At 41.8% G+C, this 115,343-nt stretch carries 93 protein-coding genes and 2 pseudogenes (2 of these 95 running past the window's edge); 64 read left to right on the forward strand and 31 right to left on the reverse strand.

Annotated features, from left to right (window positions below; all coding sequences use genetic code 11):
• The 6 genes from thiD to thiM form a co-directional block, all read left to right on the forward strand.
• A protein-coding gene (gene thiD / locus QUF19_RS22885; protein ID WP_286299844.1) for a bifunctional hydroxymethylpyrimidine kinase/phosphomethylpyrimidine kinase crosses the window boundary here: on the forward strand, nt 1-523 show its 3' portion. 362 nt of this gene lie to the left of the window's left edge; the window shows 523 of its 885 coding nt (coding positions 363-885); its start codon lies off the left edge, out of view; it ends in the stop codon at nt 521-523.
• Complete coding sequence (locus QUF19_RS22890) at nt 513-1,292, forward strand: ABC transporter ATP-binding protein (protein ID WP_286299846.1); 780 nt, start codon at nt 513-515, stop codon at nt 1,290-1,292. The genes thiD and QUF19_RS22890 overlap by 11 nt, the downstream gene beginning before the upstream one ends.
• Nucleotides 1,285-2,100: an ABC transporter permease gene (locus tag QUF19_RS22895; protein ID WP_286299848.1), complete on the forward strand. Its 816-nt coding sequence runs from the start codon at nt 1,285-1,287 to the stop codon at nt 2,098-2,100. Before QUF19_RS22890 ends, QUF19_RS22895 begins: the two co-directional genes overlap by 8 nt.
• A 120-nt stretch (nt 2,101-2,220) precedes the next feature.
• Nucleotides 2,221-3,177 (forward strand): ABC transporter substrate-binding protein, encoded by a 957-nt coding sequence (locus tag QUF19_RS22900; protein WP_286299851.1) that lies wholly within the window; start codon nt 2,221-2,223, stop codon nt 3,175-3,177.
• An 86-nt stretch (nt 3,178-3,263) separates the two neighbouring features.
• Complete coding sequence (tenA, locus tag QUF19_RS22905; RefSeq protein ID WP_286299853.1) at nt 3,264-3,944, forward strand: thiaminase II; 681 nt, start codon at nt 3,264-3,266, stop codon at nt 3,942-3,944.
• Nucleotides 3,945-3,973: 29 nt separating this feature from the next.
• Nucleotides 3,974-4,759: a hydroxyethylthiazole kinase gene (thiM, locus tag QUF19_RS22910; protein ID WP_286299856.1), complete on the forward strand. Its 786-nt coding sequence runs from the start codon at nt 3,974-3,976 to the stop codon at nt 4,757-4,759.
• 162 nt (nt 4,760-4,921) lie between these two features.
• Here the strand turns inward: thiM and QUF19_RS22915 are convergent, their stop codons facing one another.
• A complete protein-coding gene (locus QUF19_RS22915) occupies nt 4,922-6,865 on the reverse strand; it encodes a methyl-accepting chemotaxis protein (RefSeq protein ID WP_286299858.1) in 1,944 nt (647 codons plus the stop codon).
• Nucleotides 6,866-7,126: 261 nt separating this feature from the next.
• On the opposite strand from QUF19_RS22915, the gene thiE reads away from it, so the two are divergent.
• On the forward strand, nt 7,127-7,741 hold the full coding sequence (gene thiE, locus QUF19_RS22920) for a thiamine phosphate synthase (RefSeq protein ID WP_286299860.1): 615 nt from the start codon (nt 7,127-7,129) through the stop codon (nt 7,739-7,741).
• 277 nt (nt 7,742-8,018) lie between these two features.
• Here the strand turns inward: thiE and QUF19_RS22925 are convergent, their stop codons facing one another.
• Both QUF19_RS22925 and QUF19_RS22930 read right to left on the reverse strand, forming a co-directional pair.
• On the reverse strand, nt 8,019-8,360 hold the full coding sequence (locus QUF19_RS22925) for a thiamine-phosphate diphosphorylase (protein WP_286303290.1): 342 nt from the start codon (nt 8,358-8,360) through the stop codon (nt 8,019-8,021).
• Between the two features lie 459 nt (nt 8,361-8,819).
• The gene (locus QUF19_RS22930; RefSeq protein WP_286299862.1) at nt 8,820-9,722 is read right to left on the reverse strand and encodes a LysR family transcriptional regulator; all 903 of its coding nucleotides are present in this window, start codon (nt 9,720-9,722) and stop codon (nt 8,820-8,822) included.
• Between the two features lie 138 nt (nt 9,723-9,860).
• Here QUF19_RS22930 and QUF19_RS22935 point away from each other — a divergent pair, with 138 nt between their 5' ends.
• From QUF19_RS22935 to QUF19_RS22955, 5 genes are all read left to right on the forward strand, one after another.
• Entirely contained in the window at nt 9,861-10,289 is a 429-nt protein-coding gene (locus tag QUF19_RS22935; RefSeq protein WP_265974624.1) for a PACE efflux transporter, read from the forward strand.
• A gap of 179 nt (nt 10,290-10,468) precedes the next feature.
• The gene (locus QUF19_RS22940; protein ID WP_353505934.1) at nt 10,469-11,449 is read left to right on the forward strand and encodes a helix-turn-helix domain-containing protein; all 981 of its coding nucleotides are present in this window, start codon (nt 10,469-10,471) and stop codon (nt 11,447-11,449) included.
• 279 nt (nt 11,450-11,728) lie between these two features.
• Complete coding sequence (locus QUF19_RS22945; RefSeq protein ID WP_286299897.1) at nt 11,729-13,108, forward strand: metal-dependent hydrolase family protein; 1,380 nt, start codon at nt 11,729-11,731, stop codon at nt 13,106-13,108.
• A gap of 80 nt (nt 13,109-13,188) precedes the next feature.
• Nucleotides 13,189-13,848 carry a DUF3299 domain-containing protein gene (locus tag QUF19_RS22950; protein ID WP_286299898.1) on the forward strand — a complete coding sequence of 220 codons (660 nt, stop codon included), beginning with the start codon at nt 13,189-13,191 and terminating at the stop codon, nt 13,846-13,848.
• A gap of 76 nt (nt 13,849-13,924) precedes the next feature.
• On the forward strand, nt 13,925-15,163 hold the full coding sequence (locus QUF19_RS22955) for a carbohydrate porin (RefSeq protein ID WP_434784923.1): 1,239 nt from the start codon (nt 13,925-13,927) through the stop codon (nt 15,161-15,163).
• A gap of 98 nt (nt 15,164-15,261) precedes the next feature.
• On the opposite strand, the gene QUF19_RS22960 is transcribed toward QUF19_RS22955, so the two are convergent.
• Complete coding sequence (locus QUF19_RS22960) at nt 15,262-15,729, reverse strand: hypothetical protein (protein WP_004731619.1); 468 nt, start codon at nt 15,727-15,729, stop codon at nt 15,262-15,264.
• A 368-nt stretch (nt 15,730-16,097) separates the two neighbouring features.
• Between QUF19_RS22960 and QUF19_RS22965 the strand changes: the two genes are divergently transcribed.
• Together QUF19_RS22965 and QUF19_RS22970 are read left to right on the forward strand one after the other, a co-directional pair.
• Nucleotides 16,098-17,102, forward strand: coding sequence for a Solitary outer membrane autotransporter beta-barrel domain (locus QUF19_RS22965; protein WP_286299903.1), 1,005 nt, complete (start codon nt 16,098-16,100; stop codon nt 17,100-17,102).
• A 223-nt stretch (nt 17,103-17,325) separates the two neighbouring features.
• On the forward strand, nt 17,326-18,387 hold the full coding sequence (locus QUF19_RS22970; RefSeq protein ID WP_286299905.1) for a GGDEF domain-containing protein: 1,062 nt from the start codon (nt 17,326-17,328) through the stop codon (nt 18,385-18,387).
• Between the two features lie 28 nt (nt 18,388-18,415).
• On the opposite strand, the gene QUF19_RS22975 is transcribed toward QUF19_RS22970, so the two are convergent.
• Nucleotides 18,416-19,411, reverse strand: coding sequence for a helix-turn-helix domain-containing protein (locus QUF19_RS22975; RefSeq protein WP_286299907.1), 996 nt, complete (start codon nt 19,409-19,411; stop codon nt 18,416-18,418).
• Nucleotides 19,412-19,569: 158 nt separating this feature from the next.
• Between QUF19_RS22975 and QUF19_RS22980 the strand changes: the two genes are divergently transcribed.
• From QUF19_RS22980 to QUF19_RS22995, 4 genes are read left to right on the forward strand one after another with little or no spacing between them, the layout of a single operon-like run.
• A complete protein-coding gene (locus QUF19_RS22980; RefSeq protein ID WP_286299909.1) occupies nt 19,570-20,691 on the forward strand; it encodes an HlyD family secretion protein in 1,122 nt (373 codons plus the stop codon).
• Nucleotides 20,681-21,700, forward strand: a complete 1,020-nt coding sequence (locus QUF19_RS22985) for a DUF2955 domain-containing protein (RefSeq protein WP_286299910.1) — start codon at nt 20,681-20,683, stop codon at nt 21,698-21,700. The genes QUF19_RS22980 and QUF19_RS22985 overlap by 11 nt, the downstream gene beginning before the upstream one ends.
• Before the next feature lie 24 nt (nt 21,701-21,724).
• Nucleotides 21,725-22,825 (forward strand): AI-2E family transporter, encoded by a 1,101-nt coding sequence (locus tag QUF19_RS22990; protein ID WP_286299912.1) that lies wholly within the window; start codon nt 21,725-21,727, stop codon nt 22,823-22,825.
• Nucleotides 22,826-23,485, forward strand: coding sequence for a potassium channel family protein (locus QUF19_RS22995; RefSeq protein WP_102438572.1), 660 nt, complete (start codon nt 22,826-22,828; stop codon nt 23,483-23,485).
• A gap of 107 nt (nt 23,486-23,592) precedes the next feature.
• Here the strand turns inward: QUF19_RS22995 and QUF19_RS23000 are convergent, their stop codons facing one another.
• Nucleotides 23,593-24,132, reverse strand: a complete 540-nt coding sequence (locus QUF19_RS23000) for a DUF3332 domain-containing protein (protein WP_286299915.1) — start codon at nt 24,130-24,132, stop codon at nt 23,593-23,595.
• 290 nt (nt 24,133-24,422) lie between these two features.
• A complete protein-coding gene (locus QUF19_RS23005; RefSeq protein ID WP_198592590.1) occupies nt 24,423-24,584 on the reverse strand; it encodes a hypothetical protein in 162 nt (53 codons plus the stop codon).
• Nucleotides 24,585-24,850: 266 nt separating this feature from the next.
• On the opposite strand from QUF19_RS23005, the gene QUF19_RS23010 reads away from it, so the two are divergent.
• Complete coding sequence (locus QUF19_RS23010; RefSeq protein ID WP_286299922.1) at nt 24,851-25,444, forward strand: hypothetical protein; 594 nt, start codon at nt 24,851-24,853, stop codon at nt 25,442-25,444.
• A gap of 206 nt (nt 25,445-25,650) precedes the next feature.
• Here the strand turns inward: QUF19_RS23010 and QUF19_RS23015 are convergent, their stop codons facing one another.
• Nucleotides 25,651-25,860, reverse strand: a complete 210-nt coding sequence (locus QUF19_RS23015; protein ID WP_102438576.1) for a hypothetical protein — start codon at nt 25,858-25,860, stop codon at nt 25,651-25,653.
• 624 nt (nt 25,861-26,484) lie between these two features.
• On the opposite strand from QUF19_RS23015, the gene QUF19_RS23020 reads away from it, so the two are divergent.
• From QUF19_RS23020 to QUF19_RS23045, 6 genes are all read left to right on the forward strand, one after another.
• Nucleotides 26,485-27,864 (forward strand): sensor histidine kinase, encoded by a 1,380-nt coding sequence (locus QUF19_RS23020; protein ID WP_286299927.1) that lies wholly within the window; start codon nt 26,485-26,487, stop codon nt 27,862-27,864.
• Complete coding sequence (locus QUF19_RS23025) at nt 27,861-28,493, forward strand: response regulator (protein ID WP_286299931.1); 633 nt, start codon at nt 27,861-27,863, stop codon at nt 28,491-28,493. Before QUF19_RS23020 ends, QUF19_RS23025 begins: the two co-directional genes overlap by 4 nt.
• A 461-nt stretch (nt 28,494-28,954) precedes the next feature.
• Complete coding sequence (locus QUF19_RS23030) at nt 28,955-29,887, forward strand: siderophore ABC transporter substrate-binding protein (RefSeq protein WP_286299934.1); 933 nt, start codon at nt 28,955-28,957, stop codon at nt 29,885-29,887.
• A 99-nt stretch (nt 29,888-29,986) separates the two neighbouring features.
• Nucleotides 29,987-30,940, forward strand: coding sequence for an ABC transporter permease (locus QUF19_RS23035; RefSeq protein ID WP_102438585.1), 954 nt, complete (start codon nt 29,987-29,989; stop codon nt 30,938-30,940).
• A complete protein-coding gene (locus tag QUF19_RS23040; protein WP_286299939.1) occupies nt 30,933-31,883 on the forward strand; it encodes an iron chelate uptake ABC transporter family permease subunit in 951 nt (316 codons plus the stop codon). The genes QUF19_RS23035 and QUF19_RS23040 overlap by 8 nt, the downstream gene beginning before the upstream one ends.
• Nucleotides 31,884-31,895: 12 nt before the next feature.
• Complete coding sequence (locus tag QUF19_RS23045; RefSeq protein ID WP_286299940.1) at nt 31,896-32,660, forward strand: iron ABC transporter ATP-binding protein; 765 nt, start codon at nt 31,896-31,898, stop codon at nt 32,658-32,660.
• 111 nt (nt 32,661-32,771) lie between these two features.
• Here QUF19_RS23045 and pstB read toward each other — a convergent pair whose 3' ends face one another.
• The 4 genes from pstB to pstS form a co-directional block, all read right to left on the reverse strand.
• Nucleotides 32,772-33,530, reverse strand: coding sequence for a phosphate ABC transporter ATP-binding protein PstB (gene pstB / locus QUF19_RS23050; protein WP_434784933.1), 759 nt, complete (start codon nt 33,528-33,530; stop codon nt 32,772-32,774).
• Nucleotides 33,531-33,619: 89 nt separating this feature from the next.
• Nucleotides 33,620-34,456 (reverse strand): phosphate ABC transporter permease PstA, encoded by an 837-nt coding sequence (pstA, locus tag QUF19_RS23055; RefSeq protein ID WP_286299943.1) that lies wholly within the window; start codon nt 34,454-34,456, stop codon nt 33,620-33,622.
• Entirely contained in the window at nt 34,453-35,373 is a 921-nt protein-coding gene (pstC, locus tag QUF19_RS23060; RefSeq protein WP_286299947.1) for a phosphate ABC transporter permease subunit PstC, read from the reverse strand. Before pstC ends, pstA begins: the two co-directional genes overlap by 4 nt.
• 131 nt (nt 35,374-35,504) lie before the next feature.
• A complete protein-coding gene (gene pstS / locus QUF19_RS23065; RefSeq protein ID WP_102438597.1) occupies nt 35,505-36,551 on the reverse strand; it encodes a phosphate ABC transporter substrate-binding protein PstS in 1,047 nt (348 codons plus the stop codon).
• Nucleotides 36,552-37,187: 636 nt separating this feature from the next.
• On the opposite strand from pstS, the gene QUF19_RS23070 reads away from it, so the two are divergent.
• Together QUF19_RS23070 and QUF19_RS23075 are read left to right on the forward strand one after the other, a co-directional pair.
• Nucleotides 37,188-38,213, forward strand: a complete 1,026-nt coding sequence (locus QUF19_RS23070; protein ID WP_286299950.1) for an HD-GYP domain-containing protein — start codon at nt 37,188-37,190, stop codon at nt 38,211-38,213.
• The gene (locus QUF19_RS23075; RefSeq protein WP_286299953.1) at nt 38,206-43,173 is read left to right on the forward strand and encodes an ATP-binding protein; all 4,968 of its coding nucleotides are present in this window, start codon (nt 38,206-38,208) and stop codon (nt 43,171-43,173) included. Before QUF19_RS23070 ends, QUF19_RS23075 begins: the two co-directional genes overlap by 8 nt.
• 95 nt (nt 43,174-43,268) lie before the next feature.
• Here QUF19_RS23075 and QUF19_RS23080 read toward each other — a convergent pair whose 3' ends face one another.
• Entirely contained in the window at nt 43,269-44,159 is an 891-nt protein-coding gene (locus QUF19_RS23080) for a LysR family transcriptional regulator (protein ID WP_286299955.1), read from the reverse strand.
• Nucleotides 44,160-44,471: 312 nt separating this feature from the next.
• On the opposite strand from QUF19_RS23080, the gene QUF19_RS23085 reads away from it, so the two are divergent.
• Nucleotides 44,472-45,647, forward strand: coding sequence for an MFS transporter (locus QUF19_RS23085; RefSeq protein ID WP_102438604.1), 1,176 nt, complete (start codon nt 44,472-44,474; stop codon nt 45,645-45,647).
• A gap of 261 nt (nt 45,648-45,908) precedes the next feature.
• On the opposite strand, the gene QUF19_RS23090 is transcribed toward QUF19_RS23085, so the two are convergent.
• The 3 genes from QUF19_RS23090 to QUF19_RS23100 form a co-directional block, all read right to left on the reverse strand.
• Nucleotides 45,909-48,665, reverse strand: a complete 2,757-nt coding sequence (locus QUF19_RS23090; protein WP_286299965.1) for an immune inhibitor A domain-containing protein — start codon at nt 48,663-48,665, stop codon at nt 45,909-45,911.
• A gap of 49 nt (nt 48,666-48,714) precedes the next feature.
• The gene (locus QUF19_RS23095; protein WP_286299968.1) at nt 48,715-49,053 is read right to left on the reverse strand and encodes a hypothetical protein; all 339 of its coding nucleotides are present in this window, start codon (nt 49,051-49,053) and stop codon (nt 48,715-48,717) included.
• A gap of 543 nt (nt 49,054-49,596) precedes the next feature.
• A complete protein-coding gene (locus tag QUF19_RS23100; protein WP_286299971.1) occupies nt 49,597-50,562 on the reverse strand; it encodes a hypothetical protein in 966 nt (321 codons plus the stop codon).
• A 154-nt stretch (nt 50,563-50,716) separates the two neighbouring features.
• Here QUF19_RS23100 and QUF19_RS23105 point away from each other — a divergent pair, with 154 nt between their 5' ends.
• Together QUF19_RS23105 and QUF19_RS23110 are read left to right on the forward strand one after the other, a co-directional pair.
• Nucleotides 50,717-51,178 (forward strand): Lrp/AsnC family transcriptional regulator, encoded by a 462-nt coding sequence (locus tag QUF19_RS23105; RefSeq protein WP_102438612.1) that lies wholly within the window; start codon nt 50,717-50,719, stop codon nt 51,176-51,178.
• Between the two features lie 150 nt (nt 51,179-51,328).
• On the forward strand, nt 51,329-52,891 hold the full coding sequence (locus QUF19_RS23110; RefSeq protein ID WP_286299976.1) for a methyl-accepting chemotaxis protein: 1,563 nt from the start codon (nt 51,329-51,331) through the stop codon (nt 52,889-52,891).
• A gap of 194 nt (nt 52,892-53,085) precedes the next feature.
• Here the strand turns inward: QUF19_RS23110 and tkt are convergent, their stop codons facing one another.
• Nucleotides 53,086-55,077: a transketolase gene (gene tkt, locus QUF19_RS23115; protein ID WP_286299979.1), complete on the reverse strand. Its 1,992-nt coding sequence runs from the start codon at nt 55,075-55,077 to the stop codon at nt 53,086-53,088.
• Nucleotides 55,078-55,163: 86 nt separating this feature from the next.
• Nucleotides 55,164-56,114, reverse strand: coding sequence for a transaldolase (tal, locus tag QUF19_RS23120; protein ID WP_286299982.1), 951 nt, complete (start codon nt 56,112-56,114; stop codon nt 55,164-55,166).
• A 459-nt stretch (nt 56,115-56,573) separates the two neighbouring features.
• Between tal and QUF19_RS23125 the strand changes: the two genes are divergently transcribed.
• The 3 genes from QUF19_RS23125 to QUF19_RS23135 all read left to right on the forward strand — a co-directional run bounded on the left by QUF19_RS23125 (nt 56,574) and on the right by QUF19_RS23135 (nt 62,285).
• Complete coding sequence (locus QUF19_RS23125) at nt 56,574-57,566, forward strand: sugar-binding transcriptional regulator (protein WP_017111821.1); 993 nt, start codon at nt 56,574-56,576, stop codon at nt 57,564-57,566.
• Between the two features lie 270 nt (nt 57,567-57,836).
• A complete protein-coding gene (locus QUF19_RS23130) occupies nt 57,837-60,854 on the forward strand; it encodes a M6 family metalloprotease domain-containing protein (protein WP_286299986.1) in 3,018 nt (1,005 codons plus the stop codon).
• Between the two features lie 546 nt (nt 60,855-61,400).
• Nucleotides 61,401-62,285 carry a LysR family transcriptional regulator gene (locus QUF19_RS23135; protein WP_286299989.1) on the forward strand — a complete coding sequence of 295 codons (885 nt, stop codon included), beginning with the start codon at nt 61,401-61,403 and terminating at the stop codon, nt 62,283-62,285.
• On the opposite strand, the gene QUF19_RS23140 is transcribed toward QUF19_RS23135, so the two are convergent.
• Nucleotides 62,286-62,789 (reverse strand): A24 family peptidase, encoded by a 504-nt coding sequence (locus QUF19_RS23140; protein WP_353505929.1) that lies wholly within the window; start codon nt 62,787-62,789, stop codon nt 62,286-62,288. It lies immediately after the preceding gene.
• Nucleotides 62,790-62,952: 163 nt separating this feature from the next.
• Between QUF19_RS23140 and QUF19_RS23145 the strand changes: the two genes are divergently transcribed.
• The 15 genes from QUF19_RS23145 to QUF19_RS23215 all read left to right on the forward strand — a co-directional run bounded on the left by QUF19_RS23145 (nt 62,953) and on the right by QUF19_RS23215 (nt 76,715).
• Nucleotides 62,953-63,165 carry a Flp family type IVb pilin gene (locus QUF19_RS23145; RefSeq protein WP_065104638.1) on the forward strand — a complete coding sequence of 71 codons (213 nt, stop codon included), beginning with the start codon at nt 62,953-62,955 and terminating at the stop codon, nt 63,163-63,165.
• A 54-nt stretch (nt 63,166-63,219) separates the two neighbouring features.
• Nucleotides 63,220-63,996 (forward strand): CpaB family protein, encoded by a 777-nt coding sequence (locus tag QUF19_RS23150; protein WP_102435563.1) that lies wholly within the window; start codon nt 63,220-63,222, stop codon nt 63,994-63,996.
• A gap of 1 nt (nt 63,997) precedes the next feature.
• Nucleotides 63,998-65,323 carry a type II and III secretion system protein family protein gene (locus QUF19_RS23155; RefSeq protein ID WP_102435565.1) on the forward strand — a complete coding sequence of 442 codons (1,326 nt, stop codon included), beginning with the start codon at nt 63,998-64,000 and terminating at the stop codon, nt 65,321-65,323.
• Entirely contained in the window at nt 65,323-65,784 is a 462-nt protein-coding gene (locus tag QUF19_RS23160; protein ID WP_286300006.1) for an ATPase, read from the forward strand. The genes QUF19_RS23155 and QUF19_RS23160 overlap by 1 nt, the downstream gene beginning before the upstream one ends.
• 2 nt (nt 65,785-65,786) lie before the next feature.
• Nucleotides 65,787-66,980 carry a CpaE/TadZ family protein gene (locus QUF19_RS23165; protein WP_286300009.1) on the forward strand — a complete coding sequence of 398 codons (1,194 nt, stop codon included), beginning with the start codon at nt 65,787-65,789 and terminating at the stop codon, nt 66,978-66,980.
• Complete coding sequence (locus QUF19_RS23170) at nt 66,977-68,242, forward strand: TadA family conjugal transfer-associated ATPase (RefSeq protein ID WP_009845561.1); 1,266 nt, start codon at nt 66,977-66,979, stop codon at nt 68,240-68,242. The genes QUF19_RS23165 and QUF19_RS23170 overlap by 4 nt, the downstream gene beginning before the upstream one ends.
• Entirely contained in the window at nt 68,239-69,153 is a 915-nt protein-coding gene (locus tag QUF19_RS23175) for a type II secretion system F family protein (protein WP_286300023.1), read from the forward strand. Before QUF19_RS23170 ends, QUF19_RS23175 begins: the two co-directional genes overlap by 4 nt.
• Nucleotides 69,153-70,019, forward strand: a complete 867-nt coding sequence (locus QUF19_RS23180) for a type II secretion system F family protein (protein WP_102435569.1) — start codon at nt 69,153-69,155, stop codon at nt 70,017-70,019. Before QUF19_RS23175 ends, QUF19_RS23180 begins: the two co-directional genes overlap by 1 nt.
• Before the next feature lie 26 nt (nt 70,020-70,045).
• Complete coding sequence (locus QUF19_RS23185; RefSeq protein WP_434784934.1) at nt 70,046-71,146, forward strand: tetratricopeptide repeat protein; 1,101 nt, start codon at nt 70,046-70,048, stop codon at nt 71,144-71,146.
• Complete coding sequence (locus QUF19_RS23190; protein ID WP_286300029.1) at nt 71,143-71,679, forward strand: TadE/TadG family type IV pilus assembly protein; 537 nt, start codon at nt 71,143-71,145, stop codon at nt 71,677-71,679. Before QUF19_RS23185 ends, QUF19_RS23190 begins: the two co-directional genes overlap by 4 nt.
• Nucleotides 71,669-72,253 carry a tight adherence pilus pseudopilin TadF gene (gene tadF, locus QUF19_RS23195; RefSeq protein ID WP_286300031.1) on the forward strand — a complete coding sequence of 195 codons (585 nt, stop codon included), beginning with the start codon at nt 71,669-71,671 and terminating at the stop codon, nt 72,251-72,253. The genes QUF19_RS23190 and tadF overlap by 11 nt, the downstream gene beginning before the upstream one ends.
• 1 nt (nt 72,254) lies before the next feature.
• A complete protein-coding gene (locus QUF19_RS23200; protein ID WP_286300034.1) occupies nt 72,255-73,544 on the forward strand; it encodes a TadE/TadG family type IV pilus assembly protein in 1,290 nt (429 codons plus the stop codon).
• 167 nt (nt 73,545-73,711) lie between these two features.
• Nucleotides 73,712-75,244: an IS21 family transposase gene (istA, locus tag QUF19_RS23205; RefSeq protein ID WP_286291968.1), complete on the forward strand. Its 1,533-nt coding sequence runs from the start codon at nt 73,712-73,714 to the stop codon at nt 75,242-75,244.
• A 10-nt stretch (nt 75,245-75,254) separates the two neighbouring features.
• On the forward strand, nt 75,255-75,977 hold the full coding sequence (gene istB, locus QUF19_RS23210; protein WP_286291966.1) for an IS21-like element helper ATPase IstB: 723 nt from the start codon (nt 75,255-75,257) through the stop codon (nt 75,975-75,977).
• Between the two features lie 171 nt (nt 75,978-76,148).
• A complete protein-coding gene (locus QUF19_RS23215) occupies nt 76,149-76,715 on the forward strand; it encodes an OmpA family protein (protein WP_286300037.1) in 567 nt (188 codons plus the stop codon).
• Between the two features lie 93 nt (nt 76,716-76,808).
• Here QUF19_RS23215 and QUF19_RS23220 read toward each other — a convergent pair.
• From QUF19_RS23220 to QUF19_RS23235, 4 genes are all read right to left on the reverse strand, one after another.
• A protein-coding gene (locus QUF19_RS23220) for an IS3 family transposase (RefSeq protein WP_286295576.1) occupies nt 76,809-78,013 on the reverse strand; the annotation gives its coding sequence in 2 pieces (ribosomal slippage) (nt 76,809-77,626 and nt 77,626-78,013; 1,206 coding nt in all).
• A 133-nt stretch (nt 78,014-78,146) separates the two neighbouring features.
• On the reverse strand, nt 78,147-80,450 hold the full coding sequence (locus QUF19_RS23225) for a putative bifunctional diguanylate cyclase/phosphodiesterase (protein ID WP_286300039.1): 2,304 nt from the start codon (nt 80,448-80,450) through the stop codon (nt 78,147-78,149).
• A 383-nt stretch (nt 80,451-80,833) separates the two neighbouring features.
• Nucleotides 80,834-81,682, reverse strand: coding sequence for a sulfurtransferase (locus QUF19_RS23230; RefSeq protein ID WP_286300042.1), 849 nt, complete (start codon nt 81,680-81,682; stop codon nt 80,834-80,836).
• A gap of 71 nt (nt 81,683-81,753) precedes the next feature.
• Nucleotides 81,754-82,068 (reverse strand): hypothetical protein, encoded by a 315-nt coding sequence (locus QUF19_RS23235; RefSeq protein ID WP_286300045.1) that lies wholly within the window; start codon nt 82,066-82,068, stop codon nt 81,754-81,756.
• Between the two features lie 573 nt (nt 82,069-82,641).
• Between QUF19_RS23235 and QUF19_RS23240 the strand changes: the two genes are divergently transcribed.
• The 4 genes and pseudogenes from QUF19_RS23240 to QUF19_RS26520 all read left to right on the forward strand — a co-directional run bounded on the left by QUF19_RS23240 (nt 82,642) and on the right by QUF19_RS26520 (nt 88,286).
• Nucleotides 82,642-84,564, forward strand: a complete 1,923-nt coding sequence (locus QUF19_RS23240; RefSeq protein ID WP_286300048.1) for an Ig-like domain-containing protein — start codon at nt 82,642-82,644, stop codon at nt 84,562-84,564.
• Between the two features lie 444 nt (nt 84,565-85,008).
• Complete coding sequence (locus tag QUF19_RS23245) at nt 85,009-87,618, forward strand: hypothetical protein (RefSeq protein WP_286300051.1); 2,610 nt, start codon at nt 85,009-85,011, stop codon at nt 87,616-87,618.
• A 196-nt stretch (nt 87,619-87,814) separates the two neighbouring features.
• Nucleotides 87,815-88,138, forward strand: a pseudogene (locus QUF19_RS26515) (transposase); the annotation flags it as partial.
• Nucleotides 88,139-88,157: 19 nt separating this feature from the next.
• Nucleotides 88,158-88,286 (forward strand): hypothetical protein, encoded by a 129-nt coding sequence (locus QUF19_RS26520; RefSeq protein WP_434784924.1) that lies wholly within the window; start codon nt 88,158-88,160, stop codon nt 88,284-88,286.
• A 64-nt stretch (nt 88,287-88,350) separates the two neighbouring features.
• On the opposite strand, the gene QUF19_RS23255 is transcribed toward QUF19_RS26520, so the two are convergent.
• Nucleotides 88,351-89,271, reverse strand: coding sequence for a helix-turn-helix domain-containing protein (locus tag QUF19_RS23255; RefSeq protein WP_286300053.1), 921 nt, complete (start codon nt 89,269-89,271; stop codon nt 88,351-88,353).
• Nucleotides 89,272-89,662: 391 nt separating this feature from the next.
• Between QUF19_RS23255 and QUF19_RS23260 the strand changes: the two genes are divergently transcribed.
• From QUF19_RS23260 to QUF19_RS23290, 7 genes are all read left to right on the forward strand, one after another.
• Complete coding sequence (locus tag QUF19_RS23260) at nt 89,663-90,175, forward strand: hypothetical protein (protein WP_286300056.1); 513 nt, start codon at nt 89,663-89,665, stop codon at nt 90,173-90,175.
• Between the two features lie 66 nt (nt 90,176-90,241).
• Nucleotides 90,242-90,757, forward strand: coding sequence for a hypothetical protein (locus tag QUF19_RS23265; RefSeq protein ID WP_286300058.1), 516 nt, complete (start codon nt 90,242-90,244; stop codon nt 90,755-90,757).
• Complete coding sequence (locus QUF19_RS23270) at nt 90,757-93,510, forward strand: TcfC E-set like domain-containing protein (protein ID WP_286300061.1); 2,754 nt, start codon at nt 90,757-90,759, stop codon at nt 93,508-93,510. The genes QUF19_RS23265 and QUF19_RS23270 overlap by 1 nt, the downstream gene beginning before the upstream one ends.
• A gap of 9 nt (nt 93,511-93,519) precedes the next feature.
• The gene (locus tag QUF19_RS23275) at nt 93,520-94,233 is read left to right on the forward strand and encodes a hypothetical protein (protein ID WP_286300063.1); all 714 of its coding nucleotides are present in this window, start codon (nt 93,520-93,522) and stop codon (nt 94,231-94,233) included.
• 2 nt (nt 94,234-94,235) lie between these two features.
• On the forward strand, nt 94,236-95,267 hold the full coding sequence (locus tag QUF19_RS23280) for a hypothetical protein (protein ID WP_286300068.1): 1,032 nt from the start codon (nt 94,236-94,238) through the stop codon (nt 95,265-95,267).
• A complete protein-coding gene (locus tag QUF19_RS23285; protein WP_286300070.1) occupies nt 95,233-96,024 on the forward strand; it encodes an outer membrane beta-barrel protein in 792 nt (263 codons plus the stop codon). Before QUF19_RS23280 ends, QUF19_RS23285 begins: the two co-directional genes overlap by 35 nt.
• 217 nt (nt 96,025-96,241) lie before the next feature.
• Nucleotides 96,242-98,812: a hypothetical protein gene (locus QUF19_RS23290; protein ID WP_286300073.1), complete on the forward strand. Its 2,571-nt coding sequence runs from the start codon at nt 96,242-96,244 to the stop codon at nt 98,810-98,812.
• A 49-nt stretch (nt 98,813-98,861) separates the two neighbouring features.
• Here the strand turns inward: QUF19_RS23290 and QUF19_RS23295 are convergent.
• Nucleotides 98,862-99,868: pseudogene (locus tag QUF19_RS23295) on the reverse strand (IS630 family transposase).
• 89 nt (nt 99,869-99,957) lie between these two features.
• Nucleotides 99,958-100,989: an IS630 family transposase gene (locus tag QUF19_RS23300; protein ID WP_270000015.1), complete on the reverse strand. Its 1,032-nt coding sequence runs from the start codon at nt 100,987-100,989 to the stop codon at nt 99,958-99,960.
• 70 nt (nt 100,990-101,059) lie between these two features.
• On the opposite strand from QUF19_RS23300, the gene QUF19_RS23305 reads away from it, so the two are divergent.
• Nucleotides 101,060-103,654, forward strand: a complete 2,595-nt coding sequence (locus tag QUF19_RS23305) for an Ig-like domain-containing protein (protein ID WP_286300076.1) — start codon at nt 101,060-101,062, stop codon at nt 103,652-103,654.
• 673 nt (nt 103,655-104,327) lie between these two features.
• Here the strand turns inward: QUF19_RS23305 and QUF19_RS23310 are convergent.
• The gene (locus tag QUF19_RS23310) at nt 104,328-104,648 is read right to left on the reverse strand and encodes a winged helix-turn-helix domain-containing protein (protein WP_286300080.1); all 321 of its coding nucleotides are present in this window, start codon (nt 104,646-104,648) and stop codon (nt 104,328-104,330) included.
• Nucleotides 104,649-105,500: 852 nt separating this feature from the next.
• Here QUF19_RS23310 and QUF19_RS23315 point away from each other — a divergent pair.
• The 4 genes from QUF19_RS23315 (at nt 105,501) to QUF19_RS23330 (ending at nt 110,546) form a co-directional block, all read left to right on the forward strand.
• Entirely contained in the window at nt 105,501-105,845 is a 345-nt protein-coding gene (locus QUF19_RS23315) for an Hpt domain-containing protein (RefSeq protein ID WP_286300083.1), read from the forward strand.
• Nucleotides 105,846-105,879: 34 nt separating this feature from the next.
• On the forward strand, nt 105,880-108,192 hold the full coding sequence (locus QUF19_RS23320; RefSeq protein WP_286300086.1) for an ATP-binding protein: 2,313 nt from the start codon (nt 105,880-105,882) through the stop codon (nt 108,190-108,192).
• 316 nt (nt 108,193-108,508) lie between these two features.
• Nucleotides 108,509-109,372: a helix-turn-helix domain-containing protein gene (locus QUF19_RS23325; RefSeq protein WP_286300089.1), complete on the forward strand. Its 864-nt coding sequence runs from the start codon at nt 108,509-108,511 to the stop codon at nt 109,370-109,372.
• Entirely contained in the window at nt 109,365-110,546 is a 1,182-nt protein-coding gene (locus QUF19_RS23330) for an EAL domain-containing protein (RefSeq protein ID WP_286300092.1), read from the forward strand. Before QUF19_RS23325 ends, QUF19_RS23330 begins: the two co-directional genes overlap by 8 nt.
• A 628-nt stretch (nt 110,547-111,174) precedes the next feature.
• On the opposite strand, the gene QUF19_RS23335 is transcribed toward QUF19_RS23330, so the two are convergent.
• From QUF19_RS23335 to moeA, 4 genes are all read right to left on the reverse strand, one after another.
• Complete coding sequence (locus QUF19_RS23335) at nt 111,175-111,783, reverse strand: hypothetical protein (protein WP_286300096.1); 609 nt, start codon at nt 111,781-111,783, stop codon at nt 111,175-111,177.
• 11 nt (nt 111,784-111,794) lie between these two features.
• Complete coding sequence (locus QUF19_RS23340) at nt 111,795-113,930, reverse strand: LruC domain-containing protein (RefSeq protein WP_286300098.1); 2,136 nt, start codon at nt 113,928-113,930, stop codon at nt 111,795-111,797.
• A gap of 255 nt (nt 113,931-114,185) precedes the next feature.
• Nucleotides 114,186-114,935, reverse strand: coding sequence for a molybdopterin-synthase adenylyltransferase MoeB (gene moeB, locus QUF19_RS23345; RefSeq protein ID WP_286300100.1), 750 nt, complete (start codon nt 114,933-114,935; stop codon nt 114,186-114,188).
• Nucleotides 114,936-114,947: 12 nt separating this feature from the next.
• Nucleotides 114,948-115,343 carry the 3' portion of a molybdopterin molybdotransferase MoeA gene (moeA, locus tag QUF19_RS23350; protein ID WP_286300102.1) on the reverse strand. The gene runs 840 nt beyond the window's last position, so the window shows 396 of its 1,236 coding nt (coding positions 841-1,236); its start codon lies beyond the right edge, outside the window; the stop codon is at nt 114,948-114,950.

Genomic DNA, 115,343 nt, shown 5'->3' on the forward strand with positions numbered 1-115,343 from the left:
ACCTAAGCACTTGGTGATTGACCCTGTAATGGTCGCAACCAGTGGTGACCTTCTTTTAGAAAACGCTGCGATTACAACGCTAAAGCAAGAACTGATTCCTCTGGCAGACATCATTACCCCTAACTTGCCAGAAGGCGCAGCGCTCACGGGTAAAGCAGTCCCTGAAAGCGAAGCTGAAATGCAGGGTATGATTGAAGACCTGCGTGCTTTGGGTGCAAAAGCGGTACTTCTAAAAGGCGGCCACTTGGAGAAGGACGAAAACAGTAACGACTTACTGATTCTGCCAACCACGTCTGCTTTGATTAGCGCAAAGCGTTTTCCTACCAAAAACACCCATGGCACAGGTTGTACGCTCTCTTCTGCCATTGCTTCTTTCTTGGCTCAAGGCAACACGCTTACGCAAGCTGTCGACCTTGGCAAACAATACATTTCTCACGCTATTGCTCATGCTGATGAGCTACAAATCGGTCAAGGCCATGGCCCGGTAAACCACTTCTTCGCTGGACACGGTAATGTCCGTTAATACGATTGGCGTTCAACTCAGCAACGCGACCTTACGTTACCGCGATAGCGAGCACGCAACCTTATCGGGATTGTCGCTTAGCTTAAACGCAGGTAAGTGGACGGTGTTGCTGGGTCGAAGTGGTTGCGGAAAAACCACGGTGTTGCGTTATCTGGCAGGTTTGTTGGACGACAAGGTTGAATGGCAGGGCACATTGGCAACGTCCGATGAACGGCCTTTAACGGATCGCATCGCTTACATGGCGCAGCAAGATTTGTTACTGCCATGGCTGTCGGTTATCGACAATGTGTGCCTCAGTCATCGCTTTCAAAATCCCGCAGACAAGCATCAAAGCCAAGCATCTCATAAACAAGCTCAAACCAACCAAGCATTGGAGTTGCTGACTTCGGTTGGTCTGGCTGACTACGCGAATGCGATGCCGGATCAATTGTCTGGCGGTATGCGCCAGCGTGTCGCTTTGGCTCGAACCTTAATGCAAGACAAGCCAGTCGTGCTGATGGATGAGCCTTTCTCTGCGTTGGATGCAGTAACAAGACACAAGTTGCAAAGTTTAGCGTGTGAACTGTTAAGAGATAAAACCGTTGTGTTGATCACTCATGATCCACAAGAAGCGGTGCGTTTGGCGGATAACTTGTATGTGTTACAAGGCACGCCTGCAAGTGCTCAGTCACTGTCTGTGCCTAATACCGCTACACCAAGAGTACTAGATGGGGAATGTGCAGAGTTACAACAAGCCATCTTAGAGCAGTTGGAGCGTGATTATGAATGATCTAACGCGAAGTGAAGTTGGGGCTCGTTCAACCGACATAAAGGCTAGCACTGAACGCCCTCGCCAGATGAATCCCGTTATGCGTTTGCTCATCAGCGGTGCTGTGATTCTGGGCTTATGGCAAATGGTGGTGGTTATCTTCGAGATGCCGAGCTTCATTCTGCCAGCGCCTGCAGAAGTCTTCATCAAGCTCATCGAACGCTACGATGTGTTACTCAAGCACACTTGGGTGACTGCGCAGGAGATCTTACTTGGTCTATTGCTTGGTTTATCTATGGGGCTGTTTTTCGCCCTGCAGATGTTGATGTTCGAACCGCTGAAACGTTGGTTGTTGCCTATCTTAATTGCGAGCCAAGCGATCCCTGTATTTGCGATCGCGCCTGTGTTGATGCTGTGGCTTGGTTATGGCATCGCCTCAAAAGTCGTGATGGCGGCGATCATTATCTTCTTCCCCGTGACCACATGTTGTTACGACGGCTTGCGTAATACACCGACAGGTTACCTAGATCTTGCTAAGACGATGGGGGCATCGAAATGGCAACTACTGCGTTATATCCAACTGCCGGCTGCACTGCCAACACTGGCATCTGGTATTCGTGTTGCTGTGGTGATTGCTCCAATTGGCGCAGTGGTCGGGGAGTGGGTGGGTTCGAGTGAAGGGTTAGGTTACCTAATGCTGCAGGCCAACGCGCGCATGATCATCGACGAGATGTTTGCGGCCTTGTTCATCTTGGCGGTGCTGTCTATCTCGCTCTATTTTGTCACCGATAAATTACTCAAAAAGGCCATCCCTTGGGAAAACCAATGATGGCTCGCTCAATAACTCTTTGTTTAATAAAGCTTCGCTCAAGGCTATTTATCTAAACAAAACTTCGTTAAAAATTAGCTCTATAAACATAAGAATAATATTCAAAAGGAAAGGTTAACTGTGAAAAATACAAAATTGATAGGTGCAGTGGCACTGCTTGCTTCATTGGTTTCAGGTCATGCTCTAGCGGATTCTGAACAAAAGAAACTGACACTGATGTTGGATTGGTTTGTGAACCCGAACCATGGCCCGATTGTTATCGCTCAAGAGCGTGGTTACTTTGCTGAGCAAGGCTTAGACGTTGAAATCCAAGAGCCTGCCGACCCAAGCACACCAGCGAAATTGGTCGCAGCAGGTAAGGTCGATTTAGCCGTAACCTACCAACCAAGCCTAACTATGGATGTAGCAGCAGGCTTACCTTTAGTTCGCGCATCAACCCTGATCGCAACACCACTGAACACGCTGATGGTTTTGGATAACGGCAAGAACGATTCATTAGCGGATCTGAAAGGCAAGAAGATCGGTATTGCGATTGCGGGTAACGAAGAAGCGACGATCGGCACCATGCTAGCGCAAGAAAATGTTGCGTTTACAGACGTGCAAACCATCAATGTCGGCTGGGCGCTGTCGTCTTCATTGGCATCGGGCAAGGTAGATGCAATTTGGGGTGGCTTACGTAACTTCGAAACTAACCAGTTAGCACTTGAAGGCTTTAAAGCGAAGGCATTCTTCCCAGAAGAGCACGGTGTGCCAGCTTACGATGAGCTGATCTTTGTTGCGAACGCAAAGCAGCACGACGATGAAGCGATCAAAGCGTTCAACAAAGCACTTGAGCAAGCAACAACTTACATTGTGAACCACCCACAAGAGTCATGGAGTGAGTTTGTTGCGTATTCACCAGATACGTTGAACAACGAGCTTAACCAACGCGCATGGAATGACACGCTGACTCGTTTTGCGCTTCGCCCTTCAGCGGTTGACCTAAAACGTTACGATGATTACGCGCAGTTCATGTTCGACAAAGGCATCATCAAAACGCTACCGAAAGCAGAAAGCTACGTACCTGTATTTAACTGATTCGTTTTTAGCTATTCGTTTTTAACTAATTCGTTATTAATAAGATAACAGCTGTAACCGAGTTTGGTTGCAGCTAAGGAAACGCAATGAAATACCAAGACTTAATCCAAGCCTGTCAACAAGATTGGCAAGACTACACCGAGCACGCTTTTGTTAAAACGCTGGCAAACGGCACACTCGCTCAACCGTGTTTTCTGCATTATTTAAAGCAAGATTTTCTGTTTTTGAAGCAGTATGCCCGTGCTTATGCATTAGCGATTTACAAGGCTAAAACATTGGCTGATATGCGTCGTGCACTGCCAAGTGTTCATGCGCTGCTAGATTCTGAAATCTCACACCACGTGACTTACTGTGGTCAGTGGGGTTTAACGGAATCTGATTTAGAAAACGAACCTGAAGACTTCGGTACAGTGGCTTACACTCGCTACGTTTTGGATGCGGGCATGACGGGTGATCTTGTCGACTTGTATGCGGCACTGGCTCCGTGTTCTATTGGTTATGCCGTGATTGGTAAAGCACTTCTAGAAAGTGGTGATACCGTACTAGAAGGCAACCCATATGCGAGCTGGCTGCAACTGTACGGCGGTGAAGAGTTCCAATCTGGCGTAGCAACAGGCGCAGAGTACTTCAATCAACTGCTTGCTGAAATTGATATCAACAGCGAGCGTGGTCAGAACATCGTTCATATCTTTAAAACCGCAACACGTATGGAAGTGGCTTTCTGGCAGCAAGGGCTGAATGCACTTAATGACTCAACAGCGGCTTAAAAGCGACTTTCACGAATAAGGATTAATCCATGCTAACTGAACAAATCATCCAATCGCTGCGCGCAGTACGAGAGCAAAAACCACTGGTTGTGAACATCACCAACTACGTAGTGATGAACAATACTGCGAATGCTTTATTGGCGATTGGCGCTTCTCCTATCATGGCGCACTCACAACAAGAATTGGCTGAGATGATGTCATTCTCTGGCGCTTTGGTGATCAACATCGGCACGCTCGATAGCGTGTGGACGCCAAGAATGCGCTTCGCGGTTGAACAAGCGAATGCGAACAACAAGGTCGTGGTGCTTGATCCTGTGGGTTGTGGTGCAAGTACGCTGCGTACCGAGACTTCTCGTGAAATTGCACGTTTAGCGGATAAGTTGATCATTCGTGGTAATGCGTCTGAGATTATTGCTCTTGCGGGCGAGCAAGCACAAAGCAAAGGTGTTGATGCGTTAGATAGCAGTGATGCTGCATTAGGCGCAGCGCAATGCTTAGTCGCTGAATACGGTGCGAACGTGGTGATTTCCGGTGAGACAGATTACGTTGTCACGAAAGAAAGCGTTGTTACGTTAAACAACGGACATCCAATGATGCCGTATGTAACGGGCATGGGTTGTACCTTAACGGCGTTGACGGGAGCTTTCGCTGCTGTCGGTGATGACAGCGGTTTAGCTGCCGCAGCGGTATTGGGTGTGGTTGGTGAAATTGCTGCGGAGAACTCACGCGGCCCAGGTAGCTTGCAAATGAACTTGCTTGATGAGCTGTACCAACTAGATGAAGAGACTCTGATTAACCGTCTGAAGATTCAGTAGATTTAAACCAAGTTCTAAGCTTGCTCGTTATCTAATTTAAATTATCTCGTTTACTAAAAAGCCCCGAACGCATATGTGTTCGGGGCTTTTCTATTATTGCTTCAGAAGCGTGCTAACTATCTTGTCGAGTTAGTCATCTCGTTATATTAGCAATTGGCTTCGTTAGGTTCTAAAACGATTCACCTGGCTTTCTAAGTGATGAGCAACTTCAGTTAAGTCGCTTGCTGCACCAGAAATACTGCTGACTGACTCTTGGTTGCTCTGCGCAATGGTATTCGCACCTTGCGCGTTTTCACCTAGTGACTTGGTCAAGCAATCCTGCTCATCAACCGATACTGCGATTTGGCTATTGGCCTGATTCAAATCTTGGATGTGTTGATTAATCACATGCAAGTTCTGAGAAGCTTGTTGCGCTTGGGTTGAAGCATCCGAAACCGTGCTGTGGCTGACCTTAATAGATTCTAATGCATCTTTAGCGCCACGTTGTAACGAGGTGATGAGTTCATCAATCTGGCTTGCAGAATCTTGAGTACGCTTAGCTAAGGTTCTTACTTCGTCGGCTACTACTGCAAATCCACGACCTTGTTCACCCGCACGAGCAGCTTCAATAGCGGCATTCAACGCCAATAGGTTGGTTTGCTCAGATACGCCTTTGATTACTTCAAGAATGGCACCAATGTTCATCGACTCTTTGTGCAGGTCGGTCACTTTCTGGCTGCTGACCTGCATGCTTTCATCGGCGCTGCCAATTTCATGCAATGTCTTGTCTACTTCTTTAAGTCCCATCGCCACATTCTCGGTTGCTTGGTTTGCAACTTGAGAGGCGTGGTTAGCACTTGAAGCAATTTCTGATGTGCTCGAAGCCAATTGATCAACGGCTGACGAGATATTGATCATTTCATTGTTCAACTGTGTCGCGTTGGTCGAGCTGTTGTTAGTTACTTGATTAAGAGATTCGGACATCTCACCAATACGTACACTCGATCGGTTCACTTGGCCCACGATATCGCGCAGAGATTCAATGGTGATCTCCATGTTGGTCAGCAGTTCGCCAATCTCGTTCTTGCTCTCGATGTTCACTTCAACATTCAGGTTGCCCTGAGAAAGCTCATTGGTGATCTGTTTAACCTGTGCGATGCCTTTGGTGATAGAGCGAGTTACTAATACGGCGCTCGTCATACCAATAACCAAAGCCACGCCCGTCAGCAAGAAGATAATTTGAATCGAGCGTTTTTCACTGGCTTGCAGCTCTGGTGTTAACGCTTGTTTTTGTTGCTCTAGAATACTCTGAGCATCGGCTACCGCGATCGCTAAGCTATCGCCAATAGAGGCGAGGGTAGCGGTTCTTTGGGTGTTCTCAATCATCTGCTGATGAACTTGCTCAAAACCTTTCGCGTACGCTTCACGTTGGTTAGAGAAATCTTCAATCAGTTCACTTTGATAAGGAGATGATTTAAGAGATTCAATATCGCCTTCGATGCCTGGCAGTGCATATTCAAAGATATCTTTGCCAGCTTCATAGGTTTTTAGGTCATTGTTGTTTGAGTAACTTAGAACGGTTATCTTGGCGGCGAGAAAGTTCTCCATCAACATACCCGCATACAAGCTCGCGTTTGGATCGTTGTTGTTGTAAGACTCATACAACAAGCTCTGAGCGGCTTTTAGCGCGTTGGTTTCTCGCTTGACCATCTCAACATTCACCAGTTGGTCAATGAGCAGCTGACTCTGTTTCATTGAGCCATAAGCCGCATCAAATGCCGCAACGCTGTCTTGCACTAATTGTAGGCTCGATAAGCTATCGGTTTTGGTGGTGGTTTGAATTAAGTTGTTCAGCAGTTCATCAATCGCGAGTTTGCTTGATTGATAATTTGCTTCGTACTGCTCATCCAATGACTCTAAGTAGCGTTCAGAGGCTAAACGCATCTGAAGAAAGTGCACTTGGATGTTGCCTGATAATGTCGCTTTGTGGCTGAGTTCACTGTATTGGCTAAAGCCGTTCGACAAGGTTTGAATACCTTTGTAACTCACAAAACCTGAAATGACGAAAAAGAGCAAGCAGATGGCATAACCCAGCTTGATCTTGAGCGCTATAGAAAGGTGGCGCATAACTATCCCTATATTTACCTGATTCCTTCATAGCGAAGTATTTCATAAAACAGCATTCTGGGCATGCTTAAGTGAATAGTTTGTGTAATAAGTAACGCGTTAGTTAAAAAGTTCAGGTTTTTCGATATGCTTTCAACGAGTTGCGTATTTGAATTCACACGTCTAACTTGGGTAATTAAGTACTAACTTCCATGCACATGATGCGATTTGTCGGTAAAATGGCATAACATCAATTTTCGAAATCGACTCCAAAGGTACGCTATGAATCCTTATCAACTCTACTTGGTTACAGACGACCAACAAGATCTAGAAACGCTTAAGTTCGTGGTTGAACAAGCGGTCGCTGGTGGCGTCACTATGGTTCAAGTAAGAGAGAAGCATGGGGATGTGCGATCTTTCATTGAACGAGCTGAAGTCGTTAAGTCGGTTTTAGCGGGTTCTGGTGTGCCGTTGATCATCAATGATCGAGTGGATGTGGCGTTGGCCATCGATGCTGATGGTTTGCACTTAGGACAATCGGATATGCCGGCAGCGTTAGCACGCAAGTTGATTGGCCCTGATAAAATTTTGGGTCTATCGATTGAGACTGAGCAGCAACTACAAGAAGCGGATAGTTTGCCGATTGATTACATTGGCCTCAGCGCGTTGTTTGCCACACCGACTAAGACAAACCTTAAGAAACATTGGGGTTACGAAGGTATTAAAATGGCGTTGGACACAACCAAACTTCCGATTGTCGGGATTGGTGGCATCAACGAATCAAATATTCCTCAGCTGACTAAAACGGGCATTCATGGGTTGGCACTAGTGTCTGCGATATGTCACGCCGAAGACCCGAAAGCTGCGACAGAGCATCTGTTGTCTTTAATGAAGTGATATTGATTTGAAGGTTAGTTTTAACTGGCTGATTGAATAGAGCTGTGGAAAGTAGTTAGATATAAAAACGCGAGGCGTCTCATTGCACAATGCAGAGACGCCTCGCGAGAATAGGTTTGATTCGTTTTTTTAGCTTTTAACTTTTAGCTTTGTGCTTTGTGCTTAGAGCTTAGAGCTTAGAGCTTAGAGCTTAGAGCTTAGAGCTTAGGGCATTAATGCTGAATGCGCCTTGTTATAGGCTTAATGTCATAACCATCATAAAGTCATAGAGATAGCGTTATAAACACAGCGCCAAGGTGCCGATGACCATAAGAACGATCGCAGCATACCAACCATATTGCGCAGTTTTATCGGCAACAAAAATCTTAATGTAATTGATTTCTTCATGCGCCATGGCAATAAAGTCGGTGTAGTTAATCGATAACTCACGACTGGTGTCTTTGAGATCTTGTTGCAGTTTGTTGAAAGCCTCATCGATGAAGCCTTTTGTTTCTGAAACAGACGGAGCAGCAGCCAACGCTAGGCTATTCCAAACCGCCATACGCGATTCATATTCACTTTCACTGACACAATTAAGTACGCGTAAATCATACTCTCGTTTGTTACGCTCTTTACCCATTTTCTCAGGGCAAATATTTCTTAAAACGTTCACGACAAATTTTCCAAAAGGTTCATTTAGATATAGAAAAGCACTCAAAGAGCACTCATAAACTGGGGTGAATTAAATTCAAAAAGTGATCTATTTGAAGTTGTCATAAGCGGCTGCGATGCAGAACACTCATGTGGGAGATTTGAAGTTAGGTCAGTGGTGTTAAAGAGCGATTTGGGTCTGTCTACATTCGTTTGAAAAGACAAACCCGTTGGGATCGCAGTGTAGTTAGGTCACTTTGGGACATCAACTAGGGTGTTTTGTCCAGACGACAAAGATATTTATCGGCACGATAAGCAGAAATGAGGTAGCCGTGGTGAGCCCCACGCCAATATTGAACCTCTAAATTGACGACTTTTCCAAAAATAGAGGGGCTTTCAAAAATAGAGAGGCTTTGAACAATAGAGGACCTTTGAATAGCAGGGGAGGTTAGTTTGCCTGCCATTGATTGTATTGCAGTGAGTACCCTTCTAATTTCTCAATCAAGCTGGTCAACACGGGCCCATTAATGTGGCTGCGTGACACCAAGCAACCCACAGGGGTTATCCAACCACCATGCTCGTGCGCCACGGGCAGAGCCACCAAGTCGCCTTTTTCAATTCCTTCCATCACCATCATTTCTGGCACGTTCGCCCAACCCACGTTTTGCTCCACCAACTCGATAATGGTTTTATGATTATTGGCATACCAAAGCATTGAACTAATTCCATAGGTGAACCACAGCTCACGTTGCTTAGAGCTGCGATGCACGCATTGGCGGTAGCGTTTTAAGTCCGAATCTTGAACGATGGGCATCTGGCTAAGCTCGTGAGTGGCGGAGCTGACAGTAAGAAAACGTGCTTGGCCAAGTAAGAAAAAGTCCATATCTACCTTAAGCTCACCATCTGCATAGATGATGCCTATTTGCGCTTTTCCACGTCTCACTAGGTCTTCCACATCGAAGGTTGAGGTCGCAATGATATCGAAATGCGTGATTGGGAATTGATCGGCTAGTGAACTGATTATCTTAATGAAATTCTTGTCTATGATGCTCTCATCAATAGCAATGATCAGTTCGTGTTCGTCTTCTTGAGTCAGCGATTCGACTTTTTGATCGAAGTACTTTTGTTGGTCGAGAATCGACTTCGCCACAGGTAATAACGCCTTACCTGTGTTGGTCAAAACAGGGATGTTTTTCTCTCGGTTAAACAGCTCTTGGTCGATGGCTATTTCTAGGTTGGCGACCGACTGGCTGACGCCGGATTGAGCGCGTTTCAGCTTGCGCGCGGCCGCCGAAAAAGAGCCACTTTCACACACAGTGACGAAGACTTTTAATTGCTCAAAACTGTACATGCTATCTCTCGCTCAATACCAAAGGGGGTGATAACTCTCAGGCTATCACTATTCGTGATGGCTGTTAACTTTCTCTTATTATTTTCGATGACATAATCCTAGCTAATCCAACACAGACTAGATTATTTAGAGGAATGTATGAGTACGTTAGAAAGAGTGTTTCACTCAGTATTATTTGAAGTTTTGGCCGTAACGCTTTCAATTATAGGCTTAGCGATATTTACCGATCACGATGTGAATGCCTTATCAGGAACCATGATAGTTGTTGCCACTATCGCGATGATGTGGAACTACTGTTTCAACCGCATTTTTGATCGCTACTTCACGGGTGAAAAATCCAAGCGTTCGCTGAAATTGCGTATTTTTCATGTGGTGTTGTTTGAAGCTGGTTTGCTGATAGCGACTATCCCAGTGATGGCTTACTTACTTAACGTGGGCATATGGCAGGCGTTTTTGATGGATATCGGCGTGACCATTTTTATTACCATTTACGCGTTTGTATTCAACCTGATTTACGACCATGTTCGAGCATTCTGGGTACGTAGAGCTGATCTAGCCGTTCAGTAACCTGCCAAGTCAGTAGACGCTAGTTTGGCTACTAACCGATTGTTTATTAGTTACTTTGACGGAGACATTCGGTTAGTAAGCCTAGGTCACCCGTCATTTATTCTGCTATCTTAAATAAGGTGATAACTTGAGTTCGTGAAAGAACAGATTAAGAGGAAAGGATGTCCAATACCCCTCAAATGACGGTTGTAGATAAGAAAGAAGTCGAGCTGTTTGCTGAACTGTTCAAACATATCGACGGCGAGATCTATACCTTGCTACGCTATGCCAAAATTCCTAATGATATTCTTACTAGTAACGATCACTACCATTATCTCCCTGAGACAACGGTTAAGAATGTAGTCAGGATTATGGGGGAATCGGCGTCACGAGAAGAGTTTTCACTGTTTATGTGGAGCTTTTGCAAACAAACCTATGTGCCAAGGTTCGTCGCTAAACTGAGTAATCAGGATTCGCTAAAGAGCGCGCTTGACCAATTTTCTGAACAGTTAAAGCAGGTATCGAATGGCGCGCACCTTTACACCAAATACTCCGGCGGCAAGTGGTGGTTTGTTCGTGAAAAGCCCTTTACTAATGCGCCTTGGTTTAAGTTTGCAGAGCTGTTCTCGGTTATTTTTATCAACGAGCTGATTTCAGTATTAACGCAAGGTCGCTGGAAGCCGTCGGAAGTCGGTATTCAAAGTGGCGACCTCGATTGTTTTCAATCTCTTCCACAAATGGGCAGTGCTCAGTTTTTTACTCATAGGCCAGTCACGGCGTTTGAAATCCCTGAAGAGATCATGTTTGAGCCGATTGTTTTACCCAAGGCAACCCAAACGGCTGAACTCCTCGCACCTTTGCCAAGCTCATTTTTGAGTGCCTTTAAGCTCGTGATTAAACCTTATCTCACCATGGGGAAACTGCCAATCAGCTTGGCATCTGAAATCCTGAATATTCATGTCAGAACCATTCAACGCCGCTTGGAAAACGAAGGGGTGGTGTACAAAGCTTTGATAGAAGAGATGGTGCTGGAACAGGTGTTGGAATTGCTCAAACAGTCGGATTTGTCGATCACTCAAGTGGGGGCAAAGATGGGCTATTCCGATTCTTCTCACTTTACCCGAGCGTTTAAACGACAGATGAACATGACCCCAAGGGAGTACCGCAAAGAACACAGTTAAAGTCGATAAGTTAAAGCTCGAAGATATCAGTGAAATCACCCAACAGATAACCGGAGACCGTACGCAGAATTATTCATTGTCACCAAATGGCCATTTATCAACCTTGAAGACTGGCAGTATCACTACTAAGTTATTGAATGTGGATAAGTTGTTTTTATTTTGTCGTTCGTGAGTGTTGCGGCCAATAAAAACACCTTTGAAACCTCATAACACTCATCAGTAGTTACGGAATCGTTGTGGGAAGTGGACGCCACTAACAAACGGAATCAAGGTGTAAAAATGAATAATTCAGGCTTAAAGCTCTCTGTTGTTGCTCTCTCGTGTTCATTTGCTCTTTCAGCAAATGCAGCATCAACGCTATTTACCAATGTTGATGTTTTCAACGGTACTGAAAACAAATTGTACGAAGACCATCATGTATTGGTTGAAGACAATCTTATCAAACAAATCTCTGCAACCCCGATTGAAGCTGGCGAAGCGGAAGTGATTGATGGCACTGGCAAAACATTAATGCCGGGTTTAATTGAAGGCCATGGTCACTTGTTGTTGAATGGCGGCAACCTTAGCGATCACGAAAACAACCGTACGATTGAAGAACTGGCCGCTCGTGCGACAGTCAACGCTAATGCAGCGTTTCAATCAGGTTTTACTACATGGCGTGATGCTGGTGGCTTGAACACAGGCTTACGTAAAACGATCGACTCTGGCATGTTGCCGGGGCCAAGACTCTACACATCAGGCGCATTTATTGGCCCAACGGGCTCACACGCCGATTTCAGTAACCTAACCACGGCTAACCAACACTTCTTCGGTTCAACAACCAGCATGGCTCGTAATAGCGTGAGCTTTAATGCGGACGGTATTACCGAAATCAAAGCCGCTGCACGCCAAAACTTTAAGCAAGGCAATACTCAGATTAAGATCATGTCATCGGGTGGTGTTGCTTCGTCATTTGACCCTTGGCAACTGAATGCGATGTCTGCGGAAGAGATTGAAGCTGCGGTGGAAATTGCTGATGCGTACGGTTCTTACGTGATGTCTCATGCCTACAGTAAAAAAGCGATCATGCGTAACTTGGATGCGGGTGTTAGAACGATTGAGCATGGCTTCATGTTCGATGGTGATATCGCCGACAAGATGGAAGATAAAGATGCTTACATCACAACCAACATGACCGCATTCTCGCCTTACCTGACACAGATCGAGGCAATTAACTCGAATCCAGCGTCTAAGCGTAAGGCGGATTCTGCAACCAAAGCGTTCAAAGACTACATCTCGAACGTAAACAAATACCAGCCTAAATGGGGCTTCCACACAGACTGTGTTGGTGACGTGGTTTCTTGTATCAAACAAACAGACCATACGATCTTCTTGGCGGGTAAAGAGTTAGGCAACTTCTTCACATTGAAAGGCATGACTTCGGTCAACGGCGAAATCGTTAAGTTGTCTGGGGTGATGGACCCATACCCAGACGGTAAGTTGGGTGTGATTGAAGCGGGTGCATACGCCGATATCATCATTGTCGAAGGCAACCCACTTGAAGATTTATCAGTGATTGGTGCAAACGAGAAATGGTTCGACGCAGAGCCGCGTAGCCCTGAAATCGACACCATCAAAGTCATCATGAAAGACGGCAAAGTCTACAAAAATACGCTGTAACACAGCGCGACTATTCGGTTAGAAACTAAGCTTTAATAGGCGACCTACCTCGGTAGGTCACCTCTCTTCAAGGTGCCCTTATGCAAAAAACGCTTTCTCTTATCCTATCGATGATGTCACTGACTATTGTCGCTTTACCTAGCTTTGCTGAAACAGCGATGAATCTTGAGTGGCAAGATCTGAATTCAGAATCTCACGAAATGAAACTGGAAATGCCAGATCTCACCGATCAGCAAATGCGTCTATTACAAGGTGTGATAGCAATGAGCGCATCAGAGGAAGAGCAAGCTCAACAACAGGCTTTAACATTCAAACAGACATTAAAAGAGCAGGGCGTGAACGCAGACGAAATGATCGCGCTGCGTGACGAATACATGAAAACCATGAAAGCGAACGCTGAAGCTATCACGACAGAATTTGATGGTAAGAGAGTGCGAGTGCCCGGCTTTATCGTTCCTTTAGAGTTCTCAGAAGGCATGACTGCAACCGAGTTTCTGTTAGTGCCAGTGGCGGGTGCGTGTATTCACATGCCACCACCGCCTGCAAACCAGATTGTGCGCGTGTCTTTTCCTGAAGGCTTTCAGGTACAGAACGTTCAGTACCCAGTATGGGTAGAGGGTGACTTTAGCTCGAACAAAGTGACTGAAGAAGTCTTTCTAGTCGATGGTAAAAGTAACCTCACCATGGGTTATGAAATGAAAGCTTCGATGATTGAAGACTATTACGAGAAAGAAAATTAATGGTTGTCATCAAATGACAATTTTCAATGTGAGCAATGAATAAAATAGAACTAACTCAAAAAGCATTGGTGACAAGATGAATTCAAGATTATCTAAAGTAAGTATGGCTGTGATGGTGGTGGCTGCTTCAATGAGCCCTGCGGTGTATAGCGCAAACTTCGAAGGTCCAGACTCTGTTGAAAATACAATTTCAAAACAAAAAGATCAGCAACTGGATTGGCGTGAAAAGCTTGCTGCGGATGGTTTTACATTTGGTGCGGATTACTTTGCTTTAGGCCTTACCTCTGGAGATGGCGTTGGTGGCGATAGCGTTGATGCATCATCAGGTGTTGCACGATTATACGGGTCATGGCACCTACTAGGGAACGGCACACAGAACTCAGGTAGCCTAGTATGGAAAGTGGAACATAGGCATGCCTATGGTGATACTCCGCCCAAAGACTATTCATTCGGGCCACTTGGCTATGTCGGTGCGATTGGTCCAGCCTACAGTGATCAAGGGTTTCGAGTTACGGACTTAAACTGGAAGCAAAAAATCAATGATGGTAAAGGTACTATCGTTGTCGGTTGGCAAGATGTGACGAACTACGCCGATGTTTACGCTCTAGCCAGTCCTTGGTCTGGTTTCACGAATTTAGCATTCTCGACAGGCTCAGGTGCTATGGGGCTGCCAGATGATGGTGTACTTGCTCTTTCTGCGGGTCATATGTTGGGCGAGAATTTTTATGTCGTCGGTGGTATCGCCGATGCAAATGGTCAATCAGATGATATTTTTGATGGCTTTGACAGTGCTTTTGGTAGCGATGCGTCTTACTTTACGACATTGGAGTTAGGTTGGACGGCTTCGCAAGAGCAGATCTATACCGATAACTTCCACGTGACTTTCTGGGACTTTGGTGATGACACTCGCCATAGTAATAGCCTTGCTACGGAAGGTGGCTCTGGCGTTAATTTCTCATGGAGTCAGTTTATGACTCCGCAAGTGATGCCGTTTGTTCGTGGTGGTTTCTCAGAAGGGGATGTTGCCCTTTACGATAAATCAATTTCTGTTGGTATGGGTTATTTCGGGTTAGGAAAACCAACCAATAACCTAGGTGTCGCGCTGAACTGGGCAGAAGTGAATGGTGATTCTTTTGAAGCTGATGCGAAAGCGATAAGTGGCAGCACAGAACAGTGGACAGCTGAGATCTACTACAACATGCAGCTCAACGACTTCATTCAAGTGACACCTGATATCCAGTACATCAAGGATCCTGCGTTTTCTAGTGAGAGCAGCGCTTGGGTATTTGGTATTAGAGCGAGAGTGTTTATCTAATTTCGTTATTCATTATCTTGTTTAGACTTAAAAGCTAGACGTAAAAAAGTGAGCCCATGGTGGCTCACTTTTTTGTCTTAGGTGTGTATGAAAAGCGGTTATGCTTTCTCTGCTTTGGGAGTGTCATCCAGTGCGAAGTAGATCTTTGAAACAATAATCTCTGCGACCAAAATAGTGAATACCACAGCGAAGAACGCCACAACACCGTTCCAAGGGCCAGTGAAATCGACTTTGTCGCCAAATAGGATATTGATCGCTTCTAGCATCACGAACTTTGAACCGACCAGAATTACGTAGCTCGACAGGCCTCTGTAGATCTTAGGCGCAGTACCGGGTTTCGACTTGAAGTAATCCGCGAGCTTATGTTCTAAGCCAATAGACAGTTTGAGCAACAGCTGCAGCAAAATCGCGGCAGCAAATGAGATGGTGAATGACTCGATATTAACGAAGTCCCAGTATTCATCAAAAAAATTGAGAACGGTTAAATCAACAAGGACTGCGAGTGTGTAGCCGACAAAAAGCCGTTGGGGCGTATTAAATCCATATACTTTTTCTATATTGCTCATCTACTTCTTCCTGAGTAAAGGGTTACCAAAAACTTAGGAGATAAATATAGGTTATTCAAACGCTTATTGTTCAGGATGCGAAACAGCTCTTAAAGTGCTAGTGGCGTATTATGGTAAGTATCCCAATTAAGATTGATTCAATATGAGTTCTCGGATGAGTTTTCGACATTAATCCAAGATTTAAACAGAGGTACATATGATTATTCACTTTAGAATCCAAGACGTGGAAGAACTTTGGGGAGCCATAGATTTGGCGACGCTCTTGCAATCGGAACTGAGAGCGGTATCAACCACACTATTAACTATCTGATTGAAATAGTGAAATTACCAATTACACTTGAAGCATAAGTTTGAATGGAGTCAACTTAATGCTTTCACCCCAATCGTTATATCCCCCTTCTATTGCTTTCCTTTTAACAAGCCTGATTTCTTCCTCGGCCTATGCTTCTAATGAAGCGATCCAGAATCGTTTGGAGAAAATATTCGCTGCATCCATTGCGCTTACAGACAGTGATGCCGTTTCAATTGGCTTTGTCGATTTTGACCCGAACTCGTTTATCAATTTAAACGACAGTGGTTTTGGCTCCGATAAAACCATCGACACTCGAAGCCAAGTCAGTGTTGGCTCCATTCCTTATTCTTCCGTGATTAAAACCGATGATCCTGACTTAGATTTGATTTGGTCTGTGCGAGGGTCTTACGCGCTCTCTGAGCAAGATATTGAGATCTCTTCAGATGTGACTCCTGATCGTCGTGTAAACCCCAGTAAAGACTCGGTATTGGGCCTGTATGGCTTTATGGGGCTTCAAAACCACTTAAACCCACATTGGTCTATCGCTTATGGTTTAGGCTCCCACTTGCTCTATTACCGCAACAAATACGAATACAACAACAGTTACTCTCAAGCGTTTCAATCTCAGCTCGACGGTTACGCGCTGAATACCTCGGCGTGGGCATTGATTGGTGAGCCGTCAGTCAAACTTAAATATCTTCAGAAACAGGACTGGGGAAGTTGGAATGTGTCTTCAAGAGCGCGTTATTTCTATGGAACGGGTTGGGGTGAAGCGAATGATGGCGATATCGGTAATCCAGAAGGGTTCCGGTTTATCAATGAAGTTGAGTTCAGACAAAACGTTAAATGGGAGTCACTTTCCCTAAATAATCCGCAGATTCATTATAACTTCAGACGAATCGATATTGCTGGCGATCTGGAAGACCCTTTGGATACGCATTATTACTATGAGTTTGGAGCTGGTGTGGTGTTCGATGTGCCCTACGATTCTTACTTCTTTGATAACTTCGGTGTCGGAATCAACTTCAATTACGGCAGCTCTTTGAGCGGTGGTAGCTTACTGTTTTTACTTAATAACTAGCTCTTTTTTCTTAATGACTGGCCTTTGTTGCTTAGTGGCTGACTTTTCTTTGTTAATAACCCACCTTTCTAACTAAGTAACTGAATTCTTTTGTTCAATGGCTAGCATAAGCTTATGAGTTCCTTACTCGGTATGTAATTTGAATTTATATGTGTCGTAAAATGGTAAATATCATCGTTAAAACTTAGCCATCATAGCGATCCGCCCATCACCTGAGCAAACTATGAACAAGTTAAGTTTTGACCGAAAAGTGCCACTATACGTGGTATCTGCACTTGTCCTTAATATGGCCGTTAGCTTGTGGTTACTGAGCATTGCTTCTACGGCAGCCATGGTTTTTTCTGTATGTACGCTGTTCTTGATCAGCACTCTCATTACCGGACGCCTTTATCGCCATGAAGTGACTCAAAGCAAGAACAGCTTGTCTGAGGCGATCATTGATGGCGTAGCTGGTTTTATCATTCTCGATAGCCAATTGAGAGTCATACAAGTCAATCAGCAGTTTTCTCGAGTTTCAGGCTATGCCTTTGAGCAAGTCGAATCTCGCCCAATTTCTGACCTTTGTTTTATGAACAACAACGGTTTGGTATCAACCATTCGCGCGTCACTTAAGCAAAACCATAGATGGAAAGGGGAACTGAGTGGTGTTAGCCGACTTGGCGAACACTTTACCGTGAATGTGGTTGTCGAAAAGCTAGCTGAAATACTGCCGCACAATGAAAAGTATGTCGTGACCTTTACCGACATCAGCCGACGTAAAGTATTAGAACGTCGATTAAGAGCGCTAGTGGATACGGATTCACTCACAGGGTGTTGGAATCGACGCCGTTTTGATAAAGATCTCAGTCATTATTCAAACCTCGCCGAGCGCTACGGTTACACGCATTCTTGTTTGGCCTTGATCGATTTGGATCATTTCAAAGCGGTCAATGATAATCATGGCCATGACCAAGGTGATATTGCCCTTAAAGAGGTGGCTGAATTACTGAGGAACAACAGCCGAGATACCGACATTGTGGCTCGAGTCGGGGGCGAAGAGTTCGCTATTTTGATGCCTGAAACCAATTTGTCAGATGCGTTTGAGGCCATGTATCGATTGAAAGAAGTGATCGCCAAAGGCACAACCTTGAATCTAACGGTGAGCAGTGGCGTGTCTGAAATACAAGCGCAAGCTGAAACGACTTACCGCAGTGCGGATAGGGCGTTGTATCGTGCCAAAGGCAATGGCCGAAATAGGGTGTGTAGTTCGAGTTCAGGTATCCCAGCTCCGATTGTGCTTGGGTAATCTATTTAACTAACGAACTTAACGATGTCTAAGCTGAAATTGAACGTTGGTAAATCTTCGGTGTAAGGCCGGACACTCGCTTAAAGGCGCGGGAGAAGTGAGAGATATTGGTGTAACCCAATTGGCTCGAGATGTAAGTCAGCGTATGGCCTTCTTCCATCAGCTCACACGCAACGGAAAACATCAGATTCTCTTTGATTTTGCGGTAAGTGGTATTTTCGCCTTTGAGTTTGCGTTGAAAGGTTCTCACTGAAAAATTAAGCAGCTCAGCCGCTTCTTCAAGCGAGAGGTCTTGTTCTTTCATATAGGGCTTGAGCAACTCGTAGACACTGTCAGTAAAGCTGGTGTGCCATTCAATAATCGCAGGTTTTGCGCTTAGGTCTTTTGGCGTAAGGCGAATAGGCAGTTGTAAGACTTCTTCAGGAATAAGCACTGAAGTCGAATTCTGGTCGACAAACATTTGGCAGTGACTTGGCACAAGAGTCTTGATGATATCGACGTTATGCCCTTGCAAGCGAACTTTGGTCGGTTGCCAAGGTGACTGAGATAAAATGGTTATTAATTCAATAATATAGATGATGGCAAAGGCTTCACCCCATTGAAACATCGGAGATTCTTCGTAAGGTGCAGTGCGACAAAACCAGCTTTGACCATGTTCTTGAACGAAATCCACTCTGCTGCCTGGCGAGTCATAAGCAAAAATTGTGTTGATGTGTTTTAACGAATCGCCAATGGTTTCAAACTCGGTAAATTGATGCAAGACGTGTGGGATGATTCGACGTTTAAAGGCGAGGGCGAGTACATCGGTGAATCGAGAGACACCAAGCTGTGCAGACGTTAGATAAATCAGTCGTTTAATGGATTCGGACGGCACAAAATCACTTTCCGACTCGATAAGATCGGGTGGTAAGCCGGAGTCTTTGAGCAATTCATGCAAGTTGAGCCCATAGTCCGTGAAGATTTGAACTAAGATCTTGGCATAGCTGGTTTGTATTACAGGGACTTGGTAAGGGTTAGGGGCCATGAGCAAACAATCCTTGTTCATCGTTGCATTATTGGACGTGCATATCATTTGCGACGCTTTGTTTAGTAAATCTAACCCTATTTACTTGAGTTTTCCATGGTCGGGTTTATTTTTAAGGTATTAATTTTGTTGATGTTAGTTATTTAGAAGGGAGTCCCATGTCAGAAGTCACAGGGAACAAGCAAGACGACAGTGAAGAAGTTACTCAACCAGAAAACGGTAAAGACAAAGTGAGGAAGGTCACCAACTACCTTCTTTTCTTTGTTGCATTCATGCTTTTATTCAGTGTTATCGCCGATCGCATCATTCCCATTACGGATAACGCGCGTGTAAAAGGTTACATTGTTCCCATTAAACCGGAAGTGTCAGGCAAAGTATTGGATATTCTGGTTCAGCCCAATCAGTTGGTTAATCAAGGCGATACGCTCGCGATTCTGGATGAGTCCGATTATCGAATTGCCGTACAACAAGCAGAGCAAAACCTCGAAATTGCAGGGCAAAATGTCGGCGCTCAAACGGCCAGTATTGCTTCAGCACAAGCGAAACTCACTTCAGCCATTGTTGAAAGACAAAACACCCAGCTGCAAGCCAAGCGTGTTTTAGAGATGGCAGACAAAGGCGTCGTTTCTAAATCGGATGCCGATAAAGCGAGAGCATCGTTGGCGACCTCTCGAGCGGCTGTTGTTAATGCAGAGGCTGATCTTGAAGGTGCGAAGCAACAAATGGGTAAAGAGGGACAAGAAAACAGCCAAGTGAAAGCGGCATTGCTGGCACTTGAACAAGCGCAGCTGAACCTTGAACGCACCGTTATTAAAGCGCCCACCCAAGGTGGCGTGTCTAACTTTAGCTTATCGGAAGGCTTTTACGCATCATCAGGGCAAGCGATTATGACGTTTGTTTCAACCGAAGATATTTGGATTGAAGCTTACTATCGTGAAAACAGCTTAGGTAACGTCACGGTGGGTGATGAAGTGGAAGTGGCTTTGGATTTCGCGCCGGGTCAAATCGTTAAAGGCCGAGTCAGCAGTATCGATTGGGGTGTTGACTGGGGACAAAATGATCAAGCGGGTAAACTGGCACAGGCGAGCCAACAAACGGGTTGGTTACGTCAAACTCAGATGCTTCCTATCATGATTGAATTTGAACGTGACGATATGAAAGGTATGTTGAGAGTTGGTGGTCAAGCGGACGTGATTGTTTATAGCGGCGATAACTTTGTTTTCAATGCGATAGGCAAGCTTTGGATTCGATTTATTAGCGTATTGTCTTATGTCCGATAAGCCCATACTCGACCAACAAACACAACAACGGATCCTGCGGTATACCGTAGGGGTCACGTTGGCTGTATTTTTGGCGGCGTGGATCAATTGGCCATTGGCGTTTGTGGCTCCTGTGTTCACGGCCAAGTTCTTAATCGACAAGCCAGATCTGCATAAAGAAACCGTTTATGAGCTATTGCTGGCGGTTGTGGTGACCATGGGGTTAGGCTTGTTACTGTCACGAGGTATCACACATTACCCAGCTCCTTTGCTGATTTTGGTTGGGTTAATGATGCTTTGGGGGTACTACTTGTTCGTTGACCCCAAATGGAATCTGTTTGCGACCATTCTATTGATTGCCGTGTTGATGCTGCCTTTCATGGCTATCTCAAACCCTGGGATGTCCGTACTGTTGGCGTCAGGTCTGGCGACTTCTGGTGTTGTTTCGGTGATGATTTTTGCTCTGGTGCATATCTTTTTTCCAGAGCCAAAATCGGAGTTTTCAGGCTTCGCTGCAGCGCCGCTAGAAAAGAAACAACGTTGGTACGCGGCTTTTCGTGCAATGATCATCTCTTATCCTGTAGTGTGCTTTTTCTTTATCTTTCAGATATCTGAAGCACTACTCACCATGATGTTTATTGCTTTGCTGTCGTTAATGATCACCTCAGAAAAATCCGTGAAACTGAGCGCTTTTCTCGTGATCAGTAATGGTATTGGAGGCTTGCTAGCGATTGCTGCTTTTTCAATCCTTTCTATTGTTCCCAATATTGTCTTCTATTCTTTATTTATAGGCCTTGTCGCTATCTTTATGGCCACAAAGATTTATACCGTTCCAGAAAAAGCACCCATTTTTGCCACTGCATTTAGCACCTTATTGGTACTTGTGGGCAGTACATTGATGAGTTCTGGCGATATTGATAGCAACACATTCATTCGCATATTCCAGTTATTGCTAATTGGAATCTATATGATTTTGGCTTCTCTCTTCCTTGAAACTAGGAATTGGAAGTTCTTACAGAATCAGCCTTAATTTTTGCCCTTACAAGGACGTCTCATGAAGTTAACCGATGATTTTTCAAAACAGGCGATTGATGCCGCAATTAAAATTGCAGCCATTGCCATGCTCGTCTATTGGTGTTTTTCAATTCTACGCCCGTTCATTCTGTTGGTAGTGTGGGGTGCAATCATTGCGACTGCGCTATACCCAGTGGCAGTGGCGATTTCAAATAAAACCGGGATGTCGAAAGGCAAAGCCAGTGCATTACTGAGCTTTATTGGTGTGCTGTTGCTTCTGATTCCGCTGGTGGCGCTTTCATCTGGCATTTACACCAGTGCTTCAGACCTGATGACCGGTGTGCAAGATGGCACCTTAACCCTACCTAAGCCGAAAGAATCTTTGCAAGACATCCCGTTAGTCGGCGAGAAAGTTTATGCGGCCTTGGTTCATGCTTCGTCCAATATAGAAAGCGTGTTCATTAAGTATGCTGAAGAACTCAAGATATTCGCGAGCAAAGCCGCATCTATTTTAGGTTCATTGGGTGGTGGTTTCATTCAATTTATTATCTCGACCATCATTGCTGGTGCGTTCATGAGTAATGCCGATAAATGCCAAACTGGTATGACTCACTTAGTGGCGCGTTTAACAGACGGCAAAGGTGAAGAATTGGTACAGCTGTCTAAATCGACCGTGCGTAGTGTTGTGCAAGGTGTTATTGGTGTGGCTGTGATTCAATCCATGATGTCGGCAATTGGTTTGGTGATTGCAGGCGTTCCTGCTGCTGCGTTTTGGGCGCTAGCTGTGTTGCTCATTGCAATCATCCAACTGCCACCGATTCTTGCTCTATTACCGGCAATCATTTACATGTTCAGCGTTGAATCGACGTTGGCGGCAAGCTTGTTCTTAGTGTGGTGTATTTTGGTGAGCGGCAGCGACGCTATCTTGAAACCAGTACTACTAAGCCGTGGTTCTCATATTCCAATGCTGGTTATTTTGTTGGGTGCGTTGGGCGGAATGGCGATGTCAGGCATTGTCGGTTTGTTTGTTGGTGCCGTGATTCTGAGTTTGACCTACGAGCTGATGATGGCGTGGCTTGGGCTTGAAGATAAAAACCAAGAAGAAACAGAGAAAAAATCAGCAGAGGCCGAGGAAAAATAGATGAAGCCAGTCTCTAAAGACGACAACTTCTACTTCTTATTCTATGCACTGTTGGTGTTGTTTTTTGGTTGTGCGGTGATGCAGCAGTTTTATCCGCAAGGCCAGAAGACGATACTGTTCCTCATCATCATTACTCTAGCGAGCTCAATTGTGGGTATCCATAAAGAGCGAGCCTTGTATCGCTCTTGGTATGGAATATTGCTGATAACGGCGACGGTGTCCGGTGTGTTTTCGTTTTTGGAAGGCTATAACCTGTCGATAGTGACACTGTCTGCTTTGGCTATGTTTTTGTTTTCACACATTTACTCGGCGTTAAAGCAGGTGATGAAAGCGACAACGGTGACACCCAATCACATTATTGGCTCGATCTGTATTTACTTGTTGTTGGGGTTCGCTTGGTCGACTATCTACTTGTTGATTTTGGAAATCTTTCCAAATGCATTTAATGGCTTAGAAGAACAGTTCTGGCTAACGAACTTGTTCAATGCGATGTACTTCAGTTTCATCACTTTGACCACGGTAGGCTATGGAGACATTTCACCGACGTTGCCTATTGCTCAGTTCTTTGTGTTTATGGAATCTATCATCGGCAGTTTCTATTTAGCCATCATGGTAGCGAGCTTGGTGAGTATTCGGCTTGCTCAATCTCACTCACAATAGAGCATTTACAAATAATAGAGCACATACAAAGAAGCCCAGCAATTGCTGGGCTTCTTCTGTTTTACGTTGTTCAAAGTCAAACGTCGCTTTGAGGTGAGCTACGAATCTTAAGCCTCAGTGCCTTGAATCTTTTCTAATTCAGCGATAGTGGTTTGAGACACAAGCTGACCGTCCATGTAGTAAGTCACGTTTTGGCCTTCTTTGATACCAGTCAGCGTTGCTGTTTCACCACTGGTGTAGACAATATCCATTTGGATAGTGTTTTCATCAATCTTAATCATCTCACCGGTCTCGATAGTACGGTTGTTTGAGATTGGTCCTACAGGCGCCTCTTTCAGGCTCGAATCCAGTTCGTCATTCACTTTGAAGTGTGTGTCTGCCTTTGTATCGAATATGTGTGGTGCGCCACTGATTGGGTTTTTACCCGTCCAGAATTCAAGTGAGTTGAATACCACGTAATCGGCTGCGGTTGTAATACCGTATACAGGCGCTAGTAAGAAGTTTACACCTGCACGAGCATAGCGGTTATCGACAACTTCAACGTTAAATTTCATCACTTTCCCTGTTACGGCGTTACTGCCGATACAACCAGTTAGCGCAGAAGCCAAAACCGTTAGTCCTACAATTTTAAGTGCAATCTTTTTCATTTTAGTACCTGTATAAGTTAGAAGTCTGTTTTGTTGGAACAGGTGTAGTATGGTTTTTATTCGATGGTCAGTTTTACCATTTAACGCCATCGGCGATATAAAATGCCATCGGACTTTCGGTATAAAAAGCTAGATATCAAAACGAGTTATCAAAAGCTAGGTATAGAAAAGTTAGGTATAGAAAATCTCCGCCTTAAAAATCGAGTGATAAAAATCTGGGTATAAAAAAAGCGCGACCTAAAAGGGCGCGCTTAATGTTTTGAAAGGGAGTGTCGTGTTAACCACAACGGCTACTTCATCACATAGCTATAAGTCTTTACTGCAAACCAGCGGAAAAATCGGAATAAAAGGGTGGTGGCTTTAAAAGCAAACTTGGCGATTGAAACCATTGCTTCTGCTGCAATGCTCATGCATTTATGTAAATCGGATTCTTTGTATTCTGAATAGGTCATATTGTTCTCTCAATTCTCACGATTATCTTTCATATGTAAGTCATGACTCCTGTCTGGCTGTATACCCTTTGCGACTAATGTACGAATATTCACCAAGAGAGACTTACCATTTAATGCCATATGGATTAAAAGTTAGCCGAAAGGGAAGGCATGGAGATAATTTGAGTACATCGCTAGGTGCAACTCATGAAGTTACGGAGAAATCACGGTTAATAGTGGTATGATCAAGGGCTCAGCACCGTGAGTTATTAAGAATAGGAAACAGAATGAGCAACCTTACCGATCAGCAAGAAGCTGCAATGGCGACGTTTAAGGAAAACTTACACCTTCCAAATGGTGGTTTTCACAAACTGATTATCGAGCTAAGTAAGGAATTTCAGCTGCCTTTTCAAAAGGTGCGTGGCGTTTTAAAGAAAGCTCAAAAAGACGTTGAGCGTCAAATTCGTGAAGATATTGAGAGTGTTGATGATGGGGTTCTTAGCCAAGCGAATTGGTTGAGCATCATTAAGTCAAAGCTTATCGAACTGGCGGAAGATAACCAAACGGTAATGGATAAGCTGCAACTCAATCTGAAATATCAAAAAGTGTTGGCGGCAACCAATGGTTCAATCGCAAGTGAAGACGAGCGTGACGAATTAATTGAAGAGTTGATTCAAGCTTATGAGAAAGAGGTGTTCAAACCTTTACTGGCGATGCTGCATACAACAAAGCTGTATTGGAAGTTAATGCTGATGGATGAGACATGTAAGATGAATGAGGAAAATCGTGAGAAGTTCAGTGATTACCCTCAACACATGCAAGCTGCAGAACACTTATATACTTTGGATCAGAAGTTAAGGTCGATGCCGTTAACGAAATGATAATGACTCATTGGTGATTCAGAGTTCGATATAAGTTGGTTGCAATAGAAGTACGATAACCTAGCTAGCGTTAGCCGCGTGTGAAATGCAAAATGGGCTAGGTTTCTGATCTGTTTTACTTCTACTCTATTTTGTTCTGCTAGAGCGAATTGAGGGTGACATCTTTGGGACTAAGCGGTGTTTCTTTCTGTAGCCTTGGGGAAATGCTATAGGAGTGTGAAATGTCCTAGGGTGTTTCCGTTGCCTGAAACGATAGTTCCGATGCTGTCTCGTTCATTAAATTCAAAGTCGATGAGATAACTGTGATGTTGTAGCTTGGGCAATATGTGGCGGTGGAGTATATCGCTATTGAGCTGTCGAATCTCGGTGACCCATGAAAGTTCTTCTTTGTGTAAGTCTATTTTAATCTTGAGCATTTATTACCTTTTAGTTTATTGACTGTTTTTTCGCGTGATAGTTGGTACCAATGGGTTTGTCGTGTTGTTCTGCGTGACATAACTGTGCCTTGTGTTTATTACATTTATATTTAAGTGATCGATCTATTTTGAATTCGCTAAAAAGAAAGCAAATGACGAATAGAACGGTAGTGGGATCTGATTTAAAAGCTATTGAATGACTATCTGGGTGAAAGCTGACGCAGAGATGGTGTAACGAGGAATCGAGAACTGTCTTTGTGGAACTTGGACTTACTTTAGCATTAACAGCTCTATAGATTAGAGCCAGGTGGCGAACTATACGCCTAGTTTTTTAAATTACAACCCTATTTTAAATTTATTTTCAAAATAAACTCGAATGATTTATCAGCGTTTGTTGAGGATTTAGTGAGCGTATTGGTGGGGCGGTGACTCCTTCATTAAGCGTTATATTGATGATGCTTGTTGACCTCATGATTTGTTCTACACATTTTCGTATTTTTGTTATTGCTTGTCTAATTTAAGTTGCTGTTATATATCATCTTTACATTGTAAATTACAAATCGTAACTATTGGGCCAAGTGTTGTGATTGCAGGGCTAGTGAGCTTTGTTTACACTTACAACCTATGGACATATTAGTCGTATTTACCCTTTATCTGATCTACGGTTTGGCTTTCTTTGCCATTGGTTTTTCTGTCGTCTTTAGAAACTATAAAAACAGCCAGATCAGTATCTCCAAACTTCTTCCTATCCTCGCTATCTTTGGCTTTGTTCACGGTATTCATGAATGGTCTGAGCTCTATTTGCTGTTACATTCTGACTCGTTAGATAAATCTCAACATATTGAAGTATTTAAAGTTTTCAAACTTTGGTTCTCTTACCTAGCGCTTGGTGCTTTTGGTTGGAAGATGTTCGATATCATCGAGTGGCGCTGGATCCGATGGGCAAGAGTCGGGATTATTTCTCTGCTGATCATCTTCATTCTTAGCTTAGTTGATCGCTATGATGATCAATCATTTCAGACTTACATTGCTATTAGTAGTGATCACGTTAGATTGCTGTTTGGTTTGGGCTCTGGTTTGTTAGCGGGCATAACCATGATCGTTTACGGCAAGCAATTTTACGATGTTGAGCATCAAGCTGCGTCTCCCTTTGTTTATACAGGGGCAGCGCTTATCTTATATGGCATGACTTCGGGTGCTTTAAGTTCTGACTATGGCATCTGGGTGATTTTCCTGAGAACTTTGTGTGCATTGGCGATACTGCATTTCTTATGGAAAGCACTACGGGTATTCGATAGAGAAAGAGAACTTCAAATTGAAGCCATGGTGCACCGCTCGTTCCAAGACGAAAAGTTGAAGGAATTAGGTGAGCTGACCTCAGCGGTTGCTCATGAAGTCAAAACACCACTCAGCAGCGCATTGATGAGCTGTGATTTGTTGGAAAAAAGACTGCCTAATGATGAGAATGCAACTAGGCAACTAGTAAGAATCCGTAATGGCATCGAGCGTGCAGCCCATATAAGTCAAGAGGTGCTGAACTACGCTCATCACCGAAAGGTGTCATTCGAATCCGTTGCTGTACACGGCTTGTGTCAGTCGGCACTTTCACTGGTGGAATACCGATTATCAGACTTCGATATTGAATTGGATATCGACAGTAAATTATATGTCTACGGAGATGCGATTCACTTAGAAGAAGTGCTAGTTAATATATTGGTGAATGCTGCCGATGCGAGTGAGCTTAACAAGCACATTTCTATTTTTGCATACCCATTAGGATCTAACGTGATCATAGAGCTCACTAACCGTGGGCCTTCAATTCCAGAAGATGTTATCGACAAAGTGATGCAACCTTTCTTTACCACCAAACCAGTAGGCAAGGGGACAGGAATGGGGCTGGCTATCTGCCGACAGATCATGATGCAGCATCATGGTGACCTTACCCTGCACAACCTCGAGAATGGACTGATGGTTCGACTCAAACTACCTAAGGCAACCCAATGAAATTAAAGCTATTGCTTGCAGAAGATGATGAGCAATTAAGAGAAGTGTTGGTCGAAGCGCTAACACTCGAAGAGTTCGACGTTCTCGCGTTTGATAATGCAGAAGACGCGTTGGATGCAGCAGGGGAGGAGACGTTTGATCTTGCCTTGTTTGATGTGGTGATGGGCGGCATGACAGGGGTTGAAGCTCTGTCTAACTTACGCCGATTACAGCCTAATATCGGGATTGTGATTACCACAGCGTTTGCAACGGTCGACGTTGCGGTTGATGCCATGAAAAAAGGGGCGGACGAATTCTTAACCAAGCCCTTTAATCTGGTGGCTTTGTCGGTAACGCTGAAGCGTGTTTATGCCGAACGATCGCCACAGACTCCCGTCGAAGAGCGCAGCAACGATCAAGTCTTTAGTGCGTTAGCGAATCCTATTCGCCGCGCTGTGTTGAATCATCTGAGTATTCATCAGAAACTCAAGTTCATGGATTTATGCCGCGTGGTGGGGATTGAAGATCATACCAAGTTCAACTTCCATCTAAGACAGTTAGTGAACAGTGGGTTGGTCAAGAAAGGTGAGAACCGTATTTATTCTCTGACTCGCCGTGGTAAAGAAGTGCATTCTAGTATGTTGAAATAGACGCAAATTTCTCTTCATCTTGTTGATTTATATTAACTTGTACCTTTAACTTCGCTCGATTTAGTTTTATGGTTCACGCAAAGAACGTCGTGAACCATGGCTGTTCAACTCTCTATAATTCCCTTCAGTGCTCTACAATTTCCTTCAACTTTCTACGATTTGTTCCTTCTTGACCTACCTTCTTGTTTCTCTTCCTTGGCTATATGCTCATGCTTAGAACATGACCTAGCAAAATATGAATACCCACTTTTACGTTTCTGAATAACAAAGTAGTTGTGCCTCAATTTTATCGCAAATATAATTGATAATAATTATCACTTGCGTTACAAGTTTGTTGTCAATTCAATGGCAAACTTTAAATTATCGTTATTTAGCAGTTGTGTACTCCCCATGCTCATCTATGAGTAGTGTGACTTTTATTGTCATGAGTGGTGGTTTATCTCAATGGCAAAGGAAGAAACATGAAGAAAACTATTAATTCAGTTCGCCAGTTATTGAGCGGACTTGCCATCGTTCTTGCATCGTCTTTGATGATGACCGCTCAAGCGGAAACCGTGACTATTGAGCACGTAAAGGGCACAGCGCAGTTTGATGAAGTACCACAACGAGTGGTCGTTCTTGGCTTTGGTAGCTTGGATGTGCTGGATAAAATTGGTGTGAAACCAGTAGGCGCGCCTCACAGCCTAATGCCTGACTACCTTACGTCATACAAAGAAACGACGGCGAATACTGGCTCATTGAGCGAACCTGATTTTGAAGCTATCTACATGTTGAAGCCTGATGTGATCATCGCGGAAAACCGCATGCTTAAGGTTTACGACAAGCTTGCACAAATCGCCCCGACGATCATGTTCTCTATTGAGGGTGACAAGTACTGGGCTGACGCTCAAGAAAACTGGCGTGCACTTGGTCAGCTATTTGATAAGCAGGCTGAAGTTGAAGCGATCATCACAGAGACTCAAGATTCTATTGCAGCGGTAAACGACAAAGTAACCTCTGGCGAAACCACAGCAATGATGCTTATGAACAACGGTAACAACATCGCGATGTTCAACAAAGGCAGCCGTTTCTCAATCATCTTTGACGACTTTGGTTACGTTGAATCAAAGAGTGCAAAAGTAGCGCCAATCAAAGGTACGCACGGCAACCTTATCTCTTTCGAATACATTGCAGATGCAAAACCTGAAGTGCTGTACATCCTAGATCGCGAGAAAGCGATTGGTAAGTCAGAAGGTCGTGCACCACAACTGTTTGATAACCCATTGGTAGCAGCAACACCTGCAGCGCAGCAAGGCAACATCGTTTACCTTGATTCAAGTGCTTGGTATTTGGCTGGTGGCGGTGTGACAGCGATTCACAGAATGCTGGGTGACATTGAACGTACGATTCAATAGTAACCAATAATCAGATTTTCGGGCTTATAAGAGTGTTCTTATAAGCCCTTTTTCACTTTTCATACGGACTCCAAGAGACCTACCTTTAGTATTATTTCTATGTTGAAACCCATTGCAGCTGCTGTATTTCTTGTTGTGTTATGCATTGCGTCATTGATGATTGGGGTCGCTGAAATCAGTTTTAGTGACTTCTTCAATGGCAACCAACACGCCAACTCTATTTATATTGTTAGTCGAATTCCTCGACTGTTCGCGATTGTGCTTGCTGGTGCGGGACTGAGTGTGTCTGGCTTGATCATGCAGCAGATCGTACAGAACAAGTTTGCCGCGCCTTCAACGATGGGCACCATTGACTGTGCCATGTTGGGTTACATCGTCGGTATTCTAGTGCTAGGCAATGCTGCGCAATGGAGCTACTTAGGTTTTATCTTCGCGTTTGCAGTGTTCGGCACCATGCTATTGGTTCGCTTCCTACAACACCTCAAGTTCAAGAACGCGGTTTTGGTGCCTTTGATTGGCATCATGTATGGCAACGTGGTTTCAGCGTTGACGACATTTATTGCCTATAAACACGACTTAGTACAAACCATGTCGGCATGGACGATGGCGAACTTTGCGAGCGTGTTGCAAGGTAGCTACGAAATCCTTTATCTGGCCGTGCCTGCTTGTGTGTTGGCTTACTACTTTGCGAGCCAGTTTAGCGCGGCGAGCATTGGTGAGAGCTTCGCGAAAAACATCGGTCTGAATTACCAGAAGATCGTCTTCATTGGCGTTGCTCTTGTGGCTATCTGTGCTTCTTCTGTAGTGATGATTGTCGGTGTTATCCCATTCCTTGGCCTTATCGTGCCGAATATCGTGTCGCTGATGATGGGCGATAACATGAAGAAGATTCTGCCTTGGACAGCTTACTGGGGCGTGATCTTGGTATTGGCTTGTGATTTGTTAGCTCGAATCGTCATCTTCCCTTATGAGATCCCAATCTCGATGGTAATCAGCATCTTTGGTGGCTTGATTTTTATCTACCTAATCATGAGAGACAAGTCGAATGCGTGATTCAGTAAAAATTGCGATTCTGGCGATCGCGTCTTTGGGCATGATGGCGTTATTTATCGGGCAGGGGCTGACGTGGGATAACTACGAGTTCTTCTTGTCTTTACGACTACCTAAACTGTTGTCGATTGTGTTGGCTGCGGTGGCGATCTCTGCATCGTCATTGGTTTTCCAAACCATCACCAATAATCGAATTTTAACCCCATCCATCTTGGGTTTTGACAGTTTGTACATGTTGGTTCAAACGGTGCTTTTGTTTGTGTTTGGCAGTACGAGTTTCTGGGTCATTGATTCTATCGCAAACTTTTCGATGTCTGTGTCTGTGATGATCTTGTTCTCTTTTGCTCTGTTCCATTTCTACTTTAAGAGCAAGCGAAACAACGTATTCACACTGCTGCTGATTGGTATTGTGTGTGGCAGCGTGTTCTCAAGTTTGTCTAACTTCTTGGCGATGTTGATTGACCCTAACGAGTTCGCGGTACTGCAGAATGTGATGTTCGCGAGTTTCAACAACGTGAAAGGTGAGCTGGTTTATCTCAGCCTTATTCCACTGGGTTTGAGCTTACTTGGACTATGGTTGTTGGCTCCCAAGCTTGATGTGCTTTGGCTTGGCGTCGATAACGCAATAAGTCTAGGTGTTAACACCAAGCGACTGACTCAGATTACCTTGGTGATTGTGTCGGTGATGGTCGCGGTTTCTACCGCCTTGGTTGGCCCGGTGCTTTTCTTCGGTTTAATTACCGTGAGCTTGGCTCGTCAGATATTCAGCTCTTATCAGCACCGTACTCTTATCATCGCTAGCAGTTTGTTAGCTGTAGTGTTGCTCGTTTCTGGCCAATGGTTCATCGAAAAAGTGATGTCGTTTGAAACCACAGTGAGTGTGATCATTAACTTGGTCGGCGGTTTGTATTTTATGTTCTTGTTGTTACGCACCAGAATTCAGTAAAGGTAGTAAGTAGTGATTAAATTAACAGGTTTAAGTAAGAAGTATGGCAAATCACTCGTGGTGGATGATGCCAATGCCATGTTCCCGAAAGGGGAGGTGACTTCTATTATTGGCCCAAATGGTGCGGGTAAAAGTACACTGCTTTCAATGTCAAGCCGCTTAACAGAGAGTGATGCCGGTGAAGTGATCATTGGTGATAAGTTACTGGCTGAATGGGATACCAAAGAACTGGCCAAGCATCTTGCGGTGTTAAGACAGTCGAACAACATCAACATGCGCTTTACGATTCGTGAGTTGGTTTGCTTTGGTCGTTTCCCACATTCACAAGGTCGCTTGAAAGACGAAGATCATAAAGTCGTCGATACGGCGTTAGAGCACCTTGGCATTACTGATATTCAAAACAAATACCTTGATGAGTTGAGTGGCGGTCAGCGTCAAATGGCGTTCATTGCAATGGTTGTGGCGCAAGATACCGACTATGTATTCTTGGATGAGCCACTGAACAACCTTGATATTAAACACTCTGTGGAGATCATGCAGACGCTGCGTCGTTTAGCGCATGAGTTTAATAAAGCGGTCGTTATTGTAATTCACGACATCAACTTTGCTTCTTGCTACTCAGATAACATTGTCGCGATGAAAAAGGGCCAAGTGGTTAAGTCGGGTAAGGTTTCGGAAGTGGTTGAAAAATCAGTGATGGAATCGATCTACGAGATCCCATTTGAGATTCGCGAGTTCGATGGTGTTCGAATCTGTATGTATTATTCAGGTCGTTAGATTTATTAGTTTCTAGTTTCTAGTTTCTAGTTACAGAAAAGAAAGAGCTCCCGCATGAGGAGCTCTTTTTGTTTTCAGTCGTTAGATCAGTCTATTAAGTAATAAGAGCTGTTAGCCGAAGTCACCCGAAATATAACGTTGGGTACGGTCATGCTTTGGCGCTTTGAATATCTGCTCGGTTTCACCAAATTCAATCAACTCACCAAGATACATGAAGCCTGTGTGGTCTGAAATACGCATCGCTTGTTGCATGTTGTGCGTTACGATCACTATGGTGTACTTCTCACGAAGCTCGGTAATCAACTCCTCAATCGCAGCTGTCGCAATTGGATCGAGTGCTGAAGTCGGCTCATCCATTAGGATAACTTCAGGTTGAAGGGCGATGGTACGCGCGATACACAGACGTTGCTGTTGTCCACCGGATAAACCCATCGCATCCGCATTCATTTTGTCTTTCACTTCGTCCCACAGATGTGCTCGCTTAAGTGCTTTCTCGATTTGCGTATCGACTTCGTCCTTGCTGAAGCCACCTTTGAGTTTTAGGCCAAAGGCCATATTGTCGTAGATAGACATCGGGAACGGCGTTGGCTTTTGGAAAACCATCCCAACCTTTGAACGCAGTTCATTGAGGTCGATAGAACCTAGAATGCTTTCGTCATCAAGCAAGATATCGCCTTCTGCATATTGAGTTCGGTACAAATCGTAAATGCGATTCATGGTTCTCAATAGTGTCGATTTACCACAACCTGATGGGCCGATAAGTGCCGTCACCTTGTTGTTGTATATCGGCATGGTGATGTTCTTTAAAGACGCTGGTAGGTTCTTGTTGTAGAAGAAGCTCAGGTCTTCAATGTGCATGCGACAAGTCATTGCTTGGTCATTCGCTGCCTCGGTAGACAGGGTATCAAGACCTTTTGAGAAAGAGTTGTCGTTTACTAATGAGTTAGTCATTGCAGTCATTATGCTTTTCTCGCTTTCAGGTATTTAGGCAAGCTTGTCGCTAGGATGTTGATAAATAGAATGAATGAAGTAATTAGAAGGGCACCTGCCCACGCTAATTCTTGCCACGATGAATAAGGGCTCATCGCAAATTGGTAAATGGTCACTGGCAGGTTTGCCATAGGTGCGCCCATATCTGTGGTCATGAAGCTGCTGTTTAACGCCGTGAATAGCAGGGGAGCGGTCTCACCTGAGATTCGTGCGACAGACAACAAGATAGCCGTCACGATGCCCGGGCCCGCAGCGCGGTAGCTGAGCTTAGTGATCACACGCCATTTTGGAGCGCCTAAACCACTGCCTGCTTCTTTCAATGTTGGTGGCACCAGTCGTAACATCTCTTCTGTAGAAGAAATAATGACGGGCAAAGCCAAGATGGCTAATGCGATAGCACCGGCCCATGCCGAGTAAGATCCCATTGGAACCACAATCACCGCGTAGATAAACAAGCCGACCAGAATCGACGGTGCGCTCACTAACATCCCGTTAAGAAAACGCAGTGTTTCTGCGGTTTTGTTCTCTTTAGGCGCCTCAGATAACCAAGTACCTGCAAGTACACCTAATGGAGCCGCAATCGCGATGCCCATACCGGTTAAAATTAAGCTACCGTAAATCGCGTTCTTTAGGCCGCCTTCGCTTCCCGGAGCTGGCGTGAGCTCAGTAAATAAGCTCCACTTTAACCCTTTGATTCCTTCACCGATTAAGGTGTAGAGAATACTCGACAGTACGAGAAGCCCTGTTGCCGTCGCAGCAATGCAAAACGCGTAGAACAGGCCGTTTTTTAGCTTTCTTAGGTTCATGCTTCGCCCCTTTTCAGGAAGTAGCGGGCTGCGCCCATGACAAGGAAAGTGATCGCAAATAACACAAGACCCAATGCAATTAATGAAGCGATATGAACTTCATTGGTGGCTTCATTAAACTGCTGAGCGATGGTCGAGGAGATAGAACTCGCTGGCATAAATAACGATGTTTCGATGCGGTTTGCGCCACCGATGACAAAGGCCACCGCCATGGTTTCACCTAATGCGCGTCCTAAACCAAGAATGCCTGCGCTTGCGACCGCACTTTTAACTTTGGGTAGCAGCACTTTTGTTATCACTTCGAATGGCGTTGCACCAACACCATAGGCGGCTTCACGTAGAACGTCTGGTATTGAGCGAAGAGCATCACGTGTGAGTGCCGTCATGATAGGTAAGATCATAAACGACAAGATGATGCCCGCGCTAAGTAAGCCGATGCCGATTGGCGGACCACTAAACCAAGTTCCAAGCAGCGGGACGCCAGATAGGTTGGTTAAAGCCCACATCTGGAAGCCTTCAGAGAACCAAGGTGCGAACACAAACAAGCCCCACATGCCGTAAATGATGCTCGGAATTGCAGCGAGTAGCTCAATCGCCTTACTTACTGGGTTGCTGATCCATTTGGGTGCTAATTCAGCTAAAAAGATTGCAGTGCCTAAGGCGACTGGAACCGCTATACACATCGCGATGAAGGAAGTAACGAGAGTGCCGTAAATAGCTGAAGCCGCACCAAAGTTACTATTAATAGGATCCCAGACATTGTTGAACACAAAGCCAGGACCAAATTCAGAAAATGCTCTCCAACCGCCATCAATTAAAGAAATAATAATGCCAGTTAGTGCAATAAAAATAAGAATAGAAGAAGTGAAGCTCAATTTTTCAAAAATTGAATCACCATCTAGTCTTTTAAGAGTCATTGTTTTATTCATAGGTAAGATAAATACCGCCAGCGGCTATTCCAAAGAAGATGTATTCAATAAAAATTACAACTGGCGGTATTGGGTCTCAATTAAAAGTTGATATTAGTTTCAATGAACGAATTCATCGATTAATTAAGAATGGCTTTGCCATCGGTAGTTAGCTCTTGTGACCAAGTGTCATTGACCATTTGAGTGACAGCTTTAGGCATTGGAATATAATCCAATTCTTCCGCTGCACCTGCGCCATTCTCATAACTCCAATTGAAGAAGTTAATGATCTCTTGAGCTTTGGCTGCGTCTTTTTGATCTTTATGCATCAAGATAAACGTCGCCGCCGTCATCGGCCAAGAGTCAGCACCTGGTTGATTGTTCAGTAGAAGGTGGTAACCAGGAGCGCTTGCCCAGTCACCATTTGCAGCCGCAGATTGGAACGTCTCCATCGTTGGCTGCAAGAATTTACCTTCTGCACTGTCCATTTGCGTATGAGTAAGGTCATTTTGCTTCGCGAACGCATATTCTACATAGCCGATCGCGCCACGAGTGCGGCTCACGAAGTTTGCAACACCCGCATTACCATTACCGCCGATGGTGGTTGCCTGACGCGGCCAAGTGATGTCTTTACCAACACCCACTTGGTTTTTCCAATCTTCATTTACTTGAGCAAGATACTCAGTAAAGTTGAAAGTAGTGCCAGAACCATCTGAACGGTGGACAACATAAATAGGTTGAGAAGGAATGGTAAGGTCACTGTTTAGCGCAGCGATATCCTTATCGTTCCAATTGTCAATTTTGCCTAGGTAGATATCTGCAAGCAGTTCACCTGTTAGCTTCATTTCACCTGCTTCAATGCCAGGGATGTTTACAACCGGTACGATTGCGCCCATCACCATTGGGAACTGAATCATCTCTTCCTTGTTGAGTTCATCAATTGTTAGTGGTGCATCTGTTGCACCGAAATCAACGGTTTTAGCTGTGATTTGACGAATGCCGCCGCCCGAACCAATCGCTTGGTAGTTGATTTGAATACCAGTCGCTTGTTGGTATTGCTCAGCCCACTTTGCGTAGATTGGATGAGGGAAGGTGGCACCTGCACCATTGATCGTCGTGGTAGCAGAAACATTAAAAGTTGCCGCAACCAATAAAGACGACAATAGTGTAGATTTAATCAATTTCACGGTATATCTCCAGTTAATCTATTATTCATTCGAATAATGTCGGTGTTTGAATAAGGGGTTTTAGTGTTCAAGTAAAACATTGTGATTATTCAAGTTCAGTAAAATTTGACTAGACTTATTAAGTTGTCGAACTGGAGACTATAAATCGAATATTTCAGTTTTATTAAACCGAATTTTAAATGGATATAAATAGAAAAGGTTTATCTGAATGGTTTTATTCTGATAAGAAAACTTCACAGAAAAGAGCTGTTATTACTCGGTGAGAGTTTCGATATTCACAATCAACAATCAACAATCAACAATCAACAATCAACCAACTAAGCAACTAAGCAACCAGTCATCGAAACAGTCAAACAGGTAAGCAGGGTTGATTCCAACACTCGACATGCTTGGTCTCACTATTTTGGTCTCACTATTTTTCGTTCTGACACTAGCAACGAAATGAACGACAAAGTGAGTGAATTGTATAAAGTTTGTGCGGCGAGTTTCTGGCGTGCATATGAGCTCACCGTTAGTTTGACGTCACTCGAAGATCTATCCTTCATTTTTAACAATCATTTGTCATTTTCATGTTGAGTGGTGTGAAAAGCCATCTACACTATGATTATAACTGTTTGATTTTTATACGAGGTATCAATGAGTCGTAAACCTATCGTGTTAGTCGTAGATGACACCCCAAGTAACTTGGATGTGTTGACTGCAATACTCAAAGATACCTATCAAGTAAAGGTGGCGATTAATGGCACCATTGGTATTAAAATTGCCAAGATGGTACCGCAGCCAGACCTTATTCTCCTTGATATCATGATGCCTGACATCGACGGCTACGAAGTGTGCCGACAATTAAAAGCTCAGCCAAATACTGCGCATATCCCCATTATATTCGTTACCGCGAAGATTGGCCCTGAAGCTGAAGTAAAAGGCTTGTCTTTGGGTGCTGTTGATTATCTAACGAAGCCAATTACACCTGAAATTGCACTACAACGTGTAAAAACCCATATCGCCCTTTACGACCAACAACGCGCGTTGTTTAGTCAGGTAAAAGAGAAAACCCAAGAGATCAATCTCGGCAAATTAGAGACGTTAAACATATTGGGTAGGGCGGCTGAGTTTAAAGATAATGAAACCGGCATGCACGTTATGCGCATGAGCCATTATTGCGAAATATTAGCCAAAGCCTTGGGTATGACAGACGAAGACGCTGAGACCTTGCGTGATGCAGCGCCGATGCACGATATTGGCAAGATTGGTATTCCCGATAGCGTATTACTCAAGCCGGGTAAATTGGACGCCGACGAGTGGACCATTATGCAGAAGCATGTCGAGTATGGTGTTGAGATACTTGGCAGGCAGAGCGATTCCAAACTGATGCGCATGGCGATTCAAGTGGCGCAATATCATCACGAAAAATGGGATGGCAGCGGTTACCCAAATCAGATCGCGGGTGAAGAAATTCCTTTAGTGGGACGTATCGCCGCGGTTGCTGATGTGTTTGATGCCCTAACAGCAGAAAGACCCTACAAAAAAGCGTGGAGTGTTGATGAAGCACTGAGCTTGTTCGAAGAGCAAAAAGGCAAACACTTTGACCCTAAAATTGTAGAGCTCTTGTTCGAAAACTTACCTCGTATCCTAGAGATTAAAGAGCAGTTTAAAGATGAGTGATCGCTTAATGTTGTCGCTTAATCGTTTTGTTGTCTCTCTTGTCATTGGTTTACTGTTGTGGCCATTGGTCCCTCGCAGTGCCAATGCCGTTGAAGTGACCGATGCCGAGTTAAATCAGTGGCTTGAAACACAACCCACCATCACCTTTATTGCGCTTTCTGATCATTCCCCTTACTCATTTATCGATGATGACGGAAAGGTTTCTGGGATCATCAAAGATTGGGCACTAGATCTTGAAAATCGATTTGGTGTTCATACGCGATTTATCAGCGTGGATTCACGTATTAAGGCCAAAGACGCCTTGTTAGAAGGGCGAGGGGATGTGTTCCCTTTCCAACAATTTGACCCCAGTGAAGGTGGACGTTTTCTCGCGAGTGATCCTTACCTTCCTTATCAGGTCGCAGTGATTGTTCCCATCGACAACAAAATAGATACCAACATCGACCAAACTCAAAAGCGCCGTATCGCGATGGTTAATGAAAATATCGACTTGGAACGAGCTGGCGTCCAATTGAGCTCTATTGAGCGAGTGGACTTTGACAACGTTATTGATGCAGTACGCGCGTTAGGGGCAGGCGATGTTGAAGGCATTGTCGGTGAGCCTATTACCACTATGGATCTTGCGAAAAAAATTGGCGTGCATGATCTCGCGGTCAATTATGTTTTGGAGCATTGGAAAAGGTTAGAAGCATCAATGGTGATTCGAACCGATGAGCCAGAGCTGCTGACGCTCATTAACAAACAGATTGAAACATTTGACGTTGATAACAAGAACCAGATTCTATCAAAGTGGTTAGACAGCTCGCCCTATCGAGTGCCGCTAAAAGGGGTGTTTGGCTTTGGTAACCCTCCTTATATGTATCCAGACAGCACCGCGGTCGGGCTAGAACACGACATTATTCAGCGTGCTTTTAATGATATGGGATACAAGCTAGGTGACGTTGTCACTCTTCCTCCTAGTGCCGCTAGAAAGGCCATCGATAACAACAACTCCATCGCTTTTGTTTCTGGTGTTCAGTTTGATGATCCTAATGCACACTTTTTAAGTGATAGTGTTATCAATGTTGACTTTGTTCCGGTTTCACTGACTCGCCGCAAACTTAACCTCAAGTCCCAGAAAGACTTGTCACTGGGGGCGTTACTCTTTGACGAGACCTCTCCAATTAAAAACTCTGTTGAAGTACTGAAGGGCAAGTTAGACATCGATCGTGTCGAAGATTACGAAGGTCTTGAATCGGCATTCTCACAGCTTAGGGCTCAAAATGTTGACCTGTTAATGGTTGAACGCAGAGTACTGGAATGGTTTATCACCAATACTCGTTTTATCGAAATGGCTGAGCTCACGTTACATGACGAGTATAAGGTTGAGTATCCGATCTATGTTGATTTTAAGAGTGAAGAAATCAGAGACAGCTTCAATGCTGCGATTAAAAGGCTTAAACAGGCGGATGATGGCCTAAACCAAATTATCGAGATGCAGGTTCAGAGTGATTTAAGCCAAGTCCTTAAAAAAGCGAATATTATCGCGCAAATATCCGCGTATTTTATCGTCAATGACCGCTTTGAAGAGTTGACGGAAGTGTTTGAAATTTTCGACACGGACAGTTCTTTTCAGGTGATCACCGCACAAGCGGATAACAATAATCGCCCGATCAAATCTTGGTACATCGGCAACCTAGTTGATGAATACGGAGAGAAGAAAAACACCTCTCACTTTTCGTCAGTTACCAAGATGGCGAATTATCGAACCAAGGGAGGGAGTACCAACTCTGGTTCGATGACTTTCTACTTTGATGTTAAGTCGTTAGAGCGGAACCATGTTTATTTTCCAGCCGTCGAACAATTCAGTTCATTCGGTGATTCGGCGAAACGCTATATCGCCGATGTTTACCAAACCAATAACCTGACTGGAGAGATCTTAAACCTAAGCCAAAAAGAGAGGAAGTGGATTAAAGATCATCCGGATGTGCGGATAGGTATCGATCCGAATTCACTGCCTTATGAAGCGGTATCCAATACCGGTGAATACATCGGCATGATTGACGACTATCTAACGTTGATTGAGCAGAAAACAGGGTTAGGTATCAACCATGTAGACGTGGCGAGTTGGTCTGAGACCCGAAGCTTGGTTGATCATCATGAAGTGGAACTGGTCTCTGCAGCTCAAGAGAATCGTTCGTTAGGAGACAACGTCAAAGCAGTCAAAAGCCTGTTTTCAAGCCGTTTGGCTATTGCATCGAGACGAGACGTAAGCAGCTTAGTGCTTGAGGAAGCTGAGGGTTGGAAAATTGGTATCTTGAAGAACGCGGCAAACACCGACGCGATTGTTGAGAAATACCCGAACGTTGAGTGGGTAGAGGTAGAATCCACGGCAGATGGGCTTAACCGATTGGATGATAAAACCTTAGATGGCATGATCGATACTGTCGACGTCCTCAATTACCTCATTGACTCATTTGGTCACCGTGAGATCGGAATTATCGGACGACTCGATTTTTTCCTTTCACCCACCTTACATGTTATTAAGTCTGAACCTTTGCTTTATTCGATTGTGAATACGGCGATTGAGAGCATTTCTGCTGAAGAACATCAAAAGATATCGGCGAAGTGGGCAGCGCCAAAAGCGATAGAAAGAATCGATTACGAATTGGTTTATACCATTTCAGGTTTTGCTTTGTTGATCGTTCTACTGATCGTTTTTTGGAATCGAAAACTCGCGAAGCAGATAAGCATTGCCAATGATGCAACAGAGGCACTTAAGAAGGCTCAGGATCAGCTCTACAATATGCTCAATAGCTCTCCAATCGCTGCGAGTGTTGTGTTTGAAGAGAAGGCTCGTTATGCCAACGACACTGCGAAACGCCTGTTTGGGGTTGAAGGTCTGGATCTTGATTCTATCGATGTGGCTGCTATTCACGACTCTTTATCCGTTCGGGATGATGTACACAAGGAGCTTAAACTCAATGGCAAGGTGGTAAACAGGGAGTTGGTGCTAAGAAAGTCTGATGGAACCCGGTTTGTTGCTCTAGTCAGTTACTATTTGTTTGAGTTAGATGGCGAGATAGCCACGCTATTTTGGGCGTTCGACATCTCTGAAATGAAGCGTCTTAACGAACAACTTGAAGAAGAGAAACAGAGAGCGGATCTTGCAAGCCAAGCGAAGTCTGAGTTCTTAGCGAACATGAGCCACGAAATTAGAACGCCAATGAACGCGATTATTGGCCTGTCTTATCTCGCGATTGGAGAGATAGCGAATCCGGTTGCGAAAAATTACGTCGAGAAAGTGCATCGTTCAGGGCATTCGTTGTTAAGCATCATTAACGACATCCTCGATTTTTCTAAGATAGAAGCAGGGCAACTGTTTATCGACAGTATCCCATTCAATTCGCTAGCGACCTTCCAAGATGTGATTGACCTTATGGAGTCAAAAGCGGCTGAAAAGCAACTCGACTTGTCGATGTCGATTGACCCTGAGTTAGACACTCCTCTGCGTGGCGACCCACTTAGGCTGTTCCAAGTGATACTCAACCTTGTTGGTAACGCGATTAAGTTTACCGAAACAGGCAGTGTCTCGTTAACCGTAGCTCTTGTTGAATCAGACGACGACAGCCTGACTATGAAGGTGATGGTGGCCGATACTGGCATAGGAGTTTCTGATGAAAATCTACATAAGCTGTTTGAAGCATTTAGCCAAGCAGATAGCACAACTACACGTAGGTTCGGTGGCACAGGATTAGGACTCAACATTAGCCAGAAATTGGTTCATGCGATGGGTGGCCAAATTAGCGTTGAGAGTGTTTTAGGCCAAGGAAGTGAGTTCTCTTTTGTACTGACATTACCAAGAGCAAGCGCTGAAGAATTAGCAGACTTTAAAGCTCAAGAGCTTCAATTGGATTACCAGATAGAGTTCAAGGGCCAAAGGGTATTGCTCGTTGAAGATAATGAGTTGAATCAAGACTTAGCTTTGGCATTCTTCACTCGTTCTAAACTGAGTGCTGACTTAGCTGAGAATGGTAAAGAGGCGGTAGAGTTAGCTCAAAATAATGATTACGACATGATCTTTATGGATCTGCAAATGCCGATCATGGATGGTTTCGAAGCCACACGTTTGATTCGTGAGTTTGATAAAGACGTGCCAATCATTGCCATGTCAGCCAATGTATTTGCCGATGCGAAACAACGAGCAAGGGAAGCGGGTGTCACGGACTTCTTGGATAAGCCGATCATTATCGATAAAGCGACGTCGTTGATCTCCACATACATCGTGCCAGAGGTATTGGTTGAAGGCCAAGCTACACCAGAGTCACCTTCAACGATACAAGACAGCAGTTCTAACCGTTCGAAACTAAGCTCCGAGGTTCCAATGGTTCTGCCTGTTTTCTCGCAATCTAGGTTCGAACAATTGACTTATCACGATGTGAAACTGCAGGCCAAGATGCTTGATAGGTTCTGCCAAAGTGCCCCTGACATTATGTCGCAAACAGTCGATAAACTAACTCAGGGTGAGTGGGTGACGTTAGAACGGAATCTGCATACCTTAAAAAGCATGGCGGCTTCAATTGGTGGATTACGATTAGCTGAGTTGCTCAGTGATTTAGAAAGCAAAGCGCACAACAAGGCGTGTGATGAGTATGGTCTTAAACAAGGTGAGCTTGGGTTAATCGAACTGATTAAAGCGGTTGAGAGTAGCTTTGATGTGTCTGGCGCTACAGAAGCCAATACGACAGGGGCTGAAGAAACCGATGCGAGTCTTGATTATACAGCTGACTCACCGAATATCACGCAAGAACAGCACGCTCAGTTGCTATCACTGTTGGATGCTTATGATAACGATGCAACTCAATACGTGACTGAGTTACTTGCACAGTATCCATACTCTGCTGTTCTCAAAGATATTAAAAGTGCGTTAGAAAATTACGATTTCGAGCGAGCTAATGAGGTGCTTAGCGCTTCTAAATAGCTGATTACCTATATCACTCAATTCAATATTAAAGCCTTTAGCTCTTACAGCGAAATAACGGACTAGCTAAAGGCTTTAAGTCTATTTGTATCGAACTAATTACTGACGTTTTGTTTGATTAGCTCGATAACCGTGTTGTATCTGTGTGGCAGCTTTCGGTTTCGCTTCTGAACCAAGTACAGTGTTTCTTCAACTTCCACTTTTGGCGGGACAACATACAACTTATCGCGTTCTGGAAAATGTTCCACAGCACCCGCAGGTAAAACCGTAAATCCAAGCCCTTTCGATACTGGCAGCAATATCTGGTGAAGCTGATTGATGTAGCCAGATTTTGGTATTTCATTCACGTTGATGTTGGCCAAATCTTTATCTCCGCATAAATCGAAATACAAAGACAGGTAGTGAGCAGAATCGGGATGGGCAATTAGGCCAATCTCGTGCAGAACTTGTGGCGTTATCTCCAAATCAGCAAGACTGTGATGGACGATAAGACATAAGGCTTCTTTGCCGATGACTTGGCTTTGGTAGTAGCTGTCGTTAGGGGAGTGTCTCACAATGCCGATATCAGTCGTGCCTTCAAGTAAGTCGTTCAGTATCTTCTTGTTTGGCGCAGCTTCGAGGTGAATGTTCAACTCTCGGTGTTGTTGCTGCAACTCAAGACACTTTGGATAAAGACGCAAAGAGAGCGAGCCAGAGCATGACAGGTTACATTGGCCTGAATACGGGTTGTCAAAGCTTAATGACTCAAAAAGGTCTTCTTGGTCTTTCTCTAGCTTAAGCGCATAGCGATACATAATCCGACCTTGTTCGGTCAGTTCGAAACTCTTATTTTCTCTCGATAACAAATCACAGTGACAAGCTTGCTCAAGCTTTTTTATGTGTTGGCTAACGCCAGGCTGCGTCATATACAGCTTTTCTGCGGTTTGGGTGAAATGACCAACTTCAACCAGAGTCTTAAATGTATTGAGCCAAAGTGGATTAATCATACTTACCTTTAAATGCTAACGCCCATGAATAAAAGGCTTATAAGTAACAGAGCTTCTAAATAACAGAGCCTATGAATAACAAAGACCATAAACAACAAAGCTCATGAATAACAAAAAATTATTATTATCTTAAGTAATGATAATTTCAACTCTAGAGCGTAAAGCGACGAAGATCAAAGCACCTTTGGTGGAATATTGTTCGAGGTATTAAGCGAATGGTCATTTACTTGAACTCATCACACGTAACAAAGTGTTGCGACTTTGTTGGATTTTTGGTCTAGTGACCAACTGTGCTCATATTTAGGAACGAAGATGAATAGAAATGTTTGGCTGCTCTCACTGTGTCAGGCCTTATTGATGACGGGTAACATATTACTGATCTCGGTGATTGGCTTGATAGGCAAACAGATTGCACCCAGTGTCAGCATGATTACTCTGCCTGTTGCCTTACAGTTTTTGGGTTTAATGGCAGCCACCATTCCTGCGTCTTTAATTTCAGGTAAGTTAGGACGAAAACGAGGGTTTAGTATCGGTAATGTGGTGGGCATTACCGGAGCAAGCCTTGCGACTTACGCGTTATCTCAGCAACATTTTTATCTGTTTTGCTTCGCCACATTTCTGCTTGGGATAGGTATCGGTTTCGGTACGCTTTATCGTTTCGCTGCAATTGAAGTGTGTGATGAAAACGCGCGCCACCGTGCGATTTCAATATCAATGGCTGGTGGAGTATTGGCGGCGGTACTCGGGCCTAACTTAGCGATCATGTCTCAACAATGGTCAGCAGATGGTTTGTACATCGGTGCTTTTGCTTCGCTGATCGGCCTAAACATCTTAGCTTTAGCCTTGTTACAAACCATTCAGTTTCCTAAGGTCTCTTTTAATAGTCAGGCTCCCAAAGCCGATCCTTTAAGTGTGATCGTTAAAGCGCCGAACTTTATTGGTGCAGTGTTTGCGGCCATGGTTGCTTACGCCGTGATGAACATTTTGATGACTGCAACGCCATTGGCGATGATTGGTTGTGGATTCGATTTTACTAAGGCCGCAGGTGTCATTGAGTGGCACGTTTTGGGTATGTTTGTGCCTGCATTCTTTACCGGTTCTCTCATCGAGAAGTTCGGCTCAAGAATGATGATCCTTGCGGGGGGTGTGTTATTTGTGGTGAGCATTGCCATCAATATCCATGGCGTATCAATTTGGCACTTTAGGGCGGCTTTGGTTGTACTTGGTGTGGGTTGGAACTTTATGTTCATCGCTGCGACAGGCTTGTTTAGCCAGTCTTATCAATCGCAAAATAAAGCCAAGGCACAAGCGTTTAATGAATTTGTTGTGTTTGGTTGTGTGACCGTCACGGCGCTATTGTCTGGTTGGTTGGAGTCAACGGTGGGTTGGCAAAATCTCAATGTTTATGTTCTACCGTTTGTTTTGGCGGTTATTTTATTGTTTGCATTCAGTGCGCGTAAATCACGTATTCAAAAGCAACCGGTGTAATGGTTCATCGAATGGTGGTTCAGCAAATCCGTTATTGTGATTAAAACCCTAATATCTCGAATTGCGACCAATAAAAAGCCCTACCAAATCGGTAGGGCTTTTGCTTACGGCTTAAATAATAACGTTTTCTTAAAACTGCTGTCGTGGGTTGATGTCCGATGACAACAGTGCTTAAGCTTGCTTTATCAGCACGCGTGATAGAGCCGCGTACTTATTTGATGGTCTATCGTTTAAGACCTTAGACCTAAGACCTAAGATGATTTACAGGTCGACTAAAATTGTCTTAGTCGTAATCCCGCCTTGGTCATCGATTATCTTCAGTGTCACCTCGTGCTTTCCGTATGAAGGGAAGATTGAAGTGAAGGTGCGACCTCGTTTCACCTTTCCGTTTGGAAGTGTCCACTCGGTATCAACAATACGACCATCACTGTCTGAACTTGTTGACCACATGGTTACCCAACGACCCAAGTGAATGTACTTCGCGCTCGCTTCTGGAAGAGCGTTTGGAGATTCAACACTCACTACTGAGCTGAACGAATCGGTAGCACCTTTGTCGTCGACAACAGTCAGGCTCACCGTGTAATCACCAGCTTGCTCGTAAGACCAAGTTGGTGCCACTTGGTTGCTTGTTGTGCCGTTGCCAAAGTCCCATAGATAACTGGTGATCTCACCGTCTTGATCTGAGCTGAAGTTGCGTGAAGAAACGTTCAGGCCAGTAACATTGAGCTCGAAGTTCGCAGTAGGGGCGACGTTGTGTTGGCTTACTTTCGATAAGCGAACCACGCCGTATTCGTTGTTGTCACTCTGATTCACAATATCAACGGCTAAGCCAAACTCCGTCAGGATACGTCCTGAATCAGGCGCTTGTGGAGACGTGTAATCTTGGTCGTCAGAGAAGCTAGCATTGCCAACCAAACTGGTATCTTCAAGTACATCATCGTCGCTATTCACAAGACGCATTGGGGTATGATCTTTGAGTGAAAACGCAGCATCACGAGCTTGGTAACGAGTTTGAGCAACTTCACCAGATTTTTCCCAAGTCATGGCATTTTGGTCTGCATCGACTACGCCTAACCAACCTTCACCTGGGTGTTTACCTACCCAGTTATCAGTCAGTGATTCGTCTACGTACCAAATGATTAAACCGGGATCGAATGAGATCAGTTGACCCATGCGTTTGATGTTGGCTAGACCTTCATCAACGTCCATGTGGCTACGCCATTGCAGCAGGTAGTAGTGTTGCGCTTGGTAGAATCCATTACTCAGCTTGTAGCCATTGAGGGCGAAGGTGGAGTTGCTTTCACCATCGTCTATTGAGGTGACTTCACCATCAACGACAACACTGAGGTTATCCAGATAGAAGCCTTCCATCGCCAAGCCACCATCGGTGATGTACTCAAATGACAGTTCTACTTCTTGGCCTACCCATTGTGAAACGTCAAATTCAGCGTCAATCCATCCGCCAGATTCGCCGCCAATAGCAGGAACGAGGCCAGTATTGTATGGGTCATCCATTGAGGTGATGTTGCCTGCGATGGCTTGTCCATTCACGAGTACCCGCGCAAAGTCGTAGTCTTTCTCGATTTCATACCAAGTTTTGAACGAAAGCAGTGCAGAATCACCGGCTGGAATCACCAACTTGCGTGTCATGCTGTTTTTCAGGTCATCGCCTTTTTGAGAGTGGAACGAATACTCACCAGCAAACGGTTTTAAACCTTCGATCTGCTTTTCTGGAAGATCCACTTTAATCATGTTCGGACGGCCGTTATCCGTTGTTTGGAACAGCGTATAAACCTGTGGGTTGTCTTCTAGGTCATCAATCGAGATTTGATCATCGTTAATCCAACGACCGCCAATTGATTTTTGAAGGAAGTGTTTTGCCCAAGAGCTGAATGCTGTTGGTTGTGTGCCCCCAATTTGACCAGCCCAGCTGCCAGAAGACATGATAGACCAATAAGAGACAGGTTCACCCTTACCTGTGTATTGCGTGTCGTATTCGTCTGGCAGACCTAAATCATGGCCATACTCGTGAGCACAGACACCCGCTGCGGCGTCAATCGGCTGAATGGTGTAATCAAATGCTGCGTATTGGCCACCAAAGCGGTCAGGAAGAGAGCTAGAGGTACCTTCAAGCACATGTGTGCGACCAAGGTTGAATCGATGAGACCAGATTGCATCAGGGCCCAGCACGCCACCACCTGCTTCTTCGCCTACAGATGCGTGGAACACCATTAGGTGATCAATCACGCCATCGGGTTCGCGGAAGTTTCCGTCGCCATCATAATCGTAACGATCTTCGATGTCATAATCGGCTAGGTTGATGTTCGGATCTTGAGCCAACTGATTGAGCGCTTCACGAACCAGTTCTTGTGCGTTTAAGTCATTGTCGGTAGTCGGGGAGTTACCGCCATAGAATGACGCAGGCTTAGAGGCGCGATACCAACCCGCAGCTTGGCCCGCTACGCTATAACTGTCACCCGACTCACTTTGGTAATACTGACGCATCGAGATTAGGTTTTCGCCGTTTGGCCCAGTGTAGCCAGAGTTTGAAAACAACAACTCTTGATAATGTTCTGGGTTGTAGCTCTCGTAGAGCATTTGTGTGTGCTCTTCGGTCAGTTTGTTGTCGTCCCAGTTCAAATCAGGGAAATCGACCAATAGAGCGAGTACTTTATCTGTACGCTTGGTGCCGACTTCCAAAGCAAAGACACTCGCTTTTTTAACGCCAGACCCTTTTTCGATGGCTTTGAGTATTTTTGCCCGTTGTTCTAACGCTTTTTTACCGAATTGAGCATCGCCTTTAAAACCGGAATTGATCTTATTTTTCAAGTAACGGTCAAGAGCATTGTGTTTTGCAACATCGCTTGCATCTTGATCGACTAAGCCTTGTCTTACTAGCATCTCAATCAGCTTGTCTTCATTAACAACACCTAAATCAATTGGTGTTTTAGCATAACTACTGACGCTAAACAGAGTAAGCATTGCTGAGGCCAACAATGTTTTTCTCATTATCTTCATTACATTTCCTTTTTTTGTATTTCCATGTCGATATCAGAATCAACTTGCCTTATTCGGAACGGTTGTCCGAGTTCGGTTTAATACACTCTTTTGGTGTTTTAGGTATCTGACGTTTATTAGTTGATTTATTAACTAACTTGTTTTTATTCGCTATCTCATTCTTATTTTCTGTTTCTTGTGTTTTTTTTGAATCAAACGGAATGCTCTTTACTTGTTTTGCGTTGAGATAGATACGCAAAGCTTCTTGATTGTCCTCGTAGGTTAAGCCAGGACAAATAACGCCTCTTTTAATCAATGACTTGAGCAACAGTTCATCATTCTCAAAGGTGGAAGCCTGTGACAGTGAGGAAAAAGATAAAACCATTAAAGCCATTGTTTTGTGTGACATTTTTATATCAAGCCATCAGTTTTGATTATGTAACAAAATATATTTATAAAATTAACCAATCAAACTAATAATCATTACAAATCATTATTCGTTCCGGTTTCAACATTAAGAGTTAATATCAAATAAGGATGGTTATTTATCTTGTTATCAGTTATTTAGTAAGGTTGGGCGCATTAATAGCTGATAGTTTTAATATTTAATATCAGTGTTAGATAAATGGTTATTATGCTTCAGGGCGCTTTATGTAAGGTGTGGGGTTATAATTAATCAAACGAATGTTTTATTGTCGGTGCTAAAAAAATGCATGTAATAATTGAGTGTTTAGTAAATATCCAGTCTCAAATTATTTTCACTCGAAATATCGATAATTAGGCTAATAAGCGCGATTTAAAGTGCTTCAAGAGAACAGATTTCACAATAGTTCGATGAAGTGGGGTTCTCAGATGGCAAAAAGAGCCCGTGTTTGGGCTCTTTTAGTAACAGACCATTGTTACTTTTAGCGATGGGGTGGTTTAAGGTTCATTGGCAAGCAAGGCTGACGAACTATGGCTGAGAGACATCGCGATAAAAGTAACGCTCACAAGTACTTGGATTAACGCGTTTGATGGCGTTTGATATCAAAGCGACAACTAATACAGAGAACACGAGTCTTCCCCAAAATATCGTGTAGAAGTCCGCACCGACTAATAGGATCAGTAATGTGTCTTCAATCAGGCTGTGGAGAAGGTTGAGCAGCATGATTGCGGTGAATACATCTCTAGCTGAGATATGTCCTCGTTTCGCTTCATTGATCAATAACCCGCCACCGAAAGAAAGCCCAAGCGTGATACCAATGATGGTTAAATTAGTCGCGTCTTTGCTGATACCTAATAAACGTAAGAAAGGGCGTAATAAAATAGCCATTAACTTTTCAACGCCCAATAGCTTTAATACCTTAAGCAAGAGCAGCAGCGTAGAGATCACCATGAAGATAACGGCGAAGTTCATGAGCTGATCAATTACCCAACTTATATAGCTTGTGTTTGCTGTTGGTTCTGGCTGCCAAAGCACGGTTGCTGGGTAGTTGAGTAAGTCTCCAAATTGATAAGTGACATTCAGCAACCATGCCAAGACTAGACTTCCTCCGACTCTCACTGACAAGGTCGCCAACCAGCTTACGCCTGCTTTTTTCGCTATCGCACCTTCAATTGGCAGTGAATGGGCGAGCAACATTATGCTGCCTAGCACAGAGGCTTGAGCGACCGTGAGGGGAACATCGGAATTGATTAAAATAATTATCCCAGCATAGATGTTGGTGAGTATGGTGGTTGCCCATACCAACCCCATCTCTTTCGGTAACCCGACACTTTCCATTATCGGGCTCAACCATTCGCTAAGAATAACGATACCGCCGAGCTCTTCGATAACTTTGATCACGATGATGATTGGAATCATAATTCGGAAAAGCGTCGAGGTGACATCGAAAATCTCTTTGAGGAGTTCTTTAAAAAATTGATAGGTTGATTTCATTGTTACGACCATGGGTTCGATTATGTGCTATAAGAAGATCTTACCGTGATTGTTGTGATGATAATTTCGAAATGGCGCGTCAGATTTGGTTGGGATTTTTTATTTGTTGTAATATTAGAAATTATTAACTCATAAAACGGCCTTGTAAGAAATTATGGAAATTGACCGCATTGATCGAAGTATTCTCGTGGAGCTTCAAAAGAATAATCGAATTCCCAATCTGACACTGGCTGAGCTTGTCGGGTTGTCGCCTCCAGCTTGTTTAAAGCGAGTGAAACGCCTGAGGGAAGAGGGGGTGATTGTCGGTGATGTCTCCATCATTAACCCCGAACTGACCGGTAACAAGATGACTCTACTGGTATCTGTGGAGATGGAGCGTGATCGGGCGGACATTTATCAGATATTCCGCGGATCTCTTGTCAAAGCTCCAGAGGTGACTCAGTGCTATCAAATCTCAGGCAGTTATGACTTCATGCTGATTGTTACGGTTAAAGATATCCAAGCGTATGAAAACTTTGTTGAGCGTGTGCTTCGTAAAGACTTAAACATTCGCAAGTTCCATACTTCAATTTCGATGCGAACCGTAAAATTCAGTACTGCCGTTAACTTGGAATGACTTCGGTGTTTTGTTATCTCTGTGACGTACCCGCTCATATTTGTATAAAAAGCAGTCATTTACAAAAATTGTGACGTTCATATTTTGTCATAATTTAAATTATTGTATATATTCGCCTGCTATAACGTATAAATATAAAAGTTAATAAAAATGAACGTCAGCTCAGCTTCTCTAACACGTGAAACGCTTTTAAACGAAAGCGAACAGCTCGTATCAACCACCGATCTCAAAGGCGTGATTACTTACAGTAATGACGCTTTTTGCCGTATTGCAGAATACAGCCAGCAAGAGTTGCTTGGGCAACACCACAACATTGTCAGGCATTCTGATATGCCTAAAGCCGCGTTTGCGGATATGTGGGTTAACCTCAAGCAAGGTAAAGCGTGGCGTGGAATCGTAAAGAACAAAACGAAGTCCGGTGGCTTTTATTGGGTCGACGCCTATGTCACGCCAATTTACGATAATGGTAAGGTGAGTGGTTATCAGTCTGTTCGTGTTAAGCCAAAAAATGAGTGGGTGCAGATCGCAGATAAAGCTTACCAAGGCTTATTGAAGGCAGAAAAGTCTGGGCGCCAATGGTCGCTACAGATCAGTGACAGTGTTCGCTATGCCGTGTTGTTGGGTTCTTTGGCCGCACCTCTGGTTTCAAACCTAGTCGAAGTAGGACAAGTGTCGCAATGGCTTCTGAGCTTGCTTCCAGTTTCTGCATTGGCACTCTTATTCAGACAAGAGCTTATTGATACGCCTTTGCAGCTTAAAAAATTGCAGTCGAAATTCGACAGTGTGAGTCGCCTTGTCTACTCCGGAAATAGTAAGTTCTCTATCGCCGATTTCCATTTGAAGCTGTTGTCTGCGCGAATCAGAACAGTGTTAGGCCGTATGACTGATTCAGCCAAACCGTTGCAAGATTTAGCCGACAATCTTAACGCGACTTCTTACCAAGTTTCAGATGCCTTAGATCAACAGACTAAAGACATACTTCAAGTACGTGAAGCAACGGAAGAAGTGGAGGTGACGGCGAATGAAGTGTCATCTCGTACCGAAGAAGCCCACCAGATTGTGGACGTTACCCTGCAAACTTGTGCGGGTGCGAAAGAGAGTATTAACCAAACACACCGTAACCTCGAAAGTTTGGCTTCACAGGCCGAGAAAGCAACGCACACGACGTATCAACTGAGCGACCAAGCGCAAAGTGTCAGCAAGATAATGGAAGAGATCGGTGGCATTGCCGAGCAAACAAACCTTTTAGCTTTGAACGCAGCGATTGAAGCGGCGAGAGCGGGTGAGCAAGGACGTGGCTTTGCGGTGGTTGCTGATGAAGTACGTGCGTTATCCGGTCGTACATCTAAGGCGACGGTTCAGATCAAAGAGAGCATTGATACAATGCTGACGACGATTGAAGGTTGGCAGAAAGATATTTTGGCTAACAGAGAACAAACGGACGCGTGTGGTGACGTGGCAAAAGTGAGTGCTGAACGCTTGTCTGAGGTTGAAACCTTAATGCAATCGATGAACGAGTTAATGCAATCTGTTGAAAGCTCTGCGCATAAACAGCGTCAGTTATCGAGTGATGTAAACCTTCATATGCAGTCTATCGCGTCAACCGCCGAGCAAAATCTAGTGGCGACACATTCAGTTAAAGATCATTCGAAAGAGCTCAAAGAGCAAGTGAATGAATTCTATCAATTGGCGAAGCGTTTCGAAGAGAAATAGCGGTTAGATTTACGCCGGATGAGCAATAAGAGAAAGCCTTGCGAAATTAGCAGGGCTTTTTTGTGGGTCAAAAGAACAGTTAACAATGAATAGATTAACAGGTAACAGGCAACAGATACAAAAAAGCCCCGCATTTTCATGCGGGGCTTTCAGTATGTATCAACCCATTTAAGGGTGAGACAATTTAATCAAGACTAAGCTAGAAGCTCTTTTGCTGTGTTTACTACGTTTTCAGTAGTGAAACCGAACATCTTGAATAGCTCGCCTGCTGGTGCAGATTCGCCGAACGTTGTCATGCCGATGATCTTGCCACCGAAGCCAACGTACTTGTACCAGAAGTCAGCGATGCCAGCTTCTACTGCGATACGTGCTGTAACGTCAGATGGAAGTACAGACTCACGGTACTGCGCGTCTTGCTTGTCGAATGCGTCAGTTGCAGGCATAGAAACTACGCGTACTTTTTTACCTTCAGTTGTTAGTTCAGCAGCAGCGCTAACCGCTAGCTCAACTTCAGAACCAGTCGCGATAAGGATAAGCTCAGGCTTACCAGCACAATCTTTCAGGATGTAACCACCCTTAGCGATGTTAGCCACTTGCTCAGCGTCACGATCTTGCTGTGCAAGGTTCTGACGAGAGAAGATAAGTGCAGAAGGACCATCTCTACGTTCAATTGCCAGTTTCCAAGCAACAGCAGACTCAACTTGGTCACATGGACGCCATGTGCTCATGTTTGGAGTCAGACGTAGAGATGCGATTTGCTCAACTGGTTGGTGAGTAGGACCGTCTTCGCCTAGGCCGATAGAATCGTGCGTGTAAACTTGGATGTTCTGAGTTTTCATCAGAGCAGCCATACGCATTGCGTTACGAGCGTATTCCATGAACATTAGGAATGTTGCGCCGTATGGTACGAAACCACCGTGCAGAGCGATACCGTTCATGATAGCCGTCATACCGAATTCACGTACACCGTAGTGGATGTAGTTACCAGAGAAGTCATTTGCTTCAAGAGACTTAGAACCAGACCACATAGTTAGGTTAGAAGGCGCAAGGTCAGCAGAGCCGCCCATGAATTCAGGTAGCATAGCACCGAACGCTTCTAGAGCATTTTGAGATGCTTTACGTGATGCAATGTTTGCAGGGTTAGCTTGAAGATCAGCGATGATTGCCGATGCTTTCTCTTCCCATTCAGCAGGAAGATCACCGTTTACGCGGCGTTTGAATTCAGCTGCCAGCTCAGGGTATGCTGCTTCATAAGCTGCAAGTTTCTCGTTCCACGCTGCTTCCTTAGCTGCGCCTGCTTCTTTCGCATCCCACTCTGAGTAAACTTCCGACGGAATTTCAAAAGGACCGTGCTCCCAACCTAGTTGCTTACGAGTTGCTGCGATTTCGTCAGCGCCTAATGGTGCACCGTGACAGTCGTGCGTACCTGCTTTGTTTGGAGAACCAAAGCCGATTACTGTTTTAGTACAGATTAGAGTCGGACGAGGATCCGCTTTAGCTGCTTCGATAGCCGCGTTGATAGCGTCAGCATCGTGACCATCAACTGCTGGGATTACGTGCCAGCCGTAAGCTTCAAAACGCTTAGGTGTATCGTCAGAGAACCAACCTTCAACTTCGCCATCGATAGAGATGCCGTTGTCATCCCAGAAAGCAACCAGCTTACCAAGACCTAACGTACCCGCTAGAGAACATGCTTCGTGAGAAATACCTTCCATCAGACAGCCATCACCCATGAATGCATAAGTGTAGTGGTCTACGATGTCGTGGCCTTCTTTGTTGAACTGTGCCGCAAGCGCTTTCTCAGCCATCGCCATACCAACAGCGTTAGTAATACCTTGACCTAGAGGACCTGTAGTCGTCTCGATACCAGGAGCGTAACCGTACTCTGGGTGACCTGGAGTCTTAGAGTGCAGTTGACGGAAGTTCTTAAGATCTTCAATTGAAAGCTCGTAACCTGCTAGGTGAAGCAGAGAGTAAATCAGCATTGAGCCGTGGCCGTTAGACAGGATAAAACGGTCGCGGTCAGCCCACTCTGGGTTTGACGGGTTGTGGTTTAGGTGAGAGCGCCAAAGTACTTCAGCGATATCAGCCATGCCCATAGGAGCGCCTGGGTGACCAGAGTTTGCTTGTTGTACGCCGTCCATGCTTAGAGCACGGATCGCGTTAGCTAGATGTTTGCGGTTCATAGAAACTTCCGAATAAAAATTAAGATAAACAAATTGATAAAAGTAGGGGAACTGAACGTTCCCCTATTTGAAATTGGTAAGAGTGATTACAGCTTAGCTGCGATCATGTCTTCTAGTTTGCCTTGGTCAACTGCGAAGTTGCGGATGCCTTCAGCTAACTTCTCTACAGCCATTGGGTCTTGGTTGTGATCCCATAGGAACTCAGCGTGAGTCATTGCAGCAGGACGCTCTTTAGTACCGTTAGAGTCGATTAGCTTCTCTACTACTTCGCCTTCAGCTGCTTCTAGGTCTGCTAGAAGTTGAGGAGCGATAGTTAGACGGTCACAGCCAGCAAGTTCAAGGATCTCGCCGATGTTACGGAAGCTTGCGCCCATAACAACAGTCTTGTAACCGTGCTCTTTGTAGTAGTTGTAGATGTCTGAAACAGAGATTACGCCTGGATCTTCTGAAGCTTCGAAATCACGACCTTCTTTCGCTTTGTACCAGTCCATGATGCGACCAACGAAAGGAGAGATAAGGAATACGCCAGCTTCAGCACAAGCACGTGCTTGAGCGAAAGAGAATAGAAGCGTTAGGTTACAGTTGATGCCTTCTTTCTCTAGGATTTCAGCAGCACGGATGCCTTCCCAAGTAGAAGCCAGTTTGATAAGGATGCGGTCGTTAGTGATGCCAGCGTCGTTGTACATTTTGATAAGTTGACGAGCTTTAGCAACGCTGCCTTCCATGTCGTAAGAAAGACGAGCATCTACTTCAGTAGAGATGCGGCCAGGTACAACGTTAAGGATTTCTTTACCGATGTTTACGTTAAGCATGTCACAAGTGTCTTGAACTTGTTGTGCTTTGTCGCCACTTTGCGCTTTAGCGTATTCGATAGAAGCATCGATTAGAGGTGCGTACTCAGTAATTTGAGCGGCTTTAAGAATTAGAGATGGGTTAGTTGTTGCATCTTCAGGAGTGTACTTGCTGATAGCTTCGATATCGCCAGTGTCAGCTACAACAGTTGTTAGTTTACGAAGTTGCTCTAATTTATTGCTCATTTTGATCATCCTATGTATCGCAGAACACCCCTTTAATGGGAGAGGTGTGGGCATTTGCAAGCGAACTAATGAAGTTCCTCATGGTTGTACCAGTGAGTCAAACTTACATTAATTTAAATTTTTCTCCGAGCGAACATTTGCACAGAACATTTGATCGCTCGATGAGTAAATGATGTAGCCATATTTATCCGATCTAGCCCCAAAGTCAACGGTAAATAGTGCTGTATGGTGACTTCAGTCAAATATATTTCGCTCTAGTAATCATGGGGTATGCAAGCAAACGTTTAACGGCTCAATTGAGTCGAATTAATCAACAGCTAAATCAAGGTTATCATAGTGAGCAAATGTTCCTTGTTGTTACATATGTTCAGGGTGTAAGCTTGTGTATCACTTACTGAGCTCTCCTATATTAGGAAGTACAGCAGGTAAAATAATTGTTAAATATTGGTTGAGTGGTATATGAGTAACAATATCCAAGATGTTTCCGAAGAAAACACTGATCTCCTAACCGAAGTCGCCGTTGCTTACTATCAAGATGGTGCGACACAAGAAGAGATCTCCAAAAAGTTCTCTATCTCTCGTGCAAAGGTTGGTCGAATGCTCAAACAAGCCCGCGATGAAGGGATTGTTGAGATAACAGTGAAATATCACCCTGTCTTCAGTGCTAAAATTGAACAGCGTCTCATCGAAAGGTTTGGTGTGAAGCGTGCATTAGTCGCTCTTGACCAGCCAAATGAAGATAAGCAGCGTTTACAGGTTGCGGGTTTGGTGTCGAACTATCTAACGAGTACCTTAAAAAACGGCATGGTAGTGACGGTCGGCCAAGGTCGAAACGTATCGTCGGTTGCTCACCATACTGGAGTGATCACACCGCGAGACTGTAAATTCGTGTGTGGCATCGGCGGTATTCACCCAAGAGGCGGTATGTTTAATGCTGACCATATATGTAGACAGCTAGCTAAGAAGTACGGTGGTTCATCAGAAACTTTATATGCGCCTGCTTATGCAGAGAACAAAGCACAAAAAACCGCTTTTATGGAAAACAGCACCGTTAAGCAAACACTGGATCTAGCTCGTAAGGCCGATGTCGCTTTAGTGGGTATTGGTGATATGAGTGAAAACAGCTATATGGTCGACCTAGGTTGGTTTACGGCGGGAGAGGTCGTTCAATCTCGTTTACTACAAGGTGTCGTCGGTGACTTTGCGGGTTATGACTTTTTCGACGTGCACGGCAAAGCGGCAAATACAGTAATGAGTGACCGAGTCATCGGCTTAGGTTTGGAAGAGTTCCGTCCTATCGCTGAAGTAATCGCCATCGCTGCCGAGAACAGTAAGCCATTAGCCCTGTTAGGCGCATTGAGAACGGGTGTGGTTGACGTGATTGCGACTAGTGTAAGTAATGCTTTAACGGTACTTAACTTAGATGAGCAGATGAAACAAGCATCTCAATAGTTTTTGTGGAAAGATCTATTGTTTAAATAGGTACGCGGATTAATTAAAAGTTACTCGAATAAAAGATAGAGTTATCTATTACCTATCTTTTATTTTTATAATAAATTTATGCGCCTATAAGTAACGTTTATATTCTTAAGTTTATAAATATTACTTATAGGTTTAGTTAGAAAGTTAATTGGTTAATATAATGCCTCATTGATAAGGTCTCGTTTCATTTAATAAATGAATTATCTCTTTCTGAGAAATTCGACTAACGAGGTTATCCTAATGAGGACAACATTAATTTGTACGTTTATTACAGCGCTCATCGCTGTTTACTCTGTACAAGCGACGACTTTACCTGCGCCGACCTGGCACACCATGACCTTTATTGATGGCAGTACAAAAGAACTGCGATTAATGGGCTCCCAGCATATGTTTTGGTATCAAGACCATGATGGTCACATATACGTTCAGAATACTGATAATCAATGGTATTTTGCCAAATATGAAACAAATGATGATGGTACGGGTCGAGTTGTTTCTACCGGAGTGCTGGCTTCGAGTGAAGCTGAAGTGCCAATAGAATCAAACATAAAAAATCTGAAAATTGATCCAATACACATCAATGAATCTTTTGACTCACCTGCTGCAAACCTTAAAAGATTTACCCCAATAGAAAACCAACGCTCACTTCTAAAAAGTCCTTCGAAAAAAAGAATCACTGAGCAAGCTTTGTTGGTAGTACAAGTTAGCTTTTCAAACGAACAGATAGAAAATGACTTTCAATCGACGATATTTGGTGAAAACCAACAAAGTGTTCAAGATTATTTCCTTAAAAATAGTTATGGGAATTATAAAGTTGTTCCGGCCAAAGAAAATGAAGGAACAAAAAATGATGGCGTTATTAATGTCACGTTGGATATAGATCATCCAAATTGTCACTCTAAGTCTGAAAGTAATTGCCAAAGTAAACTTAATAATGTGTTCACCAAGGCGTATGAAGCGTTAGATGTTGACTTTAATCTTTCTCAATATGACTACAACAATGACGATAGTATCTCCCCACAAGAACTGTCCGTGATGTTTGTGTTTGCTGGTAATGACAAATCCAGTGGTACACGTAAAACGCCCACTATTTGGCCGCACAAGTTTGCTCACCGAACTGTCGAGATAGACGGCAAGCGTATTAGCGCGTACTGCCTATTCGCAGATTATCAAGATGACCACCAATCAACCATGGGTGTTATTGCTCACGAACTTGGACATCTGATGTTAGGGCTGCCGGATCTATATTCTTATAAGCATGATGGTTCGATTGGACATTGGGGGCTAATGGGAGGTGGTAGTTGGGGCAGTAAACCCAGTGACCAGTATGCTGGCGAAACGCCGGTTAACATGTTGGCGTGGAGCAAAGAGGCATCAGGTTTTTTAAAGCCGAAAGTACTCTCTAATAACGGCAGTGTCGACATAGACACAATCAAGGGCGAAAGCGTTATTCACCTCGATCCTTACCTCAAGCAATTTGGACCTCGTGCTTACATTGAAAATAGACGTAAAAATAACTACGACCAAGCGCTTCGTGGAGAGGGTTTGTTAGTAACGGCAGTGAATATAGATAACCAATTCAACAGCTCCGGCCCAATGCAAGTGCAGGTATTCCAAGCTGATGGGCAGGGATCGCTTGAGAGCGGATTTTCGTCTGGGGATGATGGTGATGTCTTCCCGGGTAGAGAATCGGTTACTAATCTTTCAGATGACTCTGAACCTTCCTTAACGGCGATTACTGCAGGAAGAAAGACGGATATATCGATAACCAATATTGTCAGCAATGATACCAAAGCGAGTTTTTCTTTATTGGTGCCTAATTCAAACAATAAATCGTCTTGGGTAACCTCATTCGGAAGAACTTACCCACGTTACAACGTGGATAGTAATGTTTTAGGTTTTTCTATTGATGTGGTTAACGGCCAACAAGACATAGCAGGGATTCATTTTTACGCGAAAGCAACCAGCATAGCGATGCCTATGTTCTATCGTTTGGTGGAATACCCATATCAATCAAGATTCGGCAATGCAGTTATTGACGAGAACGCCGCTCGGTTGTTACACCGAGGCGTTGCTCAGCAAGGTGGCGGACAAATCATTTTTGACGAGAAAATTAAGCTTGGTTTAGGCTCTAAGTTAATTGTCCTAGAGATTGAAAATGGTACTCCTGAATACTCAACACAGTTTTTAGATGCGTATTTAGGAGACGGACAAAGAAAAAGACAGTTTTCGGGGACCATTTCTGATTACAAAACTCGAGGTTTGAGCCGTGGGTTTGGTCAGAATTTCCCTTTTGCAGTACTTTTTGAATTGCCGGCACAAGACAGACCTATTGTTGTTGACGATAGGATATCGACCGATGAAGACATTCCTTTTATGCTCAATCTGTTGGCGAATGATATCAATCTACCGAAGCCTAATAATTATGTTGTTGAACTAGGGAAGAAGCCGACTAAAGGGGTGATTAAAGATGGAACTTACTTTCCGCTGTCTGACCAGTTTGGTCGTGACAATTTTACATACCGTTTGGTAGGTCGACTTGGGGATAAGACAGACTTTGCTCATGTCGAAGTTGATATTAACCCAGTGAATGACGCCCCGAAGTTTACTCTAGATCGGCTAGACGCAAAGTCTGAGCCTAGTGAAACCGTAATATTCACAGTAACTAATATTATTGATGTCGATTCTTCGGAGCATCAAATCACGTGGTCTCAAGTACAAGGGCCAAGATTGTTGTTAAGTGATGCCCAATCTAAAGCCCTTAAAGTGACGGTACCTAGTGATGCTTTGGAAGGTGAGCAATACAGATTTTCTATTCTGGTAAAGGACTCGTCAGGAGGGCATGCAAAGCAGTCTGTAGTGGTTGATGTGCGAAGAAAGCAAGCATCACTCTTGGGTACTAAATCTCTGCAAGTAAAATATGGAGATGAAATCAATTTGGTTCCTAATATTAACGGCGGTGTTCACTCGTTGTATATATTGGAATCTCCAACTAATGGAATTGCAAAAATTGTCGATGGTAAGATCATTTATAATGCGCCTACTCAACGTAAGTTAGCGTTATATGACACTATTAAATATAAGGCTTTATCGGCCGACGGTGGTGAATGGGTTGGTTCGTTTGATATAGAAGTTTTACCAAATGTTTCAAATGAACCCTCTTTGCCAATAACGCAGAGCGATTCATCAGGAGGAAGCTCTTCATTGCCAGTTCTTATTATACTCTGTTTACTCTTCCGATTGAGAGCAAAGCGATAGAATAAAATGACAAAAGAGAGCTATATTGATTAGCTCTCTTTTTTACCTGTTTCTAAATTTTAACTCAAAAAATGAAGTTATCTGTCGCATTTCTGCATCAAGAGCTACATCTATAGGTGTTTAGTTTCATTTGCGCGTAATCTTGATCACAAAAACGAACAATGCTCAGTTTGAGTGACTTTTGAACTTTAGCCTTATAAATGTCGATTATTTACATAAATTTCAAAGCTTTTACGTACCATTAAGGTGGTGAGTGCATAGGTTTTGGTTATAATTGTGTTGATTGTCATTTGCTTGGGGAGTGTGTTGTGTAAGGACTCTGGAACACGAATGACAAGTGAAATATGTTGTTTGTAAAAGCACATAAGGATTTGTGAATCAGTTGTTGGTGCGGGAAATTTATTTGTTTATTTAGATGGATATAAACATTATTTATGACTATATAAATAATGTTTTTTTGTATCTGAATGACACTATTGTTACTTTTACGCTGATTTTTAATAAGAATAATTAATAAAATAACGCAACATCGGGGTAGTTTGCACCATGAAAAACGTCAACAGGTCTATCGACGTCAAATATTTAAGAACATTTTCACACGTTGCTAAACACAAAAGTTTTACAGCTGCAGCTGAGTCTCTATTTATGACACAGCCTGCGGTTTCTCAACATATTAAAAAGATAGAGAATACGATTGGGGCGAGTATTTTTGATCGAAAAGAAGGATTTTTACTCACTAAACACGGAAAAGTATTACTCGATTACGCTGATCAAACAATGTCTATGTACGAAAGATTGTTTGAAGATCTAGAAAAAGTGGAGTTACGAGATCAATTCAATATAGCGATTGCTGAATCTTTTTGCTTCGATATGGTTGAACGAGTAATCAACGAATTTAGAATGTTGAACAATATAGACTTGTCCATAAACAGTTTTACTAAGTCTTCTCTACTGGACTCGTCTCGCTACGACTTAATATTCACGATGGATAGAATTTCACGAGAGAATGGAAAATCCTATCAGTTAAAAACCGTGAATTATGTGATCGCGCATTCCAATTCACTTGATCCACACGAATGTTACCCACAGAGAGTTGTTTACTGTAGTTCTTTGCCTAAGTCTTATGTTCAGGAGTTGCTTAATGACTATAACATTGATTCTTCGCATGTGACCAGTTGGGTGAAAACAAGCTCATGTCAGTTACTAAAAAATGAATTGGAAACCAACGGTACGATTCTAATATTTCCTGAGTGGTCGATATGCCATCACAATTGTAAAACAATACCTTTACGTCAAAAAGTGAATATGTATGTCTGGTGTAGCGATGAGATTTCGCAAGAGTTGGAGACGTTAGGCATTAAAGATAAGATTCAACAGCTATTTCAAATTAGTGATATTTCAACACCAGTATTGAATCATAATATTATGTAATCAGTTTGATAATATTGATATTGTGCTAAAAATAAAGCAACTCAAAGCAATAGGTATTCCGTAAGGAATGCCTTTTTTGTAGCTATCAAAACCTGCTGCTTTTCCTATTATGTACATAATAGAGACTAACCCTCCACCAAAAAAACCTATAAAAATCAGTGTTATTATTGCAAAGTCGGGTTGTATGCCAATGATTAAGGCGCCGATTAACTTCACATCTCCAGCGCCTATAACCTTTACATACCAAAGAATAAAAAACACAAAGAAGCATAGAATAGCAATGGAAATCGAAGTCATTAAATAACCGTTATACAGTGCGACGAAAATGCTAAATATTAAAGCAGTCTTACTGAGATTGTTTGGTATCTTTCTATGCTTTCCATCGAAAAAACACACGCATACTAATATTAAAAAGTTTATAAAAATTAAAGTGGTATAAAATAATAAATCTATATTCATAAATATAGGGTATAGGTAATAGTTATCTATATCAATACAAACCATATTGTTAATTATTATAGGCTCATAAAAAACATTTATGCGAGCTGAAATAAGTTTATGTTATGCGATCATAATAACTATTAATTGGATGTATGTTTTTGTATCGGGTAAATTTTACTCGCAATTTCAATTAGACCAATGGTCAATATACTTTTATAGGATTATTATGTATTACAAAACTCTAGCAAAACTAGCTGAACTAAAAATGAAGTTCGAAGATGATGTACGTGGTGTTACCGCTGTGGAATATGCAATTATTGCTGTTGTAATGTCGGCTCTAGTATTAGCAGCATTTCAAACTGATGCGCTTAAAAATGCTATCACTGGTGCATTAACTAAAGTGACCACTAATTTGACTACAGCTACTACAGGCAAATAATCAGCCACTAAGAATAATATATAAAGGGGCTTTTGCCCCTGTTTTAGGCTTAATATGAACAGAATTATCATTCTCCTTCTTGTCGCTTTTTCCATTTTCTCCACATTGATTTATATCAATATGAACTATATGTCATCTGATGAAGAACCACAGGAAGTACAGGAGCAAGAAGAACCTAAGGTCAGTATTTTAGTTACTCAGAAAGCGATAAAACGTTCTCAACCGTTAACTCCTAATTTTTATGATAAGAAGTTTGTCCATATATCTGATTTAGATGGTTACTACTACACGCTAGAAGACGATCTTATTGTTGAACCTGGTGCTCTTTTTAAAGACGACATCGGCGCAGGCACCTATATAACACAAGATATGATCTCTAACCCGGGTGACCGAGATTATATGTACCTGTCATTAAATGACGGTGAATTACCTTATTTTTATGAAGTAACTGGTATCGGAGTCGTACAAACCGCAACGCTTACCCCTGGTGATAAAGTGAGCTTTGTTTCCACAACCTCATCAAAATCCAATCTAGTTGAGAATGGATATGGTGACATCGGTGATCTCGTTAGCCGAGTGATTATTAGTGGAGCTCGCGTGCTGCAGGTAATAAAAGGCAGTGAAGATACTGATTCAGAGGATGCTGAAGATAAAAAATACAGTTTAGTCATTGCATTAAATATGCGCAGCGTTTTGAAACTCGAAATGGCTCAAAAAATCGGTGATGTGAATATCATTCCATCTGAAATCGAGAATCGCTATTTATCTATCCGCAGTAGTGACCTTTTAGAAACTCAGTTCGGTGTCAGAGAATTACGTGGTAAGGAATAACATGACTTTAAAGAAGAAAAATATAGCCTTGCTATTGTGCGGGATTCTTTCTTATCCATTACTCGCATCAGAATTAATGAACTTGGATCAAGGCGCTGCTAAAACCATTAATTTGAAGCGACAGATATCAACGGTATTTGTGGCGAATCAAGAAATAGCTGACTACAAAATTATCGATGAAAACAAGGTTGTGGTTTACGGCGTTGGCCAGGGCACTACCTCAGTGATTGTTTATGATCGCGGCGGAAATGAAATTTACAATGCGGAATTGGTTGTCAATCAAAGCTTGAGACTTCTCAAGCAAACGCTTATTGCTCGATTCCCTGATGAAAGCGTTATGGTTTCCAATGTCGGTGACCAAGTGGTCTTAGACGGTATCGTCGGTAGCGAAGAGATCAAACAAAAGATTAATCGTCTCGTCGGAGAAATGCTGAAGAAAGATCGTCGCCGCGCTGCTTATGAATTAAGGGATGCTGACGGCGAGGCTTTAGATGAACTGGAGTACACAGCACAGTACAACTACGACCAAGTCATTAATAATCTGAAAGTTCTCACTACTGAACAGATAAATGTAAAGCTGACGGTTGCAGAAGTTTCGAGTTCTTTTCTGACCGAGTTGGGTGTGACATACAGCGACAGTGGAGAGCCGGGTACTTTTGTTAATAAGCTCCTTGATTTTACGGCTCAAGATATCGTTTCTGTTATCTCCGCAAGTGGTGATGACAAAATCGGGCGGGTATTGGCCGAGCCCAACCTTTCTGTTATTTCGGGTGAACAAGCCAGTTTCCTTGCTGGCGGTGAGATCCCAATTGCGGTACGAGACGAAGACGGCATTACTATTTCCTACAAAGAATACGGCGTTAAGTTAGCCATGGTAGCCAAGGTTACTGACACGGAAAACATCCGCTTAACCTTGATCCCTGAAGTCAGCTCTATTGATGAATCGAACAAAACGACGACGGGTTTAATCTCTGTGCCTTCTTTGCGAACTCGACGAGCTCAAACGACGGTTCATTTAAAAGACGGCCAAAGCTTTGTACTTGCAGGGTTACTTACGTCAGAAGAGCGTGAATCGTTAACCAAGATACCAATTCTGGGGGATATCCCAATCTTAGGGGCGCTATTTAGCCACACTTCCACGAACCGCTCTAAAACGGAATTGATCATTGTTGCGACTGTCAATCTCGTTGACCCTGTCGAGCAAGAACAAGTTAAGTTGCCAAGTTTTAGACGTACCAGTGATCTCGAACGATTGCTAAGAATAGACCTCTCAGATCTCGATGAACCTGAGTTGGAAGACACGATTAATCAAGGAGGGTTCAACTAATGAGATGGATCGTTATTACTTTAATAGCTTTTTTCACTTCTGCTTGCACTCATCTTGATACCAGTAACTCTAGTGTTATTGAACAATTAGAGGAACGCTTTGAATTTGACATGACGACTGATGAAGATTCGATGCCTCGTTCTGTGGCGTTTATTCGAGATCTCAACGTAAGAGAGCCAAAGGCGACGTTTTTAGTTAGATATAAGCCTGATGCGAGTGAGTTTGTCGCGAAGTTAAGCGATCGATTTAAGTCAGAATCCATCTCGAAAGACAGATACAAAGTCGAGCTTGCCGATCATGGCCAAGAAAAAAACATCCTAATCATAGGTCGATATGTCCGAATTAAAAGCAGTGACTGTGGCGTGATGGTGTTCTCTAAAAGGGAAGATTATCAATTTGGCTGTAGTGTCGAACACAATCGTAATATTAGCTTGGTCAATCCAATTAAGAAGGCGAAATAGCTATGGACTTGGATATCTTGTTTCGTAATTCGTCTTCGAAAATGAAGTCGACAGTTGAGGCTACCGATCTCATTGTTTCAGACGATAGCGCCTTAACTGAATCGATTAATGATCTATACGCGATTGAAGGCTTTCCCAAACCACTTGAAGTGACTGATATTGATTTAGATGGTGTTTGGAATCAGTCAAACATCAAGCTCAATCATGTTGTGCTCGATCTTCGAAGTGCTTCTAATGTTATTGAGCAAGTGTCCGAGATTTCGATTCGCCTAGATGTGAATATATCTTTGCTTGTTCTCTGCGATGTCGACTCTATAAAACTGCGTAACCAAGTGCATTCTCTGGGTGCTACATATGTCTTGTGGGACTCTGAGCTTGATGCGTTACTCGCGGCATTAAAGGCGACTCAAGAAGGTGAAAGCACCGTCAAAAAAACGAGAGTAGCTAAACGTATATTGGTGTTAGGAACCAAAGGCGGCATTGGAGTATCTTGCGTAAGTTCTGTTTTAGCACATTCCTTAGCAGAGCAAGCAAACCTAAAGACACTCTTAGTGGATCATGATTCAGGAGCGCTAAACAGCGACATTTATATTGGTGTAAAAGGCTTGAAGGCTAAGCACAATAGTATCGATTTAAATCAGATCGATATCGACAGTGCAATAGCAAAAACCTATGTGCATGGCGTCAAAGAGAAACTTGATTATTTGGTTCTAGAGAAGAATGTTGCCTGTCTTTCTGATCACGCATCTACGCTGTACAACCTTTCGAGTCAACTGATTGATCAGTATAACTTTATTATCGATTCAGCGCCGCTTTCTTGCTACGAAGAGATGCACGATCAGGAGTTATCAGATAAGTATCACCGCATCTTTATTGTTTGCGAACCTTCGGTCTCTTCATTGCGTTCATACAACTCGTTAAAGAAGAAGATCGGTAAGTCTGAACACCAGGTTATTTTCAACCTGAATAGACCAGCGAAAGACTTCATGGTTACGCTCGCAAGCGCAAAAGAGAGGATCAAAGCCAAAGATAGCATTGATTTTATGTATGAGCAGTCACTTGAAAAAATAGTGGTGCAGCAAGGTATTAATGAGTTGCTTAAATCTAAGTCCTCGACTGCCGTTCTGAGTATGGTTGCCACGTTAACAGGCAAGAAAATTAAAACCAAATCACGTTTCAGTTTGTTTAGAAAATGAATCAATTAAAAGAAATTTACATCCAGCTTCGAGATGAAATCTTCGATGCTTTGGACGCCGCGACGCTTGTTGAAATCAGCAATCAAGAGCTAGAAGAACAGCTTAAAGATTCAGTTAATATATTGATCGACAAAAAGCAATTGCAAGTCAGTTCTCTTAAGCGCGTTGATCTAGTCAAAGCATTACTCGATGAGTTGAAAGGTCTTGGGCCGCTGCAAGCTTTGGTCGATAACGATGACATATCGGACATCATGATCAACGGGCCTTCCGATATCTTCATTGAAATCAATGGCAAAGTCGAACAGTCACCCATTCAATTTGTTAATGAAAAGCAACTGAACACCATAGCTAAACGAATCGCTTCGAATGTAGGTCGTCGTATTGATGAATCGAAACCGCTTTGTGATGCTCGTTTGATGGATGGCAGTCGTGTAAATATTGTAATTCCACCGCTTGCAATAGATGGCACATCTATCTCTATTCGTAAGTTCAAAGAACAAAAAATTAGGCTTGAGAATCTGGCTGAGTTTGGTGCCATGTCTGTGGAAATGGCAAAGCTATTGTCTATAGCCAGTCACTGCAAGTGCAACATATTGATCTCTGGTGGTACAGGTTCAGGTAAAACAACATTGTTGAATGCGTTGTCTGGGTTCATTGGCGAAACTGAACGTATTGTGACCATTGAAGATGCTGCTGAGCTACAACTTCAAAAGCCTCACATCGTAAGACTTGAAACTCGACAAGCCAGCGTAGAAGGGACGGGAGAGATCACTGCGCGTGACCTTGTGATTAATGCCCTTCGTATGCGTCCTGACAGAATCATTGTGGGTGAGTGTCGTGGTGGTGAAGCCTTTGAGATGCTTCAAGCCATGAATACTGGCCATGACGGATCTATGTCGACATTGCACGCTAACACACCTCGTGATGCCATTGCTCGTACTGAGAGCATGGTGATGATGGCAACAGCCAGTCTGCCGATATCAGCAATACGCAGAACCATCGTTAGTGCAGTAGACCTTATCGTTCAAGTAAAGCGCCTCCACGATGGTAGCCGCAAGGTGATGTACATTTCTGAAATTATCGGGATGGAAGGGGATAGCGTGGTGATGGAAGACATTTTTCGTTATGAAGCTACTTCAAATTTCAAAGATGGAAAGATGGAAGGTGAGTTCAGAACACCCGGTTTATCGACTCGTTCTGTGATTTATGAACGCGCAAAATTCTTTGGTTTAGAACAAGCAGTGAAGGAGATATTTACATGACTTTAATACTGATTGCTTCATGGAGCGCTTTGCTACTTTACTTTCTTATCCATCGCTCTCGTCAAAACAAAAAATTGAGCAGCTTAATTGAGATGGAAGCTGAATTTGAAGGGGTTAAAGGTGTTCGCTCTGTTATTGATTCACAACAGTTTGAAGAGAGCTACAAAGCCCGGTTAAGGAAAAGTTACAAGAAGACCATCAAAGTCTTTCAACCTAATATGTCTTTGAAGCTAATTCTATTTGTATCTGTGACAGCATCGGCAGTCTATGCGGTCAATGAGTTTTTCTTGCGTCAGGATTATTTCGTTTGTTTACTCCTTGCTGAACCAATCTTGTTCTTTGTTTTTTACACAAAGTTAAAGCAAAGACAGATGGATCGTTTCAAAATTAACTTCCCAGACGCTTTGAACATTTTGAGCGGCGCTATTTCTTCTGGTCAAAGCATTATTCATGCGTTCGAGTACGTAGGTAAGCAGCTTGATAATGATGTGGGCAAAGAGTTCAAGCTTATGGCTGAGCGATTACTTATTGGTGAAGACCCTGATGATGTTCTTGAACGTAGCAGCAATACTTTTCCTTATTTAGAGTATTTCTTTTTCGCTTCAACGATAAGAATCAACCTAGCTCGGGGTGGCCAGCTCAAAGATGTGATCAACAAAATTAATCGACTTATGTTTGATTCTCGAGCTGTTGAGAAAAAGAAGAATGCATTGACCTCAGAAGCGCGAGCTTCTGCCAAGATTATCGCCTGTTTGCCCGTGATTTTTCTTATCATCTTGAAGTTTACAAGCCCTGAGAACTATAGCTTTGTTATGTTTGAGGAAGCGGGACAACCTATTTTTTATTACGTTCTAGTGAGTGAATTATTAGGTTTCTTTTGCATCTGGCTGATCTTGCGAGGTGTCAATTGATGGACTTTGAAACGGCCATTGTTTGGAGTGTCATATTTATTATCTCTATGGTTCTAGCAACGTATTGCTTGCGTTTTTGGGATAACACGAGAGCAAATATAGAAACTCGAAAAATAATTGGTTCAACACGCGAAGAAAAAAAACGAACGGATTTATTCAAGGCTGTTTTGTCTCGGCTTAGTTTCAATAAGCATGAAACTAAAAGGAAGTTAGTCGCAGCTGGTTTTTACAATGACTTCCTTGCTGATGCTTACTATTTATTGAAAATAATCCCTTTTAGTATCTGCCTAGTATTAATTGGTCTTGACTTCTTTAACGGTAAAACCGAAGTAATATTTGCTTTGCTGTATTTATTGGGGGCCTTATTAGCGTTTGTCATCGCGCCGGATTCCTATGTGTCAGCTCGAGGCAAAGCCAATATAAAGCACATCAGTTCAAGGTTACCTTTTTTACTCGACCTTATGAATGTTTGTGTCCATACCGGCATGACTATTGAGTCTAGCCTAGAGTACTTGGCGAAAGAACTTCACTCAGTAGACAGTAACCTTGCTCATGTTGTGAGAGTGACTGTCGAACGCTCGCGCCTGGTGGGTCTTGAAAAGGCATTAGAAGAATTTTACGAACTCGTGCCGACCAGTGAGTCACAAAGTTTCGTAATGACCATGGTGCAGAGCCTCCAATTTGGTTCATCTGTTGGTCCCGTATTATCGACCTTAGCTACTGATATTAGAGAGCTAAACATGATGGATTTAGAAGAACGGATTGGAAAGATGGGGGCGAAAATGTCAATCCCGCTTATCGCTTTTATCATGGTTCCTATTGTTGTGCTAATTGCTGCCCCTGGTATTTTGAGGATGTTGATGTGATAAAGAAATATATACTAACCGTAATTATGTTGGTTTTAATCTCTGGTTGTACAACGGTTAATAATCAACTTGATACCAAAGAACAATTGCTCATTGGATCGGGTGATTCACAAAAGCTTATAGAGTTTTATAAGGCGAATATCCAATCTGACCCGGTATATAAAGTAAAGCTTGTTAATTTGTATCTAGATCTTAAAGATATCAAATCGGCTGAATTATATCGAAGCACCTATAGTGAAAGTGACCTTGATGATCCAGAGTTTATTCTAACCAATGCTCGAATCTACTATCAGAAAAAAAACTTTGAGTACGCATTAGAAGAGCTTAAAAATTATCGGGATGAAGGTGGAGCAGAATATGAATATCAACTTTTAACCGGAAAAATATTAGCGCAACAAAAGCGATTTACCGAAGCTATTGAGCATTTTGAGGAAAGTCGAAAGCAAGGAGCCTCAGACAGAGAAGCCGGAAACAATATCGCCGTTGTAAAGATAATGCAGTCTGATTATTTAGGTGCGACGGACATTTTATATGACCTTTACCTGTCAAAGCCAAACGACCAGAGAGTGAGTTCTAACTTGATTCTATCTTCGGTTAAATCTCAGCGACCGGATATCGCATTGGAAGTTCTGAAACATTCGAATAGCGATGAGCAGGCTCACAAGCAACTATCTGCATTGATGAGGTCAATATCTAAAAGCAAAGGGAAGAAGGCCGTGACACAGTCAACGATAGAAATGGAACAACAGCTTATTGGTTCTCAAGTTACTTCAGGTGGCTTTGTAGCACCGACATCGCGAGTCAGTAAATTGGATACGACCGCAGAGTTTCAAGCTTCTAGACACAGTGTCGATGGTTCGGTGCTTGACCCAAGAAAACTTAAACCCGGTGCGAAACCTATTTATCGAGTACAAGTGTTGGCGACGTATACGGCGATTCCTTCGGATTTTTTGAACTACTTAAAAACAAATTATGGCTCTGTTTATTCGTATACACATGGACTGTGGAAGCGCTATTGCATTGGTGATTTTAATGACCTAGATGAAGCGAAAGCGTTCTTAAACAGTATCGATATCAAGGGAGCATTCGTTGTTGATTACACCAAGAAAAGGTATGTCCGACTATGAGATCGTTTAAGCGAAAGCAAAAGGGGTCGTTGACGGTTGAAGTTGCTATGGGTATTCCGATCTTTCTGGCGATTGTCTTTGGATGGGTTGAAATCTGTATTTTGACCTTCTCAATGAGCATGACTGATCACGCATTAACGACAGCGGTGATGCGAACAAAAAAAGCGGGCGACTCGAGCAGTAGTAACTCCATTAACTACGGCCAAATGATCAAAGACGAGTTGGACAAAGCGGGCGGCTCTTTGTGGAGCAACGTAGTCAAAGAGGGGAGTGTGATCATCCATGTTAACTATTTTCTAGACTACGAGGGATTTTTGAAATGCACGGATACTTACGCTTCCGCTGATAAATGCCCAGATAAGAAAGATGACCCGGAAGACATGGCATTGGCTGTTTACGCTTTGGAGTACACCTATGATCCGATTGTCTCCATATGGTTCCCAGACATGCCTATCAAGCGGGAAATTATCACTATTCAAGAATATGAAAGATGCTCTTTCAAAATTGGTCAGGGAGCGGGTTGTGCAAGCTAAACAAAAAGGTGCATTTTCAGTTGAGTTGGCGATGGTATTGGTCTTTGCATCAGGCATTTTTGTCGTCGTAGTAAACCATATGTTGGCCATCAATAAAAAAGGACAACTCGACAGAGCTTCCTATTCATTGACCACCATCTTTGCTGAACGAAAACAATTGTTTAATGCCAATATGGATATCTGTGCGGGCGATTGTCGGAAAACAGAACACAACGCGTTTGTGATTGCTTCTGCTTCGATGAAACGAATGATTCCAAATTTTGATAAAACCAAATTTGGGATGCGTATCGACGAGGTAAGGCTTGAAGAAACCGCTTTATCTGGAGGTAAAGTGAATTACCGAAGGGTTCAAAAGACCCTGACTAAAGGGAGCATACACGGATGTGATTTTCCAGACATGAGTGACGTAACCAAGGAAAAAGCGATAGAAATACTCCCGCTGACATCACGAGGCCGCAGGTTACCTATGTATCAGGTTTCTCTCTGTTATGAAATCCCGACTAATTTGATTGGTATCGCTAATGGAGAGGTTTTTCGCCTTGTAAGTACATCTTATTCATTTGCGAGGGTTTAAGGTGAAATCGATAAAGAAAAACCGAGGTGTCGCCGGTATTTTGTTCGTTGGTTTATTGCCTATGATGGTTATTTTCATGGCATTTTCGATGCAGATGTCTCAACAGATGCTGGCGCATACAAGGTTATTGGAAGCCGCAGAGGTTGCTAGTTTAGCACTTATTGCGAGCCCTAAAGAGGACGAAGAAAAGAACGTAAAGTATGCACGCTATTTAGTCGATAGATATGTTGTTGATAATACGGATGATGTTGATGTCGCGGTGTTTACAAGCCGTTGTGAGTACAAAGATGGTTGTGTTCAAGCCAGTGGTGAACTTGCTCCGTTTAGTGACTTTGTGGTGAGTGCGACTGCCAAATATACGTCTTGGATCGCGTACGAAGAGATGAACTTAAAACCGGAATTTTCGGTGAGTGGGCGAGCAGTTACGCGTAAGTATCTGCCTCAGCCTGTTGATGTCTACTTTATCGGTGATTTTAGTGGTTCTATGGGTTACTCGTGGAAGAACGGCAAAATGAAGCTCGATGTCGTTAAAGAGACCATTAAACGAGTCGTCGATGATATTGAAGAGTTTAACACGGAAGAAAAAAGCCGAGTTGCTTTGCTCGGGTACAACCCGCTCCATGTTAAACAATCTGATGAGATAGTAAGACTTAATGCTTATGGCTATCGTGCTTCATGGCGAAAGAAATACGTTTATGACTACGCTCGGAACTCTCCTGCGACAACGGTTAGACGAATGTTTGATAAACCAACCTTGTATAATGAGATCATCGAACCATCGTATGGAATGAGTCGATATGAAGTAGAGAGACTTTATAAGCGAAACAATGATTTTGATGATGACTACAAGTTTTATGATATTCCACTGACTGAAGACTATGACAACTTTCGAGCTCAGTTGATGAGCGCTCAGTTGAAAGCTGGTGGAGGCACCTCTTCTTGGAATGGGATCATTGCAGCGGCACAAGAAGCCAATAAGGCGACCAACCTTAACCCTGAACAAGTGTTTATTGTGTTATCCGATGGTAGCGACAACGACGAGACTTATTTACAGAAATTAGTGGATCAGGGGCTATGTAAAAAGCTGCGCTCAACTATTTCAGCGAAACGAAATCGTTTCCAAAGTAACGCGCCAACTGAAGCTGAGAAAACGAAAGTCACGATGGGCGTCATTGGTATTAATTATAAAGTGGCAGAAACCGATGGCTTTGGAGATTGCTTTGGTAAGAAGAACATCTATCACGCTAAAGTGCATATTTCGGAGCTAGCCGACCGCCTATTTCGGTTTTAATCGACCACCAAATCCGTTTTTAACCAACCACTCATTTCGGTTTTAATCATCCACTTTTCGGTGTGTTTCCGAAATCGATGGTCGATTTACCGAAATAAACCTCTTTTCTCTTTTAAATCAATAGGTTTAACCTGAGTCTTTCATGTTGAGAGCACTAAGGATAAATCATGCCGAAAAAGAGAATGCCAATGAATAAAATTAAGGAAATCTTACGCCTCCGATACGAGTGCAATCTTTCTAATCGACAGATCGCCGCTTGCCTCAATATTGCTCATTCCACTGTATCCCAGCATCTATCCCGATTTAAATCCAGTGGCCTCACGTGGCCACTGGAAGAGACTCATCATGAAAATCAAGTCACCCAAGCTTTGTTTGATGGTCGCTCATCTTCTCAGCATAAAGTGATGCCTGATTTCACTCTCTGCTACTTAGAATTGAAGCGTAAAGGGATGACTAAAGCTTTGCTTTGGGAAGAGTATTGTCATCAGCATCAAGACAAAGCCTATGGCTATACACAGTTCTGCGAACTGTATAGACGTTGGCTAAAGACACAAAAACGCAGTATGCGCCAACTTCACCATGCTGGTGACAAGCTCTTCATTGACTACTGTGGCCCAACGATCCCTGTTGTGAATCCAGATACAGGAGAATGCCGACATGCTCAGGTATTTGTCGCCACTTTAGGAGCGTCAAATTACACCTATGTCGAGGCGAGTGAGAGCCAAGGGCTTGAACACTTCCTCATGGCTCATGTGAATACCTTTAATCACTTTGGTGGTGCTCCGAATCTACTTGTACCTGATAATCTGAAATCTGCTGTAACGAAAGCAGACTGTCATAGCCCTATCCTCAATGAGAGCTACCGAAAACTGGCACAACATTACGGCGTTGCTGTGATGCCAGCCAGGCCCTACAAGCCTAAAGATAAAGCCAAAGCTGAGAACGCAGTTCTCATCGTAGAGCGCTGGATAATGATGCGCCTTCGCCACCAAGTGTTCTATACAATGGCTGAGCTGAACCTGGCTATCCGAAAGCTGATGCATGACTTAAACCAACGAGAGATGAAACAGCTTGGTGTCAATCGACATGACTTGTTCAACAAAGTTGACCGTCCAGCGTTAAAACCACTGCCATCGCAACCATATGTGTATATCGAAACTAAACGAGCAACCGTCTCCCCTGATTATCACATTCAATATAAAAAGCACTTCTACTCTGTGCCGCACCAACTTGTTGGGCAACAAGTTGAGCTTGAAGCAACGCATCAAATAATACGTATCTACCACAAAGGGAGCATTGTTGCTCACCACTGCACAAGCCAAAAAGAATATGGTCTCTCTACCGTTTACGAGCATATGCCAAGCAACCATCAATACCAATCATGGACACCCGAGCGTTTTATCCGTTGGGGAAAATCTATTGGGCCAGCCACAGGTGAACTGACTCAGATGTTGCTCAAACGCCCAGAGCATGAAGCATTGGCCTTTAGAAGTTGCTTTGGGTTACTAAGTCTTGCCAAAAAGCACTCAGACGCACGGTTAGAACAAGCTTGCCGAGATGCCTTAGTGACAGAGAAGCCATACCTTGGCTTCGTCAAAAACTTATTGAAGAACCATCGAGAAGGCACTCTCTCTCAGCCTTCCACTGATACCCCAAACCTTAAACACACTAATGTTCGTGGTTCCAACTACTACCACTAGGAGAAACAATATGGACGCAATAATCCAACAGTTAAAATCACTACGCCTAAGTCATGCTTCTGATGCACTGGAACAGCAAAGGATACACCCCGCGACCTATGCTGAACTTGGCTTTGAAGAAAGGTTAGGACTCATCCTTGATCATGAGATAGTGAACCGAGATCAAACCAAAATCCAACGACTTAAACGGCAAGCCAAGCTGCGCCTAAGCGCTAGCGGTAATCAACTGGACTACCGCCCAGAACGAGGCTTAAAAAGAGCAATGATGGGAGAGTTATTATCAGGCACTTATTTACAAAAGCGACAGAATGTCCTGATTACAGGTGCAACAGGTGCAGGTAAAACCTATGTTGCTTGTGCGCTCGCCGAGCAGGCGTGTGAGCAACACTGCCCAAGTCGTTATTATCGCCTAAATCGTTTACTTGATGACCTGAGTAGTAGCCGCCTTGATGGCAGCTATCAAAAGCTGCTACTGAGCTTGTCTAAGAAAAAACTGTTGGTTATCGATGACTGGGGAATGGAAAAACTCAGCCAAGAGCATGCAAGTAATCTTCTCGAAGTGCTAGAAGATAGATACCAAGAGTGCAGTACAATCATTATCAGCCAACTACCTGTAAAAGAATGGCACGAGATGATCGACAACTCGACGATCGCTGATGCGATCTTAGATAGGTTGGTTCATCAAAGTCATAGAATCGAGTTACGAGGGGAATCAATGAGAAAACTGGCTTAAATCGACCACTTGGAGTAAAACTAAGGAAGAGAAAAGAGAGGCTTAAAAAGGTGGTCGATTAAAAACGAAACTAGGGGTCACATCAGCCGAAATACGCAAAAGATGGCGAAGATGTATACAAGTACATTTTGAATTTGATTAATGAAGAAACCGGAAAACTAAAGGATTAACATGAGATACCTAGTAATTTTATCTACGATGCTAATGTCTCCATTGGGCTATGCGAACTGCTTGGGCAATGTCGGAGAGTACGTCACTTCGAAAACGTTGGTGTCTTCTCATACTGTGACGACACAAGTGATTGGAAAGCTGGTAGAGCTTGATGAGAAACCTCAAAATGAGGTTATCAATAGAGAAAGTGAAGTTATTCAAATCGCAGCTCAAGATGATGTGTGTTTCTATGATAAAGCGACGCAATCCTTGGTACTTAATTATCCAATTAATGTGTACCAATTGGATGAAAGCCATAAACAAGTATTAGGGCAGTACCTTAGCTTAGTTGATGACAAGTCGAAGATTTATATAGAAGGACATGCAGATAGCTTAGGCAGCAAAAACTACAACAAAGCATTGTCATCTCGACGCGCTGGGCAAGTGGCGAGCTACTTGAAAAAAGATCTTCATCAAGGAAGTCGCATTGTTGAATATGCATATGGTGAAAGTGCGCCAATTTGTAAGGTTGAAGACAACAAGGAAACAGGTTGTAACCGACGAGTTGTGATCACTGTTAAGTCGTAATGGGCTTGGTTGTCGTTGTCTGTATTTTTATTTTTTGGGCCGCGATGTTAAGCGGTGTATGACCCGTCCTGATATGGGTTGACACTTGATTGACTAAAACGCTCGATGTACTTCATCGGGCGTTTTGTATTTTAGAGCGGTGTGAGGCCTATATTCATTATAGATTTTTACTGATTCGGCGACCATTTTCTTTGCTTCATCTAAATCATTAGGCTTATTCAACAGATACTCCATCTTCAATATTCCGTTGATCCTCTCTGCCAACGCATTCTGATAACAGTCATAGCCATCAGTCATTGAGCAAGATACATCATACTGTCGATGCAACTCTTGGTATTCCACAGAGCAGTATTGAACACCTCGATCTGAGTGATGTACAAGCTCACCTGTATTCTTCCGCTCTTTCAACGCGTTTAAAAAGGCCTGCTTGACCGTGCGAGCTTTCATATCATCACCTATGTGATAGCCCACGATTTTTCTTGAGTAAGCGTCCGTCACTAAACTGAGATAAGTACTACCACACCGCGTTGCTAGATAAGTAATATCTGCAACCCATAATTGCTCTGGTCTTTCCGGTATTAAGCCTTCTTTGATTCGATTTGGATGGCAGTAAAAGCGATGATTACTGTTTGTGGTTCGATGATAAGCCCTTCGATTCGGCACTAATAATCGATTCATTCTCAGCAGAGAAAATAAGCGGTCTCGACCGATTTCAATATCATTCTGAGCAAGTAAATACTTGATCTTACGAGCCCCTATACGAGGGTGCATCATCCTTTGCTCCTTCACAAAACCGAGTACTGATTCATCTTTCTTTGTCTGATGAATTTCTGTAACACAGCGCTTGTAGAAAGCTTGTCGTGTAATACCGATGAAGTGACAAGCTTTAGTGACGGTCAACTTTCTGACCGTTTTTTCCTTAATAACTCGGCCTTGCGCTTCTTTGAGATTCGGACACCGAAATCTCGATCCATGACTTTTACAACCGCTTCAAAGAACTCAGCTTTGAGCTGAGTCTCTTCTAATTGCTGCTCGAGTTCTTTGATTCGTTGCTCTGGGGTTTGAGTTGAGGAAGAGTTTGACATAGTCGCTCCTAACGCTCTCGATTGTTCTGTTCCTTTAGACCAATCTAGTTGACCATGTTTGCGAAGCCAAACTAAAACGGTAGAGCGACCTTGGATCCCATAACGTTCTTGAGCTTGCTTATAAGTCATTTCGCCTTTTTCAACTTGGCTGACGACTGCCAATTTAAAGGCAAGAGAATAATCTCGTTGAGTACGTCTACTTGTTGTTTTCATGACACTCTCCAATTTCATGTTGGAAATGTGTCAACCATATTTAGGACGGTACAGTATAAACAAAGGGAGCCCATCTGGGCTCCCTTTTTTGATTCATCGCGTTATTTGATAACTAGATAATATAACCAACCACCTATGCCGTTGGCTCAGGTAGTTCTTCTGTATCCACCTGAGTCGGTGTCAGATACCCACATAGCTCATCGTAAGGAATAGGGCGAGAGAAGTAATAGCCTTGCATCAAATCACATCCACAGGCCTTTAGAATCGAGAAGTGCTCGTTTGATTCTACGCCTTCTGCTAATACCACCATGCCGAAGTTTTTGCCAATTGCGATAATGTTTTGCACCATAGTGAGTGACTGCTGGTCTATAGCGATGTTTTCAATGAAACTCTTATCAATCTTAAGTTCGTCGATAGGGAGTGCTTTCAACATGCTCAATGATGAGTAGCCGGTACCGAAGTCATCTAGAGAGATCTTAATATCGTTTTCTTTGAGGGCTTCGAAAAGCGGCTTCACTATAGCCACATCTTCAATGAATAAGCTTTCAGTAATCTCTAGCGTTAAGCAGCTAGGAGAGAACTGATACTTCTCAAGCGTTGCGAATAGGTGTTCTGAGAACGACTTATGTGAAAACTGACGCACGGATATGTTGATCGAAAGGCCGATCTTTTGTTCTGTTGTTCGATGCAAATGAGCGATTTGCATGATGCTGGACTCGATAATAAAGGTACCGAGTTTTTGCATTAAACCCGTGCTCTCCGCGACCGGTATAAACACATCGGGCGGAACAAATCCTAGTTCGTCATCAATCCAACGAACCAATGCTTCTACGCCATGAGTACTCTCATCAGCGCGAACTAGAGGTTGGAAAGCCATGAATAACGTTTGTTTCTCAATCGCAATACGTAACCGTTGCTCTACTTTCATTTTGTAGAGGTGAGCGTCTTGCATGGCTGTGGTGAAAATGCTGTACGAGTTTTGCTGCTGCTTCGCTTTATACATCGAAATATCGGCGGAGCGGAGTAGGCTATCTAGATCTTTTCCGTGTTCAGGGAAACGCGCAATGCCGATGCTACAGCCCAACAAGAACTGAGAATCTTCGACCTCATAAGGTTGGGAAAGGACTTCGATAAGGCGTTCTGCCAGTCGTTTAATCTCGGTTTCACTCGTTATCGGCGTTAAAAACAAAAACTCATCACTAGACTCGCGCACCAATAAGCTGAGTCGAGAGCGGAATCGCATCAAACGCAATGCGATCTGTTTGAGCACCTTGTCACCGAAGTCGTGCCCGTGGGTATCATTGACACATTTAAAGTTATCGATATCGATAAACAAAAGCGAGAATTGCTCTGACTCATCTTCTATCCATTTACCAATGTTTCGGCGCATGTATAAGCGGTTTGGTAGAGAGGTTAATGGGTCGTGGTTGGCTTGGTAAATTAGCTGACTTCGAGTTCTTTGCTCGTTCTTAGCGATCGACTTAACCAATGTATAGAAGCCAAACTGTAGAAAGATAAAGGCAACGAAAAGAACGCTGAACTCAGAAACGAATATTTTATCAACATGATCGAGGTCGGTTCGGCCAATAACCCAAAGCTTATAGTTGTTGATGTATTTTGCACTTAATAGCGCGTGATAATTACCGTTATCGACAACAAAGGAGTACGTTGAATCTTCATTTTTAGCGTTATCAACACTCAAGCCAGTTTGTTGAACAAAATTTTCAACGGCCAGTTTCATGGTGCTATCGCTGATAGGTTTTAAGTACGAATCTAGATTGTTGATGTCGCTAGAGTGAAACTGTCGATAGCGATCTTCTCTGACCAAACTTAACGTGTTGTAGCTGCCGGCATGGGCATTGTTCTCGAAGACGATAGTGTTGTCTAAGCGCAAGCCCGCCGTCATAACCGCATCGACGTTCTTGCCATCGATTGAGATTGATTTTCTTAACGGGATAACGAGGCTGTTCAATGATTGTTGAAAATAGGTTCGTCCCAAAACCATTTTGTCACTGGACATGGCTTCTAGAAATGAGTCTCTAGTGTATGGGTATTGAAGTAAGTTTCGCTGATCAGACAGTTGCATGTTGGAACTGATGGCGAGATAGTCCCCTTGGGGATTGAGTAGCCCAAAAGCTGCAATCGCAGGGTGAGTATCTAGCAGCTTATCCAGTATTGGTCGAATTTGAATGGAGGCAGTACGAGTGAAGTCAGACTGCTGGGCCAATTGGTGGCCAACCACTTCAAGCAGGGCTTCTTGACTGGTCAACAGTGAGCTTACAGAGCTAGAAAATAGCTCGACTTGAATATGTTGTTGTTGGGTGAAATCATCTCTGTTGGCTTGCCATTTAGTTACGCCCAACACGGCGAAAAGTATCACGGTCAGCAGTACGATCAGAGCGTACAGAGACCAGATATTTTTCTTAAATAGAGCCATGAGATGCCTTTTGTTGGTGACTACTTTTAACAGAGTGCAAGCGACAAACTATTAGGTCGTCAGCGTGATTCATGCAACGAAAGATACAAACATCAATGATGAAAGTATCAGTGATTAAATAGTGTAACGACTACGAGCAGAGATTCTTGAGTAAAATATTAATATTCACCACACTGATAACGATTTGCTCATGATTAATCACGGTTTATGGTCAGTAAATCGCTATAGATTAGAAGCAACCGAGTCAATCCAGATTTGTTTTCAAACGACGTAGCATTACCGCAAAGCAAAAAGCTTACTGTGTGAGACGTTAAGTCATCACTACGAGTAAGCTCTTTATGCATGCGCAGTCTATTCTAACAGTAGCATTAAGCTAAGTTGAATTATTTTTTGGTCACGGCGATAGGTAATTGCTCGTTAGCACCCCATTCAGTCCATGAGCCATCATAAACCCCCATTTCACCTGAATATCCAGCCAGCTTAGCGGCCAATAAGATGATGCAAGCCGTCACACCAGAACCACAGCTAAAGAACATCGGTTGAGAGGGGGTTAAGTCTAGGGTCGAGAAAATGTCGACTAACTCTTCTTGAGGCTTCAATTTACCTGCATTTAAGACTTGTGCAAATGGTAGGCATATGGAGTTCGGAATATGGCCACTGCGCAAGCCTTCACGTGGTTCAGGTACTTCTGAATCGAAACGAGCTTGTGAACGTGCATCTAGAATGTTTGCACTCTTATCGTCGGAGTAGTTTTGGATTTGCTGAGCATTAACAAAGTAGTTGTCTTGGACCTTTCTGTCAAAATCGCCCGGTTGCACCGCTGTTTTGTAGTCGGTATCTGTAGGGTAACCGGCTTCTATCCATGCAGGTAAACCACCATCTAAGATGTAAACGTTGTTGTGGCCCATTGCCATGAACATCCACCATGCACGGGGGGAAGCGAAGGTTCCTGAGTTATCGTAAACCACAATGGTGCTGTCTTGGTTGATACCAATTTCTTGTGCACGTGTGTTGAAGTGTTTTTCGGTCGGGAACATGTGAGGAAGCAAGGTGTGCTTATTACAAAAGTCTTTGTCGTAATCAAAACGAATCGCACCAGGAATCATTTGTCCTTTGATCTTTTCTGACTCACTTGGAATCTGAAATTCGATACTGGCGTCGAGGATTACAATGTTGTCTTCTTCTAGCAAACGTTGTTGAAGTTGATGCGGTGAAATGAGTGGCTGAGTCATTCTTATTATGTCCATTCTTGTTGATACATCGATTAGTGCCGTTATATCGATTCGTCTCGTTATATCGACGACTAAGGCGCAGTCCGGCAGTGGATGAACTGATAACTGCTTTGTCCGGTTATTTGATTGTTTAATGTATCAAGCGCGACCACAGAATCAAGAGGGCAGTCTGTTGTTGGTGGAATGGAAACGCGAAATATTTGGTTGTCTTGAGTTTCAACTGTGAGGTAGCGCCTATGTCCGTCTAGAGATTGAGTGAGAGTATTAGAAATCACTTTGGCTTGAATACGTTGCCCTGTCTCTGAGGTCAAAGGGAAGTAGGTGAGAGCCAACAGCACACCGACACCACACATTAAGATAAATAGACCTATTTTTAACTGTTTCATGAGAGTAAGTCTTTGAAGGTAATCTTGAAAAGATAAGCCAGATTGGCAGTAAAGTGAATGTAATCAATCAGAAAGTTTGAGTGGTTATCCATTCTTATACGATCAAAAAGTGAGCATCGCTGCTTCCTGAATTGGGATGTTAGCCCATCTATCTATGGTTCAAACAGCTAAGTAGCTTCATATTTTTTCTCAAATGAAAACACTTAATTACAACACGACTAATTGAAAATAAATATTTAATCTATTTTGGTTTGTTGGACACTTTATAGGTGATGACCAATCCCATAAATAATATTTAGTTAGTTGTCATTAAATAATTCTCTCGTGACTATACATTGTAGATATAAATGTTTTCTCGATAAAAATTCACTTTAAAGATGGAGATTTTTATGAAAAGAGTACTAGGTGTCCTGTCAGGATAAATAGTTATCATGAGGAATTTTACAGCTGAACCTTTACTATGATTTAGTAAATTGTGCATCCATACATATAAAAACTAATAAGTGCCAATATATGCTTTCTATTTCACTATTATAATAATGATGATTTAGTATTAATTATGTATGGTGATGTATGGTGAGAATAAAAAGTTTATGGTCGATGTTTTTGATGTTTCTAAGTTTAGTAGTACTTAGTGGGTGTGGTCATGGTGTTAGTGAACTTGTAGTTACTCCGAAGATCACTAATATTCCTGTAGGCCTTGATATTCAGCTTAAAGCAGAAAAAGTACTAGTAAACGGAAAGGTTATTAATGTCACAGATAGCAAAGATGTTAAGTGGTCCAGTTCTGATAAGTTTATTGCTAGTGTTGACGAAAATGGACTGGTTTCGACTAAAAATGTAATTGGTATTGTGGAGATCACCGCAACGGGGATCTTTAAAAGAAAGACGTACACGGATACTGTCATTGTCGACGTCACTGAAGATGGTATAGAGTCGATTACAATAACACCTCAATATGACTCCGTACCTATAGGCTTGACAAGAGCTTTTATTGCAACCGCGAACTTATTTAGTGGACGTTTTGTCGATGTAACAAACGATAGTTCTACAGTTTGGGTTAGCAGTGATTTGGATATCGCAGCAATTTCAAATGATGGAGAAGGCAAGGGTGTAGCCGAAGCTAAATCTATAGGTTCCTCTACCATCACCGCGTCCGTTGAAACTGCAGGAGGGAGTCATAATGGCTCGGCAACCCTAAATGTTATGGAGGCAATTGCCGTTTCGTTAGAAATCTTACCGCAGGAACACACTATTGCAGTCGGCCTCGATGAGCAGTTCTCTGCAATTATCTATATGTCTGACGATGAAGAAATTGATATAACAAAAAATGATTCAATTACTTGGTCGAGTAGTGACCCAAAGATAGCAACTATTTCAAATTACCCAAGTTCAAAAGGACAAGTTACAGGAGTTGATATTGGCACAGTAAGCATTGCTGTTTCAGGCTTGATTAATGGTGAACACATTTATGGTACTGCGCGCTTGGATGTGATGGAAAACGTTATAACCTCGTTAGAAGTTAAACCAAAAATTCAATCTGTACCAGTTGGCCTAGATAGATCTTTTAAGGTGTTTGCTCATTTGTCTGATGGGCAGGTAGTTGATGCGACGAGCGACTACGAGGTTAGTTGGAGTAGCAGCAATACTGATTTAGCCACTATCTCTAACTCATCATCTAACAAGGGTAATGCTACTGGCGTTTCCATGGGCGACGCTACTATTACAGCGTTTGTCGAAGTTAATAATAACGAGATTGTGGATACTGCGAAGCTTAGCGTGACCGATGCTGTGCCTATTAATTTGGAGGTTACTCCAAAACCTCAACTAAGCGCGGATACCCCTCAGATACCTCTGAAGTCTGAAAAACAATTCAAAGCCGAAGTGGTAATGTCAGATGATGAACGAGTTGATGTGACCAAAGACAAGAACCTTTCTTGGATTAGTGAGGATTCGAGTGTTGCAACCATCTCTAATAATTTAATAAGCAAAGGCTTGGCTACAGGGGAAGGCGTGGGTACAACGTCTATTACTGCCAAGTTTCTATCGAATGATTACACTTTAGAAGATAGTGTTGTGTTGAGAATTACCCCAGCTCACTCTATTAGCTTTTCGGTTATATCTGAGCAGTATTTTAACGAAGTTGTTGGAGTTGATGTCGAATATCTAGGTTACTTCAAAAGAACAATGGGCGACTACTCTATAATCTCGGGTAGCGAGTATTTGACTAGTGATATGAGTGAGATTTACGTCAGTCGTTTTACTTCTATCTTTGGAGAAAATACCAAATTCTTTTTTGGACAAAGCAATTATTCACCCATTTCTGGCTCCTTACGTTATCAAGCAACCTTTAAGTGGCCAGACGATTCCACAAGTGAAGGTGTATTGGAGTGGGATTTTTATAGGATGCATTATGTTTTGAATGATCTTGCCGCTGTTCAAAACCTAATAGATAATAATTGGGACTTTACTCTTACCGTCTCTAATATTATGTAAGTTAGCCAAACTATTCTAATGTTATTTTAAAGGGGCTATATTTCGTAAATCGATGGAGCTAAGTCAGTAACGAACCTACGATCTGATGAGTTGCATTTATTATACATCGTAGCCTCTTACTAAAACCTCTCGTTGGTTCAGCCATGACTGAAATGACTCTTTTCTATGTTAGTACTAGTACTGTAAGGTTAATAACATAATATTTTGGCTCGCTAAGTCACGAAAGCTGTTCGTGATATAGCTGTACCATTAGGTCATCCTCATCTTGTTGTCATCGCTCACCTTTTTTACGATTGTACTCAATTAACTCAGTGTCCAAAATATCTGTTCGGAGCAGATTTTCGAGTCATGGGCATTTTGTTATTTTATTTATTTTAAGTGCTCAATTTATTTCGTTGATTCATTGCTAGCATCCACAAAATTTAGTTGGGGAAGGTAAAATAGATGAGTTCTTTTAGGATTTCGAGCAGAGGCGTTAGCTTAAGCCTTATTATCGCAATCTCTTTTTCGCTTGTTGGATGTAACTCTGAGAACGATAGTGGAAACACCAGTCAAAATAACAATCCAGATAAAAACGTTTATGGAACGCTTTCGCCCCAAGATGCAACATTTTCGACTGGATTTGTAGATTCTTACGAAATTGACTTATCTTCTAAAGTTTTCTCATCTTCAGGAGGAGGCTTTGTTCTTACTCATGTTGATGTACTATCTGATGAAAGAAAGTGTGAAATCGAATCTTTTACAAATACTGGTTTCTTTATTCGTGGAACTGACGTAAAAGCATGTAACTATCGATACTATGTTTCTCCGTTAGCTTCTGACTCGAAGATTCAGAGTGCGTCTTCGACTGAGGCAGGTTTAGTTACTGATACTTCAAGTATGGCTATTGCAAGAGTGGCTGTTAGTTCTGATCTGGCAATGACAGAACTGGTACCCATTAGCGCTACTAGTTTAGTCAATGAAGAAATTCATATTTCTTTAGATACAGAACTTGAAAAAGTGGGTATTAACTTAACTGAAGAGTTTGTTTTGACTGAGGCTACTTCAGCATATAATTACCTGAGCACTGTTCAAATCGATAGTTTTGATAATCAGTCCATTGACTATACACCAGCTTCAGACTTTACAGGTATTGACCGTGTACTTTATACACTGGAAGACTCTTCGAACGGAATCGTTTTGATGGGAATATTGGATGTTGCTGTTGGTTATGAAGCAAATCAAGGTTTTACTATTGATGATGGTATCATTTATGCGGAAGCAATCAATATAGGTACCCCAACTGATATCGATATTAGTGATTTTGTTTCATCTGATGATGAGGATGATTATCAATTAGTGTATGTCAATACTTTTAACGCAGATGTTGCGTCGAAAGACCCGTTGGATATTAGTAATAAAGTTATCACTTTTACGGCGTATTCCGCAGGATATCACTATATTAGTTTTGCCGTTAGTGACCACAATGGTGCTTATGATATGGGATTGATTAAAGTTAATGTAGTGGATCCAAACCAATCAGCACGTTGGGAAGGGGTAAGTCACCTACTTGATTTTTACACAGCTCCTCCAACAGCTTTAGACTCTGCAGCGGCGGGTTCTCTATATACAATAGCTCTATCTGACACGGAGTTTTCTCCAACGATCATTATGGCGGGTTATAACTGGCAAACCGCGCAAGCTCATTGTTCCAAAATCGGAGCAAGTGTCCCTACAGTCGTTCAATTGCTAGAAATGACTAATGATATTAAGTTGCAAGTTTTACATAACTGGCCGACTCAAACACCATACGTTGCTGTAGATGAATTTTCAGGTGAGCCTGCATGGGTGGACTTAAGAGATGATGTTGTTAGTACAGGGGCCTTGAGTGCGGGTGATGGATACTATCTAAGTTGTGTAAAGCAAGGTCTAATGCAAGTCTTGCCTTCATCAAGTGACGTAGTCGTAGCGGATGGTGTAGAGGTTGGCAAAGTTTTCATTGAGTTAAAACTAGATGGTGAACCACGGCCAAATACGGCGGTGACTGTTTCTGTTTCAAGCCCGTTTGTATCATTGGACAATGATACAGTAGTCTCGGATGACAGCGGTTTAGTTGAATTTAGTCTAACTAGCTTAAAAGCAGAGACTGTCACAATGACATTTGACCTTGAAGGGTTTCAAGAACAGTTTGATATCAAGTTCATTGGTGACGAAAAAACGGCAGTTGTAACATCTGAGACGACATATAACTCTGCTCAATATCAGGCTGATAAAGGTAACGAAGTTACGGCAATATTAAAGGATCAAAACAATAATCCAATTGAAGGTTATTCTGTCCAATTTTCAGTCACGAGTGCTATACACCCAGAGAGCGGTCAATTAGTGTCGCCAATTATAGTTAAGAAGCAGGAAAGCACGGATGCTAATGGCGTTCAAGAGTTAAATGTCGAATGGGATCCTCAATATGTTGTACCTAGAGAAAATATGTCATTCGACGTGACATCTTTTTATACTACTTCAACAACAAACTATTCAGAGTCTAAAAGCACGGTAACTTTTACTTCGTTCATGTGTGGAAGCGTCGATAATACAGAGCAGCTAAACGCCGCTGGAGCATGTATTAAAGTTGCATCAGATTTCAATGACGAAGGTCGTCTATTCTCCTCGAATCCGAGCATTCCTTTCATGGAACGTGTTGGTAAAGTAGATGGAATTGATTATACATATAGCTATATTCACCATGAAGATGATGGGCCTAAAGGTGGGGAGTTTGCTCGCTTTAACTACGCTCAAGCTATGGAATGGTGTTACTTTCTTAATAGTATTGAGTTGAATGGAAGATCTAATTGGAATATGCCTTCGTTTGTGGTTTTGAGAGATTTATATTCAGGACGAGGCAACATGGTGGAAAATTTTGGTTGGCCTGAAAACAATAATTGGACTTTGTGGAAACGACCTCTTAGTAATCAATCGGGTTATGACTCATTTGATCTCCAGTATGGTGAACGCCATACATCTCTCAACCCGGAAAGCTTCATCACCACATCGTGTGTTTCAGAGGCTTCTTCAAAGTAGTAGAGATAGTTCAAATTTCTAATTCGCGGTCCTTTAGGGCCGCATATCAGCTCTTGTCTCAAGTGGTTGGTATTGCGATTATATTTCACTTATTACAAATAAGATTACTAGTTTTGGAGACCTTGTATGTCAAATAGAACAACTAAATTAAGAGTCTACAATCTGATAAGCAACATTCACTCCCTCTCGTAGCCTTATGCCTAAAACTCGCACAAAACAACTAACTGGAAGCAATGCAATCAGTCACTTATTAACCGTGGTTCTCTGGCCTTTTGGATTGATGAAGAAGCGATAAGTGACTGGGCGTAAAGCAAGCAGAATAAGCGCGGTAGGCCACGTTGATTCAGTGATTAGCTATCACGACAGCACTCATGGTGAAACGCGTGTTTTCTACTCTACTGAGAGTGATGTAAGGATTTATCAACTCGATATTTGGGCTAGCCCATGTTCCGTTAAGTTGTCCACATTACACCTGTATAGTCGTAGAACTAAGCAAGTTGAGGTCTCATTTAAGACAAAACGAGAGGAGCGAAACAGCAATGCATCGAGTTAAACAGTTGCATGGTGGCCGTTTAAGTTTAAGAAATTACAATGCACAAGTGGCTGAAACTTACGCGTTGAACAAGCTGACTGGGCTAGGTATGCCTCAAATTTGTCGTATTGAATAAAAAGCATGCGAAACGGGCGGCTTTGTCTCTAAATGGAATTACGCAACAAAGCCGACTTTTTGTCCTAATCTTTGTCTAGCAAATCTTGCAAGTATTCATCAGTAAAAGGGACGAGGTCTGCAATTACTTTGGAAGCGAGAATATCGTGAGCATTTAATTTAAGTTGTACATAGCTATAGTGCTTACCAAAAAGCTTCACGCCTCCAAACGGAACAAGGTTTCCTTTGGAAACAACATCGAATTCTACATTGGAGCTATAAAGGTCGAAAAAAAACTGATTATGACAGTTAACATACAGGTATTTGATAGCGGTATTTTTACGTAAAATATTAATTACATTAAGTATTATGACCATTCGAGGCGTGGAGAGAAAACTGTAACCTGATATAAGATACATATTAATTGGTTCTTCTTCAGGAATGTTTTGTGCGATCAGTGTGCACTCCGACAAGTTATTAGGATTAAGTTGAGACTCTTCAGTCTTGGAAGGGACAAACCCATAAAGTAAGTGACCAATCAAATTATCGGTTTGATCAATAAATGTGTTGATCAGCAAGTTCCTCTTCTTAAGCATATCGATATCGATATCAATACCTAAATAGTCAAAATGAAACACTTGCAAAAGTTCGCAAAGTTCGTTTTCGTCATCCAAGGAAGAGTAATGTCGCATGCTAAAACTTGTGGATTTAGATGAATAAGGGTTAAGTGTACGATCACTTGCGTGGCTAAGAATCTTCTTCTTCTTCACTGATATATTTTTTATTGGATCAATTAGCTGAGCTACATCTGTACCAAAACACCTTGCAACGAGGAGCTGTTTTGTAAGCTTTGGTACTGTTACTCCTCGCTCCCAACGACTAAGCGTAGTCAGATCTAATTTTGTAAAGATTGTGTTTGATTTTACTAAGAACTCTAGTACCTCTTGTTGAGTTAAGTTTTGTTCCTTTCTCATATTTTGTAAATAGCGTGCGAACGATATAGCCATTACTTTCTCCAGTACTTTTAAGTTAGTATTTGTTTTTAATAGGAAAAATAAATATATTACAAGTGGTATTTAATGTCTCTCGTAATTCATGAAAGTCCATAGATTATTTTGTAGCTTAGCTAACTCAGACTAAACAGTTTTATTTTAGCATATAGTTTCATATTAGAGTAACGTAACTAGTACCATATTTTTAGCCGATTTATCATGAATTATTCAGGGTTCATTCTCATTGTAAGCATAGTGATAAATGCAAATTTTAAAATGCTCAATATTAATCTTTCTTGGTTACGCATAATGCATCTCATCGCATCGCTGCAAGGAAATTTCAGTGTTACTGCGAATATAAATATATAAAAATATTTTAATAGTAATTATCTTAAAGGAATTAATAATGAACAATTTTAAAAAATGTGCTTTGACGGCTGCTCTACTAATGGGAATGGGTGTAAGCGCTGGTGCGATGGCAGCAAATGCAACGGTTGTTTGGAGTGGTATTGTTCCAACATCTAATGCATCTGATACGTTAGTTATTACGGGTTTTGCTGGCGATATGTCTGCTTTGACTGGCACAATTAGTGCTGATAGTGATGGTGTTTTTACATCAGATTCTATTGTTCTTGAAGCTCACGTCAATGATAGTGATGATGCAGATGCACCAACAGTTGGTGTACTTACGTTAGCTAACTGGACTCTTACAGATGCGACCGTTAGTTATGACGGTATTGCTAACCCAGCTCAAGTGGTTACTGTTGAAATTAACGGTGCTCCAGCAACGGTTGGCGAAGACATTGCAAGTGTAGACACAATCTCTACAAAAGTTAGCCAAACAGCTGTACTTCCAGCTTCTGAGGTTGGTGGTGCTAGCGTTCAGGCATCTCTATCTGTGTTGGCTTCAATTATCTAATTATAAAATAGAGTTTAAAGGCTCGTTAGCAATAGCGAGCCTTTGTTTTTTCCGTTGGTGCCAAAAATGAAAATGAAAATTATATGTCTATTAGTTATTAGTTTTAATGTAAATGCGGCCTTTAAAGTTCTAAATATAACTACGAGTATAGATATTAGCAATATCTATACCAACGCAATCAAGTCAGTTGAATTTGTCCCGTCTACTCTAGACCTAATACCAACAGATGACAAAACCAAATTTTCTGACACTAACACGATGTTAATTGTTGAAACGGATATACCTAAAGAAATTGTGGGCATACCTTATCTGATAAGTTTAGTTAAGAATGATGCTAGCTGCATTGATTATTCGGGAAATGTTAGTCAGCAAGACGAGTTTGTTAGTCTGACTATAGATGATAAAATTATTGTTGAAGGTGGTTCTCTATCATTTTTTGATTTCAATAATAATGATGGAATAAATAAACGCAGCGAACATAGTATAGATCTGACCTTTAAACCTTTTGACCAAATAATTTCATTAAATAAGCCAGACAGGTGTAATGGTGAAATTGAACTTAACATAGAGGTAGATATATAATGTTTTATTCAAAAAATATTACCTTTTTCATCGTGTTTACATTCCAAATTTACTCTAGCTTTTCATTTTCATCTAATATACCACCAGGGTTTGAAGAATTATTTGAAATAAAGGAATCTATGGTAAGAGTAAGAAATCTTGATGGTACATTGACGACTCCAATTCCATTTTTAACTTCTTTTAATATCCTAAAGTTAGACTCAAAAAATAAAGATGCAATTGAACGTGTGTCTAATTATTTAGAAATGAATTCAATCGACGTAGATTATAGACAAGAGATCATAGAAGAGTTGTTGCGGGGAATCGAAGATGGTTCTCAATGTCTTGGTAAGCTAGATGAGTGTGAGATTTATCCTGAGAAATTCGAAATAGTTCATAATTATAATGATCAAGAAATGTATCTATTTGTTTCACCAAAGGTTTTGTCATTTGTAGATAACATAGCAGATCAAAAGTATCACTCCTCAATAAGCCAATATAATGGCTTGATAAATTCGTTTGATCTATACGTTAGTGACTATAGTGATCAAAACTCAAATATATCATTGAATGACCAAACTATATTAGGCCTACCTTATGGCTACATTAAAAGTGATTTTAATATCAATAATAGTGAATCTGGTTCAGATTTATATGAAGCCGCATATCACTTAGATATAGATGCGTTTACAGCAAAAATTGGACATTTCGAATTTGATCCAAGAGTAAACTCAACAGATTATTTGAATAATACTACACGTCTAGGACAAAATTCAATTACAGTTGGCACATCAGAAAAGTTGTTAATGGGCGGTCAAAACAGTGACAAAATTCTTAGCTTCTATGTCCCAACGAGTGGCACGGTTCAGCTCTATCGAGACGAAAGGTTAATATATCAAAATAATGTTTCTGAAGGGGAAAATTCGATATCTTACAACGCATTACCCTCTGGTCGCTATGAAGTTGTCCTTGAAGTCTCAAGTGGTGGGCAGGTCGTGAATACACAAAACTACCAAGTGTATAACACAAAAAATGACACACTAGCAACTGGTGATATTGATTTCGCTATAACGACAGGTTCCTTTTCTGGTAGTCATTATGATTATTCTGGTTCAGATATTCTAGACGTAGAAGATGATTTCTATGGTAAAGGGTTGTTTAACTATCAATTGACACGTTCATTACAATTAGGGCTTGGTGGTTTAATTACTGAGCAAGGTACAATGTATAGTTTAGGTGGGGTTTACAGCTTGCTTGAATTTGGACTTAACAGTGAAGTGGTTTATAGCCAATTCGATGACGCGTCGCATATTAATGCAAATGTTGGTATATCAAGCTTAAGTCTATCTTATGAATCATTAGATAACGAAAATGGAGATTCTGTTGCTTCCTATTTGTATGGATATTCAGACTACTCTCGTTTTTCATTGAATTCGTCTTACGGCTTTGGACGTGGGAAAACAATATATGCAGTCTACTCTCTCTACAATGAGAAAATGTTAGACCCAAGCCTAGGTAATAACGAACAACAACAGTTTGTCTCTGTTGGGTATAGTACACCAGCAATTTTAGATTCCCAAGTTAATCTAAACATAGATTACTCTGATATTAACGACGATACGTCATTTAATATTTTGTGGAGTATACCTTTATCAAGCACAATTGATGTCATTACAGGGGTAACCTCTAACAAATCAGGGGTTAGTCAGTTCAAAACGACCATGCGAAAAAATAGATTAATTGCGTCAGATTCGTTTTCAACTTCATTGGAGGCGAGTAATACTTACGATCGCCAGCAAAGTTTAATGTATCAGGATGCTTTGTTATCAACGAGTGGATATACTTCATATGCAAGAATCAATGCATCTGCCCATAAATCTACAAATGGCATACAAGGTATTAATGCTGGCCTGTCTAGTACACAAATCATAACTGAAGATGACTTTTATTTGACGAATAAATCTTCATCTGCATATGCGTTAGTTGATGTAAACGAAGTGAATAGTATCGATAGCAATATTGAAGAAAAAGGTTACTTTACGTTAAAACAAGAAGGGAAGAATAATAGCCAGTTTATTGTCTATGACAATGAAACCATTGTTCCCCTTAACAGTTACAAATCTTATGAAGCTACTTTTGATTCGGAAAGTGTAGACTTATATAACTCTGGTGAAAATAAAGTTAACGTATATTCGCATCCTGGTACTGTAGCTTCTATGACACCAAAAGTCAGTAGAATTGTATCTTTTGTAAGCGCGTTCAGCGATATTACTGAAAGACCTCTTGTAGATATTGAATGTCGTGGTGAGGGTTGTATTGAAGTTAACGAAATGACAGATGGTGTTTATAGAGTCACTGTTCTTGAAGGGTTGGATTTTGAACTTTCCTCTAATGATAATCAATGCTTATTGCCTTACGAACTGACGTCTACAGATCAAATGAACTTTGGTAATAACTACTGTTTGCCTATTGGATCTGATAATGAAATTCACCTTATAACAATGAATGAACAAAAAATAAAGGCGATGTTCTTGGGTACTTATGAAAATTCCAATACGTTAGACGATGCAGTGTATCAACTAGAACGACTTGGCTATAGAGTTATTAAGAAAGACATTGGCAATTTGAAAGCAGTATATATAACAGTACTCAAGTCTATTGAAATGGAGAAAATGGTTGAAAGAAATAAAAATGAAATATCAAAAATAAAGTCACTGGCTAGAACAACGAAAAAAATAAATTCAATCACCTATCCATTAGTGTTAGTTAAATAAGGTATTCATATGAAACTCAAGAAATCAGTTGTAACATCTTTACTATTTTCGTTGTTATCTACCCAATCTTATGCATTTAGAGTAGATAAGATGGTTCTCGTCTCTGATCAGAAAGGAAACGGTGTCATTACTCTGACTAATGATGAAGAGGACCCATTGTTTATACTCTCCGAAATTGAAGAGTTAAAGGTAGATGGCAATGATATAGTTAAGAAAAAGTATGATCGTAATAACCTTGATGAATGGAAAATATCGTTGACTAATCAAAAACTGATTTTGGCACCTGGAGAGGAAAAAGATATTGGTATTAGAAGCCTGTGTCATAATACAACATGTGACGACAGTCGAGATTTGATGTTTATGTTACCTTTTTCTCCTAGTAAGTATCGAACAGAAGAGCAGGAAACTAGTGGTGTTGAAATTAATTATGGTTTTGCTCCCATATACATCATACCAACGAGTAAGCCAGTATATTCGTACGAAATTTTAAATAAAGGGGCTACTATGATTGTAAATAATAAAAGCAACACATTATTGAATTTGTACCTCGATTCTTGTGATAGCAAAAATTCAATACAATGTAAGCAAAAATTCACTGTAGTTGCTGGTAGAAATAAGACCTTCCCTTTGACTGAAGCAATGCAGAGTGACGAACTAAATATTACTGTAAATTCTCATGATAGAAGTTACTCAAAGTCGATTTCAGTGCTGAAGGGGAGATAACAATGCGCAGATGTTTTTATTTTCTGATAGTAAGCTTCCTGTTTGTTCCAAATGTTACCTATGCCTCATTTAATATAAGAGCTGATGTCAATTCTAGCAGTGTTATCTGGGATAATGTAACGCAAAGTTATGGGAAAATGGTTCCTAGCGAATGGGGGACACCTCCTTCAATTCAATCTGTCGCAGCATGGTCAGCAGCCACTTTTGCCGCAACACCGGCGAATACTATGATCCTTTGGGGAGGCGGAGGTCAATCTAATCCTATTCCTATTAATGTATCAGGCGTTCAATACAATACGTCAGGTATTGAATATGCTTTGGATATAGGTGGAAACAGCCTTGGAGGAGGGTGCACTTTGGATGAAGTAACCCTGCCAATCATAACCGTAGAAGGTTCCAATTGTATTTCAACTACAAAACTCATAAATGCTACCAATTCTAGTCCATTCATTTTTTTAAGGCCGATGTTTGGACTTGATGATGATGATGTTATTAGCGCATTGAAAGGTCTTCCTGAAGGTACATACTCAGCGTCAGTTCCTATCATCATACGTTACTACTACGAAAATAATTCTATAACGACATTTCGAAATATCAATGAAGTGATTATTTTTAGTTTTAAGTATAGTCCTGTTCAATTAGACAGTATCGATGTAATTGGCGATGGAGTAATGATACCACTATATGACACAACCAATAGAAGAGTTACTTCCAATACCTCGTTTGATATTAATGCTTTTGGGTATTTTGACGATGGAATTATATTAACTTTACCAAATCAAGAGTATGAATTGGTCAATTCTTCTGAACCTAGTGTTACTATTCCATATAGTATCAACTGTGTACAGTGTAGTTCAATGAATTTGGTTAGAGATGGCATCCTATTTAACAACGATGTATCAATAGGGGAAGGTTCAGGAGCTCAAACAAATATAGGGTTTTCGTTAGAGTTTGATTACGATGTTAATGGGGAAAATATCTTATCTGGAGAGTATTTTGATGAAGTTACTATTATTTTGGAACCGAGCATATAGCATGATTAAAATGTTTGTATTTATTGTTACACTTTATTTACCTGCATGCGCATATTCTAATGAATTGCCTTATCATATTTCGGTGGGCAGTACATTGTCGTTATTAGATGACAACGAGGAAGAAACTGAGGCTCTTGGGTATAAAGCCATGCTTGGATATAATATGAGCAAGCATTTACAGTTAGATTTCGGGTATAGTGATTTTTATCAAGAACAAGAAAATATCGCTCCTTTTCTTGTTGAGCTATCTTTGTTATATCCTATTAGCGAGTTTGCTTCTGTATACATTGGTGGAGGTAATGCTTTTATGGAAAAGACATTCAATCCTACAGCAAAGTTGGGGATTAAATATAAGATAGATCGAAATTGGTATGCTGATGTGGGTTATCAAGGGATTTTTGATATGGATCTAAAGTATGATGAATTGTATTCATTTAATGTCATGATAGGATATAAATTCGGACAAGGTGATAATAATCTCCAAATTAGCCCTATAACCGCGGTTGAAGAAGAAAAAGAGGTTAAGCCAGAAATTGTTAAAAATAACACTACCGGTGTTGATTATGAACATTGTCAAGTAATATCTAGTATATACAAAGTCAGGAAAGACGATTATCTTCTGAAAATTTCTAGAATTTATGGACTGACTATCGAGGAGTTGATTCATCATAACCCCAAGTTTTATGATAGAAACATCAATTTAATCTATCCTGGAGAATTGATTGTAATCAATCATCCTAAAAAACTCTGTCATTAGGTCAACTGATAGTGTTTTCTTTATAGATAGCTTTGTATGTATAGAGGGATTTGTACGCAAAGTAATAATGAGTTTTATTATTCTGACGTATCAATTTCATTTATGAGTCTAACGTGTAGGCATTTGGTGTTTTCTTTCATTTTAGTTGCTCAATACCTTTTTTAGGTTTATTGATAGTCTAGTTATAAGTTTAAATAATGATAACTAAGAGTTATAAATGAATTTTTCAAGAATCTACAACAGAAAGGTTAGCTTAAGTATTATTCTCGCTATCTCCTTTACACTTATTGGATGTAAAGGTGATAACAATGATGAAAACACCAGCAAAAATGATGATTCTACTATAAAGACTTATGGAACGCTTTCTGCCCAAGATGCTACATTTTCGACTGGATTTGTTGAATCTTATGAAGTTGATCTATCTTCTAAAGTTTTTTCATCTAGTGGTGGTGGTTTTTCTCTTACTGATGTCGAAGTGTTATCAGACGATAATCAATGCCAAATCCAATCTATCACGCAAACAGGTTTTGTTATTAGTGGTGTTAATGCGAAAGTATGTAATTATCGATATCATGCCTCTCCAATAGCATCGACCTTGATGATGCATAATGCTCAGTCGACAGAGGCGGATTTAGCGGGTGTTACTTCAAGTGTTGCGATTGCTAGAGTCGCTTTTAGTTCTGAACCAACAGCGACAGAACTAATGCCTATTAGTAGTACTGGTTTAATAAATGAGGAAATTCATGTCTCTCTAAAAGAAGAACTAGAGAAAGTTGGTATTAATTTGTCTGAAGAGTTTGTGTTAACGGAGGTCACTTCAGCATATGATTACTCAAGTACTGTTCAAGTTAATAGTGTAGATAGCCAAGCTATTGTTTATACGCCAGCGTTAGATTTTTCTGGTATTGATCGTGTACTTTACACCTTAGAGGATTCTTCTAACGGATTAGTTTTTATGGGCGTACTAGATATCGCTGTCGCTTACGAATTAAATCTTGGGTTTACCATTGACGAGGATATTGTTTACAAGGACACGATAATTGTAAATACAGATATTGATATTGATATTAGTGACTATGTTAAATCTGATGACGAAGATGATTATCAAGTAGTTTATGTAGGCTCTTTCAATGCTAATGTTGCGTCAAAAGACCCGTTGGATATAAGCAACAAAATTATTGTTTTCAACGCTACTTCTGCTGGATATCATTATATTAGTTTTGCGGTAAGTGATCATAATGGCGTTTACGATATGGGATTGATTCGCGTAAGCGTATCTGATCCAAACCAGTCAGCCAAATGGAATGATATTTCACATTTATTAGATTTATATACCAGCCCACTCACGGCATTGGATGCTGTGAGTAAAGATGTTCCTTATGATACTAAATTGATTGATAGTGCATACAATCCCGCAATTGATATGGCAGGGTTTCGCTATTCAACCTCTATAGCTTATTGTGAAACGATAGGTGGAACGGTTCCCACAGTCGAACAGCTTACACAAATGACATCAGACATCAATGTACAGGTTTTACATAATTGGCCTACGCAAGCACAATATATCGCTTATGATGAATTGATCGAACAACCTATGTGGGTTGACTTAAGTGATGGGGCATTTAGTTCGGGAGAGCTTGATCCGGTAGGGGGTTACTATATTAGTTGCGTTAAACAAGGCTTGATTGAAGTATTGCCGTCGTCGGACTCAGTAGTAGTGGCGGATGGAGTAGATGTTGGTTCTGTATTTGTCGAATTGAAACTTGGTGAAGAAGCAAGGCCAGATGCTGTTATCACTGTATCGGTATCTAGCTTAAATATTACGTTAGATAGCGATGCAGTAACTACAAATATTGATGGTATTGCAGAATTTAGGATGACCAGCTTTAAAGCCGAAACCGTCACATTAACCTTTGATGTTGATGGTATTACTCAAGCCTATGAAGTTAGCTTTATTGGTGATGAAAAGACCGCAGGTGTGACATCGGAAGCGACGATTAACAACACTTCCTACACCTCGGTGGATGGCAACCAAGTAACGGCAACCCTAAAAGATGACTATGACAACCCGGTAGAAGGTTATTCGGTTACGTCAGAAGTAAGTAGCGGCGAGCACCCTGACACGTTCGAGACAGTCAAACCACTTTTGGTGGAAGAGACAACAAAAACCGATACACAGGGCCAGCAAAAAGTCCGCGTTAAATGGGACTCTCAATATGAGACGCCAAAAACCAACATGACGTTTGATGTCACTTCGTCTTATACCACGACTGCGAACAAACACACGGAATCAACCAGCGAAGTGACGTTTGATGCCTATCTTTGTGGTGGTCAAGTCGGCGATGATGATAAAGAAAACGGCGCTGGTGACTGTATCAAAATGGTGGAAAGTGGCGGTAAGCTGTATACCGGTACCCCAAGTGTTAGTTTTTTACAAGCGATAAACTACGACGCACCTAATCAATATACTGAAGATGGCAGAAAGGGCCCTGCCGGCGGCAAGTTTGCTCGCTATGATCTTTCTGGTTCCGCTTTAGTTTGTGCTCAATATAACAAAATGGAGCTCTACGGTAAAAGTGATTGGACTTTAGGAAGTAAAACCGATTTGGAGAGTCTTTACGATGACCTAGGTAGTATGTGGGAAGCGAAGGGATGGGCGACCCTAGACGCTTACTGGACGCCGACGCCGTATGGTAATAAATACTACCACGTGTTCCTTGGCGAAGACAGAACCGTCACCTGGAACGATCCCGATCCGAGCTACGTCTCGTGCGTATCAGCTCTTTAGGGTTTATTGATAATTTAGTTATACCCGTTCAACTAGAAGATGCAGGTTTCTAAATCTGAAAATTATCCGTAATTCTGGATACCAGTGAGCCTGCAACTTCTGGTAACGTTACATTGAAAAACTCATTAATAGCCGTTGTAAATTCAGCCTTCGAGGAGAAGTAAATATTGTTCCTTGCATGCTAGTTCATCACTTTCCATAACCGCTCGATTGGATTTAAAATTTGGGCTGTAAGGTGGTAAGTAGTGAAGCTCGATATTGAGCACTTTTGCCGCATTTTTCACCAATTCTGACTGATGATAGGCAGCGCCATCAGGAACTAGGTGAACTTTTTTCTCCAACGGGTAATGCTCCTTTTTGAGCTACCAGAAGAAGCGAACGATGCTCTCGCTGTTTATTGTGTCATACGTGTCTGTCACCGTTGTGCCAATATTTTGAAGTGGTAACGCATCGATAATATTAAGACGAGTTCGACAGCCTGTTGTCTCAAGAACTTTGTCTTGGCCTTTTCGTAGCCAGCCATAACTGAGTTTTGTTGACTGCGTAGGATGAACGGCATCCATGAACAACACAGGGTCTTCGTTGTTTCTTAATGTCTCATTGTAATGTTTGAAAAAGGCTTGTTGCATCTCTGGATTAAACTTGTGCGGTACACCTTTCGGCTTCTTATATGAAAAACCGCGATGATGTAGCCACTTGTTCATTCCAGCAACGTATAACGGATACCAAACTCAGCCTGTAAATAAGCGACAATTTGCTGGGTATGAAGTACGTTCTCTCAGCCAGATGTTCGATAAGTCGCATGGTTTGCCCGGCAGAAAGTCGGCTCTGGCTACCACCATTTTCAGGTTGAAGTTTTTCAGAGAGAACATAATCACTGAGCTGACGAGCAACGGTCGATTCGTGAATTCGAAGAGCTTGAGAAATCATAGTCTGACTCCAACCTTCAGACGCAAGTAAAACCGCTGTGATGCGGTCACGCACTGGACCATCACGAGTTGAATCGTGCATCTCTTCGAGTCGTTGTTTCTGTTGAGGAGTCAGGATTATTTGCATGGTACGTAGCATGATCCTGATTTCATCGGAAATCAAGCATCTTCAATGACCACGGGTATATAAGTTTAAATAACGATAACTATACCGAATCAACTTGAAGATGCAGGCTTGAGAATCTGAAAATTATCATTAATTCGAGATGTCAAAGAGCCTGCGATCTCTGGAAGAGTCACTGCAAAAAATTGGTCTATTGCCTCCTTGAAGTCCCGTTTTCTTTTGAAGTAAACGTTGTTCCTCGACTTCTCATTCATTACTTTCCATAGCCGCTCTATTGGGTTGAGGTTTGGGCTGTAAGGTGGAAGATAATGCAGTTCAATATTCAGGACAAACGCCGCATCTTTGACTAAGTCACTGCGGTGATACCCCGCACCATCTAAGATGATATGAAGCTTATGGGTTAACGGATAACTCTCTCTTAACTTACAGAAAAAGCGAACAATCGTTTCACTGTTAATGTTCTCATAGTCGTGAACAATGGTTGCACCGATATCCGATAGGTTCAGTGCGCCAATAATGTTCAATCGGCTACGATTACCCGTTGTTTCAATCACTTTATCCTGACCAGTTCGTATCCAGCCACGAGATATTTTTGTTGATAGTGTTGGGTGAACTGCATCAATAAAGACTATCGATTCATCCTCGCCACAGCTTGCCTTTAGCGCTTCATAAGCCTCGATGAAAGCTTGTTGTTTTGCTTCATCAAATTTGTGTGGAACGCCTTTCGGCTGCTTGTAGCTAAAACCATTGTGGTGAAGCCATTTGTTCATACCAGAAACCGTGTAATCAAGTCCAAATGTCTCTTTAACGTAGGCGACAATTTGATGCGTGTGAGAATAGGTTTTCTCAGTCAAATGCTCGATTAGGTGCATGGTTTGAGTTGCAGAAAGCTTGCTTTGGCTTCCGCCATTTTCAGGCTTAAGTTTTTCAGAGAAAACATAATCACTGAGATGACGAGCAACAGTCGATTCGTGAATACGAAGAGCTTGTGAAATCATAGTCTGACTCCAGCCTTCAGAAGCCAGCAAAACAGCCTTAATACGGTCGCAGACCCGACTATCACGTTCAATGTCGTGCATTTGTTCGAGTTGTAGTTTCTGCTGAGGAGTCAGTGTAATTTTCATGGTTCGTAGCATGATCCTGATTTTAAAGAAAATCAAGCACCTTCAATGATCACGGGTATAAGGCTTATAAATGAATTTTTCAAGAATCTACAACAGAAAAGTTGGCTTAGGTATTATTCTCGCTATCTCCTTTACACTTATTGGATGTAAAGGAGGTAACAATGATGAAAACACCAGCAAAAATGATGATTCTACTATAAACACTTATGGAACGCTTTCTGCCCAAGATGCTACATTTTCAAGTGGATTTGTCGAATCTTATGAAGTTGATCTATCTTCTAAAGTTTTTTCATCTAGTGGTGGTGGTTTTTCTCTTACTGATGTCGAAGTGCTATCAGACGATAATCAATGCCAAATCCAATCTATCACGCAAACAGGTTTTGTTATTAGTGGTGTTAATGCGAAAGTATGTAATTATCGATATCATGCCTCTCCAATAGCATCGACCTTGTTGATGCATAATGCTCAGTCGACAGAGGCGGATTTAGCGGGTGTTACTTCAAGTGTTGCGATTGCTAGAGTCGCTTTTAGTTCTGAACCAACAGCGACAGAACTAATGCCTATTAGTAGTACTGGTTTAATAAATGAGGAAATTCATGTCTCTTTAAAAGAAGAACTAGAGAAAGTTGGTATTAATTTGTCTGAAGAGTTTGTGCTAACGGAGGTCACTTCAGCATATGATTACTCAAGTACTGTTCAAGTTAATAGTGTAGATAGCCAAGTTATTGTTTATACGCCAGCGTTAGATTTTTCTGGTATTGATCGTGTACTTTACACCTTAGAGGATTCTTCTAACGGATTAGTTTTTATGGGCGTACTAGATATCGCTGTCGCTTACGAATTAAATTTTGGGTTTACCATTGACGAGGATATTGTTTACAAGGACACGATAATTGTAAATACAGATATTGATATTGATATTGGTGACTATGTAAAATCTGATGACGAAGATGATTATCAAGTGGTTTATGTAGGTTCTTTCAATGCTAATGTTGCGTCAAAAGACCCGTTGGATATAAGCAACAAAATTATTGTTTTTAACGCTACTTCTGCTGGATATCATTATATTAGTTTTGCGGTAAGTGATCATAATGGCGTTTACGATATGGGATTGATTCGCGTAAGCGTATCTGACCCAAACCAGTCAGCCAAATGGAATGATATTTCACATTTATTAGATTTATATACCAGCCCACTCACGGCATTGGATGCTGTGAGTAAAGATGTTCCTTATGATACTAAATTGATTGATAGTGCATACAATCCCGCAATTGATATGGCAGGGTTTCGCTATTCAACCTCTATAGCTTATTGTGAAACGATAGGTGGGACGGTTCCCACAGTCGAACAGCTTACACAAATGACATCAGACATCAATGTACAGGTTTTACATAATTGGCCTACGCAAGCACAATATATCGCTTATGATGAATTGACCGAACAACCTATGTGGGTTGACTTAAGTGATGGGGCATTTAGTTCGGGAGAACTTGATCCGGTAGAAGGTTACTATATTAGTTGCGTTAAACAAGGCTTGATTGAAGTATTGCCATCTTCGGACTCAGTAGTAGTGGCGGATGGAGTAGATGTTGGTTCTGTATTTGTCGAATTGAAACTTGGTGAAGAAGTAAGGCCAGATGCTGTTATCACTGTATCCGTATCTGGCTCAAATATTACGTTAGATAGCGATGCAGTAACTACAAATATTGATGGTATTGCAGAATTTAGGATGACCAGTTTAAAGGCTGAAACAGTGACATTGACTTTCGACGTAGGCGGTATTTTAGAGAGTTATGATATCAAGTTTATTGGTGATGAAAAAACTGCCGCAGTCTCATCGGAAGCAACGTTAAAACTAGACGGCGCATTTTTCACTTCAGTAGAAGGTAATCAGGTAATCGCTACGTTGGTAGACCAAAACAGCAATCTGGTTGAAGGGTATTCTGTTCAAACGGAAGTAAGCTCTGAACTACACCCGGATACGGGCGAGTCTGTCGTTCCAATTATTGTTGAAGTGGATGCGAAAACGGATGTAAATGGAGAACAAATAACTCGTTTTAAATGGGACCCAACGTATGCCACGCCAGGTACAGATATGGCTTTTGATGTGACATCATCTTACATTACAACAACGAATACAGAGACTAACAACGTCAGTCAGGTTGTTTTTACGTCTTATACGTGTGGTGGTACTGCCAATGATGATGACATGTTTAGCGCAACTAACATTTGTGTCAAAATTGCTAAAGCGGATGGGAAACTATTTACAGGAACCCCGAATATCAACTTCCTAAATTCATTAAATTATGATGGTTACTCTGCAACTTTCAAGGAAAACAACAACAACGGTCCTAAAGGACAGGACGCGGAAGTACCTTTTGCACGTTTTACTTACAGCGAAGCTGAAAACTTATGTGTGTTTTATAATTCACTAAACCTGTACGGCAGATCTGATTGGGCCGTTCCTGATTACGATGAACTGTTCAACCTGTATGAGACTTATGGTTCTCTTTATACAAGTAAAGGTTGGGCGACATGGTATCGCTATTGGACGTCATCGGTATATAATGCTAATCAGAACTATTTCATGCGTATTCGTAATGGTGATGGTGGTGCTAGCAATAAGAACGATAGTGTTTACGCCTCTTGTGTGTCACGAAATTAATATATTTCAATTATGAATTGAATGGCCCGTCGGGCCATTTTTGTGATCAATAAAGAATTAGATCACGTTTCGATCATTTAAACATAACAAGGTCTATTTTTAAGTAGACTATTCATAATGACTATTTGCGTTTATTTATCGTTAAGTTTTATGAGTGGAGGTGGTTATACGCCCATTTATGTCTAATACGGGAAATGATTACTGGGGTCATAATTGTTAGGGAAGTGCTTATGTGGTTAGATGAAGTCGTAAAGCTGATATAAACATTTTACTGAAGTGCAGTTATACTGGCTCGATAGGCGTCATATCAAAGCAGAAGTGGATTGATTCGTAGTAAAAATCGGTACATGGACAAAATTTAAGGTAAGTAAACATCAGAAAACTAATCTATAAGTACCAAGTATGCCTCCGACCTACATTCATTTATAGATCTTCCCTATGCTTAAGCAACTCTCAACTTTATTCATTTTCATGTATGTTCTATTGACAATGTGTTACATCTAAAGGCAACAGTATGCAGTTAATCAACGTGATATTTTTAATCAGATCAGGGTGATCTTGTAATAGGAGAAACCACTAGTAGATTTGAACTGATAATAGTAGATAAACAACAAAATTGCGTGTCGTTTTAATCTGAACATGTCTAAATTCAAGCTCTCTTAGTTTTGTTACCTCAACTAAAGGAGCTTGAACCAGTTTTAAAATTTAAGCTGTAGCCAACACGATAGATAGTGGTTATCTCCAAAAAATCACCAAGTATCGCTAGTTTTTTTCTTAGTGTCATAATTACCATGTTTAATGAATTTTCCCCTACGTAAGAATCAGGCCAACCAACTTGGGTTAAATGCTCTTTGGTTAAATGTACCTCGCTATGAGCAAGCAATTCTCTTAAAATTAAGAATTCACTTCGACTAAATCGCTTACTTATGGTTTTATTTTCCTTAGGGTCAAAGAGCTCTGCTTTCAACGATCCTTCATGTAATTGTAATTTCATTTTCTATAACACCAGATTCTTATAATTGAGAACTATTATTCAGCGGTTTATACTCACTAACAATGTCTGCTATTAGTTATCATCTCGTGTAATGCCTAGTTTGGTTTCTTGTACTATCACGTTATATATTGAACGAAATGATACTTATTTTCGTTAACTCTTTAGGCCGCGTGCTACTGATAAACTCAGAATGGCATTTGGTCTTAAGCTCTTCTACGTTTGTCTGATTGCTAACCGGATTTGATGCACAATCTAATGTTGGAACCTTACCAACCCACCTGACAGTAGCCTTTGAAGCAGATACATCAAATGAAAATAAAATCGTTAATACAGTTATTACAAATAGGTATGAGTTCATCATAGGCACCTTGTTTTATTGTTTTTGTTGAATGCCAAGTATGGGCGTTGATCTAGCAAACCGTAAAATAAATAGTTATAAATATTTATTTGAAGAATGAAGCCGAGGAGGTGTTAAGTAAACGGATTGTTTTAAGGTGATGGAGTTGTCGTCGAATGGTTTCAACATCACGGAACAGGTTAAGTTTCAAATGGTGGCATCTGCCGTGGCGCTAGTATTCAATTGTTTTAGATTATCTAATCTAGAAATCATATTGTGCATGCACACTGTTTAAAATAAATATTTGTACGACTAAAAATACAAGGTATCTAGCGCCGCGTATCCAATATTCGGCCAAAATAAACTTCAAATAGTGGCTGGTTTTAGAAATTACCATTTATTCAATAAGACCATAGAAGGGCATTATTAATATAAATTTTCAGAAAGTGCCATTATGCAAGTAAGTAAAATAAAAATACTTAGATGCTATATTTTTTTGAAGAATGTGAGTCAAAATGTCAGTTCAATTATCATGGTCAGGTCGAATAATGATGTATGTTATCGATGAAAATTTATTTACGAAAGCTATCGGTGTCAGTTATCAATCTCCACAAGGAAAAAGGTTTCGTCAGATTGCGATAAGAAGCCTGCAGAAGGTCGAACAAGATATCGCACATAACCAAGAGTCTACTAAACATCTTGCTCATCGTATTAGAGGCATAGCACTATCATGTGGTGTTGTCGACATCGGAAGAATTTGTTCAAAGATAGAGCTATATGATTCAGTCATTAGTGATCATTTGGCACAAAAAGCATTAAAAGATAGCGTTAATATATTGATCCATCTTTGTGAAGAATAGGGGGTGTAAATTGTTATTAAAAAATAGAATTATTATGATGAACGCTTCAATATTAGTGATTTTTGTGGCCCTACTTATCTATTCAGCATTTCAAATAGTTCAAATAACTTCAAAAAATCAGTTTGAAGACATAAGAGAAAGTATAATCAGTTATAACGAACAGTTACTTTTGACTTTTGTTAAATCGCAAAGTATTACTTTAAATAAGGATATACAATTAATCAGTGAAGAAATTCATCATGTGTCTCTGGACTTTGCTCATGATTTTTCTGATGAAAAAAAAACGGATGAATTACGTAACAATCAAATTACTCTTTTGAATAATAATCTTAAGTCTTTTATTAATAATGTTAGTTTTATTGATATGAACAATAATGTAGAGACGGTTATTAATGATGGCGTGTTGGAAAACTTTAAAAATAAAGTCAACCTAGAAAAGCTTAAAAAATATCAAGATTTTTATATAGAAAAAAGAGTTTATAGAAGATCTATCGATAAGTTTTTCATGTATATAAAGCCAGAGCACTGGGCCAATTCCTTGCTGAAGTTTGAATTAAATTTAGATTATTTTTCTGACTCATTGACTTTTGAAGATATGATAGAAAAGCTACAATATCGCTATTTCTTAGTGGATGATCAAGGGAATTTGATTGCTTCCAATTTAAGACAAAACGCTATATCTATTATGGAACATAATATACCATTAGAAAAACCAATGTCGAATGTTGCTAATAAAATAATGTCGAATGGTACAGGAAGCTTTTCAATTAATACGGACGAAGGTGTTTACAACATCACTTTTTTTAAAAATGAAAACACAGCTTGGCGATTAATTTTGGTTACACCTGAGTCTGTTGTTCGATCTAGCTTCTCAACAACCAAAGAACTACTTCTTTCAGAAGATGGTTTGTTATTGGAAAAATTGTTCATTTCCACAATTGCGCTTTTGCTGTTATCTCTGTCCTTCAACTATGTAGCAATTAACCGACTTATAGCCCCGATTTCAAAGCTTATTGACCAAGCGAGGTCTCTCAAACGAAGAGATTTTACTAAAGCTACTAGTCTTGTACTCAGTAATGGTGATGAAATAGAACAACTATCGAAAGCTTATTGTGAAGCTGGGGAGCAAATTAAAGTGCTTATCGAAGGCTTAGAAAGTGAAGTTGATGAGCGAACAAACCAATATGAGATAGCAACTAAAAAAGCAAAAGAAGCAAATAAGCATAAGTCGATATTGCTATCGAATGTCTCTCATGAAATACGCACACCGCTTAATGCTATCATTGGTTATACTTATATGTTGAATAAGAGTGGTGCTATGGACTTAAAACATAAGTGCCACTTGGATGGAATATCCGCAGCTAGTCATACTATCCTTAGTATTGTTAACGATTTACTCGATTTGGAACGAGTTCAGGCATCAAACTATACTTTACATTCAAAATTAGTTTCATTACCTAAGCTACTTGATGATATTGAAATGACATTTTCACTACTCGCAGTAAATAAGGAGTTAGAATTAATTGTTCAAAGTGTAGGTATAGGTTATTCATCAACCATATATATTGATGAGTTGAGATTTAAGCAGGCGATTAGTAATATAATTTCAAATGCGATAAAATTTACAAACCAAGGAAGAGTAGTACTAACGGTATCAGTCGAAATGCATCAAGGTAATAAAAAAATAGTTTTCTCAATTGATGATACAGGGGTTGGTATTCCTGAAAATAAAATTGAATCAATATTCAATAATTTTGAACAAGTAAATCATGATGACCAGCAATTTGGTTTTGGACTTGGATTAGCTATTACACGTGCTATTGTTGAACTTATGGAAGGCGTGATAACGGTAGCTAGCGAAGTAGGTAAAGGTACTGGTTTCAAAATATATTTGCCTATTGATATCCTTTATGAAGCGAATTTGATTTCGGACATCCCTATAGCTAGGGATACGGTTACCACCAGAAGACATAATTACTCGGAAATGAAAGCCTTAGTAGTAGATGATGTTGAGTTTAATCGAGAGATCCTACAATTTCACCTGAATGAGTATGGGTTTCAATGCATTCTAGCGAGTAGTGGTCAAGAAGCTCTTGAACTTATTAAAGATCAAAAGTTTGATGTTGTATTGACGGATATTTCAATGCCCAAAATGGGTGGTATAGAGTTAGCAACAAGATTGAAAGATCTTCAACATGATTTACCTATAATAGCGGTTACAGCAAGAGCTACGGTTCAAGAGGAATCCCGAATGAATCAGTACTTTGATTGTTATTTGACTAAGCCTATTGACGAGATGGCTCTGACTAATGCTTTGAATTGTTCTCTCTTTGGAGGTTCTTGTTAGTCGAAAGTTTGGCGTCATTAGTATTGTTTACGTATTACAAGTAGATCAATATTAACTATATTTTCAATTAGATCTTAAGTCTCCATGAACTGCAGGGTTTGACACGTTTTTATGTTAGTCAATAACGGTTCTTTGGTTTTTAAAATCAGATTCAATTTATATACTCTTATAATCGTATGCGTTAATGGACTAGTTTGCTGCGTCGCTTTGCTTTTTTGGGCATTTTGTAAAAATAAAATTCATACTTGCCCTTAGCTTGCTGTCAAAAATAAATAAAAATAAGCTAAGTAAACGTTGAAATGAGAGGAATTAATTGATGTTGTTCGGAGATATAATTCGTTCATTCCGCACTAATAATGGATTGTCGCAAACAAATTTTGTTGATGTTGTTCAAAGAAGTAACTTTAATTTCAATAACTTAGATGTAGTTACTCTGAGTCGATGGGAAAGAGGAGTAACCACTCCTCATCTTAAGCGTCAAAACGAGCTCTTAGATCTATTGGGAGTGAATATCTTCGAGGTATGGGAAACTAACGACGCGACTACCATTTTAAATGGATTTAAAAATAAATTAAATAGTAATGGTTACATTGATACGAATGCTAATTTTGAAGTTGAAACGACAATTATAAATTCAATGAATTCACATTTGCTAGGCGAATTCCTAAATTTTATCAATGTTATATTTGAATATGAAGATAATTTGATATTTGTAGAAATGGTAGAGCTTGGGCTTAGTCGCAAATCTATTATCGAGAAGATATTAAATCAATACAATGGAGAATTAACTTTGGTTTCAGTGAATGGTCAATTAATTGGTCACTTGTTAAGTTCGAATTATAGTCTATTTTCTGATTTCATAAAACAAAAACAATTCCCAAAAAATGAAAAAGTTAATTTAGTTATAACTTTTAATTGTACTCATTACTTGTCATTTATAAGTACAATGGGGCGAGAGGCTTATAAGTTTATTCAAAGTTTGAACCCAAATACTAAGTTTTTTGTTTTATTAAAAAACAAAAAGATGTTTGATTTATTTTTTTTACTTGGATTTGAATATAGAAGCATAGCGACTGATAATAATTCTATGAAAGTAATGCATTCGGATTCAAAGAGAATGAAATCTAAAAGGGCTTGGATGGATATCATAGCTAATTACAAAGGTGATGATGATGAGTAAGACAGTACTAATTGTAGATGACGTCGAGCTTTCACGAGAAGTTATAAAAAATGCCGTTATGTCTTTGGAGCAAAAAATCAATGTTCAATTTGCGGAAAATGCTTTTGATGCGATGAATAAAATATATGGTGTTTCATTCGATTTGATAATAATGGATATTATGATGCCAAACGGAGATGGCTTTGAGTTGTTAGGTATGATGTCTCACCATGGGGTTACGTCTAAGATTATGATTACGTCAGGTCTAGATAAATCAATAGTAAGTTCAGTAAGCATGCTTGGTAAATTATATGAACTGGATGTAATTGCTTCTTTGGTAAAGCCAATATGGTCAGATCAAATTTCACAATTAGTAACAGAGGCTCTATTCAATATCGAAACTCATTCACATACGAAAAATAAATGTTTTGCTGAGATTGATGATGATGATTTCCCCATAAGTTTAGTTTATCAACCTCAGGTTGTGTCAACATCAAGCATTATTTATGGGTTTGAAGTTTTGTCTAGATGGTCAGATGAAAATGGTGCACTTTTGCCACCAAGTCATTTTCTTCCTGTGATTGAAGAGCTAGGAAAGAAGAAGGTTTTTACAAATATAATGATAAAAAAGTTTATTCAAGATTATCGTCTGTATTTTAAAGATCTAAATAAATCAATTAGGTTTTCAATTAATATACCCCCTGATTTATTGACTGATGAAAATGTCGTTGAGCAATTAATTGACATATATAACCATGGTGTAAAACACACTGTTGTTGTCGAAATTACCGAGCAAGGATTAGAAGAAAATATAGAAAAGGAACTATTGGCTAATGTACTAAAACTTAGGTTAAGTGGTTTTGAAATATCGATTGATGACTTTGGGATAGAAGCTTCTAATATTGAGCGTGTTATAAAACTACCGATTAATGAGATAAAAATAGATAAAAAAATCACTTGGGGCTTACATAAACATATAGATTACATGCAAAAGCTCGATGAACTGAAAAAATTAGTTTCTGTGAAAAATGCTCGTATTGTTTATGAGGGAGTTGAAAATAGAGATACTAGTGAGTTTTTGGAGGGTATTGGTGGGTTTAATCAACAAGGCTTTTATCATGGAGTTCCATCTTCACCACATATTATAGTTAAAATGATAAACGACAAAAACTATTTTTTGCAAAACTCTTTGTGAAACATTTAAATTTACGATGTTTTTGAAATACTCAGAGCCAGCATAACTGGCTCTGAGGACGAACTAATTAAACATCGGATCTGCGATGTCTTTATCAGTTTCACCCCTAGCTAACTGCGTGATGTGGTTCGTATAACCAGATCATCACCTTGTTTTTACAGTCCAACCTTGGCCAATAATCTAAATTGCTTATGCAGCTTAAACGTCAACGACTATACCTATAACAAGGGCCCTATGGATGTTGTAGTTGTTATTAGTAGGTACTGCGATGTCAAATAATGCGCTTAAACCTTGATCGCATGGGTATCAGAATTTTCGTAAGCTAAACGTTAATTTGGCTTGAATACGTTGCCCTGTCTCTGAGGTCAAAGGGAAGTAGGTGAGAGCCAACAGTACAGCGACACCACACATTAAGATAAATAGACCTATTTTTAACTGTTTCATGAGAGTAAGTCTTTGAAGGTAATCTTGAAAAGATAAGTCAGATTGGCAGTAAAGTGAATGTAATCAATCAGAAAGTTTGAGTGGCTATCCTTTCTTATACGATCAAAAAGTGAGCATCGCTGCTCACTTTGGATTGATACAGAATCAGTTTTTCATCTGTTTACGACCAAACTGTCTCCGCCGATTACCAAACGATCTGGGAATCACTGCTTGATACCACTTGTTGTAATGGCGGTTGACCATCATAAAACCAAATTTCGACTAACAATGAGTCGTGATTGACTGGAGCCGTAAAGTTAGACGCGAAGACTCCGTTGTTTAATGAGCCAGCAATCACTTTACTTGAGTAGTCTGGTTTTAAGGTAGAGTCATCTCGTGTGCTGAAACGGCTATAAACAGTGACAAATGAGCGAGCGGTAGAAATACTACTGATGTCGATGTCGAGATCAAACTGCTCAACAGAGCAGTAATCAAAGCCATCGGGCACAACCACATCACTCATTGTATAGATTGGTGCCGCTGCTGCACTTGTCGCTGAAGATGTCGTTCCTGTTACTGGAGTTGAAGGCGCTGCTGGCGTCGACGGTGTTGCTGGAGATGGTGTCGATGAACTGCCGCCACCTCCACCGCCGCCTCCACACCCAACTAATATCAGTGGAGTGACAGCGAGAATAACAGTCAACGATTTCTTCATGTTCCAAGTTCTGTGTGCAGACATACCATCTTCCTTAGCTAGATTGTGACTCGAATCAACGCTGTGAGTTTCTCGATATTGTTTATTGTGAGTATTCATAACGTTTCTCCTTATGGCACGTAGCATTGGTTGTCTGCAGGTGATTCATACCATGTTTGGTTCGTGTCACCACCGGACTCAGCGTATTGTTTGAACTCAGGGTAAGCGGTAACAATATCCACGTACTCTAGCGGCCATTCCCACTCATCGGTTGACGTAATGATGAGTGCCCAAGGGTGGTTCTCTGCCGTTTTGAAATATTTACCTGTTGATGGATTACTGTCATCGACACCTAGCCCAGCTTCAAAGAGGTTATCGGTATCAAAGGCTTCCGTTGGTGCTTGGTCTGGCAGGTGAACTTCCCAACTGCGTCCTGGGTGCAGAGGTAGATTTTCACCGTGATAGTAGCCAGGTGTTGCAAAGATAAACGGGTCGTAAGGCATATCTGTCCATGTATCAGTACTAATTCCATCGCCTGATAAGCTGATACCTATTTGGAAAGAAAACTGCTCGTTGTCTTTGCATGAGTTACTGGTTCGATAGAAGGTACATGATGTGTCGGTTTTTGACGTTAAATCCTCGGCGGCAACAAAGATAGCCTCGCTGCGTCCGTCTTCCATATCTAAGTCAGTAAAGACACCATTGTGTTTCATGTAAGAGTTACCACTGTCTACCGAGCTTGGTGCAAGGTTTGGTAAGCGAACGGCGAAGCCATTTCTATAGGTTGCACCAACAGCAGCTAGGCGACCGTCGATGGTGGATTTCACGACTTTTCCGTCTTTTAAGATTTCTGTGATTCGATACATAATCACGGCATCATTCATATCGTAGTCGGCTTTATAAGGCCAGTTGTCTTCATACGCCAAGGTTGCGTAACCAGAAGCACTTGGGAAGTAACGGGCTGTGGCACCGTCATTAAGAACATCGACTTGAATATCGACCACCTCACCAGATGTAGAACCACCAAAGTAGCTCAGGTTGGTTTGTTGGCTGAATCTAAAGCGAGCCCAAGTCGTCCCTGTTAGTGCGTTGATATCGACATTTAGGAACAGGTCATTCTCACCCGCATCCAGTTGGTAGTCGGTAAATACTTGTTCGTTAGCACCATCGAAGCTGCCATCTTGGTTCCAGTCTATCCAAGCTGAAAGGTAACCGGTTGTTGAAGCTTCAATCACTACTTTTGAATCGAGTCCGGCTTCAAGTGCGGTAACAAAACCGATACCACCATTTGCCCATTCATCATCCACTCCAACGGTTTCATCTGATTGAGGTGTGACATAACCATCCAAATCCGCATCTGGAGGTGTTGTACCTAACCATGTGATGCCATCAAGTTCATGTCGAGGACCATTGCTTGCGAGAAGAGTCAGGTAGCTATCTGGCGCGTCACCGAAGTCGATATTTGAATCTTCATCTACAACAGGGGCATTAGCACAGCGAGCACCATCATTTTGGCCAGAAGCCGGGCCATTTGATACAAACTCAACGGCTGGAACAATCCCAGCTGCGATGTTGGCTGCGTTGTCTGGTGATAAGTTGATACGGTAGATCTTACCGTCTTGATTTCGAGATACGTAGTAGTAGCCATTTACATCGAAATAACCCGCACCGAATGTGCCGGTTTCTCCAGTATCACCGATGTAGGTTTCTGCACCCGTTGTAGGATTGAAGCTGAACAAGCCACCAGAGTTATTGTCGATACCATATAAAGAGCCATCACTTGGGTGGAAGGCAAAATCAGTCAACCTGACAGTTGCTGGGCTGCCTGCGATTTTGTTGACCGTAACGGTTGCATTAGGATCGGAATCGAGAGGGGATAGATCAACAGTGAACAGGCCCTTACCGGTGCGATAGAGGTAGTAAACATGGTCGTAGACATCACCTACATAGAAAGTATGGTCGGTTGGTAAGCCGCTAGCGCTAATTACTTCGGCTTGGAAATCCTGTCCAAGGCGAACTAATCGTTTGTTGGTGGTGTCGTAGCCATAGATATAACGGTCTTGGAAATCAAATCCGACTCCATTGATATTGGCATTCATCCCTGTATCGTCTTCTAGCAGGGTAGTTGAGCCGGTAACGAGGTTAACCCCCCAAACTTGCACTGGGGTGGATTGAAAGAGGTATGCCTTACTAGGGCAGGTATCGAATGGCGCTGCGTTGGCGACCAATGGCGCACATATTAGCAAACTTAACGTTGTAATTCTCATATCTACATCCTTGTCATGGAAGGTCTAGATACTTAATCAAGTTATGTGCCAGTTTTAAGTTGTTGATTTTTAATGTTTTTATTTTGATTGATTCGGGTTTTTATTGTTTTCTCAAAATGAGAACTCAAATGAAACTAATCTCTCATAGAGTATTTCAAATTGATAAAGCGATTTGAGAAACGGGTGTTGAGCTCTAAAAAAGCCCTGACTTTTAGTCAAGGCTTAGGTTTTCGATAAGAGGTGATACGAGTGAGTCTATCCGCACACCGAACAGTTAGGCATCTTCATCAAATTCATCTCACGCCAGCTGTGTGACATGGCATCGAGAATCAAGAGTTTACCTTGTTTTGGCTGTCCGAATTTTGCAATCACCTTAATCGCTTCTAAAGCCTGAGCGGCGCCAACCATGCCGACAACCGGAGCCATAACCCCCGCTTCCACACAACTTAGAGCAGCGTTGCCGAACAGAGCACTTAAGCACTGGTAACACGGTGCGTTTTCATCTTGATAAGTGAACACACTAATCTGACCTTCCATGCGAATCGCAGCACCAGAAACAAGTGGTGTTTTCGATGCATAGCATAAGCGATTGAGTTGATTGCGTGTTTCCACGTTGTCACTGGCATCAAGAACAAGCGAATGTGCTTCAATCAACTTCGCAAGATCCTCGTTATCAAGTCGGAGATCGACAGTTTCAATCGTCAGGTGAGGGTTCAATAGCTGAAGCGACTCAGCTGCAGATACCACCTTCTTTTTACCAATATCCGCATCGGTGTGAAGTACTTGGCGCTGCAAATTAGAAAGTTCGACAATATCATCATCGATGAGCGTGAGCTTACCAACACCCGCAGTCGCAAGGTATTGGGCGGAAGCACAGCCAAGGCCGCCAGCACCTAATACTAAGATTGAGCTCTGTTTCAGCGCTTCTTGGCCTTCAAAATCAAATTGTTTCAGGATGATTTGGCGGTTATAACGAAGCATCTCTGCGTCAGACAGTATTTCCATCAGCAAGCCTCGTTAGTAAAGCGTCGAGTTAAACAGTTGGATCTGAACCGTTTCGCCCACTTCTACGCGACCACGTTCACGTTCTAGCACCACAAAGCAGTTTGCCAAACTCATCGATCGGAAAGCCCCTGAGCTTTGGTTACCAGTTGTTTCAACAACAAATTGACCGTTTTCAATCGAGTAGATACCACGCTGGTAATCAGTACGACCTGGACCTTTTTTGAATGCAGATTTGGTGATAGCGGGAATAGATTCTGGCGCTGTCCACGCGGTATGACCCGCAAGCTTAGCCAGCATAGGTTGAACCAGTACGTACATGGTCATCATCGCCGATACTGGGTTACCCGGTAGGCCACAGAACCACGCATCATCCAATTCACCGAATGCAAATGGTTTACCCGGTTTGAT

Origin of the sequence: Vibrio sp. FE10 (assembly GCF_030297155.1) — a bacterium.
Taxonomy (GTDB): domain Bacteria; phylum Pseudomonadota; class Gammaproteobacteria; order Enterobacterales; family Vibrionaceae; genus Vibrio; species Vibrio apostichopi.

What these genes read in the sequence shown, in the direction of transcription:
- QUF19_RS22890 (WP_286299846.1), top strand. Translation starts at nt 513, where the DNA reads ATGTCCGTTAATACGATTGGCGTTCAACTCAGCAACGCGACCTTACGT.
- QUF19_RS22895 (WP_286299848.1), top strand. Translation starts at nt 1,285, where the DNA reads ATGAATGATCTAACGCGAAGTGAAGTTGGGGCTCGTTCAACCGACATA.
- tenA (WP_286299853.1), top strand. Translation starts at nt 3,264, where the DNA reads ATGAAATACCAAGACTTAATCCAAGCCTGTCAACAAGATTGGCAAGAC.
- thiM (WP_286299856.1), top strand. Translation starts at nt 3,974, where the DNA reads ATGCTAACTGAACAAATCATCCAATCGCTGCGCGCAGTACGAGAGCAA.
- QUF19_RS22915 (WP_286299858.1), bottom strand. Translation starts at nt 6,865, where the DNA reads ATGCGCCACCTTTCTATAGCGCTCAAGATCAAGCTGGGTTATGCCATC.
- thiE (WP_286299860.1), top strand. Translation starts at nt 7,127, where the DNA reads ATGAATCCTTATCAACTCTACTTGGTTACAGACGACCAACAAGATCTA.
- QUF19_RS22925 (WP_286303290.1), bottom strand. Translation starts at nt 8,360, where the DNA reads ATGGGTAAAGAGCGTAACAAACGAGAGTATGATTTACGCGTACTTAAT.
- QUF19_RS22930 (WP_286299862.1), bottom strand. Translation starts at nt 9,722, where the DNA reads ATGTACAGTTTTGAGCAATTAAAAGTCTTCGTCACTGTGTGTGAAAGT.
- QUF19_RS22935 (WP_265974624.1), top strand. Translation starts at nt 9,861, where the DNA reads ATGAGTACGTTAGAAAGAGTGTTTCACTCAGTATTATTTGAAGTTTTG.
- QUF19_RS22940 (WP_353505934.1), top strand. Translation starts at nt 10,469, where the DNA reads ATGACGGTTGTAGATAAGAAAGAAGTCGAGCTGTTTGCTGAACTGTTC.
- QUF19_RS22945 (WP_286299897.1), top strand. Translation starts at nt 11,729, where the DNA reads ATGAATAATTCAGGCTTAAAGCTCTCTGTTGTTGCTCTCTCGTGTTCA.
- QUF19_RS22950 (WP_286299898.1), top strand. Translation starts at nt 13,189, where the DNA reads ATGCAAAAAACGCTTTCTCTTATCCTATCGATGATGTCACTGACTATT.
- QUF19_RS22955 (WP_434784923.1), top strand. Translation starts at nt 13,925, where the DNA reads ATGAATTCAAGATTATCTAAAGTAAGTATGGCTGTGATGGTGGTGGCT.
- QUF19_RS22960 (WP_004731619.1), bottom strand. Translation starts at nt 15,729, where the DNA reads ATGAGCAATATAGAAAAAGTATATGGATTTAATACGCCCCAACGGCTT.
- QUF19_RS22965 (WP_286299903.1), top strand. Translation starts at nt 16,098, where the DNA reads ATGCTTTCACCCCAATCGTTATATCCCCCTTCTATTGCTTTCCTTTTA.
- QUF19_RS22970 (WP_286299905.1), top strand. Translation starts at nt 17,326, where the DNA reads ATGAACAAGTTAAGTTTTGACCGAAAAGTGCCACTATACGTGGTATCT.
- QUF19_RS22975 (WP_286299907.1), bottom strand. Translation starts at nt 19,411, where the DNA reads ATGGCCCCTAACCCTTACCAAGTCCCTGTAATACAAACCAGCTATGCC.
- QUF19_RS22980 (WP_286299909.1), top strand. Translation starts at nt 19,570, where the DNA reads ATGTCAGAAGTCACAGGGAACAAGCAAGACGACAGTGAAGAAGTTACT.
- QUF19_RS22985 (WP_286299910.1), top strand. Translation starts at nt 20,681, where the DNA reads ATGTCCGATAAGCCCATACTCGACCAACAAACACAACAACGGATCCTG.
- QUF19_RS22990 (WP_286299912.1), top strand. Translation starts at nt 21,725, where the DNA reads ATGAAGTTAACCGATGATTTTTCAAAACAGGCGATTGATGCCGCAATT.
- QUF19_RS22995 (WP_102438572.1), top strand. Translation starts at nt 22,826, where the DNA reads ATGAAGCCAGTCTCTAAAGACGACAACTTCTACTTCTTATTCTATGCA.
- QUF19_RS23000 (WP_286299915.1), bottom strand. Translation starts at nt 24,132, where the DNA reads ATGAAAAAGATTGCACTTAAAATTGTAGGACTAACGGTTTTGGCTTCT.
- QUF19_RS23005 (WP_198592590.1), bottom strand. Translation starts at nt 24,584, where the DNA reads ATGACCTATTCAGAATACAAAGAATCCGATTTACATAAATGCATGAGC.
- QUF19_RS23010 (WP_286299922.1), top strand. Translation starts at nt 24,851, where the DNA reads ATGAGCAACCTTACCGATCAGCAAGAAGCTGCAATGGCGACGTTTAAG.
- QUF19_RS23015 (WP_102438576.1), bottom strand. Translation starts at nt 25,860, where the DNA reads ATGCTCAAGATTAAAATAGACTTACACAAAGAAGAACTTTCATGGGTC.
- QUF19_RS23020 (WP_286299927.1), top strand. Translation starts at nt 26,485, where the DNA reads ATGGACATATTAGTCGTATTTACCCTTTATCTGATCTACGGTTTGGCT.
- QUF19_RS23025 (WP_286299931.1), top strand. Translation starts at nt 27,861, where the DNA reads ATGAAATTAAAGCTATTGCTTGCAGAAGATGATGAGCAATTAAGAGAA.
- QUF19_RS23030 (WP_286299934.1), top strand. Translation starts at nt 28,955, where the DNA reads ATGAAGAAAACTATTAATTCAGTTCGCCAGTTATTGAGCGGACTTGCC.
- QUF19_RS23035 (WP_102438585.1), top strand. Translation starts at nt 29,987, where the DNA reads ATGTTGAAACCCATTGCAGCTGCTGTATTTCTTGTTGTGTTATGCATT.
- QUF19_RS23040 (WP_286299939.1), top strand. Translation starts at nt 30,933, where the DNA reads ATGCGTGATTCAGTAAAAATTGCGATTCTGGCGATCGCGTCTTTGGGC.
- pstB (WP_434784933.1), bottom strand. Translation starts at nt 33,530, where the DNA reads ATGACTTGTCGCATGCACATTGAAGACCTGAGCTTCTTCTACAACAAG.
- pstA (WP_286299943.1), bottom strand. Translation starts at nt 34,456, where the DNA reads ATGAACCTAAGAAAGCTAAAAAACGGCCTGTTCTACGCGTTTTGCATT.
- pstC (WP_286299947.1), bottom strand. Translation starts at nt 35,373, where the DNA reads ATGACTCTTAAAAGACTAGATGGTGATTCAATTTTTGAAAAATTGAGC.
- QUF19_RS23070 (WP_286299950.1), top strand. Translation starts at nt 37,188, where the DNA reads ATGAGTCGTAAACCTATCGTGTTAGTCGTAGATGACACCCCAAGTAAC.
- QUF19_RS23075 (WP_286299953.1), top strand. Translation starts at nt 38,206, where the DNA reads ATGAGTGATCGCTTAATGTTGTCGCTTAATCGTTTTGTTGTCTCTCTT.
- QUF19_RS23080 (WP_286299955.1), bottom strand. Translation starts at nt 44,159, where the DNA reads ATGATTAATCCACTTTGGCTCAATACATTTAAGACTCTGGTTGAAGTT.
- QUF19_RS23085 (WP_102438604.1), top strand. Translation starts at nt 44,472, where the DNA reads ATGAATAGAAATGTTTGGCTGCTCTCACTGTGTCAGGCCTTATTGATG.
- QUF19_RS23090 (WP_286299965.1), bottom strand. Translation starts at nt 48,665, where the DNA reads ATGAAGATAATGAGAAAAACATTGTTGGCCTCAGCAATGCTTACTCTG.
- QUF19_RS23095 (WP_286299968.1), bottom strand. Translation starts at nt 49,053, where the DNA reads ATGTCACACAAAACAATGGCTTTAATGGTTTTATCTTTTTCCTCACTG.
- QUF19_RS23100 (WP_286299971.1), bottom strand. Translation starts at nt 50,562, where the DNA reads ATGAAATCAACCTATCAATTTTTTAAAGAACTCCTCAAAGAGATTTTC.
- QUF19_RS23105 (WP_102438612.1), top strand. Translation starts at nt 50,717, where the DNA reads ATGGAAATTGACCGCATTGATCGAAGTATTCTCGTGGAGCTTCAAAAG.
- QUF19_RS23110 (WP_286299976.1), top strand. Translation starts at nt 51,329, where the DNA reads ATGAACGTCAGCTCAGCTTCTCTAACACGTGAAACGCTTTTAAACGAA.
- tkt (WP_286299979.1), bottom strand. Translation starts at nt 55,077, where the DNA reads ATGAACCGCAAACATCTAGCTAACGCGATCCGTGCTCTAAGCATGGAC.
- tal (WP_286299982.1), bottom strand. Translation starts at nt 56,114, where the DNA reads ATGAGCAATAAATTAGAGCAACTTCGTAAACTAACAACTGTTGTAGCT.
- QUF19_RS23125 (WP_017111821.1), top strand. Translation starts at nt 56,574, where the DNA reads ATGAGTAACAATATCCAAGATGTTTCCGAAGAAAACACTGATCTCCTA.
- QUF19_RS23130 (WP_286299986.1), top strand. Translation starts at nt 57,837, where the DNA reads ATGAGGACAACATTAATTTGTACGTTTATTACAGCGCTCATCGCTGTT.
- QUF19_RS23135 (WP_286299989.1), top strand. Translation starts at nt 61,401, where the DNA reads ATGAAAAACGTCAACAGGTCTATCGACGTCAAATATTTAAGAACATTT.
- QUF19_RS23140 (WP_353505929.1), bottom strand. Translation starts at nt 62,789, where the DNA reads ATGGTTTGTATTGATATAGATAACTATTACCTATACCCTATATTTATG.
- QUF19_RS23145 (WP_065104638.1), top strand. Translation starts at nt 62,953, where the DNA reads ATGTATTACAAAACTCTAGCAAAACTAGCTGAACTAAAAATGAAGTTC.
- QUF19_RS23150 (WP_102435563.1), top strand. Translation starts at nt 63,220, where the DNA reads ATGAACAGAATTATCATTCTCCTTCTTGTCGCTTTTTCCATTTTCTCC.
- QUF19_RS23155 (WP_102435565.1), top strand. Translation starts at nt 63,998, where the DNA reads ATGACTTTAAAGAAGAAAAATATAGCCTTGCTATTGTGCGGGATTCTT.
- QUF19_RS23160 (WP_286300006.1), top strand. Translation starts at nt 65,323, where the DNA reads ATGAGATGGATCGTTATTACTTTAATAGCTTTTTTCACTTCTGCTTGC.
- QUF19_RS23165 (WP_286300009.1), top strand. Translation starts at nt 65,787, where the DNA reads ATGGACTTGGATATCTTGTTTCGTAATTCGTCTTCGAAAATGAAGTCG.
- QUF19_RS23170 (WP_009845561.1), top strand. Translation starts at nt 66,977, where the DNA reads ATGAATCAATTAAAAGAAATTTACATCCAGCTTCGAGATGAAATCTTC.
- QUF19_RS23175 (WP_286300023.1), top strand. Translation starts at nt 68,239, where the DNA reads ATGACTTTAATACTGATTGCTTCATGGAGCGCTTTGCTACTTTACTTT.
- QUF19_RS23180 (WP_102435569.1), top strand. Translation starts at nt 69,153, where the DNA reads ATGGACTTTGAAACGGCCATTGTTTGGAGTGTCATATTTATTATCTCT.
- QUF19_RS23185 (WP_434784934.1), top strand. Translation starts at nt 70,046, where the DNA reads ATGTTGGTTTTAATCTCTGGTTGTACAACGGTTAATAATCAACTTGAT.
- QUF19_RS23190 (WP_286300029.1), top strand. Translation starts at nt 71,143, where the DNA reads ATGAGATCGTTTAAGCGAAAGCAAAAGGGGTCGTTGACGGTTGAAGTT.
- istA (WP_286291968.1), top strand. Translation starts at nt 73,712, where the DNA reads ATGCCGAAAAAGAGAATGCCAATGAATAAAATTAAGGAAATCTTACGC.
- istB (WP_286291966.1), top strand. Translation starts at nt 75,255, where the DNA reads ATGGACGCAATAATCCAACAGTTAAAATCACTACGCCTAAGTCATGCT.
- QUF19_RS23215 (WP_286300037.1), top strand. Translation starts at nt 76,149, where the DNA reads ATGAGATACCTAGTAATTTTATCTACGATGCTAATGTCTCCATTGGGC.
- QUF19_RS23225 (WP_286300039.1), bottom strand. Translation starts at nt 80,450, where the DNA reads ATGGCTCTATTTAAGAAAAATATCTGGTCTCTGTACGCTCTGATCGTA.
- QUF19_RS23230 (WP_286300042.1), bottom strand. Translation starts at nt 81,682, where the DNA reads ATGACTCAGCCACTCATTTCACCGCATCAACTTCAACAACGTTTGCTA.
- QUF19_RS23235 (WP_286300045.1), bottom strand. Translation starts at nt 82,068, where the DNA reads ATGAAACAGTTAAAAATAGGTCTATTTATCTTAATGTGTGGTGTCGGT.
- QUF19_RS23240 (WP_286300048.1), top strand. Translation starts at nt 82,642, where the DNA reads ATGGTGAGAATAAAAAGTTTATGGTCGATGTTTTTGATGTTTCTAAGT.
- QUF19_RS23245 (WP_286300051.1), top strand. Translation starts at nt 85,009, where the DNA reads ATGAGTTCTTTTAGGATTTCGAGCAGAGGCGTTAGCTTAAGCCTTATT.
- QUF19_RS26520 (WP_434784924.1), top strand. Translation starts at nt 88,158, where the DNA reads ATGCATCGAGTTAAACAGTTGCATGGTGGCCGTTTAAGTTTAAGAAAT.
- QUF19_RS23255 (WP_286300053.1), bottom strand. Translation starts at nt 89,271, where the DNA reads ATGGCTATATCGTTCGCACGCTATTTACAAAATATGAGAAAGGAACAA.
- QUF19_RS23260 (WP_286300056.1), top strand. Translation starts at nt 89,663, where the DNA reads ATGAACAATTTTAAAAAATGTGCTTTGACGGCTGCTCTACTAATGGGA.
- QUF19_RS23265 (WP_286300058.1), top strand. Translation starts at nt 90,242, where the DNA reads ATGAAAATGAAAATTATATGTCTATTAGTTATTAGTTTTAATGTAAAT.
- QUF19_RS23270 (WP_286300061.1), top strand. Translation starts at nt 90,757, where the DNA reads ATGTTTTATTCAAAAAATATTACCTTTTTCATCGTGTTTACATTCCAA.
- QUF19_RS23275 (WP_286300063.1), top strand. Translation starts at nt 93,520, where the DNA reads ATGAAACTCAAGAAATCAGTTGTAACATCTTTACTATTTTCGTTGTTA.
- QUF19_RS23280 (WP_286300068.1), top strand. Translation starts at nt 94,236, where the DNA reads ATGCGCAGATGTTTTTATTTTCTGATAGTAAGCTTCCTGTTTGTTCCA.
- QUF19_RS23285 (WP_286300070.1), top strand. Translation starts at nt 95,233, where the DNA reads ATGAAGTTACTATTATTTTGGAACCGAGCATATAGCATGATTAAAATG.
- QUF19_RS23290 (WP_286300073.1), top strand. Translation starts at nt 96,242, where the DNA reads ATGAATTTTTCAAGAATCTACAACAGAAAGGTTAGCTTAAGTATTATT.
- QUF19_RS23300 (WP_270000015.1), bottom strand. Translation starts at nt 100,989, where the DNA reads ATGAAAATTACACTGACTCCTCAGCAGAAACTACAACTCGAACAAATG.
- QUF19_RS23305 (WP_286300076.1), top strand. Translation starts at nt 101,060, where the DNA reads ATGAATTTTTCAAGAATCTACAACAGAAAAGTTGGCTTAGGTATTATT.
- QUF19_RS23310 (WP_286300080.1), bottom strand. Translation starts at nt 104,648, where the DNA reads ATGAAATTACAATTACATGAAGGATCGTTGAAAGCAGAGCTCTTTGAC.
- QUF19_RS23315 (WP_286300083.1), top strand. Translation starts at nt 105,501, where the DNA reads ATGTCAGTTCAATTATCATGGTCAGGTCGAATAATGATGTATGTTATC.
- QUF19_RS23320 (WP_286300086.1), top strand. Translation starts at nt 105,880, where the DNA reads ATGATGAACGCTTCAATATTAGTGATTTTTGTGGCCCTACTTATCTAT.
- QUF19_RS23325 (WP_286300089.1), top strand. Translation starts at nt 108,509, where the DNA reads ATGTTGTTCGGAGATATAATTCGTTCATTCCGCACTAATAATGGATTG.
- QUF19_RS23330 (WP_286300092.1), top strand. Translation starts at nt 109,365, where the DNA reads ATGAGTAAGACAGTACTAATTGTAGATGACGTCGAGCTTTCACGAGAA.
- QUF19_RS23335 (WP_286300096.1), bottom strand. Translation starts at nt 111,783, where the DNA reads ATGAATACTCACAATAAACAATATCGAGAAACTCACAGCGTTGATTCG.
- QUF19_RS23340 (WP_286300098.1), bottom strand. Translation starts at nt 113,930, where the DNA reads ATGAGAATTACAACGTTAAGTTTGCTAATATGTGCGCCATTGGTCGCC.
- moeB (WP_286300100.1), bottom strand. Translation starts at nt 114,935, where the DNA reads ATGGAAATACTGTCTGACGCAGAGATGCTTCGTTATAACCGCCAAATC.